99 protein-coding genes, 2 rRNA genes and 1 pseudogene (1 of these 102 running past the window's edge) are annotated in these 114,513 nt (G+C 64.3%); 56 read left to right on the top strand and 46 right to left on the bottom strand.

The annotated features are described in order from the left end of the window. The 4 genes from C1932_RS02255 to C1932_RS02240 all read right to left on the bottom strand — a co-directional run. Positions 1-1,756, bottom strand: the 5' portion of a protein-coding gene (locus C1932_RS02255; protein ID WP_159094487.1) for an XVIPCD domain-containing protein. The gene continues 1,424 nt to the left of window position 1, outside the view; 1,756 of the gene's 3,180 nt are visible here — the first part of the coding sequence; it begins with the start codon at positions 1,754-1,756; the stop codon falls past the left edge of the window. A gap of 244 nt (positions 1,757-2,000) precedes the next feature. Continuing rightward, positions 2,001-2,642, bottom strand: a complete 642-nt coding sequence (locus C1932_RS02250) for a DUF1629 domain-containing protein (protein WP_108761079.1) — start codon at positions 2,640-2,642, stop codon at positions 2,001-2,003. 325 nt (positions 2,643-2,967) lie between these two features. Then, positions 2,968-3,600, bottom strand: a complete 633-nt coding sequence (locus C1932_RS02245; protein ID WP_234412275.1) for a DUF1629 domain-containing protein — start codon at positions 3,598-3,600, stop codon at positions 2,968-2,970. A 408-nt stretch (positions 3,601-4,008) separates the two neighbouring features. Beyond that, positions 4,009-4,653, bottom strand: a complete 645-nt coding sequence (locus C1932_RS02240) for a DUF1629 domain-containing protein (RefSeq protein ID WP_108763324.1) — start codon at positions 4,651-4,653, stop codon at positions 4,009-4,011. Between the two features lie 206 nt (positions 4,654-4,859). Between C1932_RS02240 and C1932_RS02235 the strand changes: the two genes are divergently transcribed. The 4 genes from C1932_RS02235 to C1932_RS02220 all read left to right on the top strand — a co-directional run bounded on the left by C1932_RS02235 (position 4,860) and on the right by C1932_RS02220 (position 8,900). Then, a complete protein-coding gene (locus C1932_RS02235) occupies positions 4,860-5,483 on the top strand; it encodes a hypothetical protein (RefSeq protein ID WP_108761077.1) in 624 nt (207 codons plus the stop codon). Between the two features lie 211 nt (positions 5,484-5,694). Next, positions 5,695-6,456: a hypothetical protein gene (locus C1932_RS02230; protein WP_108761076.1), complete on the top strand. Its 762-nt coding sequence runs from the start codon at positions 5,695-5,697 to the stop codon at positions 6,454-6,456. 51 nt (positions 6,457-6,507) lie between these two features. Beyond that, on the top strand, positions 6,508-7,893 hold the full coding sequence (locus C1932_RS02225; protein ID WP_108763323.1) for an NAD-dependent succinate-semialdehyde dehydrogenase: 1,386 nt from the start codon (positions 6,508-6,510) through the stop codon (positions 7,891-7,893). Further along, positions 7,890-8,900, top strand: a complete 1,011-nt coding sequence (locus tag C1932_RS02220; RefSeq protein WP_108761075.1) for an FAD-dependent oxidoreductase — start codon at positions 7,890-7,892, stop codon at positions 8,898-8,900. Before C1932_RS02225 ends, C1932_RS02220 begins: the two co-directional genes overlap by 4 nt. A gap of 859 nt (positions 8,901-9,759) precedes the next feature. Here C1932_RS02220 and C1932_RS02210 read toward each other — a convergent pair. Continuing rightward, entirely contained in the window at positions 9,760-10,392 is a 633-nt protein-coding gene (locus tag C1932_RS02210; RefSeq protein WP_108761074.1) for a DUF1629 domain-containing protein, read from the bottom strand. Between the two features lie 557 nt (positions 10,393-10,949). Between C1932_RS02210 and C1932_RS02205 the strand changes: the two genes are divergently transcribed. The 26 genes and pseudogenes from C1932_RS02205 to dcm all read left to right on the top strand — a co-directional run bounded on the left by C1932_RS02205 (position 10,950) and on the right by dcm (position 41,252). Continuing rightward, a complete protein-coding gene (locus tag C1932_RS02205; protein WP_234412273.1) occupies positions 10,950-11,933 on the top strand; it encodes a hypothetical protein in 984 nt (327 codons plus the stop codon). Then, positions 11,833-12,471, top strand: a complete 639-nt coding sequence (locus tag C1932_RS02200; RefSeq protein ID WP_234412271.1) for an aldehyde dehydrogenase family protein — start codon at positions 11,833-11,835, stop codon at positions 12,469-12,471. The genes C1932_RS02205 and C1932_RS02200 overlap by 101 nt, the downstream gene beginning before the upstream one ends. Positions 12,472-13,049: 578 nt before the next feature. Next, complete coding sequence (locus C1932_RS02195) at positions 13,050-13,550, top strand: hypothetical protein (protein ID WP_108761073.1); 501 nt, start codon at positions 13,050-13,052, stop codon at positions 13,548-13,550. Between the two features lie 150 nt (positions 13,551-13,700). Continuing rightward, positions 13,701-14,201: a hypothetical protein gene (locus C1932_RS19780; RefSeq protein ID WP_159094486.1), complete on the top strand. Its 501-nt coding sequence runs from the start codon at positions 13,701-13,703 to the stop codon at positions 14,199-14,201. Between the two features lie 200 nt (positions 14,202-14,401). Beyond that, positions 14,402-14,908 carry a hypothetical protein gene (locus C1932_RS02185; protein WP_108761071.1) on the top strand — a complete coding sequence of 169 codons (507 nt, stop codon included), beginning with the start codon at positions 14,402-14,404 and terminating at the stop codon, positions 14,906-14,908. Between the two features lie 247 nt (positions 14,909-15,155). Next, positions 15,156-15,653: a hypothetical protein gene (locus C1932_RS02180; protein ID WP_159094485.1), complete on the top strand. Its 498-nt coding sequence runs from the start codon at positions 15,156-15,158 to the stop codon at positions 15,651-15,653. A gap of 70 nt (positions 15,654-15,723) precedes the next feature. Further along, the gene (locus C1932_RS02175; protein ID WP_108761069.1) at positions 15,724-16,233 is read left to right on the top strand and encodes a hypothetical protein; all 510 of its coding nucleotides are present in this window, start codon (positions 15,724-15,726) and stop codon (positions 16,231-16,233) included. 346 nt (positions 16,234-16,579) lie between these two features. After that, positions 16,580-17,080 carry a hypothetical protein gene (locus C1932_RS02170; RefSeq protein WP_159094484.1) on the top strand — a complete coding sequence of 167 codons (501 nt, stop codon included), beginning with the start codon at positions 16,580-16,582 and terminating at the stop codon, positions 17,078-17,080. A 587-nt stretch (positions 17,081-17,667) separates the two neighbouring features. Next, positions 17,668-18,168, top strand: a complete 501-nt coding sequence (locus tag C1932_RS02165) for a hypothetical protein (protein ID WP_108761067.1) — start codon at positions 17,668-17,670, stop codon at positions 18,166-18,168. Positions 18,169-18,179: 11 nt separating this feature from the next. Continuing rightward, positions 18,180-21,164 carry an XVIPCD domain-containing protein gene (locus C1932_RS02160; RefSeq protein ID WP_159094483.1) on the top strand — a complete coding sequence of 995 codons (2,985 nt, stop codon included), beginning with the start codon at positions 18,180-18,182 and terminating at the stop codon, positions 21,162-21,164. Positions 21,165-21,205: 41 nt separating this feature from the next. After that, positions 21,206-21,424 carry a hypothetical protein gene (locus C1932_RS02155; RefSeq protein ID WP_234412269.1) on the top strand — a complete coding sequence of 73 codons (219 nt, stop codon included), beginning with the start codon at positions 21,206-21,208 and terminating at the stop codon, positions 21,422-21,424. Positions 21,425-21,570: 146 nt separating this feature from the next. Beyond that, on the top strand, positions 21,571-22,437 hold the full coding sequence (locus C1932_RS02150; RefSeq protein WP_234412267.1) for a hypothetical protein: 867 nt from the start codon (positions 21,571-21,573) through the stop codon (positions 22,435-22,437). Positions 22,438-22,439: 2 nt separating this feature from the next. After that, positions 22,440-22,619: pseudogene (locus C1932_RS19990) on the top strand (hypothetical protein); the annotation flags it as partial. A 25-nt stretch (positions 22,620-22,644) separates the two neighbouring features. After that, positions 22,645-23,352 (top strand): XVIPCD domain-containing protein, encoded by a 708-nt coding sequence (locus C1932_RS02145; RefSeq protein WP_234412265.1) that lies wholly within the window; start codon positions 22,645-22,647, stop codon positions 23,350-23,352. A gap of 197 nt (positions 23,353-23,549) precedes the next feature. Then, positions 23,550-25,229: a hypothetical protein gene (locus C1932_RS02140; protein ID WP_108761064.1), complete on the top strand. Its 1,680-nt coding sequence runs from the start codon at positions 23,550-23,552 to the stop codon at positions 25,227-25,229. Further along, positions 25,226-26,743: a hypothetical protein gene (locus C1932_RS02135; protein ID WP_108761063.1), complete on the top strand. Its 1,518-nt coding sequence runs from the start codon at positions 25,226-25,228 to the stop codon at positions 26,741-26,743. The genes C1932_RS02140 and C1932_RS02135 overlap by 4 nt, the downstream gene beginning before the upstream one ends. Before the next feature lie 54 nt (positions 26,744-26,797). Next, positions 26,798-29,071, top strand: a complete 2,274-nt coding sequence (locus C1932_RS02130; RefSeq protein WP_199911998.1) for a hypothetical protein — start codon at positions 26,798-26,800, stop codon at positions 29,069-29,071. Positions 29,072-29,075: 4 nt separating this feature from the next. After that, a complete protein-coding gene (locus tag C1932_RS02125; RefSeq protein ID WP_108761062.1) occupies positions 29,076-30,623 on the top strand; it encodes a nuclease domain-containing protein in 1,548 nt (515 codons plus the stop codon). 630 nt (positions 30,624-31,253) lie between these two features. Then, a complete protein-coding gene (locus tag C1932_RS02120) occupies positions 31,254-31,622 on the top strand; it encodes a hypothetical protein (protein WP_108761061.1) in 369 nt (122 codons plus the stop codon). A 52-nt stretch (positions 31,623-31,674) separates the two neighbouring features. Beyond that, a complete protein-coding gene (locus C1932_RS02115) occupies positions 31,675-32,055 on the top strand; it encodes a hypothetical protein (protein WP_159094482.1) in 381 nt (126 codons plus the stop codon). A gap of 495 nt (positions 32,056-32,550) precedes the next feature. After that, a complete protein-coding gene (locus C1932_RS02110) occupies positions 32,551-35,142 on the top strand; it encodes a Z1 domain-containing protein (RefSeq protein WP_199911997.1) in 2,592 nt (863 codons plus the stop codon). Then, positions 35,135-36,139 carry a PD-(D/E)XK motif protein gene (locus C1932_RS02105; protein WP_108761058.1) on the top strand — a complete coding sequence of 335 codons (1,005 nt, stop codon included), beginning with the start codon at positions 35,135-35,137 and terminating at the stop codon, positions 36,137-36,139. The genes C1932_RS02110 and C1932_RS02105 overlap by 8 nt, the downstream gene beginning before the upstream one ends. Continuing rightward, positions 36,136-37,980 carry a hypothetical protein gene (locus C1932_RS02100; RefSeq protein ID WP_159094481.1) on the top strand — a complete coding sequence of 615 codons (1,845 nt, stop codon included), beginning with the start codon at positions 36,136-36,138 and terminating at the stop codon, positions 37,978-37,980. Before C1932_RS02105 ends, C1932_RS02100 begins: the two co-directional genes overlap by 4 nt. Further along, positions 37,977-38,891 carry a hypothetical protein gene (locus tag C1932_RS19775; protein ID WP_159094480.1) on the top strand — a complete coding sequence of 305 codons (915 nt, stop codon included), beginning with the start codon at positions 37,977-37,979 and terminating at the stop codon, positions 38,889-38,891. Before C1932_RS02100 ends, C1932_RS19775 begins: the two co-directional genes overlap by 4 nt. Then, on the top strand, positions 38,888-39,652 hold the full coding sequence (locus C1932_RS02090; protein ID WP_108761055.1) for a hypothetical protein: 765 nt from the start codon (positions 38,888-38,890) through the stop codon (positions 39,650-39,652). The genes C1932_RS19775 and C1932_RS02090 overlap by 4 nt, the downstream gene beginning before the upstream one ends. An 88-nt stretch (positions 39,653-39,740) precedes the next feature. Next, positions 39,741-41,252, top strand: coding sequence for a DNA (cytosine-5-)-methyltransferase (gene dcm / locus C1932_RS02085; protein ID WP_108761054.1), 1,512 nt, complete (start codon positions 39,741-39,743; stop codon positions 41,250-41,252). On the opposite strand, the gene C1932_RS02080 is transcribed toward dcm, so the two are convergent. The 4 genes from C1932_RS02080 to aceE all read right to left on the bottom strand — a co-directional run bounded on the left by C1932_RS02080 (position 41,231) and on the right by aceE (position 46,791). Next, a complete protein-coding gene (locus tag C1932_RS02080) occupies positions 41,231-41,692 on the bottom strand; it encodes a very short patch repair endonuclease (RefSeq protein ID WP_108761053.1) in 462 nt (153 codons plus the stop codon). The two genes, dcm and C1932_RS02080, sit on opposite strands and share 22 nt — an antisense overlap. A 43-nt stretch (positions 41,693-41,735) precedes the next feature. Then, positions 41,736-42,653 carry an HNH endonuclease gene (locus tag C1932_RS19770; RefSeq protein WP_159094479.1) on the bottom strand — a complete coding sequence of 306 codons (918 nt, stop codon included), beginning with the start codon at positions 42,651-42,653 and terminating at the stop codon, positions 41,736-41,738. Beyond that, complete coding sequence (locus C1932_RS19765) at positions 42,637-44,031, bottom strand: hypothetical protein (RefSeq protein WP_159094478.1); 1,395 nt, start codon at positions 44,029-44,031, stop codon at positions 42,637-42,639. The genes C1932_RS19770 and C1932_RS19765 overlap by 17 nt, the downstream gene beginning before the upstream one ends. 72 nt (positions 44,032-44,103) lie before the next feature. Beyond that, entirely contained in the window at positions 44,104-46,791 is a 2,688-nt protein-coding gene (aceE, locus tag C1932_RS02070; protein WP_108761051.1) for a pyruvate dehydrogenase (acetyl-transferring), homodimeric type, read from the bottom strand. Positions 46,792-47,367: 576 nt separating this feature from the next. Here aceE and C1932_RS02065 point away from each other — a divergent pair. The 3 genes from C1932_RS02065 to C1932_RS02055 all read left to right on the top strand — a co-directional run bounded on the left by C1932_RS02065 (position 47,368) and on the right by C1932_RS02055 (position 49,327). Next, the gene (locus C1932_RS02065; protein ID WP_108755227.1) at positions 47,368-47,931 is read left to right on the top strand and encodes a PadR family transcriptional regulator; all 564 of its coding nucleotides are present in this window, start codon (positions 47,368-47,370) and stop codon (positions 47,929-47,931) included. A gap of 63 nt (positions 47,932-47,994) precedes the next feature. Then, positions 47,995-48,792 carry a siderophore-interacting protein gene (locus C1932_RS02060; protein WP_108755226.1) on the top strand — a complete coding sequence of 266 codons (798 nt, stop codon included), beginning with the start codon at positions 47,995-47,997 and terminating at the stop codon, positions 48,790-48,792. Positions 48,793-48,925: 133 nt separating this feature from the next. After that, positions 48,926-49,327, top strand: a complete 402-nt coding sequence (locus C1932_RS02055) for a hypothetical protein (protein WP_108751973.1) — start codon at positions 48,926-48,928, stop codon at positions 49,325-49,327. A 204-nt stretch (positions 49,328-49,531) separates the two neighbouring features. Here the strand turns inward: C1932_RS02055 and C1932_RS02050 are convergent, their stop codons facing one another. Next, positions 49,532-50,239: a YceI family protein gene (locus C1932_RS02050; RefSeq protein ID WP_108751972.1), complete on the bottom strand. Its 708-nt coding sequence runs from the start codon at positions 50,237-50,239 to the stop codon at positions 49,532-49,534. A gap of 83 nt (positions 50,240-50,322) precedes the next feature. Continuing rightward, positions 50,323-50,913: a malonic semialdehyde reductase gene (locus tag C1932_RS02045; RefSeq protein ID WP_108761050.1), complete on the bottom strand. Its 591-nt coding sequence runs from the start codon at positions 50,911-50,913 to the stop codon at positions 50,323-50,325. Positions 50,914-51,043: 130 nt separating this feature from the next. Here C1932_RS02045 and C1932_RS02040 point away from each other — a divergent pair, with 130 nt between their 5' ends. The 3 genes from C1932_RS02040 (at position 51,044) to C1932_RS02030 (ending at position 53,273) form a co-directional block, all read left to right on the top strand. Beyond that, complete coding sequence (locus C1932_RS02040) at positions 51,044-52,003, top strand: mitochondrial fission ELM1 family protein (RefSeq protein WP_108761049.1); 960 nt, start codon at positions 51,044-51,046, stop codon at positions 52,001-52,003. Positions 52,004-52,108: 105 nt separating this feature from the next. Further along, on the top strand, positions 52,109-52,609 hold the full coding sequence (locus C1932_RS02035) for a hypothetical protein (RefSeq protein WP_108761048.1): 501 nt from the start codon (positions 52,109-52,111) through the stop codon (positions 52,607-52,609). Positions 52,610-52,709: 100 nt separating this feature from the next. Further along, positions 52,710-53,273 carry a queuosine precursor transporter gene (locus C1932_RS02030; protein ID WP_108761047.1) on the top strand — a complete coding sequence of 188 codons (564 nt, stop codon included), beginning with the start codon at positions 52,710-52,712 and terminating at the stop codon, positions 53,271-53,273. A gap of 697 nt (positions 53,274-53,970) precedes the next feature. Here the strand turns inward: C1932_RS02030 and glnE are convergent. Further along, positions 53,971-56,766, bottom strand: coding sequence for a bifunctional [glutamate--ammonia ligase]-adenylyl-L-tyrosine phosphorylase/[glutamate--ammonia-ligase] adenylyltransferase (gene glnE / locus C1932_RS02025; protein ID WP_108761046.1), 2,796 nt, complete (start codon positions 56,764-56,766; stop codon positions 53,971-53,973). A gap of 413 nt (positions 56,767-57,179) precedes the next feature. Between glnE and C1932_RS02020 the strand changes: the two genes are divergently transcribed. After that, positions 57,180-58,694 (top strand): acetyl-CoA hydrolase/transferase family protein, encoded by a 1,515-nt coding sequence (locus C1932_RS02020; protein WP_108755220.1) that lies wholly within the window; start codon positions 57,180-57,182, stop codon positions 58,692-58,694. Positions 58,695-58,806: 112 nt separating this feature from the next. Here the strand turns inward: C1932_RS02020 and C1932_RS02015 are convergent, their stop codons facing one another. The 9 genes from C1932_RS02015 to C1932_RS01975 all read right to left on the bottom strand — a co-directional run bounded on the left by C1932_RS02015 (position 58,807) and on the right by C1932_RS01975 (position 70,080). Further along, positions 58,807-60,168 (bottom strand): VOC family protein, encoded by a 1,362-nt coding sequence (locus C1932_RS02015; protein ID WP_108761045.1) that lies wholly within the window; start codon positions 60,166-60,168, stop codon positions 58,807-58,809. 567 nt (positions 60,169-60,735) lie between these two features. After that, entirely contained in the window at positions 60,736-61,224 is a 489-nt protein-coding gene (locus tag C1932_RS02010) for a hypothetical protein (protein ID WP_108751965.1), read from the bottom strand. 31 nt (positions 61,225-61,255) lie between these two features. Further along, positions 61,256-62,005, bottom strand: coding sequence for an HAD family hydrolase (locus tag C1932_RS02005; protein WP_108761044.1), 750 nt, complete (start codon positions 62,003-62,005; stop codon positions 61,256-61,258). Positions 62,006-62,098: 93 nt separating this feature from the next. Continuing rightward, on the bottom strand, positions 62,099-62,521 hold the full coding sequence (locus C1932_RS02000) for an EF-hand domain-containing protein (protein WP_108748269.1): 423 nt from the start codon (positions 62,519-62,521) through the stop codon (positions 62,099-62,101). Between the two features lie 227 nt (positions 62,522-62,748). Further along, positions 62,749-63,120, bottom strand: a complete 372-nt coding sequence (locus tag C1932_RS01995; RefSeq protein WP_108761043.1) for a hypothetical protein — start codon at positions 63,118-63,120, stop codon at positions 62,749-62,751. A gap of 99 nt (positions 63,121-63,219) precedes the next feature. Further along, the gene (locus C1932_RS01990) at positions 63,220-63,939 is read right to left on the bottom strand and encodes a M15 family metallopeptidase (protein WP_108761042.1); all 720 of its coding nucleotides are present in this window, start codon (positions 63,937-63,939) and stop codon (positions 63,220-63,222) included. After that, positions 63,866-65,413: a serine hydrolase domain-containing protein gene (locus tag C1932_RS01985; RefSeq protein ID WP_108761041.1), complete on the bottom strand. Its 1,548-nt coding sequence runs from the start codon at positions 65,411-65,413 to the stop codon at positions 63,866-63,868. Before C1932_RS01985 ends, C1932_RS01990 begins: the two co-directional genes overlap by 74 nt. 125 nt (positions 65,414-65,538) lie before the next feature. Further along, complete coding sequence (locus C1932_RS01980) at positions 65,539-68,562, bottom strand: TonB-dependent receptor (protein ID WP_108761040.1); 3,024 nt, start codon at positions 68,560-68,562, stop codon at positions 65,539-65,541. A 42-nt stretch (positions 68,563-68,604) separates the two neighbouring features. Beyond that, positions 68,605-70,080 carry a transglutaminase-like domain-containing protein gene (locus C1932_RS01975; protein WP_108761039.1) on the bottom strand — a complete coding sequence of 492 codons (1,476 nt, stop codon included), beginning with the start codon at positions 70,078-70,080 and terminating at the stop codon, positions 68,605-68,607. A gap of 132 nt (positions 70,081-70,212) precedes the next feature. On the opposite strand from C1932_RS01975, the gene C1932_RS01970 reads away from it, so the two are divergent. The 6 genes from C1932_RS01970 to C1932_RS01945 all read left to right on the top strand — a co-directional run bounded on the left by C1932_RS01970 (position 70,213) and on the right by C1932_RS01945 (position 76,658). Continuing rightward, positions 70,213-71,646, top strand: a complete 1,434-nt coding sequence (locus C1932_RS01970; protein WP_108763320.1) for an SH3 domain-containing protein — start codon at positions 70,213-70,215, stop codon at positions 71,644-71,646. Then, positions 71,643-72,737 (top strand): dipeptide epimerase, encoded by a 1,095-nt coding sequence (locus C1932_RS01965; RefSeq protein ID WP_108761038.1) that lies wholly within the window; start codon positions 71,643-71,645, stop codon positions 72,735-72,737. The genes C1932_RS01970 and C1932_RS01965 overlap by 4 nt, the downstream gene beginning before the upstream one ends. Positions 72,738-73,257: 520 nt before the next feature. Further along, on the top strand, positions 73,258-74,106 hold the full coding sequence (locus C1932_RS01960; protein ID WP_108761037.1) for a MurR/RpiR family transcriptional regulator: 849 nt from the start codon (positions 73,258-73,260) through the stop codon (positions 74,104-74,106). Between the two features lie 13 nt (positions 74,107-74,119). Beyond that, entirely contained in the window at positions 74,120-74,899 is a 780-nt protein-coding gene (locus C1932_RS01955) for a hypothetical protein (protein WP_234412263.1), read from the top strand. Then, on the top strand, positions 74,896-76,191 hold the full coding sequence (locus C1932_RS01950; RefSeq protein ID WP_108761036.1) for an amino acid permease: 1,296 nt from the start codon (positions 74,896-74,898) through the stop codon (positions 76,189-76,191). The genes C1932_RS01955 and C1932_RS01950 overlap by 4 nt, the downstream gene beginning before the upstream one ends. Positions 76,192-76,337: 146 nt before the next feature. Beyond that, positions 76,338-76,658, top strand: coding sequence for a hypothetical protein (locus C1932_RS01945; protein WP_108751954.1), 321 nt, complete (start codon positions 76,338-76,340; stop codon positions 76,656-76,658). A 52-nt stretch (positions 76,659-76,710) separates the two neighbouring features. Here the strand turns inward: C1932_RS01945 and yiaA are convergent, their stop codons facing one another. Further along, positions 76,711-77,163 carry an inner membrane protein YiaA gene (yiaA, locus tag C1932_RS01940; protein ID WP_108761035.1) on the bottom strand — a complete coding sequence of 151 codons (453 nt, stop codon included), beginning with the start codon at positions 77,161-77,163 and terminating at the stop codon, positions 76,711-76,713. A 166-nt stretch (positions 77,164-77,329) separates the two neighbouring features. Between yiaA and C1932_RS01935 the strand changes: the two genes are divergently transcribed. Next, positions 77,330-78,496 (top strand): PQQ-dependent sugar dehydrogenase, encoded by a 1,167-nt coding sequence (locus C1932_RS01935; protein WP_108761034.1) that lies wholly within the window; start codon positions 77,330-77,332, stop codon positions 78,494-78,496. A 57-nt stretch (positions 78,497-78,553) separates the two neighbouring features. Here C1932_RS01935 and C1932_RS01930 read toward each other — a convergent pair whose 3' ends face one another. The 4 genes from C1932_RS01930 to folB form a co-directional block, all read right to left on the bottom strand. Further along, complete coding sequence (locus tag C1932_RS01930; protein WP_108761033.1) at positions 78,554-79,102, bottom strand: hypothetical protein; 549 nt, start codon at positions 79,100-79,102, stop codon at positions 78,554-78,556. 143 nt (positions 79,103-79,245) lie between these two features. After that, entirely contained in the window at positions 79,246-81,420 is a 2,175-nt protein-coding gene (locus C1932_RS01925) for a glycoside hydrolase family 3 N-terminal domain-containing protein (RefSeq protein WP_108761032.1), read from the bottom strand. A gap of 138 nt (positions 81,421-81,558) precedes the next feature. After that, a complete protein-coding gene (locus tag C1932_RS01920) occupies positions 81,559-82,830 on the bottom strand; it encodes a mechanosensitive ion channel domain-containing protein (protein ID WP_108761031.1) in 1,272 nt (423 codons plus the stop codon). Positions 82,831-82,895: 65 nt separating this feature from the next. After that, positions 82,896-83,249: a dihydroneopterin aldolase gene (folB, locus tag C1932_RS01915; protein ID WP_108751949.1), complete on the bottom strand. Its 354-nt coding sequence runs from the start codon at positions 83,247-83,249 to the stop codon at positions 82,896-82,898. Between the two features lie 353 nt (positions 83,250-83,602). On the opposite strand from folB, the gene C1932_RS01910 reads away from it, so the two are divergent. Next, positions 83,603-84,256 (top strand): hypothetical protein, encoded by a 654-nt coding sequence (locus C1932_RS01910; protein ID WP_108755204.1) that lies wholly within the window; start codon positions 83,603-83,605, stop codon positions 84,254-84,256. Positions 84,257-84,321: 65 nt separating this feature from the next. On the opposite strand, the gene tsaD is transcribed toward C1932_RS01910, so the two are convergent. Further along, the gene (gene tsaD, locus C1932_RS01905) at positions 84,322-85,347 is read right to left on the bottom strand and encodes a tRNA (adenosine(37)-N6)-threonylcarbamoyltransferase complex transferase subunit TsaD (RefSeq protein WP_108761030.1); all 1,026 of its coding nucleotides are present in this window, start codon (positions 85,345-85,347) and stop codon (positions 84,322-84,324) included. A 166-nt stretch (positions 85,348-85,513) separates the two neighbouring features. Between tsaD and rpsU the strand changes: the two genes are divergently transcribed. The 6 genes from rpsU to C1932_RS01875 all read left to right on the top strand — a co-directional run bounded on the left by rpsU (position 85,514) and on the right by C1932_RS01875 (position 90,721). After that, complete coding sequence (gene rpsU, locus C1932_RS01900) at positions 85,514-85,729, top strand: 30S ribosomal protein S21 (protein WP_002808376.1); 216 nt, start codon at positions 85,514-85,516, stop codon at positions 85,727-85,729. A 136-nt stretch (positions 85,730-85,865) separates the two neighbouring features. Further along, complete coding sequence (locus C1932_RS01895) at positions 85,866-86,309, top strand: GatB/YqeY domain-containing protein (protein WP_108751946.1); 444 nt, start codon at positions 85,866-85,868, stop codon at positions 86,307-86,309. Between the two features lie 161 nt (positions 86,310-86,470). Continuing rightward, positions 86,471-87,397 (top strand): YihY/virulence factor BrkB family protein, encoded by a 927-nt coding sequence (locus tag C1932_RS01890; protein WP_108748250.1) that lies wholly within the window; start codon positions 86,471-86,473, stop codon positions 87,395-87,397. A 58-nt stretch (positions 87,398-87,455) separates the two neighbouring features. Next, positions 87,456-89,198, top strand: coding sequence for a DNA primase (dnaG, locus tag C1932_RS01885; RefSeq protein ID WP_108761029.1), 1,743 nt, complete (start codon positions 87,456-87,458; stop codon positions 89,196-89,198). 22 nt (positions 89,199-89,220) lie between these two features. Then, complete coding sequence (locus tag C1932_RS01880; RefSeq protein WP_108761028.1) at positions 89,221-89,721, top strand: sulfur transferase domain-containing protein; 501 nt, start codon at positions 89,221-89,223, stop codon at positions 89,719-89,721. A gap of 28 nt (positions 89,722-89,749) precedes the next feature. After that, complete coding sequence (locus C1932_RS01875) at positions 89,750-90,721, top strand: bile acid:sodium symporter family protein (protein WP_108761027.1); 972 nt, start codon at positions 89,750-89,752, stop codon at positions 90,719-90,721. 84 nt (positions 90,722-90,805) lie between these two features. On the opposite strand, the gene C1932_RS01870 is transcribed toward C1932_RS01875, so the two are convergent. From C1932_RS01870 to C1932_RS01850, 5 genes are all read right to left on the bottom strand, one after another. After that, positions 90,806-91,615, bottom strand: coding sequence for a calcium-binding protein (locus C1932_RS01870; protein ID WP_108761026.1), 810 nt, complete (start codon positions 91,613-91,615; stop codon positions 90,806-90,808). 146 nt (positions 91,616-91,761) lie between these two features. Next, positions 91,762-92,655, bottom strand: coding sequence for a heme o synthase (gene cyoE, locus C1932_RS01865; protein ID WP_108751942.1), 894 nt, complete (start codon positions 92,653-92,655; stop codon positions 91,762-91,764). A 4-nt stretch (positions 92,656-92,659) separates the two neighbouring features. Next, positions 92,660-93,823: a COX15/CtaA family protein gene (locus C1932_RS01860; RefSeq protein WP_108751941.1), complete on the bottom strand. Its 1,164-nt coding sequence runs from the start codon at positions 93,821-93,823 to the stop codon at positions 92,660-92,662. Positions 93,824-93,833: 10 nt separating this feature from the next. Then, the gene (locus C1932_RS01855) at positions 93,834-94,403 is read right to left on the bottom strand and encodes a hypothetical protein (protein WP_108751940.1); all 570 of its coding nucleotides are present in this window, start codon (positions 94,401-94,403) and stop codon (positions 93,834-93,836) included. 56 nt (positions 94,404-94,459) lie between these two features. Next, on the bottom strand, positions 94,460-95,167 hold the full coding sequence (locus C1932_RS01850) for an SURF1 family protein (protein ID WP_108761025.1): 708 nt from the start codon (positions 95,165-95,167) through the stop codon (positions 94,460-94,462). A 57-nt stretch (positions 95,168-95,224) separates the two neighbouring features. Between C1932_RS01850 and C1932_RS01845 the strand changes: the two genes are divergently transcribed. Next, on the top strand, positions 95,225-95,443 hold the full coding sequence (locus tag C1932_RS01845) for a twin transmembrane helix small protein (RefSeq protein ID WP_108748240.1): 219 nt from the start codon (positions 95,225-95,227) through the stop codon (positions 95,441-95,443). Positions 95,444-95,463: 20 nt separating this feature from the next. Here C1932_RS01845 and C1932_RS01840 read toward each other — a convergent pair whose 3' ends face one another. The 6 genes from C1932_RS01840 to C1932_RS01815 are packed head-to-tail and all read right to left on the bottom strand — an operon-like array spanning position 95,464 to position 100,251. Then, positions 95,464-96,339: a cytochrome c oxidase subunit 3 gene (locus C1932_RS01840; protein ID WP_108748239.1), complete on the bottom strand. Its 876-nt coding sequence runs from the start codon at positions 96,337-96,339 to the stop codon at positions 95,464-95,466. 13 nt (positions 96,340-96,352) lie between these two features. Further along, complete coding sequence (locus C1932_RS01835; RefSeq protein ID WP_108761024.1) at positions 96,353-96,943, bottom strand: cytochrome c oxidase assembly protein; 591 nt, start codon at positions 96,941-96,943, stop codon at positions 96,353-96,355. Further along, positions 96,940-97,164, bottom strand: coding sequence for a hypothetical protein (locus C1932_RS01830; RefSeq protein ID WP_108761023.1), 225 nt, complete (start codon positions 97,162-97,164; stop codon positions 96,940-96,942). The genes C1932_RS01835 and C1932_RS01830 overlap by 4 nt, the downstream gene beginning before the upstream one ends. Before the next feature lie 8 nt (positions 97,165-97,172). After that, positions 97,173-98,780 (bottom strand): cytochrome c oxidase subunit I, encoded by a 1,608-nt coding sequence (ctaD, locus tag C1932_RS01825; RefSeq protein ID WP_108751936.1) that lies wholly within the window; start codon positions 98,778-98,780, stop codon positions 97,173-97,175. A 59-nt stretch (positions 98,781-98,839) separates the two neighbouring features. Beyond that, complete coding sequence (coxB, locus tag C1932_RS01820) at positions 98,840-99,763, bottom strand: cytochrome c oxidase subunit II (protein ID WP_108761022.1); 924 nt, start codon at positions 99,761-99,763, stop codon at positions 98,840-98,842. Positions 99,764-99,774: 11 nt separating this feature from the next. Next, positions 99,775-100,251 (bottom strand): DUF2244 domain-containing protein, encoded by a 477-nt coding sequence (locus tag C1932_RS01815; RefSeq protein ID WP_108748234.1) that lies wholly within the window; start codon positions 100,249-100,251, stop codon positions 99,775-99,777. A gap of 273 nt (positions 100,252-100,524) precedes the next feature. On the opposite strand from C1932_RS01815, the gene putA reads away from it, so the two are divergent. Beyond that, on the top strand, positions 100,525-103,743 hold the full coding sequence (putA, locus tag C1932_RS01810) for a bifunctional proline dehydrogenase/L-glutamate gamma-semialdehyde dehydrogenase PutA (protein ID WP_108751934.1): 3,219 nt from the start codon (positions 100,525-100,527) through the stop codon (positions 103,741-103,743). Positions 103,744-103,844: 101 nt separating this feature from the next. Here the strand turns inward: putA and C1932_RS01805 are convergent, their stop codons facing one another. The 3 genes from C1932_RS01805 to C1932_RS01795 form a co-directional block, all read right to left on the bottom strand. Next, on the bottom strand, positions 103,845-104,915 hold the full coding sequence (locus tag C1932_RS01805) for an AAA family ATPase (RefSeq protein ID WP_108761021.1): 1,071 nt from the start codon (positions 104,913-104,915) through the stop codon (positions 103,845-103,847). Beyond that, positions 104,902-105,510: a nicotinamide riboside transporter PnuC gene (gene pnuC / locus C1932_RS01800; RefSeq protein WP_108751932.1), complete on the bottom strand. Its 609-nt coding sequence runs from the start codon at positions 105,508-105,510 to the stop codon at positions 104,902-104,904. Before pnuC ends, C1932_RS01805 begins: the two co-directional genes overlap by 14 nt. A gap of 135 nt (positions 105,511-105,645) precedes the next feature. Next, positions 105,646-107,073 carry an outer membrane protein transport protein gene (locus C1932_RS01795; protein WP_108761020.1) on the bottom strand — a complete coding sequence of 476 codons (1,428 nt, stop codon included), beginning with the start codon at positions 107,071-107,073 and terminating at the stop codon, positions 105,646-105,648. Between the two features lie 225 nt (positions 107,074-107,298). Between C1932_RS01795 and C1932_RS01790 the strand changes: the two genes are divergently transcribed. Continuing rightward, positions 107,299-107,991 carry a rhomboid family intramembrane serine protease gene (locus C1932_RS01790; RefSeq protein ID WP_108748229.1) on the top strand — a complete coding sequence of 231 codons (693 nt, stop codon included), beginning with the start codon at positions 107,299-107,301 and terminating at the stop codon, positions 107,989-107,991. A gap of 138 nt (positions 107,992-108,129) precedes the next feature. On the opposite strand, the gene C1932_RS01785 is transcribed toward C1932_RS01790, so the two are convergent. The 3 genes from C1932_RS01785 to C1932_RS01775 all read right to left on the bottom strand — a co-directional run bounded on the left by C1932_RS01785 (position 108,130) and on the right by C1932_RS01775 (position 111,417). Next, positions 108,130-108,543, bottom strand: coding sequence for a hypothetical protein (locus C1932_RS01785; RefSeq protein ID WP_108761019.1), 414 nt, complete (start codon positions 108,541-108,543; stop codon positions 108,130-108,132). A 40-nt stretch (positions 108,544-108,583) separates the two neighbouring features. After that, entirely contained in the window at positions 108,584-110,008 is a 1,425-nt protein-coding gene (locus C1932_RS01780) for a S41 family peptidase (RefSeq protein ID WP_108761018.1), read from the bottom strand. A gap of 107 nt (positions 110,009-110,115) precedes the next feature. After that, on the bottom strand, positions 110,116-111,417 hold the full coding sequence (locus tag C1932_RS01775; protein ID WP_108761017.1) for a peptidoglycan DD-metalloendopeptidase family protein: 1,302 nt from the start codon (positions 111,415-111,417) through the stop codon (positions 110,116-110,118). A 94-nt stretch (positions 111,418-111,511) separates the two neighbouring features. On the opposite strand from C1932_RS01775, the gene C1932_RS01770 reads away from it, so the two are divergent. Continuing rightward, positions 111,512-112,174: a hypothetical protein gene (locus C1932_RS01770; RefSeq protein WP_108757616.1), complete on the top strand. Its 663-nt coding sequence runs from the start codon at positions 111,512-111,514 to the stop codon at positions 112,172-112,174. A gap of 79 nt (positions 112,175-112,253) precedes the next feature. After that, positions 112,254-113,966: a M28 family metallopeptidase gene (locus C1932_RS01765; RefSeq protein WP_108761016.1), complete on the top strand. Its 1,713-nt coding sequence runs from the start codon at positions 112,254-112,256 to the stop codon at positions 113,964-113,966. Between the two features lie 197 nt (positions 113,967-114,163). Here the strand turns inward: C1932_RS01765 and rrf (C1932_RS01760) are convergent. Next, positions 114,164-114,278 (bottom strand): 5S ribosomal RNA (gene rrf, locus C1932_RS01760). 145 nt (positions 114,279-114,423) lie between these two features. Next, positions 114,424-114,513, bottom strand: a 5S ribosomal RNA gene (gene rrf / locus C1932_RS01755).

Below are 114,513 nucleotides of genomic sequence, written 5' to 3'. Positions count from 1 at the left end.
CGCGCGATTCACCCGCAACGCCGTCCACCGGGGGCGCCAATTGCTGCAGTGTGGGCCCATTGATGCCGTGCTGGCTGCGTGTACGCTCCATTGCCAGCTCGATGGCGTCCATCCACTGCGGTGAAGGCGTGATGCCGGCCGAGGCGTATCTATGCCGGACCTCGTTGCGGTTCATCTCCGCATTCGTGGGTGCCGGCCTGGCCTCCAGTTCGGCAAGGTTGCGCTCGAGCGCATCCAGCGATGGCTGCTGGATGGTTCGGGTCAGCTCCAGCTCCAACGCCATGTTGCCCTGGGCCACTACGCCCTGGTGCGACCATTGCCCAGCCGCATCGCGGTGATACAGCGTGTTGTCCGACCCAAGAATGGCATCGGGCCTGGCGCGCGCCGCGTCCACGGCGTCCGGCACCAAGGGCACGAAATCACTGGCGCGGCTTGCCGCGCGCGCTTCCAGGTAGCTGGCTGCGATTGCCGCCTTGCCATGCGCGATGTTGTCTTCGATGCGCTGCACGGCCTGCTGGTTCAACTCGGCCGCGCGTTCTGGGGTGGCTATCTGGGTTTCGTACACGCCGCGATCGTTGGCCCCCACCACGTCTGTCTTGACCTGTCGGATCCATTGCTCGGTCTGCGGATCGCGCTGCCAGTTCTGGTTGTCCAGACCGTTCACATCCTGCGGGCCAGCGGGAAGGTTGAACGGGTTCTGCGGCTCGGGCGCCTTGCCCAGTGCCAACTCGACAGCGCTCGCGCTGGCCTTGGCCCCCAGCTCACGCGCCTTTTCATAGCTGGCACCCACGCTGAACTCGACAGCGTTGGGCGAACGTTCGGCGGCATCCTCCAGCTTCGCCTGGCGCTGCCAGTTCAGCCTGTCGAACTTCCAAAGCACACCCGCCGCGTCTTCCTGCTGATACACCGCACGGTTGTCGAGCAGATCGGCACCCTTGTCGAAGGCCTTGCTCATGAACAGCGCGTCGGCCGCCACCACCGCCGCCGGCACGAAGCCGGATGTGCCGATGAGCGATGCCGTGGCCATGCCGCCCAACCAGCCCCCGCCACTGCGTGCGAGTGTGTGGTTGAACTCGGACTGGGCGGCGGTGCCATTGCCCTGCTGCAGGTGCTCGGAGATGCGTTGGGTGGTCAGGATGGCGTCCACGCCGGAGGCGAGGAGACCGCCGGAGCGGACGAGCTGACTGGCGGAGGCTTCGCCTATGAGGACGTCGAGGGTTACGAAGCCGCGTTGCTGCCTGACCGGCACACGTATGCGCGACGCGGTCTCTTCGCCGAGAGCCGACTCAACTAGCAGAACGCCACCCGGAGACATCTGCAGTCGTCCAGCGCGGTGTGCTTCAGTGATAGCTTCCGATAGGCCACTTCGCTGGAGTTCAATGTTCCCACCACGAATTAACGGCTGTCCCGATGCTTGGAAATGCTGAAGCGTCGTGACAACTCGCTGCTCGCTCGAAGTAACAGCACTCCACTGTCTGGACATGATGGGTGCTTGTTCGTGTACCGCAAGCTGTCCAGCGTACCGAGCCGCATATTCATCTGGCTTTCGATAGAACTGCTGGATCTGTGCTCGCGCTTGGTCCGTGGTCTGCCCTAAGGCCGTGTTCGTACGTAGATCACCATTGACTAGGCCAATCTGTGAAACATCGCTCAGCCGGTGCACCTTCGCCGCAATGCGATCCAGTGCGTCGGAGTCACCGGAAATAGCAGCCCGACCATCCTTGGTTTGCTCTAGCCGCGCCAGATAGTCATCCAACCCCACTCGATAGTCTCTTATCGGACCACCGCTATGAGGAGAGACTCCCAACGCATGGGCAAGGGCTTTGTCGGATGGCATATTGATCAGATTCAGATCCGCGTCTATGTCGAAGCGGCCGGAATTCGTCAACGCCCTTAGCAATCGACTGTTACCCAGAGTTTGGTGCTCAATGGCGTGGTGCTGCTGAAAGCTAGGTACTGTCCGAGGCATTTGAAGGCTCCTTCCTTGCAGCCCGACACAATCAAATATCTGCAGCGTCTATGAATGACATTCCGCTTTCAAACGAATTCCCGGGGACACCCGCAGAACGCACCGCGTCAACGAACGTTCGGTCAGCAATAACAAATGTACTGAAAGGCGTCAGAAAGACATGCGCATCAGCCACAGCTTCCGGCCGAAATGTCAGCTTCGCACCTCCAGCAATGGAATAGAACTTCCCGTTCACGAAATCTTCGTCAACCTCGATATCAAGCTTTGAAGCAGACTCGTCCAGCGCATCCAGTTCGCGAACCACATCACAAAGATAGTAGCGAGGACCAATCGCGCCATCAGGCAGACGAACTTCGCACTCAGCGAACTCAAACGCCCCTGGGTCCACCTTATTCATTACACGGTGCAAGCGTTCCGACACGAGCCAGTAGCCACTGAACCCTCCCTCAAGATCACGGGGCGCGGGACCTTTGGATGCATCAAAGATGATTCTTGGCTTCTCGCGAAGAGCAGGAAATCCGCCTTTCTCGGGGCGAACAATGAGTCGAGGGGGCGTGAGCAACTCCTGCTCATTGTCAAACTCAGCACCTCGAAAGGCACGACGGCTCTCCAGATCAGGTGCAAACAGGTAGTACAGTCCGAGTTCGGGACCATTGAGGCTCATCTGTTCCATTCTCTTGTCCTAGAATTCAATGCGCTGCCGGAAGGGTGGAGTAGCTTACCTCCTCATAGTACTGTCACTATGGGGCGCTCGGTCTCGCACAAGCAAGCGCCCAGGGGCCAGGAATCCAACAGCGCAACGACTACATTTCAGGTGGCTGGCTTTCGTCCTGCTACCCTCCTAATAGTCATCGCTGACAATGATCTTCGACTGCGATGACTCTTCATCCAACGCGTCCAACGTTTTTGCGACGATGGCTCTGCAGGATCACTCCATTGGACTACATTCTCGCGATCTCCTTCGCAATGACTCTCTTGCGGAATTGCTCGCTGGGCGATCAAAGGCTGGCGGCATCAATGAGCCACACTCCACGCGTGAGGGGAGTGTTTCCAAATCCAGACTCAATCATCGCGTCACGCATGACGCGATCGCAGTACACGTCTGCAGTGAACGGAGTCCTGAACACATGGGATCCAGCTACGACGTCCTTGCGAAAGGCGAGATTGGCGCCACCGGCTATGTCATAGAACTTGCCATTTGGATATCCATCCACGAGCACTTCCACGTTGGACGCTGCCTGATCAATTACATCCAAGGTGCGAACGACTTCACACAGAAAGTATGAATTGTCCGCAGAGAAATCCGCAGATACAAACGCGCACTTCTTGAACTCGAACCCCTCCGGATCAACTCTTTCAAGTACATTCTTGAAAGCCTCGGAGACTAGCCAATAGCCTTTGAATCCTCCCTCAAGATCACGGGGCATTTCCCCAATCGAACTGTCATAGCGAAGGCACGGGACATCCCTCAGGCCCGAGAGCCCCCCGCTTCCGGGCGGCAGACTGAGGTGGCGTGCCAGCGGGATGTCCTGTTTGTTCTCCAACACTAATCCTCGTCCGCGGCCACCACCCCTGGTATCCGGCGTTACGAGGTAGAACTCGCCACTCCTCGACGCGTTGACTTCTTTCACTCTGATATCCCGATTCGAAGCATTCTCTGCCGTACACACGCCTTGGTGCCCGGGCCTCATCCGCCGCCGATTTCTCCGCCTTCTCGCATACAATTCCGTGCCAAGGCAAATCGCGTGCACCGGCAACCAACGGCAGCTATGTTTGGACGGCTTCATCCACGATGGCCGGCAACGGCCCCTTTTTACTCGGGGCTGGGCCTTCGGGCAATCGGAATGCAATGAAATCCCATATGGAACGGACCTGCGTCACACCCCGCGCCCGCCACGGCGGGGAACCCATCACCGGGCCAGGTCTCCAAGGTACCGGCCTAAGAAATCGAACACAGCCGTGCCCAGCACAGGGAGGTACTCGGGCCTTGCGGCTGGGGGCCATCGCCCCCGGCGGAGGCCAGAGTTCTTCTTGCAGCTTCAGATATCTGTTGCGTCCGTAAACCACAGCCCTCGGGATATTTCCCCGCCACCGATTCCAGCGGCCAGAACCGCAATCCGCAGTGCGCTGTCGCAGAACACCAGATTTCCTGAGTAAGGCGTCCGGAAAATATGCGAGGCTCCAATCACATCCTTGCGGAACGCCAAAGAGCTTCCTCCTCGAAGGTCGTAGAACTTGCCTCCTGGATAGCCTTGGTCTCGAACAACACGAAACGTTGAAGCGTCTTCGTCGACCGCGTCCAGGACGCGAGTAACATCACATAGGAAGTAGCTTGGCCCCTTGGAGCCATCAGCAAGCCTGTAGTCGCACGCCAAAAATTCAAATGCGTCCGGGTCGAATGAGACGAACACGTCACGCAGGCGGGCCGAGACCAGCCAGTAGCCACTCATTCCCCCCTCAAGGTCCTCCGGAGGTTCACCCTTCTTGGGCGAGTAGACGAGTAGCGGTTTTTCGATCAGCGGAGGAAATCCCCCTCCCTCAGGACGGAGAACAAGCCGTGGAGGAACCCTAAGGTTTTTTACATTCTCGAACACCACGCCGTGCCCCCTCCCGCCACGAGTTGTGTCAGGCATCAGCAGGAAAAACTCCCCACGCTTTGGCAGGTTTGACTTCGACGGCTCCATACTTCTCATCTTCCCCCTGAATACCGGCTTCCAGCCTAATTGCAGGTGGAAGTTGCTGGAAGAGGTATTCATATCGAACAGCTCCCCCTGTTCAAGTAACCGGCCTGAGAACTCGAACACAACCCTGTCCAGCTCCGGAAGGTACTCTGGCCTTGCGGATGGGGGCATAGCCCCCAGCAAAGGCCAGGAATCTCAAGGAGTTCAACATGCAAGGAAGACAACTGATATGGGCCGCTACCCTCGCGCTGTTCTGCGGAACAACCCATGCCCAGACCTCCGCCGCCGCTGCCGCTGCAGATTTGGACGCGGAAATGGAAATCGTTACCCGCAACTACATCACTGAGAACCCCAGCGTTTCGATCGATGACGCCATCACACGGCTCACCATCCAGGGCGAACTCAATCCCACGTTCGAAGCGCTCAGAAGCGAGTTCGCGGACCGCCTGTCCTCCCTTTCGTTGCGGCATGCACCCGATCAGCACATCTTCGTGGAACTGACCGGAACCGAGCCGGTGCCCAACCGGGTAGTGAAGACCGAAAGCGGAAGCACGCGCGTGGTGTTCGAGACCGGGAACGTGCACACGGAAGCGGAGTTCGATCGGATACTGGAACGTAACAACCCGCTGATCTTCAGCTCGATTCCAGGGTTGACAGGCATCTCGGGCTTTCCCGGCGAAAACCGCGTGCTGATCATGATCGAGGGCGATGCGGAGATGGCCAGAAGCCTGGACCCACAGGTGAGGCAGCTGGCGCGCACCATGGGGCTCAAGGTCGACATTGAGCCCAACCAGCGCAGGTCACGCAATCTCCACTCTGGACCTGAAAGATGAGCGCCAAACCGACCGGCTACTCCGGTAACCGTTACCTGTCGTTCGCCCTGTAAACGCACTGCTGACGGGGCGGCGCCCGCCGAACTCCCCGCCGCCCCTGACATCCCCATCACCCGCTTTCACACCGCTGGAATCGCGGCCTGCGCACGATCAGCCACACCCCCAAGCAGACCCCAGCGATGGCCCCCCAAAGCCTCGCTACCTGATCCTGATGCAGCAACTCGCCCCCGATTTCTGGAACCTGCGCGGCACCTTCAAGGTCGCCGGGCTGCTCGACGTAGGTACGCAGCTTTCTGTACTCCGCCGCAGCAATGGCCGCTTCGTGGTGCTGGACAGCTACACCCCCAGCGACGCCCAGCGCCAGGCCCTGCTCGGCCTTACCGCCGGCGGCACATTGGTGGACGCGATCATCAACGTGCATCCGTTCCATACCCTGCACTGCGAGCCGTTGCACCGGCTGCTGCCCGCTGCCCGCCTGATCGGCACCCGCCGTCATCTGCAGCGGGCGCCGCACCTGCCGTGGCATCCGCACGTGATCGAAGACGTGGCCACCCAGGCCGACTTTGCCGACGACCTGGATTTCTCTATTCCTGCGGGTCTGGATCTGGTGCCGACCAATGACAGCGTGCACGCCGGTTCGGTGCTGGTCCGCCATCGCCACAGCGGCATTGTCCACGTGGATGACACGCTGAACGTGCTGGCAGCGCCCGGCGTACTGGGCACGTGGCTGCCGCAGTCGCGCCTGAAGTTCCACCCCACGCTGTCGCGTGCGCTGCAGGCCCGCGCCGGTGCCGCTGATGCGTTTGATCGCTGGGCCCGCGCATTGGCCGAGCGCTGGGCCGGCACCCCGTTTGTCTGTGCCGCCCATTCGGCGGTGCGCGAGCTGCCCGCCCATGGCTGGCGCGACGAAATGCTGAAGGCCCTGCACAACCTGCAGGGAGCGCTGCACCGCCATCGCCGTCGCTACGGCTGACGCCGCCCTTACCCACGCCCTCCCTTCCCCAAGACCAAGGTGGACCTGACCATGACCAAGCAACAGCTCACGACCATCAATCCGCTTACCGAACAGGTGCTGGATACCTACGCCTACATGTCCGACGCCCAAGCAGCGGACACGGTGAAGGCCTGCCACGAGGCTTTCCTGCAGTGGCGCCTGCGCAGTCTGCAAGAGCGCGCCGCGGTGGTGGCCGCCATTGCCCGCAAGCTGGAAGAGAAGAAGGAAGCCTTCGCCCAGCTGATGACCAACGAAGTGGGCAAGCTGATCGGCGACAGCCGCAGCGAGGTGGATCTGTGCGTGGCCATCTGCAAGTACACCGCCGAGCAGGGCCCGACGGTGCTGGCCGATGAAGAGCGCCCCTCGGCCAATGGCGTAGGCATCGTGACCCACTCGCCCATCGGCGTGGTGTACGGCATCCAGCCGTGGAATTTCCCGGCCTACCAGGCGGTGCGTTACTCCATCGCCAGCCTGATGGCCGGCAACGGCGTGCTGCTGAAGCATGCCGAAAGCTGCACCGGCAGCGGCCTGTTCCTGCGCGACCTGTACGAGGAAGCCGGCCTGCCCAAGGGGCTGTTCGGCGTACTGCTGATCAGCCATGACCAGTCCGATGCCATCATCGACCATGACCTGGTGCGCGCGGTAACGCTCACCGGCAGTGAAAAGGCCGGGCGCACGGTGGCCGAAAAGGCCGGCAAGGCACTGAAGAAGACCATGCTCGAACTCGGTTCCAACGATGCCTATCTGGTGCTGGACGATGCCGACCTGGAACTGGCGGTGAAGACCTGCGTGAAGGGGCGCCTGTTCAACAACGGCCAGACCTGCGTCAATGCGAAGCGCTTCATCGTGACCGAGAAGAACTACGACGCATTTGTTGAGGCGTACGCAACGCAGTTCGAGCAGATCCGCATGGGCGACCCGAATGACGGCAAGACCCAGCTCGGCCCGATGGTGTCCAAGGCCCAGCGTGACACCCTGCACGAGCAGGTCAGCAAGAGTGTTGCCCAGGGCGCGCGGCTGGTGGTGGGTGGCGAAGTGCCGGCCAGGACCGGCTGGTTCTATCCGGCCACGGTGCTGGCCGATGTGACGCCAGGCCAGGTGGCGTACGAGGACGAACTGTTTGGCCCCGCTGCGGCCATCATCAAGGCCAAGGACGATGATGACGCCATGCGCATTGCCAACGACAGCCGCTACGGGCTGGGCGGCGGCATCTTCAGCCGTGATGTGAAGCGCGCGCGCGAGCTGGCCACCACGTACTTCGATACCGGCATGGTCTGCATCAATGGCTTCAACGTGGCCGGCCCCACCCTGCCCTTCGGCGGGGTGAAGGCATCGGGCTACGGGCGTGAGCATGGGCCGGAGGGGCTGAAGGAGTTCGTCAACATCAAGTCGATTACGCTGCCGGCGGCCCCATGAGCACGCCCCTGCACTGTGATGTGGCGGTGATCGGCGCCGGCACGGCCGGCTTGGCAGCAGAGCGGGCCGCACGCCGTAATGGAGCTTCCACGTTGCTGATCGATCCGCACTTCAGCGGCACCACCTGCGCCAACGTCGGTTGCATGCCTTCCAAGCTGTTGCTGGCGGCTGCCAGGCAGGCCGAGCGCGTGCGCCGTTCAGACCTGTTCGGCATCCGCGTGGAGGGCATGACGATTGATGACGTGGCAGTGATGCGGCGCGTGCGTGAGGAGCGTGATCGCTTTGCAGCACTCACCCGCAAGCAGATCGAAAAACTGGACCCTGCTACGCGGTTGACCGGTCGTGCGCGGTTTGCCGCGCCGACCACGCTGGAACTGGACGACGGCCGACGCATTGAGGCACGCGCCATCGTCATCGCTACCGGCTCCGCGCCTGCCTTGCCGCCGCCCTTTGAAGCACTGGGCGACCGCGTGCTGACCAACGAGAGCCTGTTCGAACTGAAGCAGCTCCCCAAGCGCGTAGCGGTGGTGGGTGCCGGCTCGCTGGGCCTGGAATTCGCCCAGGCTCTGGCCCGGCTGGGCGTGCAGGTCACGCTGCTGAGCAAGGAGACAACGCTGGCCAAGGTACGCTGCCCGCGTGTGCACGATGCACTACTGGCGGTGCTGAAGCGCGATATGGAGGTTCACCTCGGTGTGGACGTGGCCCCCCAGCGATGCGATGAAGGCGTACGCGTACGCTGGAGCGGCAAGGACGCAGCAGATGGCAGCGTGCAGGTGGACTACGTTGTGGCTGCACTGGGCCGCCCGCCCAACCTGGACGACGTGGCGCTGGACAAGGCACAACTGGCGCTCGACAAGCACGGCGTGCCCTGCCACGACCGCGAGACGATGCGCTGCGGTGACAGCGCGGTGTTCCTCGCCGGCGACGCCGCCGCCGACCTGCCTCTGCTGCATGAGGCCTCGAGCGATGGCGCCATTGCTGGGCGCTGGCGGAGGCTTCGCCGATGAGGAGGTCCATGGTTACGAAGCCGCGCTGCGAGACGGGCTTGTACTGCGCTGGAGATGGTGCAGTCAGATCATAGATTCCTCCCCGCGCGGGCCCGATGGATGGCAGATCATCCACTAAGGCGTGCCGGACGCGCGCGTGGGTCACATCCGACAATGTTAGGCGCCCCGCCTGTTCCGCCTGCGATATCGCCAGACGCATCTCCATTCTGCCTGCCACTTCGCGTGCAAACGCGTCCCGCTCACCCGGGCCGGCAACCAGGTTCTTGGGGCTACTGTGGATCTCATCAATGATCCGCCCGATCCTGGCGTCTGAGTGAGTGACTGCTGCCCACTCTGACTCCACTGGCCCCATTGATCGCAGCATCCTGAGCTGGACTGCATGTTCCGCACGGTACGTTTGCGGGTCGGAGAAAAACCTTAGGTTTCGAGCGTTGGCTTGATCCTTTGTCAACGCATCTGGCGTGGTGGCAAGAGCATCTCCATTGATTAGACCAAGCTTCAATGTCTCTTGGAACTCAGTCACCCGTGCCGCAATGCGAGCCGCAGCAGCAGGCTCTTTTCTCATTGCGGCCATACCATCGTCAGTCCTGCGCAGGTCATCGAGAAAGCTGGTAACACCGTCCGTGTACGAACTTCTTGTGCGACCACGGTGGGGTGACGATTCAATATCCTCGGCAAGATCCCCCTCTACAGGCAAGTAGATGCGATTCGCCGAGGAATCTTTCTCAATGAGCTTGAGCTCATCCAGCCGTTTAAGCAGCGGATGATCTCTGAAGAGGTTCTGCTCCAGAACATGGTGACTTTGCAGTATTACTTGACCAGCAGCCATAAGATTCCCTTCCGGCACATGCAGGCACTATCAGATATCCGCAGCGTCGATCAGCCGCACGCCGCGCGTCACGGGCTCCATTCCAAAGCCGCCCTCCAGAAGCGCATCACGCAGAGTCCTGTCGCAAAAGACATCAGCGGTATAGGGCGTTACGAACACGTGTGCCGCGCCTACTACTTTCGCGTCAAACGCCAATCGCGCGCCTCCCGCGAGGCTGTAGTACTTGCCATTCCTATAGCCCTCGGTCAGTACCTTTACCTTGGACGACGCCAGATCAACTGCATCAAGCACCCTCGTCACTTCGCAGAAGTAGTGCGGCGCAGCTGTGGCACCACTCTCCAGGACAAACTCGCATTCGACGAATGCAAAACCCTCAGGATCCACTGACGCAAGCAGTTGCTTCAGCGGCTCTGACACAAGCCAGTAGTCGGTGATGCCGCTCTGCAAATCCTTTGGCATGTCCCCCAGCCGGGGTTCATGCCGAAGGCGTGGCTTCACTTTCAAGTTCGCAAGCCCTCCAGCCTCAGGAGGGATGCTCAGGCTGGCGGGAAAAGGAATTTCATCTTCATTCTCGACCTCAACGCCGTGCCCCCGCCCACCACCGCGCATGTCAGCGCGAAGGATGTAGAACTGCCCCGATTTTGGTCCGCTTTCATTCGTCATACTCGAGCCCTATTCGAGAACATGTTTCACGATCTTGCTGGCAACAAGTAATCGCCAGTTAGCAGTCGCTTCCAATATGTACTTCTCGGCGACATGATTTTGCACCGCGGCAGCACCAGCGGGAACGGTCTGACCAGCGGCGTCTGGTCCACCCGGACCGACGCTGAATGTGAGTCCGCCTGAACTCCGGACTCGGCCTGGCAACCGCCGACGAATGCCATGCACACGGTCATGGCCAAGCAGAGCAGTGTTCTTCCTTGTGGAAGCATTGCGGTCCCTCGTTGCTGCATCAAATGGCTACCAGAGCTATGCCTGACGATCTCTTATACACCTCGGTGAAGAATGCTTCCGCGAACAGGTTCACTCCGTCCCAGCCCTTTCCATTGGAGATCGATTCTCCCTTCAGAAATCCTACGCTCCGGGGCAGTTGCCTATGCGTCATTTACGACAGCGCATTCCCGCCTACCCCGGAATCCAGACGCCCGTCACAGCGGCTTGGTCGCAGTGTAGCCAAGCACTCTCCATAATGGTCACGATCCAGCGCAAGGAACTCGCCCATGAGCAACGCACCGGTTCGCCGGCTTGCCTGCGCCGCGCTGGTGGCCGCCCTCAGCGCCACCGCCTGTGCCAAGGCTCCATCCACGGAAAAGGATTCCAACGGCACCATGTCTGAAGACACTTCGAGCTCCCGCACCGTCGGCGGCCACACCTACACGACGCAGCCGGTAGAGGCCAGGCTGGGACCCCATCGTTTCATGTTCCCGGCCAACCTGTATTACGACCAATCCGGCCCGCTTCCCGATGGCGGGGTGATGCTGACCGTGTTCTGGCCTGACTTCGATGCCGCGCCCCCGGGCAACCGCCCGGTACGGTCGGTGGAGGACAGCCAGCGGCAGGTGCTGATCGAGTTGAACTATCTGGATCGCGTGCCGATTGCTGACTACCTTGGCCGACGCTCCAGCAACGATGCCACGGCCGAAGCGGGTTCACTGCGGAGCCGCAACCCGGCCCAACGTCTGGAATTGCGGGACGCCCAAGCCGAGCGTTGGGGCCTGACGCCCTATGCGATCAATCCCGTACTGATGGATGCCTACGTGAAGGATTCAGAGGCTGAACTGGGCGTGCCCTATCGGCGTAACCCGGCGCTGGAGCCCGTTTGGTATGTAGCGCGCTCGACCGATGGAAGGCCGACCACCTTCATCAGTTGTGACCCAGGCGATCGGGTGCCCGACGGGTTGTCGGTGCAAGGCAGCGCACTGGCATCTACAGGTGCAGAGCGGATCGCAATGTGCCGCCACTCCATGGTGGACGTGGACAACAACATCACCATTGAGATGGGCTATGCACGCGTGATGCTGCATGACTGGCAGCGTCTTGAGTCAGCGGTTCGCGCGTTGCTGCGCCTATCTGGTGCTGGACGATGCCGACCTGGAACTGGCGGTGAAGACCTGCGTGAAGGGGCGCCTGTTCAACAACGGCCAGACCTGCGTCAATGCGAAGCGCTTCATCGTGACCGAGAAGAACTACGACGCATTTGTTGAGGCGTACGCAAAGCAGTTCGAGCAGATCCGCATGGGCGACCCGAACGACGGCAAGACCCAGCTGGGCCCGATGGTGTCCAAGGCCCAGCGTGACACCCTGCACGAACAGGTGAGCAAGAGCGTTGCCCAGGGCGCGCGGCTGGTGGTGGGTGGCGAAGTGCCGGCCAAGACGGGCTGGTTCTACCCGGCCACGGTGCTGGCCGATGTGGCGCCAGGCCAAGTGGCGTATGAGGACGAGCTGTTTGGCCCCGCTGCGGCCATCATCAAGGCCAAGGACGATGATGACGCCATGCGCATTGCCAACGACAGCCGCTACGGGCTGGGCGGCGGTATCTTCAGCCGCGATGTGACGCGCGCTCGTGAGCTGGCCACCACGTACTTCGATACCGGCATGGTCTGCATCAACGGCTTCAACGTGGCCGGCCCCACGCTGCACTTCGGCGGGGTAAAGGCATCGGGCTACGGGCGTGAGCATGGGCCGGAGGGGCTGAAGGAGTTCGTCAACATCAAGTCGATTACGCTGCCGGCGGGGGCGTGATGATCCGCTGCCGGGCGAGCCAGCGCTGACCTTTGGTAGTCATTGCGTTCTGGGGCGCCACGGTGCGCTTTGCACGGCGGGTCGCGTTGTCTACTGCACTCGTGCTGTGCCCTGTCCGCAACCGCGGTCCTAGCCGGGTGATCGAATCACGAGGTCCGCGGGCAGGTGCCGTTGGCGCGGGTGACGCTATTGGCTTGCCAACGGCGGGTGCCAGGAAGTATCAACGTGCCTTCAGGACGCATTCTTCTGGAGCGGCGAGAGCGGTGAACGTGCAGTCGGGGCCGACTGGCCAATGGAATTGTCGATGACTGGTGAGCAGGATTGGTGCCTCAGCGTACTCGCGCGCCGTTTCCCACTTCATCCCTTGCATGCGGCGGGGGCGAACTACATCATCTTCACAGCGCCAAGCAATGACGGGTGGTGGAACCGAGCCAGACCTTCCTCGGCGATATCGGCCCGCTACGCGGCAGTGAACCAACGGAAGCCTGACCACGCGCTGGGCGAGGATCGCCCCGTACCCCGCCATGCCCGGCCCTCAAACTTCGCCAGTTGCTCTATCGAACATCCAGGGATCAATCATGCCTCTCCGCTTCGCAGCGCGATCCGGTTCCTCCTACGATTCGATCAGCGGAATCACCATTCCCGCACCACGAATTCTGCCAGGAGAACTGGCGGATGGGACGGCCGCAACGGAGTACCAGTACTCGTTCTATCTTGATGGAAAGCGGATTGGCGGCCTTGGTTTCCATGGAACGGACGAGCTCATAGAGAACAACGGTCATCCAACGCGAGCCACTACTTTTGACCTTGGCCACAATTGGTTGATCACGTCACTTCTCGAGCTCAAGAAGATGATAGGAAACGTCGACAGCGACTTCTCGTTCCTGCGAGACCTTGCTCAGGGGCTTGCAATGGCGTGTTCCGACCGACCCAACAGCGTAGAGCACCTCCAATATGTCGCGATCACCACCGCAAGTGCGCTGGCAACTGCAGGCGTGCTGATCCCGGATCAGAATCTGGTCGACTCCCACAGCCATGTCGTTCTTGCCGAGGCGTATGTACCAGCCAGTTCGCCCTGAGGGATGACTCCATGAGAGATGGCGGTTTGGCCAACTGCCACCAGACTAAACGAATGGCAGGCAGCACAAGGCCGGCTCCCTTACGCACGAGACATTACGTCATCATCAACGTGCCCCAACAAACTCATCATCGGAAGGCAGGAAAAGATCGTGCCCGTTGAGTTCAACCCCCAAGCAAGAACTGCTTTCGACCGGTTCAACGGCATAACCATATCGCTCCCAAGAATCGTCGCCTCAGACCTCCCAGACGGGAGCGAGGCCACGGAATATCAGTACACCTTCCGACAAGGAGAGCGGATCCTTGCAGCCATGTCTGTACTTGGAACAGAGGAACGAACTGGAGAGAGTGATTGTTGGGGCTGGAAGCGCACTCTGGACCTGAGCTCCACCCACACCATGGAGCTCATTGCCAGGCTCAAGGCAGAACTTGGAAGTAGCTATGAGCCCGTGAATCTTCTGTGGGCTGTTGCGAAGGGTCTGCTGTCTGTTTTCGCCAATCAGACTGACAACGTACGCGAAGTCCGCTACGTGGCCGTCACGCGAGCAGGAGCCCTGAGACACATCGGCATCGACGTCTCTGAAGGTGTCGCGTTGGAAGCCGATGACCCAATCATCCTGGCCGAGCTCTCCATCCCAGCTCACGTGTTCTGACGTCAGACAACATGGATCAGTTCGCATTCAAGGAAGCTGTACTTGCCAAATTGCAACCAGCAGCTTGCGTGGCGGATGGTGGAGGACCTTAGGCTCTGGCCCATAGAGCAGCCAGAATGAGGGGCGTATAGTCCGCAACAGGACGCGATGGAATCCTTGAATCCCATCACCTGCAACCCGACTCCATTGAAGGATCAATCATGCCGCTGGAATTTCAGCGTCAGCCAGGCACCGCAGTCGATCGCCACACCGGCGTCATCATCACCGCACCGCGCATCCTGCCGGCGAGTCCCCCCGAAGATGCGAGCCACACCGAGTATCAGTATCTCTTCCATCGCAATGGCCAGCGAGTTGGCGGACTGGGGCTGTTTGGAAGCGACGAGATGGTTGAGACAGAGAGCGGTTGCGAACGCGTGTTTTCTCTGGATCTGGGTCGCGACTGGGTTCTAAGGTCCATCCTCGGCTTCAAGCAGACGTTGAACGATCAGGACAGCAACTTCGTCTTCCTGTGCTCAGTTGCGCAGGGGCTGGTGCTGGCGAACATGGACCACAGCAGTGCAAGGTATGGCGTGCGATACGTTGCGACCACCACGGCCGAAGCACTTGCTCGCAACGATATTTCCACAGTTGGCTTGGCTCCCCCTCACCATGGAAGCGTCATCATCCTGGCTGAAGCAGTCAATCCCGTCCGTGCGGATTGGCGCTGACGATCATGTGCGACTTCATATCCGGCGGCCCCGCTTTCGCAACGTCTTGCGGGGCGATGAACACTCGAATGCATGCTCGAGACTTCAGATCGATGGCTTCAGGCCCTGTCGGTAACCATGTTCACGTCGATTCGCGCGGCAGTGAGCCTACAGATATGGTGACTTTGCAGACAGGCGGCGATCAAGCGCTGCACTGATGAAACCGCACAACTCAAGTTCGGCCCCGAAGGTCTCTCAGGAAAGCACCATGCCAATCCGATTCATTCCAGTCGAGAACACCGCGTTTGACCCAGAAAGCGGCGTAACCATTTCCTTCCCAAGAATGCTGCCCGCGATCAGGCGGGATGGGAGCGACGAAATAGAGTATCAGTACATGTTTTGGCGTAAAGATGAGAGGGTTGGCGGGACAGGATTCTTTGGCACCAGCCAGGTCATCGAACAGCATGGAGATCGCGAAGTTCGCTATACGCTGGAATTGAGTCCGCATCAGGCTCTAGAGTCTATCCTTAGACTGCAGAAGCGGTTGGGGAACACCGATGAAAAGTACTCCTTCATCTGCAGCGTTGCCGAGGGCCTTGTGACTGTGTTTTCCGGCCGAGTCAACAACACGGAGCGTCGTCGCTATGTGGCGTTGGCGAAGGTTGATGATCTGGTCCGGCTGGGAGCGTCGCCACCAAACGTCGCTCAGAGCGACGACGGCTCCATAGTTCTGGCGAGCATCTGCGTTCCTGAACTCTGCGACTGATGTCAACTGCCTGCGGGTGGATGTCCGCACAGTGAAGGCTAGGCACATCGATCCCCTCCAGAGGAATGCAATGCCCATTGAGTTCAAGCCAGACTCCAACTCCGCATTCGACGCATCGAGTGCGGTAAGAATTTCTTTCCCACGGATTCTGCCGGCAAAGCTGCCCGACGGAAGCGAAGCCATTGAGTACCAATACACTTTCCGCCGTGACGGAGCGCGGATTGCGTCGATCGGAATCCTTGGCACCGAAATTCTTTCGGTTCGGGGTGGCGCACAGGAGCGTCTTTGCACGCTGGACCTTAGCACCTGTGAAGTGTTCGAATCGATCATCGACCTGAAAAGAGATATCGATAACTCCGACGATACCGCATCATTCATCCACGCTGTCGCGCAGGGACTGCTGAACGTCTTCTCCACTCAGCCCAGCATTTTCGAGAGCATTCGGTACGTCGCCGTTTGTCGGGTTGATTCGTTGAGCCAACTCGGTGTGGCGATAGCCGAAGACGGCATGGAGCTATGCGATGGAGTGGCCCTCCTGGCCAGTCTTTCTGTTGCGCAGCAGCGAAATGAGGCTGGGTAAGGAAGACTATGCCAATGCATTTCAGGCCACTCGGGAGCTCTGCTGTTGACGAGAGCAGCAACGTATCCATCCCGCAGCCTCGTATGCTACCCGCAAGCCTGCCGCAAGGCGGAACAGGCATCGAGTTCCAGTATGCGTTCCGATTGGATGACGTTGTGCGCACGACCTTGCGTGGGCTAGCCAACAGAGCGAAGGGAAGTCCGCTATCGCCTCATCAGGTGGAGTGAATTACCGGCTTCATCGATGCGGTCGAGCGTCATGTGTATCCTTTCAGTCGCTCTCCCCTTTGACCCAACCCCTCCCAAGGGCGGATCCCGAGAGCGCAGCAGGAATGGCAAACACTGTCATGCCCTTCGATTTCGAACCTACAGAGAAGTCTGCCGTAGATGAGCAGAGCGGAATCTCTATCCTGCGACCCAGGGTGCTCCCAGATGCTCAGCTGGATGGCAGCGTAGGCATTGAATACCAGTACACGTTTAACCGCGACAGCAAGACTGTGTGGGCCATTGGCTTCTTTGGCAAGCAGGCACTCATTAGCACGAACGGCGGTCGCGAACGCCGTTACACACTGGACCTTGGCCCTGATTGGGTACTCAATGACATGCTCAAGTTCAAGGGCTCGCTCGGCAATTCAGATGAGCCATTTGCGTTCATTCAGAGCCTTGCACAGGGTCTTGTGAATTCGTTCGCTGTACAGGTCGGCAACCCGCAGGACCTGCGCTTTGTAGCTTTCACCCGCGCCGACGCACTGACACGAGTTGGGGTACAGGTCCCGGAGGGAACTCCAATCTGCGATGACGGCTCCATCATCCTCGCCAACGTCTTCATCTGCGCTCACCAAGTCTGAGGAGGACCTTCATGGCGAGCTTCACCTTCGATGACTATGCCAGGACGACGTTCTCTACAGCGACAAATGTAGCCGACGACACCATTATCAGTCCGCAACAGAGGGACGAGGTGATCGACTATCTGAAGTGACCTGGCTCTGGCCCCAATGGCGCGGCGAGTGTTTCGGAGTAGGTGAAAGGGAGGCTGCACGGCTTCCTCGACTCATGAAGCATTACACCGCGTGGGGTATGGGACCCAGGAGCACTCCAGGACACCATCTGGAATCCAGTTGGCTTGCGGGCAACTGGAGGCGGGGCGGGTGACGCAATTGGCTTGCCGAATGTGTGACGCAGGCAGCAATCCCGTGCGTCCGCGAGCCAGGGTGTGGAGTACAGCAGGAACGCCTCATATAGTTGGCGCATGTGAAGCAAGGGACTTGCTTATGGACTTCATCATGAGACCGCCGACGCTGCTACCGTTGACTGAACGTTCGCGTGGGCGACCGGTGTGTTACCGCTGGTGAAGCCCTCCTTGTTCTTGTGAACTCCGATTGGCCAATTTGACTGGTCATCACCAGTAGTCTCACCACGAACTGCAGGAATTGAGATGCCCTTCCACTTCCAAGCCAAGCCCTACTCTTCGCTCGATCCGATCAGCGAAACAGAGATCCCTCTTCCAAGAATTGGACCGACTGTCCTCGCGGACGGCCGGCAAGGGACTGAGTATCACTTCGCCATCTATAGAGGAGAGTCACGGGTAGGCGGATTAGGGTTCGATGGGTGGGATGAATTGACCCAAGATGTGGGTTACCCCGTTCACGCCTTCGTCTTTGACCTTAGGCGCCCTCAGGTCATCCAAGACATGCTGTCATACAAGCAGACGTTGGGTAGTGCGGATGACGACTTCACCTATCTCCAAGGCCTCGCACAAGGCTTCGTACTGTCATTTGCCGGTCGGACTGACAACGATGAGGCCCTACGGTATCTGGCGGTTACCAGCCGACAGGCACTACTGGAATCGCAAGTCCCGGTGCCTGCAAACGTCGCTCAAAGAGAGGACGGTTCCATTGTGCTTTCCAGCATCGACGTCCCTGTGCTCGGCGACTGAGGTCACACGCCATGAGCAAGTTCATCTTCGATGATTTTGTGAAGACCACACTTGGCGGTGCAACTCAGATTGGGAGCGGAGACCCTCTGACAGCGCAGCAGGTGTCTGATGTCATCACGTATCTCAAGTCGCCCGGATCTGGCCCTTCCGCCAACGTCAGCTTCGAACAGTATGTGACCGCCGGCATGCAGGCTCACCCTCCCCGACTTCCAGACGGGGTCGATTACCTTGCGTTCTCCGGTCAGGACAATGCAGGCAACTACAATTCCAGAAACGCTGAGGTGTACTCGAAGGACATCAATGGCAAGTCGGGGATAATAGGCGACACGCCGTGGGGAAAGTTCATTGATGGGCTAACCAAAGACCCCGCGCATATTCCCGATCTTCAGGTGATGGTAGCTGGCCTCAAGAACGAGATGGTTTCGAAAGGAATTGTCCCCTTCGACAAGAACCATGCGGGTGCACTCAAGGACGTGATGTGGAACGCCGGTAGCCCGACATTCTTCGAGAACGCCATCGCGACGCGCAAACCGCTGGTCGCCTTTGTGGACGGCGCACCTTCCAACCGTGGTTTCGCCAGGTTCGAACTACCCACCGCCCTCGAACACCCCCAACTCCGCATCAACGGCTACCCCATAAGCGCCTTCGGTCCGGACCCGCTCACCTTCGCCAGCCAGTCAGCCGCCGAGTACCAGACCCTTGAGCGCACCCTGGCCCAGCACGCCACCACCAACACTGGCCAAGCGGTCGACGTGGCCCAGGTGCGCCTGCACCTGAAGCCCATCGATGGCTATGACGCCATGGGCAAGACCCTCTTCGAAAAGCCCCTGCACGACTACAGCGCCCTAAGCCTGCACGAGATGTCCACCACCCGCGCGGAATGGGTCGCTGCTCGCTCGGCGCTGTCCACAGGCCCGCGCCTGTTCGCCGATCTTCCCGAGCCTCTGCCCCATTCGCCGCTGCGGCCGGGCGCACCGCGCGGGCCTCCGGGCGTGGCAGTAGCCGAGGCAGTACCTCACGGGGTGAACCCCGGCATGAAGGCGCTGGGCGTGGCCGGCGTCGCCCTTATGGCGCACGACTTCGCCACCTCCGGCCACAAGTGGGTTGAACTGAACTCGCAAGGCAACACCGCAGGGGCCGATTCCACTTCGGCGCATTTCGTCGGCCGCAACCTGGGCGGTGCGCTGGGCGGTTTCGCCGCAGGTGCGGGCATTGGGGTCGTATCCGGTTCGTGGTCGGGCCCGGGCGCTGTCGTTGCGGGCATCGCTGGCGGGGCGCTTGGCGCCCATCTAGGTGAACAGTGGGCCGCACAGAAGGACATCGAGCGGGTCTATATCCAGCAGGACCCGTTGCATCGCACCTGGACGCGTAGCCCGGCAGACCCGGAGGGCCGCTGGCTGCGCGGCGCCGAGCAACAGCAGGTGCAGAGCGCCGATCTGGGGACTGGCGTGGAAGTGCGGCCCGTACAGACGGCACAGGGTGCCGATGTCACCTTCAAAGCCGACTATGTGGCCACTGGCACGCTGGAGCGCCAGTTGAACTGGCAGGCCGCCCGCGCCTCTTACGAGCTGGGCTTGGCCAACCTGCCACCGCCGCAGAATCCCTATCGACTGAATGCCAGTGGCTTGAAAGAGCCTCCACCCAGCGCCTTCGAAACCGGAAGGGAGTTCGTACGCGATACCGTCTCGCGGCAATGGGAGCTGGAGATACGTGAAGTCGTTGATGGGCGCACGCCCATCACCCGGCGCGAGCCCGTTCCGCCGGAACGCGAACCGGCCCTGGATGAGCAATCGCGCACCGTCATCGCGCAGAACGCAGCCAATACTCCCGCGTCGGTGGCATCGCGTTACATGGTGGCCCACGAGCAGGGCCGCTGGAGTGATTTCGGCGACGCGCAGAACCCGTCCGTTCCGCAGGCAATCCGCAAGGCGCAGGACGGCGCCGATACCCTGCGTGCAAGCGACGGCCGCAGCTACAGCCGTGATGCGGATGGCCAGTGGGTCCACGAGGGCGTGGGCTTCAACAGCCAGGCCAATCGCAATATCGGCGATGAGCTGGAGATCACCTGGCAGAGCCAGAATGCCGGCATTGCAGACATGGGCAGGATGGCCGAGCAGATCAAGGCCACGGTACACATCGCACCTGAGGGCGTGCGCGGCCAAGTGGAGACGCTGTACGCAAAGCACGGCATTCCCCGCACTGAGGAGCAGCTTGCCGCCACTACCGCTGCAGTTGAACAGAAGCTTGCCGCCGTTGGGAAGCAGACCGACATCACGCTGGAACTGATGCCGGACCCGCGCACGCACGCGCCCAGCGCAGACAGCGCCATCGCCTCCTTCGGCACCGCCCCGGGCAACCGCATGGAGCTGACTTCCACCACCACCGTGGAGGACATGGCGCGCATGCAATCGGCCCATGGGTCCCCGACCCCTGCCCTGCCGCAGATGGATGGGCAGCAACGCGAACGCCCATTCGTTCCCGCCGTGGGACAGGAACTGGAACGCCCCACCCATGCAGTGCAAAGCCACGCCGGCAAGGCAGCGGAGGAAGCCCAAAATGCAGGCAGCCCGCTGTTGCCGGGCCACCCCGACTACCCCCTCTACGAACAGATTCGCGATGGAGTAGCTGCCCTGGATGCCAAGCATGGGCGCAGCTTCGATGCGATCAGCGAACGAATGAGCGCGAGCCTGCTGGTGCTGGCCAAAGACAGCGACCTGTCACGCGTGGACCACGTGGTGCTGAACAACGCGACCGCGCAGACCCCTGCGGGACAGACGGTGTTTCTGGTGCAGGGGGAGCTGAACGATCCCTCGCATCTGCGCTCCTCAATGCCCACAGCGCAAGCCGTGCAGACGCCGGTTGAGCAATCGCTGCAGCGGTATGAAAGCGTGAGCCAGGAAGCGCAGCAGCGTGCAATGAGCCGTGAGCTTGAGCAGCAGTCGCAGGAGGAGCGGATGCAGCAGGAAGTGAGGGGGCGTGCGGCGAGCATTGGGTGATCGCCCCCCGGTACCCACGAATTCCCTCTTGGACCATGACCATGGCACCGATCGATCCCACCTGGCTGGCCGCCTTCGATGCCGAACTTCTCTACCTGTTCGCCATCGACCACCAGGATGCTGGCATGGATGCCTCCCTGCTGGGCTGCTACGCCGATCTGCCGCCGCGCGAGGCGGCGCTGGCGTTTGGCAGTGACTACGACCTGGAGCGCGACGATGCGCTCTGGCCGCGCCCTGGGTTGGGCGTGAGGGTTAAGTAAGTGACGCAATCGGCTTGCTGAATGGATAACTGAATTCCTTCGACCTCAACTGGAGCCCATTGAAAGATCAATCCTGTCGATAGTGGTCGACGCGCCAACCGCACGGCACGTATATTTCTCAGCTAGATGAGCAATGGATTGACTCCATGAAGATTGCTGCTTTCAGCTTTCGCTGTGCTGTCACGGCAGTGCTGGCACTGGGCGCCGGCGGATGTATGAATTCCTCATCCATGGAAACGCAAAGCAAGGAGGCTGAAATGAGTGAAGATCCCGGCGTGCGCCGCACGATCAAAGGGCACACCTACACCACTGAACCTGTGGAGGCCAGGATCGGCCCGCACCGATTCATGTTCCCCGCCAATTACTACGACAACCAGATCGGCCCGTACTTCGATGGCAGCGTTGGGCTGACCGTTCTGTGGCCCGACCTGGGCCCCGCCCCACCGGGCACCCGCCCGGATCGTTCGATGGAAGACTTCCAGCGCTCTGTGGTCATTGGCCTGCAGCATATTGATCGCACCCCTATCAGAGGCTTGTTGGAGCGCTATGCCAGCACGGAGCAGACCTCGACGCCGACATCGGTACTGCGCAACGACCCAACCGAACGGCTTGACCTGCGGATACCTCAGCCAGAGCGCTTCGGCCTGGTGCCCTACGCAATCAACGAAGCATTGATGCCTGCGTTCCAGAAGGCACTGGAGCAGGAAACGAAGATGCCCCAGCCCCGCAATCTGCGCATGGAGAAGGATTGGTACGTCGCTCGAAATGGCGATGGCGAACTTACCACCTTCATCAAGTGCGAGAGCGAAACTCACTTCCCCGACGGCCTCACCATCTCCGGTGATCGACTGGCCGACACGGAAGACAGCCGGGTAGCCGGCTGCATCCACTACTTCGTGGATGTTGAGGACAGCATCTCGATCACTGCAACCTATCCCCGGGTCATCCTGAAAGACTGGAAGCGCATCGAGTCTGCTGTGCGCACCGCCCTTGCCAAGTACAAGAGGTCCTGACAATGACCGCTCAAGGAAGAACTGACGCCCCCGGCCTGAGCCAACGCGATATTGATGTTCTTACCGCCTACGCGAAGTCTGGAAATCGCGAGCTCTACTGGAACTACCTGGCACAGCATGAAGGGGCAGATGGCTACGGAAAGCTGGCCTTGGGCGTGGTGCGCAACGACAACATGCCCGGCGCCACACATCGGCAACAAGATCCGGATGCATGAATACTCGCCGGAACAGGCCCAATGGCGGGTGGGCGCGGGTGAAGCCGTAAAGGCAGGCAGCCCCGTCGCCCGTGCACTGGGGCAGATCACGATTGAGGAAACCGATCGACAGACCATTGATCGGCTCAATGAAACACGGGAACTCCGCCTCGAGCGTCAGCAGAAGTCGCACGCGTTCCATCCCGACGATCCGCACCGGACGATCATGAAGAGCCCGGTGACCTTGGCATCCGAACAGGTCCCCCTGCGCGAGGACTCCTTGGCAAGCGCCCAAGGCCTGCCGACGAGGCACGAGAACGCCGCACTGCATCAGCAGATTAAGCAGCATGTCGCCGAAATCGACGCCGGGCTGGGCCGCCCCTTCGATGAAACCAGCGAAAGGCTGGCCGCAAGCCTGACTGTGAAGGCCGTAGAGGCGGGCATGCACCGGGTGGACCACGTCGCCCTCAGCAATGCCACTCACCAGGCCCCCGCTGGCCACACGGTCTTCATCGTCCAGGGCGACCCGGCTGACCCGGCCCATCTTCGCGCGGCCATGCCCACAGCGCTGGCGGTAGAGACGCCGGTCCAGCAGTCGATGCAGCAGCTTGAGGGGCTTCGTGTTGACGGCCAGGAACGTGCGCTGGCGATGCAGAATGAGCAGCAGAGCCAAGATGCACGCGCCCAGGATACCCCATCGCATTCCATGCGGATGGGCTGATCGCCCCCTGTTCAGCACGCCCCCGGCCACAGCCTGATGGATGGATGTCAGGCTAATCCCGACACCACATCAGACAAATCTGATGTTCTAAAGATGAGTAACGCGTCACACTCTTGACGGGGCCAGGCCGGGTCCTGCTCTCCCTGCTCGGATGAGCGCCCCTGCCAGGTAGATCATCTGTCGCAACAGGGGCTGATATGGGCAACATCAACGTATTCCTTCGGGAACGCCTTGTGGAGATCTCCGCGAAGCGGATTTACATCGCACCGAACATCGAAGAGAAGAAGCTCAACAACGCCATCGGCGCCTTTGACTACGCAGGAAAGCCGGGAAATGTGGTCGCGGTCTACGACGACACCCTGCTCGGCAGCGCAAAGGAAGGCCTCTTGTTCACTGGCGAACAAGTCATCTACCGCCCCCTGTTGGGCAAGCCCCAGCGGTTCCCCTACTCCGACCTGCTGAGCGCGCAGTATCTCGAGGTCCCCATTGAAGGCAAGGCCGGGAAGGTGGATAAGCTGGTCCGCCTCTCGCAGGTCAATGGCGCCAGTATCGATATCCGCGGCGCCTACCTGAATCTGCCGCCGCTTGCCGATATTCTCCAGCAAGCCATCAGCAACTTCGAAAACCACCAGGAAGAGGCCCAGTCCATTCCTATCGAGGACATGGCAGAGTCGCTGAAGGTGGCGTATGTCAAGATTGCAGTGAACGCGGCCTACGAGAACCGGCAGGAGCTCGGCCACAAGGTGTTCGCCGAGCTCATGCTGCTGATGACGCGCCTGAATCTCAACGAAGAATCGCGCATGGCTGTACGCGTGTACATCGCTGCAAGCGACCAGCGCGAGCTCGTCGAAAAGCTGGTTGCAGATCTCGACCAGGCCTGCCCTGATGGCCAGATTCACCTCGTCCACGTTTCATTGGTGAAGGAGCTCATCAACCTTCATCACTGCATGACCGGGCGCTATCGAGATCAGTTCGCCTTCCTCGACCTACACCAGCAGCTGTTCAGCGTGACCGAGGCAGACGCTGAACTGGTTGTACTCGCGATCAAAAGCGAGCACGACATGCTGAAGGAAGATGTCACCGACGATCAGCTGACAGAAACCATGAAGCTTCTGTCAGCCAAGGCCGCCGCGGTCGGCACGCCCTTGGCTGCTGTGTATCTGTCCGGGTCGGTCATTGGCATGTCTGCGGCAGGCATGACATCCGGGCTGGCCACGCTGGGCTTGGGCGGCATCCTTGGCCTTTCCAGCATGGCCACCGGCATTGGCGTGGCTGTACTCATTGGCGTCGGGACGTACGCAGGTATTCGCAAGCTGACCGGGGCCAATGAACTGACCCGATTCAAGCGAAGGGGCCTGATGCTTGCGGAAGTCATCAAGCAGACCCAGCTGACCCTTTCGCTGCTCGTATCGGACATCAACAGCGTCACGCTACGGCTGAATGACCAGATCAAAATGCACGGCGCGCAAAGCGACAAGATCGAAAAGCTGATGCGGTTGATGACCCAGCTTACAGGCGCCGGCAAAGTGCTTAACGAGCGCTCTGAAGCCGCACAGAGCAGCGCAACAAAGCTCAGTTGCGCCCGCTACCTTGATGAGGAACGTGTTCGTAGTCTCACACGCGACCCCACCCGACGGGAGCTGGGGGAATGGATCATCAGCCACTATGAGCCCCACATGGTGCAGGAGACCAAGGACGAGACCACCGTCGAGGTGGAACGACTTGTACTGAAGGCAGATTACGGCGTTCGGGAGCTGGAGGATCTCGCCCAGTCGTTCCAGGCGATTGGTTACTTCAGTGTGTCCGATGTGGTTGCCGGCAAGGTGACAGATCTTGCTAGCAAGGCCACCCGGGGCATTTCCAACCTGTGGTCATGACTCCGGACGAAGAGCTGGATGCGCACGGCAATCGCGTGCGTGTCCAGCAGCACCAGGTCGCCGCAATCGAAGCACAGCTCGGCAACATCTCGTCTGTGCTGGATACCATGGCGTTGGCCCAGGTCGAGCAGGACGTTCTACTGGACGACGCCATTGCGCTGGCAGAAGCAATGCTCGCCAGTGCCGATGCCTCTGTACTTTTCCCCGGGCAAGATACAGAGCTCTTACTCAACATTCATGCCGAGTTGCATTGCGAACCCGATGCCCAGCCCGGAGCAATAGCGCCGCTCTCGCTGATCGATGGCATTTTGATCTCTGCCGATACTTCGGACGAGGAGTACGAGGCGCAGTTGATTGCCTATGCGGCACGGAACAGGATCGACCTAAAGGAAGATCCGTTCGCAAACCTGATGACACCCAGTCAACGCGTGGCATTCGAGAAGATGGTGCTCGAGGACTTCTCGTTGAAAGCCGCAGACTGTGACAAGTACGACTACATGCTGGCAGGTGCTTGCGGCGTAATCGGCGGCCTTGTCGATGTGCTTTTTGTGGGCGCGGCAAGCGCGACAGGAGGCGAGGATGCCAGCCCACTGGGCAAGGCAGCTGACTCCTTTGTTGACGGAGCGGTACGGCAGTTTGCCCGCCTGATGGGCTGGAAGGGCCCCGCCGAAGGCAGCGATCCTACAAGAAGCGCGATAGGCTGGCTTGAGCGGACCTTTGGTATCAACTATGACCACCGCCATGGTGGCGATGTTGGCGGTCTGTTCAAGATGAGCACCCGAAACCACCACATCAAGAGCCTTGGTCATTCCCCTGACCTGGTCGGCCTGTTCTTCTCCATCCTTGATCAGTTCTGCAGCACCGCGCACTTCGTTGCCGATGGGAAGTTGGTCTCGGTGGATACGGAGACCTTCGAGCTGACAGGCCGAACCCTTTCGGCAAAGATCTTTGCCGGGTTCGTCAATTGGATCGGCCACTTGTTCTCTGATGTCGCCGGATCTTCTGGCGCGCAGGGGCGCGGTTCTGGCATTCCGATGCCGTTCTATTCTCTGCTTCAGTTTGTGAATGTAGGAAGCTTCGGCAAGGACCGGCAGACCTTCGCCACCATTGCGGTCCGGGTTTTCGAGCAAGGCTATGATTTCCGCCATGGCCTGGCGATGGCAATACCGGTGATGCTGACCGAAGTTCTAACCCGCATTACCTGGGTGGTTAAGCAGTGGGCGGTGCATAGCCGCCCGCTGTCGCAGTGCATGCCATTTGGCAGCATTCCCGAGCTTCGGAGAATGCTGCTCGTCAGCCATGGCAGCCTCTGCCTGGTGGATGTCGGCGACGCAGCACTACGCTCTGGCGGCGACATCATTGGCTTCCTGCTTAGAGGAAACATGGTGGCATGGGTGCGCTTCGGGTGCGTGTCGTTGACTGAAACGAAAGCACTCATCGCCGCCGGCAGTCTTGATCACGACGCCGTTGATGAGTACCTCGATGCCGAGTACGCACGCCTGCTGCGGGCATGAGCGCGCACGGGCCTTTTTGTGAATTTTGTTCGACCTGCCAAGGGGATGGCTGCAATGGCCTTTGATCTGATTAATGACGCCGGACTGAGGGAAGCGAGCGCCAGAGCGCTGGAGCTACACCGGAATGGGCACAGCCTGGATAGCTGGATCTCGCGCGTAGCCGAATGGCTTGTTCATGTGGAAGGCGCTGACCACGACACGTTCGTCGGGCGCGACTTCCAACACCAACTCTGGGAAGTCCAGACTATCGCGGCTACCGGGCAGGGTCACATTGATGTGTCTGCCGTCATTGCCAACAAGGAAATCGCCGAGAAGCTCTGGTCACTCAAGCAAGCCAAGTTGCCCGACTCCTTCAGCGAGCGTGTTGCTTGGCTGGGCGCGGCGTGGGAAGAAGTTAGCGCGATGGTCGTAGCGCTTACTGACCGCAAGCCCAGACTGAAGCAGTACCGTGTTTTCGCCTCGCTGTGGCCGCAGGACTTCACCACCGTTGCGCACTATCAGAAGCTGAAAAGCCTGGCCAGAGCGCTGGGGCTGAGCATTGGCTCCGACCACCGCACGGAGCTGCACCAACGCATCCTGCAGCGGCTGGATAGCGCTGGCATAGTCTTCCGCAGCCGCGAGGAACGCATGACCCTTCCATGGGTCCTGTACGTGCACTACGTTCAGGAGAATGGAAGCGAGGCGACCGAGCTTCCCAGCGAGTCTGCCGGAGACCTTCGGCTCAACCCGCTACCCGCCGGCCGCCGCCGGCGCGGCATGCTGGCCATCAACGGATCGGTTGCCAGCGTGCTGGCGATGCTGCAGTTTGCCAAGGGAGGGCGCAAGCGTGCGGACTTCCTTGAACATATCCGCTCGGTGAATCCAAAGCTGGCGACCAACTCGCTGGGTACCAATTTGAACGCGTTGATCGCTGAATGGGGCGCGTTGCGCTCGTCTGGCGACGATCTGTTCCTGACACCGCGAGGCGAGGCCTTCCTGGAATCGGGCGAAACAGAGGAGGTCTCCGACTGGCTGCTCACCCAGATCCTGGGCTTCGACAATCTCCTTTACATGCTCAACCAGGCCCCCCTTCCGCAGAAGCAGGCGATCAGCCGTCTACAGAAGGTCAATCCTGGCTGGACCAGCAACTTCGCCCCGACCGTGCTCATCAACTGGATCAAGGGGATGGAACTGGCCGAGCTGGATGCCGGGAAGGTCCTGCACCTGACCCAGCGGGGGCGTGCGTGGGCGTCCCGTATCCATTGGATACCGGGCGAGCTGTCTCCCGTAGTGAAGGATGCCGACGAGGTACGGACGGATTCGCCCGTCGATGAAGTTGAGGACCTCTGGTCGAACCTGCCGTCGCTTAGCGAGATCACGGCATCGTTTCCCGCCGATCTGGCTTTCGACCCCAGTCTGATTGCGCAGTTGCACGCCGGGCTGTGGAACCGCAGACACCCGCGCCGCCACTTCGCCGTACTGACCGGGTTGAGCGGCGCCGGCAAGACTCAACTTGCGCTGGGCTATGCCAAGGCACTGTGGGCTGGCGTGGCTGAAGCCGATCCGGGGCAGCGCGGGTACCATATTGTTGCCGTACAACCCGGGTGGCATGACCCGAGCAGCCTGCTTGGCTATGTCAATCCGATCGACACCGATGTGTACATGCGTACCGGCTTCCTGGAGTTCCTGCTGCGTGCGATTGCAGATCCTGACCGCCCCTACGTTGTGCTGCTGGATGAGATGAATCTTTCCCATCCCGAGCAGTACCTGGCGCCCCTGCTGTCGGCCATGGAGAGCGGCGATGCGGTTGAGCTGCATGCCCTTGGGGACGAGGTTGGCGATGTGCCCGGACACATCGACTATCCGTCCAACCTGGTCATCATCGGCACGGTGAACATGGACGAGACCACCCATGGGCTGAGTGACAAGGTGCTGGACCGCAGTGCCGTGATCGAGTTCTGGGACATACCGGTGAACGACTACCCCGGCTGGACATCTTCGACGCTGGGCGCAGAAGCACTGGCACAGGTAAAGGCTGTGCTGAACGCACTGATGACGCCGCTGCGTGCCGTTCGACTGCACTTCGGCTGGCGCACGATTGCCGATGTGCTGGGCTACGTGGAAGCGGGCGTGGAAGGGGGCGCTCTCACTGCGGCCCAAGCCTTGGATCACTCTGTGTATGCCAAGATCCTGCCCAAGCTGCGTGGTGAAGACACCAAGCGGCTACGGGATGCCTTTGATGCGGTCGCAGGCGTGCTGGAAAGCCATGGGTTGAGCAAGTCTGCCGGCAAGGCGCGCGAACTCTGTGCGGATCTGCGCGAGCAGGGAAGCGCGCGGTTCTGGCGCTAATGCGATGACAGCACTGATCTGCCTTGACCAGTCGGGCGTCGAATTCCACCTGGTACCTGGCGCCGTCTGCGGCGGCTTTCGTGAGCGGGGGGTCTACCACTTCCCGGCAGTTCCGGCAAACGCCTTGCTCTATATTGACGAGGCGTTGCTGGATACGGTGAGTACCAGCAGCGGACCGATGCTGCAGTGGTGCCCCGGCTTCTATGCGGGCCAGGTGTCTGTCGAGCTTGTGGATAGGGCCGGCCACCGGCTGGCCACGTACCACCTGGATGTGGCACCTGACGAAGGAAAGCTGGGGTCCGACGTGTTTCAAGGCATGTTGGACGACCTTTACGCGTTCGATCCTGCACTGGTTCTTGGCACCGAGGCCGCCCAGTCTGGAATCGGCGTGACCGGCGATCTGACAACGGTGTTGCTGCAGTACGCGCGATTGAGGCGCCATGCTGATGCCGCACTTGCCGCCTTCACAGCAGTAGCCGAGCGCCCTCTTACCCGGCTACGGCACGAGCGCCGGCGTATCCCTTTTCACCAGGTGAAGCGCATCGATGCCACATCGGCGCGAAGGATGATGCGTCATCCAGATGCTGGCGCCGTTCTCCGCCGGCAGCCGGGGTTGGATACGTGCGCGCCGCCGATGGAGGTGATGCACTCCTACGAGAACCTGGACAATCCCGCGAACCGTGCACTGGCGCGCTCGTTGGCCGCGTTGCGTCTGCGCTGCAGCAACGTGGAAGAGGCCCTTCGGCGGATAGCACAGCACGAGGACGCCGAAGGCGCTCGCACGCCGCTGGCCCGTCGTATCGGTAGAAAGTTGATGTTTCTGAATGCCCTCTCTGCACGACTGCGCAGCCTGGCAACGCGCGACCCGTATGCTGCTGTCGCGCGCGCAGAGATCGACGCATCGGGACTGACTGCAATCTCCGCCAACCCCACCTATGCCAGAGCGTACCGCCTGGGATGGGCAGCGCTTCGCCCGGGCGTGGATGGACCGGATCGAGACGAATCGCTATGGCTGAGTCCTACCTGGGAGATCTATGAGCGATGGTGCTTCGTGCAGGTCGTTCAGGCAGTTCGCGCCCTCTTCCCCGGGCTGACATGGGCATGCAAGCGCAGCGCGACGGTAGATATCGTCCGGCACGTGGGCACATGCGAGGGGACTCGGGTAGAAGTCTTGTTGCAGCGGACCTTCTCCACTGCGGAGCAGGGCACGCCGGGCATGAGCAGCGTTTCGCTGCAGTTGAAGCCTGACATTGTGGTGACCACCGAGACTGGTGCAGACAAGAGGATGCTGGTGCTGGATGCCAAGTACCGCACCTCGCGGAAGAACGTACTGCACGCCATGCGTTCTGCGCACGTCTACCAAGATGCGCTGCGTTGGAATGGGCAGCGCCCCGACTGCTCACTACTGCTGGTGCCACGTGCCGGTGGAGCCCCGTGGTTGGAGGATGTGGCATTCCACGCCAGCCATCGAACTGGCGTGCATGTACTGTCGCCTGACCAGGGGCCAGATGAACTGCTGGAGATGCTGCGAAGGTGGGTGGGGCCAGCTTAGGTTGTCTGGCGCGCCCCCCTCACGCCAGCCCGTACCGACCGGCCGCGCCTGGGTTTCCTGCTGCTATGCCGATCTAACGCCGTGCGGGGCGGCGTTGGATTTGCGCTCTGGCCACGCCCTGGGTTGGGAGTCAGTGTTAAGCAGGTGACGCAATCGGCCCATTTTGATCGCGGGCGCTGGATTAGGGTGTGTCGCAATTGAGCAACTCGCCTGGCGAGAAGTGCGCTGCACGTTCGACCTGGCGGTGGCAGCTTAACTTTCGCCGCGAGCGCTGTGCTGCAAGGGGATTGGCGGCTTTCCTTCCGTGCCACAATGCTGCAAGCGTCAACACTTGCAGCCCTGCAGGGCCACAGTTTCTTGGCTTCTCGCAGCCGTGCGAGTACACCTTGGCATCGCCACCTGACACGAGGTGGCGCGGGCGTCGAAAACCCGTTTAACAACCATGTGTTTGCGCTTGCCAGCCGGCGTCACCTTTCCGTGGCGTCGGCTGGCAATCCGTTCGCGTTCAATGGCGGGCGGTGCGTGGGGGTCTTCGGACCCGCCGGCTTGGTTGTTAACCGGTTTTCGAGCCACGCACCGTCCGCCGCCCTACGGGGTGGCGCTGCCGTCTGTCCTGTACGGAGCACTGCCATGAACCCATCGGAATTCCGCCCACTGCACGCTGCCACCGCCCCGGCCAATGCCGAGCCCGAACTGGACAGCGGTGCAGACCCTACTGCCTTCCTCGCCACGCTGCGGCGCATCCAGAGCGGCGCCGCTGCCGATGGGCAGCCCTGGCCGGAGCGCTCGGCCGCGCCAGGCCGGCGCATGGCGCTGGCCGATGCAGACTGCGCCCTGGCAGGCCTGCGCGTGGTGCAGGAGATGCTGTTGGCCGGAGAGCGCGCGCGACAGAACGGAGAACCCGCGCAGCACCTGGGCGACCGCACGATGGAAGGGCTGATGCTGGCCTGCGTGGCGCTGACGGCACAGGCCAGCGCCTGCCTGCAGGTGCGTGGGTAGTGCCTGCGCTGTGGGTCTGCTGCGCTGCGGCCGGGTTGCCGCAGCGCGACCTATGAGGGTGCCGCCCGTTGTTGTAACCAGCACGCTCATGGTGATGGGTTTGGTGATCTCAGACTACTTCCTTCCCCAGGCGACGCTGGAGGTGAAGGCCTACCGCAGGTTGTCGGACTATTCCTTCGGAGTCATGCGGCAAGAGGCTGAGGCGTTTGCACAGGCGCGGGGTGGAGTCCGGTTGGAGGTGAGCTCGGGGGATGGGAGTGAGCGGTACTTCGTACTGCACGCCAACGGCCAGCCCGTGATGCTGGTGGATAACTCTTCGATGCAACTGATGGTGATGATTGTTGGGGATGCGGGGGAGCGGGCTCCGGATTTGCGGGATTTGCGGCAGCAGTGGCGGGTACGGACGCGGCCGGATTGGGAGCGGATTCGTTAGCTCGGCGCGCTCCCGGCACCGTACCGGGGGCGCCCTTGCTACGCTCCAAGCTTCCCAGCAGCAATTCCTAGCGGCTCCCTGACTGGCCAGAATGGCCGCACGCCCGTAGCCACTGCCCGCACGCTCAGGGGGCACCAATATACGCTCCCTTCGAGGCGCCTCCGGCACACCTCATTGCCCGGCATCGCTTGGCGCTGATCAATCTTTACGCAGCCGCGCCGATGACGGCTCTTGGTGGCCGCCAGTTCATCGCTCCTGGTCGCGCCACGGCAACCCTGTCCCCTGTATCTTGATCGGTAGCGAGGCACCCGGGGATCGGCAGCGATCTGAGCGGAGTGCGACCAAATGGTGGTTGCATGGACAGATTTTGTCGTAAACAATCAGCGACATGGGTCACAGTCTCACGACCCTCCCAGAGGGCATGGATGTCGCAGGGGGCGCATTCGGCTCGATGCCTGTCGTCGCCCCCGGTTTACGAACGCGCAGGATGCCGACTTGAACACACAAGTAGAAGCCCTCTCCACGATCATCCGTGAGAAGCTCCCAAGTTATGACACTTTGGACGCAGCCGCGGCGGCGGCGCGGCAGGCCCTCGAAACTGTAATGGGCTCGTTCCCAGAACAGATGGATGCCAACTTCCAAGCTGCTATCGAGTTGGTCCGATCGTCGTTCCAGAATGTTGAAATTCTGCGCAAGAATTCACTCATCAAGCCACGGCCGACTTGGTATAACGGTCCGACGGAACACGATAGGCACTGGCCTGCGCTTCTAAACTATCTTCGCGAAGTCAAGAAATGGAAGGACGCGTCCGAATCGCTGGATGAATCATCCTCCGAGATCGTCTCCCTGCTCGCGAATCCAGCTGAGGATGAGTTCAGATGTCGAGGACTGGTCGTCGGGTATGTCCAGTCCGGCAAGACTGCAAACATGACTGCTGTCATCGCCAAGGCCGTGGATGCTGGCTACAACCTGATCATTCTTCTTGGCGGTGTAACCAACAAGCTTCGGGCGCAGACTCAGCGCCGTATCGAAGCGGACGTCGTGAATAGGCACGGCACTCTGTGGCAGAAGTACACCACCGCGGAAGACAACGGCGACTTTGTCAGGCCACCAAACGGTCAGTTTGTGATGCCGCACAAGGGCGGCGCTCAGCTGGCCGTGATTAAAAAGGAATCTACGCGCCTCGAGAAATTGCTCGAGACTGTGACTAATACGGCTCGGCCAATCAAGCGAAAGCTCAAGGCACTGATCATCGATGACGAATGCGACCAGGCATCCGTGAATTCCGGCGCCGATGATGAAGAGATGACTCGGATCAACGAGGCGATCCGCAGGCTGATTGCAGCGCTGCCTTGCGTCTCGTACGTCGGATACACCGCGACGCCGTTTGCAAATGTATTTATCAATCCGTTCCCAGTTCGCGCAGATAAACTGGACGATCTTTATCCAGAGGATTTCATTACCGCGCTGCCTCGTCCCAAGGGCTACTTCGGTACACTTGAGGTCTTTGGTGAGGCCGACGCGTCTGCCGACGACGATGCGGTCGACTTCGGACGGGACATGTTCCGATCCATTCCGGCGGAAGAGGTCGATCAGCTTGTTCCCAAGGGAAAGAACGGCCATAAGACGTTCACGCCCGCTGTGACGCCTGAGCTGCAGAGGGCGATTGTCTGGTTCCTGATCACCTGCGCCATTCGCCGCGCGCGAGGGCAGCAGAGCGAGCACATGACGATGCTCGTGCACACCTCCGCATACATTGCACAGCACGACAGCATGGCTGATGCCATTAGCGCTTGGCTCGCAGCTAATCGGCCCTGTATTGAATCGCTCTCGGGGAGCGCCGGACTCTTGGTGCGACAAGTTTTCTCAGAGGAGATTGTGAGAAGCCCTCTGAGTGAGCAGAGCGACTCAACTCTCTTGGACAGTACGCTCAAACCCCTCCTCGCCGAGGTTCTAGAAGCCTTGGAACTCGTTGTTGAGAACGGTGAGAGCCTCGAACGTCTGGACTTCACTGGCGAAGCCAAGACCTACATTGTCGTGGGCGGATCGGTCCTGGCGCGTGGACTTACCCTTGAGGGACTCTCGGTTTCCTTCTTCCTGCGTACCTCTCGCCAGTACGACACGTTGCTACAAATGGGGCGCTGGTTTGGGTTCAGAAAGGGATACGAGGATCTCCCCCGGCTCTGGACGACCCAAGACCTGATATCAAACTTCCGAGCTCTGGCACAGGTAGAGGAGGAAATCCGGAAGGAGATTTCCACCTATCGTTCGGCGGAGGTTTCTCCCTTGGACTTCGCAGTAAGGGTTCGGTCAATTCCGGGACTTGCGATCACATCAGCGGCGAAGATGCGGCATGCAATCAGGACCAGTATCAGCTTCGACGGAAAGCACGAGCAAACCACTCGCTTTGACCACACTGACGCAGATGTAGTTTCCAAGAACTGGAACGCCGCGGCGACACTTGTTGATCAGCTCATTGCCGGGAAGTACTCGCGGATAAAGGAGAACGTCTTCATGGATGTTCCCGGCACCGTAGTACGAAAGTTCCTCGCCAACTACAGCATGTGCGACAAACAGCTGAATCTCACCAAGGAGATGTTGCTGACCTACATTGATGGATCTGCCAGCCGCATGCCGTTCTGGAATGTCGCGATTGTGAGCTCGAGTAGGGCTGAACGTCGAGTGCATCTGGGTGGTCTGAGTGACATCGGACCGGTCATTCGTTCTAGATTGCCCGAGTCATCCGACTATGCCGACATCAAGGCTCTTATGTCGAAGCAAGATGTGCTCGCTGACGTTGAGGATTCTGAGGCTCAATCAACCGATGGGTGGGAGAAGCTAAAGAGCTATCGCTCCGATACCCCTCTTCTCTTGGTGTACCCGATAGACAGTGTCTCTGAACCGAGCAGGGCCGGCGATCATCGCGTAGCACTGAACGCCAAGGGCGACCTCATCGGCCTCGGGTTCGTGTTCCCTGGGCGCATTGACCGAACCGGTCGTTACTTCAGCGTGGAACTGAACGTCCCTACGCCGGACCAGCTGGAGGATCGAGAAGCAGGCAACACAGAGCAGGCGCAGGATGCGTGATACTGCCCACGAGCACTGGCTGTCACTTCGCAGCAGCACGCAGCGGAGAGACGGGGTAGACGTCGCAACGGTGGCCACAGGGGTTGACTCCGGGTTTGGCGCAGTTCGCTATGCACTCACACCTGACGCAGCCCCGAGACTGCTGATTCCAGTGTCAGCTGGAGGCTCGGCCTCTGATGTACGAAAGCTTGGTGGACCTAGCGTTGATGTATCTATCACGCGGCTGTCGCTGAGTGACAGTTGGTCGCTCTACATCGACATTGGTCTCCGCGAGCGGCGACTGGAGAGTCTTTTCGGCGATCTCTGCACTCAAATCGTTTCACGAATCGCTGAAGGCCTACCTCCGCTAGCCGCCGTCGCGTCTTGCATCAGAGATTTTCGAATTCTATTCGCAGAGGAGTCTCAAGCTCCGGTTGACGTGAGTACGGTGCTCGGCTTGCTCGGCGAGCTTGTGGTTCTTCGAGAGGGTGTAAGGCGAAGCGCGCTGGCAGTTGACTACTGGACCGGACCCTTGGGTCAACGACACGACTTTCGAGGTCCAAGGGGCGCATTGGAGGTCAAGTCCACCGCCTTTCTGCAGAGCTCAACTGTGCACATCCATGGGCTCGAACAGCTCTCTCCGCCCACTGACACCCCGCTTTGGCTGGCTCACGTGGTGCTGGAAAGGTCTGCAGCCGGCAATGTTTATGTAGAAGAGCTTTGCAAAGAGTTGATCGAATCGGGAGTTCAGGAAGATGCCATTGTCAGTCGTTTGGCATCGATGGGCTGCCAGGACTACAAGGCTCCGGGGTGGAACGCTCTGCGCACCACCTTGGAGGCCATCAGGCTTTACTCAGTCTCTGACAACTTCCCAAGACTCACCACGAGCCTGCTGCCAAGTGGCCAAGTGCCGGCCGGCGTTGGCGATGTGCAATACACGATTGACTTGGGAACAGCCACGGACCAGTTGGTACCGAGCACTCAGCATGAACACGTCTACGAGGCAGTCTTCTCATGAAACTTGAGCTGTACAGCGAACCCTTCTCAAAGAATGGGAACCTTGCGGGAGAAGGATTCAAGCGGCTGTTGGGCAGACCCAACCTCAATCTCCTTCAGACATTGGTGCGCGAGAGCCTCCAGAATGTGATTGACGCAACTCTGCCGGGACGATCTCCTGAGGCACGTGTTCGCCTGCGAAAGTTGAGGGACACTGAGCGGAACGCCCTGTCGAACTCAGTATTGGCTCAAATGCCCGCCGGCGGTCCATCCAAGCACATTCTCAGCGACTCTTTGCAGAAGCCCGAACTTTGGGTTTTGGAGATTGCCGACTTTGGTACGGTGGGCCTTTCTGGCCCTGTGGAGGCCGATGTCGCGCCGTCAGGAGAGGAGCGGGCTAACTTCGTCAATTTCCTCAAGAACGTTGGGGCAGCACGAGACAGCCATCAAGGTGGCGGCACCTACGGTTATGGAAAGAGCTCGCTCTATGCAATGAGTTCGTGCTCACTTGTCCTGGTTGATAGCCAAACTTTCAGTGAGGGAGAGCCGGTTCGCCGTGTTATGGCCTGCCACTTGGGAGAGGCTTTCGACGCAAGCGTCGGAACTGGCATTCGGCGTTTCACGGGGCGCCACTGGTGGGGCATACCCGCAGGGAGCGACAGCGTGGCTCCCGCGACCGGAGAAGACGCGCTCGCCTTGAGTGGCGAGCTGGGGATGTTCTCTCGATCCGAGGCTGATAGCGGGACCTCGATCGTTATCGTCGATCCCGAGCTTGAAGTCTCTTCCACCCAGGAGCTGGGCCGTGAGCTGATTACGTGCGTGCTCCTGAACTTCTGGCCAAGAATGTCGGAGACGACCCCTGCTGACCGCCGCCTGACGGTCAGCATCGAGATTGACGGCCAGCCGTTGGATGTTCCAGCGCCTGAGGCTTTCCCGCCACTGGACCTCTTCTGCCGCGCACTCGCTGATGTTCGTTCCAATGCTGGTTCCTTGAAGGAGATTCGATCTCAGCGCCCTGCAAAGGCATTGGGCAAGCTCGCATTTGCCCCGGGGGTCGCGGCGCAGAGGCATCCACTGTCTTCTTTCAATGGTGAAGACATCCTGGCAGGTGCATCACACATTGCTTTGATGCGCCCTGTCGAATTGGTAGTGAAGTACTTGCGCGGCGCTGCCTATCCGGACTCCTTGCATGAATGGGCAGGAGTTTTTGTGTGTTCGGCCGATTCGGAGGTCGAGGAAGCCTTCGCTCAGGCGGAACCGCCAACCCACGATGACTGGGCACCGGACAATCTACCGAAGGGAAAGCAGCAGACGATGGTTCGAGTGGGCATGCGGCAGCTTAAGAACCATGCCGATACATTTGTGCCTACCAAGTCGCTCAGCCGGTCAGCGGACCCTGCGTCCCCCAGCCTCGCGGCAACTGCCGGGCAGATGGGGCGCTTTCTCTCGCCTACAAGCGCCCGTGGCGCTGGCAAACCTGAAGTATCCAGGCGCGGTGGTCCATCACCCAAGAAGGGCGTCCGGCTATCGTCCCCCGAGATGATTGGACTCTCTCTTGCTCAGGACGGCGCGGCTCTTGCGACGTTCAGGGTTGATCTAACCAATGACGGCAGCCAAGGACCGCTCACACTCATCGTCGAGCCGAAGCTGGTCGCTGATGGCAATGGAGTCAGTGCAGAGGACGTACCCTCGAATCTGCTTCCAAGACTACACAGCGTTTCACTGGAGGCCCATGACCTGATCAGCAAGGATCAGATCCTCGACGTCGGGCTATTGAGCGGGGAGGTTACCGCGGTTGTTCGAATGGTGAAGGGCGCTGCTGTGACTGTCGCAGTCCGAGTACTTAGTGAGGAGGCGGCATGAGCAGAATTGCGTATCCGTACCTAAGAATTCCCGATGAAGCGGTCCAGTTCAGTGGCTGGTTTGTGGGAGACCCCAACGCTCCACTTCTTCCTGCACCTGAAGTCCTGGCCGACTGGGACTACGCTCGCGACTTGGTCGTACGGGGGAGTGTTCAGATCGATTGGGACTTCGCGTCGAATTCGCTTCAGTTTGGAGAGGGAGATTGGCTGGCATCCGCGCAGCTTCTGATTGGAACAGGACAAGGGCAGTTGCCCAGGCAAGTTCAGTATGCACAGGCACTTCCACTCTCCAAGCAAAACCCATCAGCCGTTCTAGAGGTATCTGTTCCAGGCAGCACGCTGTCCTCTCAGCTGGTCATGCGTTTGACGATTGCGTTGACCGCGCCGTCCGCTGAAGCAACGCCACTTTCACCGGCGCTGAAAGGGTCGCGCTTGTGGGAGAACAGTCGCGATGTACTGATCGAAGACGGAGGGTCTTCCCGATTCCCGGTCTCCGCCATCGGCTTTGGAGCTGCCTTCGCCGGCAAGCCGCATGAGCATGCACCTTGGTATGTTGAATGGCGGCCAGAGGATCTTTCCGGCGACTTTTCCTCGAAGGTCGTTCTCTACGTCAACTCTGACGAGGAGAAGTTCCTTGAGAAGTTCCTGTTGGGTGATCGCGCAACTATCCAGGCGGTGCTTGGCGGCGTCGCCTCACACATGTGCTCGACCATTCTCCTGCGCCACGGCAAGGACTTGGATCTCGAAGCGTTCGAGGAAGGTTCCGTTGGCGCGGTGGCGAATCACTGGCTCAGTCAGGCGTTCCCCAATGAAGGCGGGCTGGCAGGTATCGTCCGATTGCTCGAGAGTGACCCTGGCGCATTTAACGCTGCACTGATTGCATCCGCGGACGTCGGAGAGCAGACCGCATGACCACCATTCTTCTCCCCAGATTGTCCCGCCTGGGCGTCAGTCGCCTGATGGGGGAGCTCGGCACCGATTACTCGTCCGACGATGCCGTAGCCTTTTTGAACGACCACGCCTCCCTATCGAGCTTTGCAGCAAGTGGGGGAGTCAGAGAGCAGCGTGTTGCTGAAGAGATCGCCGCGACTATTCGCAAGGCTGCGGAAGGGTGCGGGTTCCCTACCTTGGCGGGGCAGACCGGGCGCGCCAAGTTCGATCGTGACGCGGCCATTGCCCTTGCGTCGTTTAGCTCACTGGCAAGTGGCGAAGGGTTGCGGGATGACGTTTGGGCCTATCTGACAACTGTATTGCTGCCCGACGTTGTGCGCTGGCGATTCGAGAGCAAGTCTCAAGAGCGATTCAGTGGCGGGGTACGTAACGCTCTGCAGCGGCTCTACATGCGAGCGTCTGCACTCGATCTGGGGCCCGAGGCCGGCGTTGATCGCTGGTGCTTGCTGAGAGCTCTGACAGAAGACGCCCATGTAGCTATCTTTGAGCGTCCACTGATTGGCGGAAATCCGGTACTTGCCAAGGCTATCGCTCACGGTTGGGCCCAAGCGGCAGCAAGTGAGGCCAAGGGTGACATGGAAGACATCATGCGCTGCGCCATCAAGCTCCTACGCCTCAGGTACCAGATCGTTGATCTTGGCGTACTGGAAGATCATGAGCTCGCTGACACCGTTGCGAGCGTGTTCAAGGACGCAGCGGCCCAAGTGACCGAAGTGGTCTGATTCTTATTGAAAAGTGCCCCAGGGCATGACATCCTGGCGGCATTAGAGGGGCGCATCTGCGCCCCTATTTATAATTGTGAAGCAAGGCATGCACATCCCAGTCGTCGACATCTTCGCAGGCCCCGGTGGGCTGGGCGAAGGGTTCTCCGCTTACACCCCTTCCCGCTCTTCGAAGTCACGCCCGTTCAAGATCGCCATTTCGGCCGAAATGGAGGTCAATGCAGCCAAGACGCTTCGACTTCGCGCGTTCTATCGTCAATTCGCGCCCCACAAGGTGCCGGATAGCTATTACGACTATGTGGCAGGACGGGTAGACCAACCTTGGACGGACGCGACCAGGACTGAGTGGGAGAATGCCTGCCATGAGGCGAGGCAGTTGAAGCTCGGTGATCCCGAAGACGACAAGGTGCTTCATGCTCGCATTCGCGAAGTTGCGTCGCAGGAAGACCCGTGGGTTCTGATTGGTGGACCGCCCTGCCAGGCGTACTCCTTGGTCGGACGCGCCAGAAACCGTGGCGTAGTGGGCTACAGGGCCGAGGAAGATCCGCGCCACTTCCTGTACCAGCACTACTTGAAGATCATCAAGAAGTACTCACCCGCTGCATTTGTAATGGAGAACGTCAAAGGCATTCTCTCCTCGAAGGTGGGCGGTGAGCTGATGTTCCCGCGCATTCTCGGGGACCTTCGAGCTCCTGGTGGTCGGAACGGCCCGCGCTACCGAATTATCCCTCTGGTAGAGGATCAGAGTGGTCTGTTCGATGACGACGATGGACGCAGGTACATTCTGAGGGCCGAGGAGCTTGGTGTTCCTCAGGCACGGCATCGAGTGGTTCTTTTCGGTGTCCGGGAGGACGTTGACGTTTCCTCGCTACGCCAGATTAATCGCGCGCCGGCCAAATACAGTGTGGGCGAAGTCATTGGCGGGATGCCTCCTCTCAGAAGCGGCATCACCAATATCGATTTCGATAGCTGGCCCAATGCAGCCAAGGAGATTTTGCTGCGTGCGGCAGAATTGTCTGACGATGCAAAGGTTTCAGCTGAACTGCGCACCCAAGCGAAAATTGTGCCTGCTTCGGATGCTGGTGCGGGCGGCAGAGCTAGGCCGTGGACGGCATCGGTTAACAATGTGCCCGCGCATCTAAAGCCCTGGCTGCTTGACGAGCGACTTGGCCATATCTTGAATCATGAGGTACGCCCACACATGTGGATGGATCTCGTTCGCTACGGCTATGCCTCGGCTTTCACGAAAGTTCATGGGCGGTCGCCACGAGGTGCTGGCGAGTTCCCGGAACGCATGCATCCAGATCATGAGAACTGGACAAGCGGGAAGTTCGTTGACCGTTTTAAGGTCCAGCGCAGGGATGAGGCAAGTTCAACGGTAACGAGCCACCTTCAGAAAGATGGCCATTATTTCATTCATCCAGACCCGTCACAGTTGAGAAGCCTGTCTGTGCGAGAGGCGGCCAGACTCCAGACTTTCCCTGACAACTACTTCTTTGAGGGATCGCGCGGAGCTCAGTTCAGGCAAGTTGGGAACGCAGTCCCGCCTTGGATGGCAACGCAGATTGCGGATGTGGTCTATTCTGTACTTGGCGACTGATTCGAAGAGAATTCCTGAGTAACCCGTTCGCTCTGTATAAATTCCACCAACGCCGACAAGGCAGAGTTTGGCCCCTTTCTCAGGCTGCATTCCCAAACAACGGCCACTCGCCACCCAGCACGAATTAGCTCTATTTTCGCGCGTTGATCACGCGCCCTATTCTTTTCAAGTTTCTCCAACCAAAACTCCGGCCTAGTCGCCGGAGTTGTTGCGTATCTGCATCCGATGTGGCGATGCCAGAAGCACCCGTGGACGAAGATCGCCACTTTGTAACGCGCCAACACGATGTCAGGAGAACCTACAAGCTGATTGCTATGAAGTCGATAGCGGAAGCCCCTGGCATGCAGAAATTTTCTTACGGCAAGCTCTGGTCGAGTATTCTTACCCCGAATTCCCGCCATCATCATCGTTCGCTTCGACTTTGATACAACATCAACCATTGAAGTCTCCAGAAGGCGCGAAAAGCAGCCTGCGCGACGTAGACTACGGACGATATCCTTTAATCAATTCGTAGAGATCAAGCTTCATCTTTCCCATGAACTCATCTCTATAACGACCTGGACTGAAGCCCATAAATTCATCAAGATGGTCTTGTATATGCTCCTCCGAAAATAACTCCCTGTACTTTTCTTTATTCACACTAAACCTGATATAAGAGCTAGCAGCAAATCGATCAACGAAGGATCGGACCATCTCGTAGCGCTCTCTTACGGCAAAGGTATTGACTGAATTGCCAGCTGGACCATCTGCATCACACACCACTCTAAGCTCCCACTTCTTCTCGCCTTCAGCCCGACTGCGCACGTATTGTCCAACATCAATTTCGAAAGAGATCGACTCTTCGCTTTCGTATGGATGCAGGTGCTCATTTTCGGAGAAGTCTTGCGCGGCTTTTAACGAGCTATTACATGACTGACATGATGGAATCAGATTGTAAAGCGAGAGCGCCAAGAATGGGAACTTATGCTTTGGATAGAAGTGATCCAAGGTTGGACGGTACGCTCCAGATTTACCCCTGAATACAGTTATGGCCAGCGATTGCTGACAATATGGGCACATGACGTACTTGAAGTCTTTACACAGCAGGTATGCATTCCAACCCAACCTGCCCTTATCGCAGAAGGAAGAGTAACTCATAATTCGAGATATTGTTTTATTAATGTTATCAATTACCTTTTCTGACCTGCCTTCGACGACATTCTGAAAATCATCAATAGCATTCTTTATATCCGGCACACCTCCAACCGACATTGCAACTTCGTTCCTTGCGACGAACTCTGCAACATACTTCGCCCCCCAAGAACCATCAACTTTTGAGGCTTTATTAATTATCCCAAGAACATAATCCCGATGATACTCAACCACCTTGTCGGACCAAGCATCCTTAATCGATATTATCACTACTTCGCCTCATCAAGAATGATCGGACAATCGGATCATCAATCTGACCAATCAAGTATTTATCCTTATCTGAGAAACCATTCCGTTCAATCAGCTGCTTCATTTTTTTTGCAGCGAACGCACCAACGGTCCCCGCGCCGGCAGTGCTCTCTATAATCATTTCCAGAGGGGCACCGAAACATCTCTGGCAACCATCATTATCTTCACCCCCCAGGCTTATTACAAAATCCTTAGGAAAATCCGACATCAGAACTGGCGAGTGAGACGCAACAATAACCTGAAGTGAATCGAACTTCTTCCCTTCCCGAGAGATGAACTTATTCAGGAATTCAATGTACTTTTGCTGCCAGGCTATGTGGAGGAACGCGTCACCTTCGTCAATCATCACCAGCAACGCCCTGACGCCATTCGCGTGAAGCTCGTCAATCGCGCAACGTAGTTCGAAGAACTGCCATACGAGCGCCTCTGCGCCAGAACTTAGGCCGGCGATCTCAAATGTGATGATATCCCCGAACTCTGCAGCGAGGCGATCTTGCAACGGACTACTGACTGGGACCCCTGCGCGCGCAATCTTGGCTCCGAGACTTTCGAAAAGATGCAAAAAATCTCTCAAACGATCGCCCATCCAATCGAACTTAAAACTGCCTCTTTCGATTTCTCTCAAGAATTTCCTTGCCATAGCCGGACGCCCGCGCCTATTCACAGCGTCGAAAGCTAGAACGGCCAGTAACGCGTTCGAGCCGTTCGCACCAAAGTTCCTGCGAAGAAACCTTCGAATCGACACGCGAAAGGCCCCCTGAGCGCTCAACATATCTTGCTGACGCTGTTTCACCCCCGCCCTCTCAGCACTTCCTTCACTACGCCATTTCTGAGAAGCAATCCAATAATTTTTAAAATCCAAACCAAGATTATCGAAGAGCTCCGCGCTAACCTCCTTTGGTGACTCCATAACCGCCGCAACCAGCGCATCGAGACCTCGATCCAACGGCACGGTCAATTTTGCCACCATTGAACTTGAGAACCGAAACTCGCGGGATAGCTCTCTTACCACGTCATGACTGAGGACCGATCGCTTTCGTCCTGCGTCGATCACTTTAATTCGTTTCCCATTCCTAGGGAATCTAGATCTGGCCAGCGGGGCTGGCGTGAAGTATATAACTCCATGCGCGTCCAGCTCTCCGTTGGCATCAACTACGGAGTGGTCCCCATCTTGGACGGCAGCACATAGCCTGGAAAGGAAATCAGTTTTTCCAGAGCCGTTCGCTCCGATAAGAAGTGACATGGAGCTCGCGGCAAAAACGTTCCATCCTTTACCCTCTTGGACGGATAGCGGAAGAAGATTGATGAATCGCTTGTCATACTGAAATGAATAGATCATATGCAGCTTTTTCAATTTTCTAGACAAAAAGAAGGGCGACCCATAGGCCGCCCTGCTTGATAACTCTTTCGATCAAACCCCAACAGGGTTAGCCTTCTCCGGATCAATCTTGTACTGCTTGATCGCCCGCGCCACATCCTTAGCCGTCATCTTCCCATCCTTGGCCAGCGCCGCAATCGCCGCATGCGCGATGTAGTACCGGTCAACCTCGAAGAAGCGACGCAGGTTCGCACGGGTATCCGAACGGCCAAAACCATCCGTACCCAGCACCGTGTAGCTCATCGGCACGAACGCACGAATCTGGTCCGCATACGCACGCACGTAATCGGTGGCGGCAATCGCCGGGCCCTGGCGGCCGTCCAGCAGCTCGGTCACGTAGGCCTTGCGCTGCTCACCTTCGGGGTGCAGGCGGTTGGCACGTTCCACGTCGAAACCATCGCGACGCAGTTCGTTGAAGCTCGGGCAGCTCCAGATATCGGCGGTCACGCCGAAGTCCTTGTCCAGCAGCTCGGCGGCGGCAATCACTTCACGCAGGATCGTGCCCGAACCCAGCAGCTGCACGCGCAGTTCGCCCTTCTTCGGCTTGCCGGCGTCGGTCAGCAGGTACATGCCCTTCACGATGCCTTCGGCTGCACCTTCCGGCATTTCCGGGTGGGTGTAGTTTTCGTTCATCAGGGTCAGGTAGTAGTACTCGTCTACCTGGTCTTCCATCATGCGCTTGGTGCCGTGCTGCAGGATCACCGTTACTTCGAAGCCGAAGGTCGGGTCGTAGCTGCGCACGTTCGGAATGCCACCGGCCACCAGATGGCTGAAGCCATCTTCGTGCTGCAGGCCTTCACCGTTCAGCGTGGTGCGGCCGGCGGTGCCGCCCAGCAGGAAGCCGCGGGTACGCATGTCGGCGGCCTGCCAGGCAATGTCGCCCACGCGCTGGAAGCCGAACATGCTGTAGTAGATGTAGAACGGCAGCATCGGCACGTTGCTGACCGAGTAGCTGGTACCGGCGGCCATCCACGAGCTGATCGCGCCCGGCTCGCTGATACCCTGCTGCAGCACCTGGCCGCTCTGGTCTTCGCGGTAGAACATCAGCTGGTCGGCGTCGACCGGCTTGTACTTCTGGCCGAACGGCGCGTAGATGCCGATCTGGCGGAACAGGCCTTCCATGCCGAAGGTACGGGCTTCGTCGGCCACGATCGGCACGATGTGCGGGCCCAGTTCCTTGTCACGCAGGGTGATGTTCAGGCTCTGCACGAAGGCCATGGTGGTGGAATAACTGCGCTCGCCGCTGCTCTTCAGCAGGCGCTCGTAGGTTTCCAGCTTCGGTGCGTTGAAGCTCTTTTCGGCCTTGCGGCGGCGCTGCGGCAGGTAACCACCCAGCGCGGCACGGCGTTCCTGCAGGTACTGCACTTCCGGCGAATCCGGGCCCGGGTGGTAGAACGGCACCTGGCCGTCGGCCAGCTGCGCGTCGGTCACCGGAATGTTGAAGCGGTCGCGGAAGTGGCGCACCGCTTCGTCGTCCAGCTTCTTGGTCTGGTGGGTCGGGTTCAGCGCTTCACCGGCGCTGCCCATGCCGTAACCCTTCACGGTCTTGGCCAGGATGACGGTCGGCATGCCCTTGGTGTTCACGGCCTGGTGGTAGGCGGCGTACACCTTGTGCGGGTCGTGGCCACCACGGTTCAGGCGCCAGATGTCGTCGTCGGAAAGACCGGCCACCATGGCGGCGGTTTCCGGGTACTTGCCGAAGAAGTGTTCGCGGGTATACGCGCCACCGAAGGCCTTGCAGTTCTGGTATTCGCCGTCGACGGTTTCCATCATCAGCTTCTTCAGAACACCGTCGGTGTCCTTGGCCAGCAGGGCATCCCAGTAACCGCCCCACAGCAGCTTGATCACGTTCCAGCCGCCGCCACGGAACACGCCTTCCAGTTCCTGGATGATCTTGCCGTTGCCGCGCACCGGGCCGTCCAGGCGCTGCAGGTTGCAGTTCACCACGAAGATCAGGTTGTCCAGGCCTTCACGGCCGGCCAACGCAATGGCGCCCAGGGTTTCCGGCTCGTCGCTCTCGCCGTCGCCGATGAAGCACCACACCTTGCGGTCGCTCTTTTCGATCAGGCCACGGTTTTCCAGGTAGCGCATGAACTGCGCCTGGTAGATGGCGGCCAGCGGGCCCAGGCCCATCGACACGGTGGGGGTCTGCCAGTAATCGGGCATCAGCCACGGGTGCGGGTACGACGACAGACCGCCGCCGTCCACTTCCATGCGGAACTTGTCCAGCTGCTCTTCGCTGATGCGGCCTTCCAGGAAGGAACGCGCGTAGATGCCCGGGGCGCTGTGGCCCTGGATGAACAGCAGGTCGCCCGGGTGGCTGTCGCTGGGGGCGCGCCAGAAGTGGTTGAAGCCCACGTCGTACAGGGTGGCACCGGACGCGAACGAGGCGATGTGGCCGCCCAGGTCACCCGGCTTGCGGTTGGCGCGCACCACGGTGGCCATCGCATTCCAGCGGATGATGGAACGGATGCGCCATTCCAGCTCGGCATTGCCGGGGCTCTTGGCCTCCAGCTGCGGCTCGATGGTGTTCACGTATTCGGTAGTGGGAGAGAACGGCAGGTACGCACCCGAACGACGGGTCAGTTCCACCATGCCTTCCAGCAGCTGATGCGCGCGCTCGGGGCCCTCGACATCAATGACGGCCTTCAACGACTCGATCCACTCCTGGGTTTCAACAGGATTGGTGTCGTTGTTCAGCACTTCGTTCAACCAGTTCATTAGCGCTCCCATTACCGCACGCACGCGCGCGACTGTTGTATAGATTTCTAGACCGCAAAGTGTAGCGCACCAAGGGCTTTCGTCACTTCGCTACGCTGCCGTATGGAGGCGTTTGGCCTGTGTCCGCAAGGCCTGTCCCGGGCTGTCCCGGCGCCGGACAGTCTGGTTTTTCAGGCACCTGCGGGCGGCAGGCCCCTGCCCCGGTGTCGCTTCTGCACCGCTGGGTGCATCGGCAGGACGCAGTGTTACCGCTGGCGATGACCGTTGTAGGGCAAGGCCTGCGCCGTTGTAGGGGGGTTCTGGCGGCTGGCGATGAACCAGCGCCAACATGTCGCAACTGCCTCTGGATTGCCCGTAGGCGGGGCGGGAAGCTGCACGGCGCAGGCAGCCCCTTCCCCTGCGGCGCCCGCCACCTGGCGCCGCAGCTGCTTCGCCCAGAACCCACCGCAGCTTTGCGGTGGGTTCTCTCGTTGGGGCCGCCGTGGCCTGAATGCAGCATGGGTTTGGCCCGAATCTGGACTTGTCCGGTCCGGCTTATCGATATATCGTTTGCGCACTCGTTACCGATATATCGAAATGAGCCGATCCGCTACCCTGCGGGCCCGCCCGGCCCCATCCCCCGAAGTGCCACGCCGCAATGGCCAGCCGCGCGTTCTGAGCCGCGGCGACCTGCGCCTGCTGGTACTGGCCCTGATTGGCGAACAGCCGCGCCACGGCTACGAGCTGATCCAGCACATCAGCGGCTTGTTCATGCAGGCCTACACGCCCAGCGCCGGCACCATGTACCCGCTGCTGGCCAGCTTCGAGCAGGCCGGCTGGGTGGAATCGCACGAAGAAGACGGCCGCCGCGTGTTCCGCATCACCGCCGCTGGCGAATTCGAACTGAAGGTGCAGCGGCCGCAGGTGCGGTTGGCCCAGCGCCGCGCGTTCGACCGTGCCCGCGAGATCACCAAGGCCTCGCTGCCGGCACCGCTGGCTTCGGCCCTGCGCGAGTTCAAGCAGGCGCTGGTGCGCCACCACGGCCGCTGGAGCGAGGGCGAGGCCGAACAGGTGGCCGCCCACCTGCAGCACGCCGCCGCGTTGTTGAACGGATCGCTGGGCGATGGACCGCTACCGATCACCCCGACCGAGCCAGACTGACGCCCGCCAGGTCTTCCCCCTTTGCCGCGCGCCCCGCGCGACCTTACCGCTACAGGTACTGACATGACCGACCATGAAAACAAGCGACTGCGCCTGGATGTGCGCTTCCGCCAGCTGACCGTGCTGCGCACCGAAACCGTAACCCCGCACATGCGTCGCGTGGTGCTGGGCGGTGCCGACCTGGCTGGCTTCGATTCGCCCGGCGCCGACGACCACATCAAGCTGTTCTTCCCCAACAGCAGTGGCGAGATGGTGCTGCCCACCATGACCGCCGAGGGCCCGCGCTACCCCGAGGGCAAGGAACATTCGCCGGCGCGCGATTACACCCCGCGCTGGTGGGACCACGAAACTGGCGAGCTGGCCATCGACTTCGTGCTGCACGACCAGGGCATTGCCGGGCCGTGGGCACAGCGCGCGCAGCCGGGCGACACCCTGGCCATCGGCGGCCCGCGCGGCTCGTTCGTGGTGGCCGACACCTACGATGCCTACGTGCTGATTGGCGATGAAACCGCGCTGCCGGCCATCGCCCGCTGGCTGGACGTGCTGCCCGAACATGCCGAAGTGCAGGCGTGGATTGAAGTGAGCGACGAAGACGAGCGCCAGGACCTGCCGCAGTACGAGAACGTGCGCATCCACTGGCTGGAGCGCAACGGCTTCCCGGCCGCCACCAGCACCCTGCTGGAAGACCAGTTCACCGATTTCGAAGCCCCCGACGGTGACACCTTCTACTGGATCGCCACCGAATCGCGCCGCGCGCGCATGATGCGCAAGTTCCTGGAAGGCCACCTGGGCGTACCGCGCGACTGGATTCGTTCCACCGGCTACTGGAAGGCCCACCCGGACGAAACCGACGGCGATTGACCCCGCCGTTCTGTAGAGTCGAGCCATGCTCGACTGCTGTTCGACGGAGTCGAGCACGGCTCGACTCTACAGAAACGCATCGCCACGATCTCTGCCACAATCGCGCTCCTTTCCCGCACCTGTGAGGCCCACCATGGGCAAACTGACCCTGGCCGGCATCGACAAGCTGCGTACCCGTTTCGCTGATGACACCGCCTGCGATACCGCCCTGGCCGCCTTCGCCGACGCCGCCGCCCTGCGCGCGCCGCTGCGCGAACTGCTGGATGCCGAGCACCGCTACCTGCAGGCCGAATTCGAAGTGGCCCAGGTGGCCGATGTACTGCGCCGCGACCAGAAGTACGCACCGGTGGGCCGCCCGTCGGTGCATATCGTGCAGCTGCGCAAGCAGCAGGCCGCCACCAAGCAGGCCGCACTGATCGCCCGCCAGGTGGTGGCGCAGGCCGCGCAGACCTTCGTGCGGGTAAGCGGAATGGCCGTGAAGGCCAAGCAGAGCCCCAGCGACGCATGCGCCGCATGGTTGATCGCGCAGCGGTGATTGCAGGGGTACGGTGGCCATGACATGGCGCGCGTGCCAAAGCAAATTCCGGCGGCCATGACCCGGTAGTGGCCAACCTTGGTTGGCCTGCGGGATTACCGGCGTGCCAACCAAGGTTGGCACCTACCAAAGCGGTTCCCCCAAAAAAGAAGGCCCGCTTTTCAGCGGGCCTTCTGCCTTCTCACGACGAGTGAGCGGGTTACATCAAGCCGCCGGCTTTTCGCCGGTGGCTTCGGTGGTGATGCGGATCTTCACTTCATCGCTCACGTTCGGGGCGTACGCGCCCACGCCGAAGTCGCTGCGCTTCAGGGTGGTGGTGGCGTCGAAGCCCGCCGCCGGCACCTTGGCCATCGGGTGCTCGCCACCGCCGTTGATGGTCACGTCCAGGGTGACCGGCTTGGTGATGCCCTTGATGGTCAGGTCGCCGGTAACGGTCAGCTTGTTGGTGCCGGCCGCTTCAACCTTGGTGCTCTTGAAGGTGGCATCGGCGAACTTGGCGGCGTCGAAGAAATCGGCGCTCTTCAGGTGTTCGTCGAACTTGGCGGTGAAGCTGTTCAGGCCGCTCAGCGGCAGCTTCACTTCCACGGTGCTCTTGGTCACGTCGGCGGCGTCGTACACCAGGGTGCCTTCCACGTTGCCGAAGTGGGCGCTGGGGTTGGAGAAGCCGAAGTGGCTCCACTGGGCCAGCACGTCGGTGTGGCTCGGGTCCAGCTTGTAGGTGCCCGAGGCGATCTGGATCGCTTCGGCAGCCGGGGCAGCAGCAGCAGCGTCGGCGGCCGGGGTGGCAGCCTGTTCGGTGGTGGCCGGGGCGGCGGCATCGGCGGCCGGGGCAGCGGTGTCGGCCGGCTTCGAGCAGGCGGCAATGGCCAGGGTCAGGGCCAGCGGCAGCAGCAGTTTACGGGTGGCGCTCATCAGGAAACTCTCCGGATCGTAGGGTGGGTACACGGTGCAGCTGGGGCCCGCCAAGGTGGCTGGGCCGAAACCGAGACAGCGACTTACGCGATGCGCGCCGCTTCGTCGAACGACAGACGCGGCAGACGGGGGAACAGGCCCGAGGGGTCACCGTAACCCAGGTTGACCAGGAAATTCGACTTGATGCTGGTGCCGGCGAAGAACGCTTCGTCCACCTTGGCATTGTCGAAGCCGGACATCGGGCCGGCATCCAGGCCCAGCGCGCGTGCGGCCAGGATCAGGTACGCACCCTGCAGGCTGCCGTTGCGGAACGCGCCTTCGTGGCGGCCTTCACGCGGGCCGTCGAACCAGGCCTTGGCATCGGTGTGCGGGAACAGGTAGGGCAGCTTTTCGTGGAAATCTTCGTCGAAGGCCACGATGACGGTGACCGGCGCGGCCAGGGTCTTGTCATGGTTGCCTTCGGACAGCGCCGGGGCCAGTTTGGCCTTGGCTTCGGCCGACTTCACGAAGACGAAACGCGCCGGGCTGCCGTTGGCGGCGGTGGGGCCCCACTTCAGCAGTTCGTACAGCGCGTGCAGCTGGCTGTCGTCCACCGGCGTGTCGGTGAATGCGTTCTGGGTGCGGGCGGTGCGGAACAGCTGGTCCAGTGCAGCAGCGTCAAGCGCGTGGGACATCGTGGATCTCCAGGGCAGCAACAGGGAAAGGGGCGAAGCAGCGCAGGGGCTGCGGCGCGAAACAATGAGCCGCAGTGTAGAGTGTCGCGACTGTTGCAACACCCAGCAGGGCTGAAACGAATTAATGCCAATGGTGAAACGATCGAGCGCGCCGTGGACGATCACGGACGGCCGTGCAGGCAATGTGCGCCAAGCCGTGGCGCTGGCCTCGGCGCTGCGCCTGGGCACCCACCGCCCGATGGTAGTGCAGCCGCGCGCACCGTGGCGCTGGCTGTCGCCGCGCCGCCTGCCCGGGGATGTACGCGGTTACGGTGAGGCATTGGCGACACTGGCCGCTGAGCCGCCGCCCCTGGCGATCGGCTGTGGCCGCCAGGCCGCCGGCGCGCTGCGTGTGCTGCGTGCACGGGGCAGCAAGGTGGTGCAGATCCTGGACCCGCGCATTGCCGCCCGCCATTGGGACCTGCTGGTGGTGCCCGAACACGATGCCCTGCGCGGCAGCAATGTGCTGACCCTGCTGGGTAGCCTGAACCCGGTGGACGATGACTGGCTGAGCCTGGGCCGCGCCGCCTTCGCCGATTTCCATGCCCTGCCCGGCCCGCGCACCGCGCTGCTGGTGGGCGGGCCGACGCCGCTGGCGCCGTGGGACGAAGCCGGCATGGTGCGCGTGTTCCAGGCCCTGGCCGAACAGCTGCGCAGCGAAGGCGGCAGCCTGCTGGCCACCACCTCGCGGCGCACACCGCCGGCGCTGGCCGAGACCCTGCGCGCGATCTTCGCCGACCTGCCGCATGTGATCTGGGGCGACGGCGGCGATGGCGTGAACCCCTATGCCGGCCTGCTGGGCTGGGCACAACGGGTGGTGGTGTCGCCCGATTCGGTGAACCTGCTCTCTGAGGCCTGCGCCACGCGGCTGCCGGTGGCGGTGGCGCTGGCCGATACCACGCAGGGCCGGTTGGCGCGCTTCCAGCAGCAACTGCGCGAACGCGGGCGGCTGCAACCGCGCTGGCTGGACTGGCAGTGCGCGGCCATCGAGCCGCTGCGCGAAACCACGCGGGTGGCGGCCGAAGTGAAGGCCCGGCTGGGGCTGGGCTGACCCCCGGGCGTGCCCGTGCCGGCCGCACAACGCCGCCACAGGCATTGGGTATGATCGGCCACGCGGGGCCACCCCGCGCCCGCTCGCTCCATGGAGGAACAGACGATGCGTACCCTGCCCTGCACTGCCGCCGCCCTGGCACTGGCCATGGGCCTGTTGGCCACCGCCCCTGCCGATGCGCGGCGCGTTTACCGCATCGTGGAAAACACGCCGGAGCCGGTACGCCTGGATGTTTCGCCCGGCTTGGTGGCCAGCATGGCCGCCGCCGACGAAGCCGCACGCAACCCGCCGCCGGGCCAGGCGCCCACGGCACCGTCCAATGGCGCGCCGCCGCCGATGCAGGTGGTGTCCATCGGCACCAACGTGGATGGCGAACGCGAGGTGCTGCTGCAGCAGCCGGGGCAGCCGGGCAACACCGCCGCGGTGCGCTGGCCGAACCAGGCAGGTGACCCGTCGGTGCTGTTCCATGTGGGGCAACAGGTGCAGTTCGACCACACCCCGTCCGAAGGCCGCAAGGGGCTGATGGCGCGTGATGCGCAGGGCCGGCCGCTGACCCATATTCCCGAACCGGCGCCGGCATCGCAGGGCTGGAACACGCAGTATTGAGCCCGCAGTACCGAGGCTGCCGCGCCGCCTGAACGGCGGTTTTTGGCGTTGCGTGGGTACGGGGGGATAATGGCCGATTCCTTTTTCCTTCCCGCCCGCCATGTCCGTGCGTCCTGCCCCCGTGTTTGCTCCCCTGACCCCGCGCGCCCTGGTGCTGGCCGTGCTGGCCATGGGCGCGGTGGTGCTGCTGTCCAACGTACTGGTGCAGTACCCCATCAATGACTGGCTGACCTGGGGTGCCTTCAGCTACCCGGTGGCGTTCCTGGTCAGCAACCTGATCAACCGCCGCTTCGGCCCCGGCCCGGCGCGCCGCGTGGCGTGGATCGGTTTCCTGGTGGCGGTGGTGCTGTCGGTGTGGGTGGCCACCCCGCGCATTGCCATTGCCTCGTGCTCGGCGTTCATCGTGGCGCAGCTGCTGGACATCACCGTGTTCGACCGCCTGCGCCGTGGCAGCTGGTGGCGCGCCCCGATGGTGGCCACCACCTGCAGCGCCACCGTGGACACCACCATTTTCTGGTCGATCGCCTTCGCCGGTTCCGCCCTGCCGTGGGTGAGCTGGGCCGCCGGCGACCTGGCCGTGAAGCTGGCCATCGGCGTGTGCCTGCTGGCCCCGTTCCGCGCGTTGCTGTGGAAGATGGCGCCGCTGCGCAGCGAGCTGCGCTGAGCGCGGGTTCCCGGCCGGCCACATGACCCGGTAGTGGCCAACCTTGGTTGGCCTGCGGGATCCGTGCGTGCCAACCAAGGCTGGCACCTACCAAGAGCGCATTCCTGGCCTGCCACATGACCCGGTAGTGGCCAACCTTGATTGGCCTGCGCGGTCTCTGCGTGCCAACCAAGGTTGGCACCTACCAAAAGCGCATTCCTGGCCGGCCACATGACCCGGTAGTGGCCAACCTTGGTTGGCCTGCGGGGTCTCCGTGTGCCAACCAAGGTTGGCACCTACCAAGAGCGCATTCCCGGCCGGTCGCATGACCCGGTAGTGGCCAACCTTGGTTGGCCTGCGGGATCCGTGCGTGCCAACCAAGGTTGGCACCTACCAAGAGCGCATTCCCGGCCGGTCGCATGACCTGGTAGTGGCCAACCTTGGCTGGCCTGCGGGGTCTCTGCGTGCCAACCAAGGTTGGCACCTACCAAAAGCGCATTCCCGGCCGGCCACATGACCCGGTAGTGGCCAACCTTGGTTGGCCTGCGGGATCCGTGCGTGCCAACCAAGGTTGGCACCTACCAAAAGCGCATTCCCGGCCGGCCACATGACCCGGTAGTGGCCAACCTTGGTTGGCCTGCGGGTTGCGTGCGTGCCAACCAAGGTTGGCACCTACCAAGCGCGGGTTCCCAAGAGCGGGCTCCCGGCCGGCCGCGCATCACGCGAACGGCAACCCAGCGGCCACGCACGCGGCGGTAATCACGCTGCAGGCGTCTTCTATCGCGGGGGTGGGCGGGGCCAGACGCGGGCGGCGATCCAGCGTGCAGGCCAGGCCGACATCCAGCAGCGCGGCATGCGCGCCCTGCAGTTGCTGCGCGGTAACGGCAGGCAGGAATTCCGCCGCGGCCAGTGCATCAATCAGCGAGGGCGTGTCGCGCGGCTGCAGCAGCGCGGGCTGCTGTGCGCTGCGCGCCAGTACCCCGGTCTGCAGCAGGAATTCCAGATCCACCACGCCACCGCGCCCCTGCTTCAGGTCGAAGCGGCCGGCATCGCTGCGGTCCAGTTCACTGCGCATGCGTCCACGCATTTTCAGCACGTCGGCATACAGGGTGTCCGGGTCGCGCGCGCGGCCCAGCGTCTGTGTGCGCACCTGTTCGAAATCGGCCAGCAGGCTGGCATCGCCGGCCACGCCGCGCGCACGCACCAGGGCTTGGTGTTCCCAGGTCCACGCGCGTTCGCGCTGGTATTCGGTGTAGCTGGCCAGCGAGGACACCAGTGAGCCTTTGCCGCCATCGGGGCGCAGGCGCACGTCGATGTCGTACAGGCGGCCGGCGGCGGTGACCGCCCCCAGCAGCGCCATCACCTTCTGCGCCAGGCGCGCATACCAGCGCCCCGGTTCCAGCGGGCGCGGGCCATCGCTGGCTTCCACGCCGGCCGGGTGGTCGTGCAGGAACACCAGGTCCAGATCGGAACCGAAGCCCAGTTCCAGCCCACCCAGACTGCCGTAGCCGATGATGGCAAAGCGCCCACCGGGCACCTGTCCGTGCGCGGCGTGCATGTCCGCCTCGGCCAGGGCCAGCACGGTCATCACTACTGCCTGCGCCAGTTCGGCCAGTTGCCGGGTGCTGTCCACCGCGCCCTGGCGGCCATCCAGCGTGGCCATGGCCATGCGGAAGCTGAGCGCCAGGCGCGTTTCGTTCAACCAGCGCAGCTGCGATTCGGGGTCTTCCACCGGCAGCACCTGCCAGCATTCGGCCAGCATGCCGGTGAAGGCCGGCATCGGCCCGGACACGCGCACATCCAGCAGTTCGTCCAGCAGCAGCGGATAGGCGGCCAGGCGTTCGGCCAGCAGCGCGCTGCGTGCCAGCACGTCTACCAGGCGTGCCAGCGCGCTGGGTTGTTCGTCCAGCAGCGCCAGGTAGCTGGTGCGGCGCAGGACCGCCTGCAGCAGGCCAAGCACGCGCTTCAGCGCGGCATCGGGCTGCGGCGAACGGGTGGCGGCATGCAGCAGCGCCGGCAGCACGCGATCCAGGCGCGCACGGGCGTTGTCAGAGAGCGCCTTCACTCCGGTGCTCTGGGCGAAATCGCGCAGCGACTGGTCGGCGCCGTTGGCGTCGAAGAAGCCGGCCTCGGCCAGCAGTTCCGCATTGCTGCCCTCGGGCAGGCTGCGCCAGTAGCTGGCCAGTGCATCGGGCGCGGCCTGGCCCTGGCGCGGCGCCAGCAACGCAGCGAATTCGGTACTGACCCGCTGCTGCTGTTCGGCCAGCGCAGCGCGCAGTGCGTCCCAGTGCGGGTAGCCCAGGCCCGTGGCGATGCGCTGGCGATCCAGCGGGTCGCTGGGCAGCACGTGGGTCTGGGCATCGCGCAGCATCTGCAGGCGGTTTTCCAGCCGGCGCAGGAACAGGTAGGCCTCGCGCAGCGCCGCGCCATCGTCCGGGGCAATCTGCCCGGCGTTCACCAGCGCCTGCAGCGCCACCAGCAGGCGACGCTCGCGCAGCACCGGTTCGCGGCCACCGCGGATCAACTGCAGTGCCTGGCACAGGAATTCGATTTCGCGGATGCCACCGGCGCCGCGCTTGATGTCTTCGTGCAGCTCGCGCCGGGCGACTTCGGCGGTGATCGCCGCCTTCATCTCGCGCAGGCCGTCCAGCGCGGTGAAATCCAGGTAACGCCGGTACACGAACGGGCGCAGGCTCTGCAGCCAGGCTTCGCCGGCGGCGATATCGCCGGCCACGGTGCGCGCCTTCAGCCAGGCGTAGCGTTCCCAGTCGCGGCCTTCGCGCTGGAAATACTGGTCCATGGCAGCGAATGACAGCGCGACCCGGCCTGCACTGCCGAACGGGCGCAGGCGCAGGTCCACGCGGTGGCTGAAGCCATCGACGGTGGTGTCGTCCAGCAGCTTGGCCAGGCGCTGGCCGAGGCGGGCGAAGTATTCCTCGGCGGCCAGCGGCCGCGGGCCGTCCGATTCGCCGCCGTGCGGGTAGGCGTAGACCAGGTCGATATCGGAACTGAAGTTGAGTTCGCCACCACCCAGCTTGCCCAGGCCGAACACCACCAACTGCAGCGGCTGCCCATCGCCACCGCGCACCACGCCGTGGCGCTGGGCGAATTCCTGCTGCAGCGCCTGCAGGGCCAGCCGCAGGCAGTCTTCGGCCAGCACGGTGGCGCCGGCCAGGGTCTGCGGCACGTCGTCCAGGCCGGCCAGGTCGCGCCAGATCAGCCGGGTGGACATGGCGGTGCGCCAACGGCGCAGCTGCGCTGGCCAGTCGCTGGGCTGCAGCGGGTCGAGCACCGGCGCCGGCACCGGCGGGCAACCCGGCGCGGCCAGCTGGGCCAGCAGGCTGGGTTGGCGCACCAGGGTATCCAGGGCGAAATCGCTGGCCACGGCCAGCTGCGCCAGGAACGGCAGCCGTTCAGCGGCGATGGGCTCGGGCACGGCCTGGGCCAGGCGCGCCAGGGCGCGGTCTACCAGGGGCTGCAGGGAAGCGGGCACTTCGGCGGGGGCAACGGTCATGGCCCGATTCTCGCGGGGTCGGATGTCTTTGCCAACGGCTGGCATGGCGGCGGGGTCGGATCCCTTTGCCAGCGGCAAAGGGCTCTGACCCCAAGGGGCCGAGGGTTGCGGTGGGGTCGGAGCCGTTTGCCGTTGGCAAAAGGATCCGACCCCTGCTCCTGCGTATTCAGCTTGGGCGCGAGGCAATAAAAAAGCCCGCTTGCAGCGAACTGCCAGCGGGCTCTGCTCCCTCCCCCACGTCGGGATGCAGGGCCATCGTGCGGGCTGCGGGCGGACAATGCACGCTGCACTGCAAAACAAAACTGCTGGGTATGGTAGCCACGGCCCCGGAAAAGCCATTCCACGAAGGTAGAACGCCCCGTACCGGGGGGGATGGCCGATAATCGAGCTTTCCCCCCAGAAACACTGTCGTCATGTCTGTTGATCGCATCGCCAACGCGCGTCTTCGTGACCGCGTGGTCTCTGCCGAGGCCGCAGCCGCGCTGATCCAGCCCGGTGAAACCGTGGCCATGAGCGGCTTCACCGGCTCCGGTTACCCCAAGGCCGTTCCCGTGGAACTGGCCCGCCGCATCGAAGCGGTGCACGCCCAGGGCAATCCCTTCCAGATCAAGCTGATGACCGGCGCCTCCACCGCACCGGAACTGGATGGCGCGCTGGCCAAGGCCGATGGCATCGCCATGCGCATGCCCTTCCAGAGCGACCCGGATGCGCGCAACCGCATCAACGAGGGCAAGCTGGATTACATCGACATCCACCTGAGCCACGTGGCCCAGCACGTGTGGTTCGGTTTCTACGGCGAGATCGATACCGCGGTGATCGAAGTGTCGGCCATCCGCGAAGACGGTTCGCTGGTGCCGTCCACTTCGGTGGGCAACAACAAGACCTGGCTGGACCTGGCGAAGAAGGTGATCGTCGAGGTGAACGAGTGGCAGCCGGCCGGCGTGGATGGCATGCATGACATCTACTACGGCACCGCCCTGCCGCCGCACCGCAAGCCGATTCCGCTGGTGAACGCCAACGACCGCATTGGCGATACCGCGCTGCGCTGCGACCCGGACAAAATCGTGGCCGTGGTGCGCACCAACGGCCCGGACCGCAACAGCCCGTTCAGCCCGATCGATGCCACCAGCGAACAGATCGCCTCGCACCTGATCGAATTCCTGAAGCACGAAGTGAAGAAGGGCCGGCTGCCGCCGAACCTGCTGCCGCTGCAGTCGGGCGTGGGCAATATTCCCAACGCCGTGCTGGCCGGCCTGGCCAAGAGCGGTTTCCGCGATCTGGCCGCGTTCACCGAAGTGATCCAGGACGGCATGCTGGACCTGCTGCGCGACGGCGTGCTGAGCTATGCCTCGTGCACCGGCTTCGCACTCAGCCCGCAGGCCAACGAAACGTTCAAGGAACACATCGATTTCTACCGCGAGCGCATCATCATGCGCACGCAGGAAATCTCCAACCACCCCGAACTGGTGCGCCGCCTGGGCTGCATCGGCATGAACGGCATGATCGAGGTGGATATCTACGGCAACGTCAATTCCACCCACGTGATGGGCACGCGCATCATGAACGGTATTGGCGGTTCGGGTGATTTCGCCCGCAATGGCTTCCTGTCGGCGTTCCTGAGCCCGTCCACGGCGAAGAACGGCAGCATTTCGGCGATCGTGCCGATGGCCAGCCACGTGGACCACACCGAACACGACGTGTCGGTGATCGTGACCGAACAGGGCCTGGCCGACCTGCGTGGGCTGACCCCGCGCAAGCGCGCGCAGGTGCTGATCGACAACTGCGCGCACCCGGATTTCCGCCCGCAGCTGCAGGATTACTTCGACCGCGCCAGCCGCGAAAGCTACGGCAAGCACACCCCGCACCTGCTGCCCGAGGCGCTGTCGTGGCACCAGCGCTGGCTGGATACCGGCACGATGAAGGGCTGATTGCTGTCGGGGTCAGAGCCCTTTTCTGCCGAAAAGGGATCTGACGCCGGTCATGGCGCGCGTCGGGGTCGGATCCCTTTCCGACGGAAAGGGCTCTGACCCCACCTCTGCATCAACCGCGCAGCGCCGCCAGTGATTCGGCCTGCAGCCGCTCGTAGATCTCGAACTCGTCATTCACCGCCACGCCCAGCGCCTGCTCGAAGGCCTCGCGGTTGGCGTGCGCGGCATAGGCGCGCTGTTCTTCGCCGCCCAGGTTCGACTGGAAGATGCCTGCGGCACTGACCGGCAGGAAATCTTCGTAGACGATCGGGTCGGCGGTGGCCAGGCCCGCCGCCACCAGCACTTCGGCCGGTAGATCGGCCACCCGTTCCGGCGCGGCACGCCCGGCCTCGGTCAGCTGGTAACGGTAGTAGCCCAGGCCTTCCTGGCGCAGCGTGTCATGGTCATCGGGGAAGCTGGCGAACACCGCCTGCAGGCGCTGGCCGTAGTCGCCGCCGGTGCTGCCGGCACCGCCGGCGTCGCGCGCCTGCGCCAGCAGCTGGTCGTACAGCGCGCGGCCCTTCGGGGTCAGCGCCAGGCCGCGCTGTTCGATCTCGCCGAAGCGCGCGGTATGGGTGCCGGCATCGCCGCCTTCCGCATCCGGGAAATGCACGGCCTCTTCCAGTGCCTTGAAGCTGGTCTGCCGCAGCAGAATCGGGCAGGCGCGGCGCGGCGGGCCCTCGATCACCGCCTTGGCGGCCATGCCTTGTTCGATCATCGCGCCCTGTGCTGCATCGATATCCAGCGTGCGCGGGGTCAGGTGGTTGATGTGCGGGCCACGGAAGCTGACCACGTCGGCCACCAGCCGGTGCGCGTTGTGCAGGGCGTGGTAGGTGGGCAGATCCACGGTGGCATCGCCGTGCCAGCGGAAGGTTTCCAGCGCTTCGGCCACAAAGCGTTCGGCATCGGCCTGCGACAGGCCACCGTCACGCTCGGCCTGGTCGATCAGCGCCAGCGCGCCGTCGGTGAAGATGCGGCGGCGTTCGAGGATGCGCGCGGATTCGGCGCGCAGGGTTGCGTCCTCGATCAGTTCCAGCCGCAGCAGCGAGGTGAACACGCGGAACGGGTTCTGCGCCAGCGCGGCAGCGGTCAGCGGGCGGAAGGCGGTGGAATGCACCGGCACGCCGGCCACCGACAGGTCGTAGTAGCCCACCGGGTACATGCCCATGACCGCGAACAGGCGGCGCAGGGTGGCCAGTTCGTGCACGGTGCCGACGCGGATGGCGCCATGGCGCTCTTCGTCCAGGCGCGCACGTTCATCGTTGCGCTGCAGCTGCGCGGCCAGGGCCGGGTCTTCTTCCAGAACCTGCGTGTTGATGCGCTCTACCAGGTCCACCAGTGCGCCATACAGCGGCACTTCGGTGCGGTACATGCGGGACATGGCCTGGGCGAACAGGCGGCGGATCAGATCAGGCGAAACGAAAGAGGCGCTCATCGGTTACTCGATCACGGGAACGGGGAACAACGCGAATGCCTATTGTCGCCGCAGCGCGCGGCCGCGGCGAGACGCACAGCAGCATGACGGATATCGGTAGCGCCTGGGACTGCTTTGGTGGGTGCGAACCTTGGTTCGCACTGATCTGGCAGCAGCCGGGGCAAAGACGTGCGAACCAAGGTTCGCACCTACCAGACCCCCGCCGGGCACGGCAGCAGCCGTGGACTGCTTTGGTAGGTGCGAACCTTGGTTCGCACCGATCTGGCAGGGGCCGGGGCAAAGACGTGCGAACCAAGGTTCGCACCTACCAGATCCCCGCCGGGCATGGCAGTAGGCGTGGATTGCTTTGGTGGGTGCGAACCTTGGTTCGCACCGATCTGGCAGGGGCCGGGGCAAAGACGTGCGAACCAAGGTTCGCACCTACCAGATCCCCGCCGGGCATGGCAGTAGGCGTGGATTGCTTTGGTGGGTGCGAACCTTGGTTCGCACCGATCTGGCAGGGGCCGGCGCAAAGACGTGCGAACCAAGGTTCGCACCTACCGGGCCCCCGCCGGGCATGGCCCGGCGCTACCGGCCCAGCTGGCGCTTCAGGGTGGCATCGAGGGTGATCGGCCGGTCCCAGTGCTCGAAGCTGGCCACCACGGCGTGGCGCACGGCGCGCACGTGCAGGTTGGTGGGCTTCACCGGCATGCGCTCGACCACCGCTTCCCAACCGCCTTCCGGGTTCTGGCTGAAGGCGCGCACGCTGTCGCGGCAGGTCTGGCCGCTGGCCTTGGCCCAGAAGCAGGCGAAATAGATGTCGCCGGCCTGCCAGCCGTGGGCGGTGAACAGCGCGCTGACATACGCGCGCGGCACGTCGGCATAGCGCGAGACTTCGTCCAGGAAGGCGTCGGGGTAGCGCTCGGCGTAGTGGTTGATGTCCTGCAACTGGGCATCCAGCCAGCTGTCGCCGCTGTTCACTTCATAGGCCGCCGAACGTTCGGCGGTCTGCTGGGCCAGCACGGTGGCCGGCACCAGCAGCAGGATCGACAGCAGCGCGCGCAGGATCAGGTTCATGCCCCGATTCTGCCGCAGCCGCTGCGCCCTGTCAGGCCGCGGTGGCCTTGGCCTCGATGGCGGCCAGCGCGGCCGGCCAGTCCCAGGCCGTATCGGCAGTGACCATGCGCGGCTCGTCCTCGGCCACGCCGTGCTCGGTTTCGTGGGCCCAGGTGACTGCGTACGGGGTATGGATGCCCCAGCCACCCAGGGTGACCACCGGCTCGATATCCGAACGCAACGAGTTGCCAACCATCACGAACTGCGAGATCGGCAGTTCGAATTCGGCCAGCACGCGCGCGTAAGTCTGCGGGTCCTTCTCGGACACGATCTCGATGCGCGGGAACAGGTCGTGCAGGCGCGCAACATCGATCTTCGCTTCCTGGTGGAACAGATCGCCCTTGGTGATCAGCACCACCGGGTAGTGCTCGGCGATGGCCGCCACCGATTCGCGTACGCCGTCGATCAGTTCGACCGGGTGGCGCAGGGTGTCATGGCCGATGTCCAGGATGCGCTGGATATCCTTGGCTTCGATGCGCTGGCCGGTGATGTCGATGGCCGCTTCGATCATCGACAGCGCCATGCCCTTCACCCCGTAACCGAACACGCCCAGGTTGCGCTGCTGTACTTCCAGCAGGTGGCGCGCGGTGCGGGTGTCGTGCACGTCGATGTAGCGCGACAGCAGATCCAGATAATCCTGCTCGGCCTTGCGGTAGTAGTCCTCGCTCTTCCACAGCGTATCGTCACCGTCAAAACCGACCAGGCCGATGGCGCGCGACGGCGCGGGCATGGAGGAGTTCATCACACAAGGATACAGGCCCCCGGCACGCAGAAAAAACCCAGGCGGCCGAAGCCGCCCGGGTCCCCATGCACCGGTTGTCCCGACGGTGTTGGATCAGCGGCCCGGCGCGGCGTTGCCGCCGGCTGCGGCACCCTGCTGGGCCGCCACGTAGGCCTTGTACTCATCGGGGCTCAGTTCCCCGTCCTTGTTGGCATCGGCCTGGTCGAACACCTGGGCCAGGCCCGCGTTCACCTGTGCCTCGGCCTTGCTGATGGTGCCGTTGCCATCGGTATCGATGCTGGCCCAGGTCTGGCCGCCGCCACCGCCACCGCTGGCCTGCGCCGACGCTGCGGCCGCCGCGTTGCTGGCCTGGTCAGCCGCCTGGCCGGCCTGTGCCGCCGACTGCTGGGCCTGCGCGGCCTGGTTCTGTGCCTGCGCGGCCTGCTGCTGGGCGGACTGCGCCATGGCCGGAAGGGTGAGCAGGCTGCCAGCAGCAACGACCAGGGCGATCAGGGGCTTACGGTTGCGAATCGTCATAGGGAATGTCTCCTTTGGGTGGTGTTGCGCGGCCTGTTGTTTCCGCACGGCACCTACCCTGCCACCCCGTTTGTGAATCGATTTTGCGCCGCGACCGGCGCCACCACGCGGCATTAACCACTCGGCCACGCGCATGCTTTAGCACGGTGGTTAGCGCCAAGTGAGCGGCTCATAAGGCACGCATTCAGCGCGCGCGGATTTAACCTGCAGGCAACGAAAAACCTGCGTCAGTCGACGTTCTGCACGGATGACCGCGAACTGAACACAATCCATCCCAGCGCCACACCGGCGAGCGCGCCGGCGATTTCCAGCACCACCCGGCTGCCCAGTTCGTTGGGATCGTGGATGGTTGACAGGAAGATGCGCGCATACAGCGGCGACTCCAGCCGCACGATGCCCATGTAGAACAGCTTCCAGATGTCGATGCCGGCGCCGATGATCACCGCCAGCACGCACGAAGCACCGATGGCCTGGTTCACCGAACCGCCCAGCCCGCGCACCACGCGCAGCATCAGCAGGTACATCAGCAGGCCGACCAGCAGGGCGATGCCGCCGGCTTCCAGGGTGCCAAGCAAGCCGAAGTGCAGCGGAAGGTTCATGCGGGCGCGCGTGCGGGGAGAGGCGGCCAGTGTAGATCCACGCCATGCGTGGATGAAATCCTGGGCGGCCATCGAACACCATCCACGCGTGGCGTGGATCTACTGCACGGGGACGTCGTAGGCGGTGCTGGGGTCCGGTTCGGGCTGCAGGGTGTAATGCCACCATTCCTGCGGGTAGTTGGCGAACCCGCGCCGGGCCATGGCCTGCAGCAGCTGCTGGCGGTTGCCGCGCTGCACCGACGTCAGCCCGGGCGTCTCGGTATGGGCGCGCACGCCGAAGAAATCGAAATCGGTGCCCATGTCCATCACCACGCACGCGCCCGTGCGGCAATCCAGCAGGCCCAGGTCGACGGTGGCGCCACGGCTGTGGCCCGAACGCTCGGCGATGTAGCCGTCGGCCAGCAGCTGCGGCTTGTCCAGGTCTGGATACTGCAGGACCTTGCGCGATTGCTCACGCGGATCGTGTACCCAGGCCATGAACGCCTGTACCGCGCGCACGGGCCGGTAGCAGTCGTACACGCGCAGGCCATAACCGGCCCCGCGCAGGTCGGCTTCCACCTTCGCCAGCGCCTGCGCCACCGGTGCCAGCAGATAGCAGGCCGGCGCCTGATAGCCCGGCACGGGGGCGCCGGTGAAGTTGTTGGCTCCGGCGTAACGGATGTCGAGCTGGATCTGCGGCGACAGGGTGCGGATGTCCACCAACCCGGCCGCCGTGGCATCGGTGGCCGTGGAAACACGCGGCGGCTCAGCCGCGCGGGACGTCGCCGCCGCTGTCAGTGCAATCGCCAGTGCGAGTGAAATGCAGATCCTGGAAGTCATAGCTGAAGTCGATCTCGGGGTCGATGGCACGCAGGTCCAGCGTTGGCGGCGCGCCGTCGCCCGGCTGCAGCCATGCCTGTGCCTGCTCGCCCAGCGTATCCCAGTGCAGCAGCCAGCGCCCCTGCACCTGCTGCACGCTGGCCTGCAGCTTCGGTGATTTTTCCACGGCAAAACGCAGCCCCTTCGGCCCGGAGCAGAGCGACGCATTGCCCAGCCAGGGATCACGATAGCGGCCCTGCCAGCGCGCCAGGTCGTCAGAAGTGGCCGCGCGCGCCCCGGCGGTGGAAGGGCGCCCGCCAGCGCTGGCCGCACGCACTGCGCGATCGGCGGCCAGTTCGGCCAGGTAGCTCATGGCAGAGGCGGCCTGCTCTGGCGCGGTGTAGCCCTTCAACATCGACTGCATCAGCGCGGTGCGTGCATCCTCGCCTTCACCATTGATCAGCATCACCACGCCCACCTTGCGGTCGGGCAGCAGCGCCAGCGAAGAATACATGCCCGACAGCGTGCCGGTGTGCGCCACCTTCCACTGCCCGTCCATGTCTGACACCCGCCAGCCATAGCCATAACCGTAGAAGTGCGCGTTGTCCCAACGGCGCTGGCGTTCGCCCAGCGGCATGGGCATGTGCAGGGTCCACAATGTGCGCCGCTGCTCGCTGCCCAGCCAATCGGGCACCAGCGCCGGGTCCAGCAGCACCTGCATCCAGCGGGTCATGTCAGCCAGCGAACAGCGGATGCCACCGGCGGCCATCGAGGTCAGGTCAGGGCTGCGCGCGCCATCGGCGTTGACCACCACCGGTTGCCCATCGCGAACGGTATGCGGCTGCGCCACGTTGCCCACGCGCTTCACCGACCACGCGCCCACTTGGCAGCGCCGCATGCCCAGCGGCTGGAACACCTGTTCGCGCAGCAGCTGGTCATAGGGCTTGCCGCCGGCGGCGGCGGCCACTTCGCCAGCCACCACATACATCAGGTTGTCGTAGGCATAGCCACTGCGGAAGCTGCTGACCGGCTTCAGGTGGGCCAGCCCGGCGATGATGTCGGCGCGGGTGTAGGCATTGGGCTCAGGCCACAGCATCAGGTCGCCCGCGCCCAAACCAAGGCCGCTGTTGTGGATCAGCAGGTCGCGCACCTGCATGTGCTCGCCTACCCAAGGGTCATGCATGCGGAAAGCAGGCAGGTAGTTGCGCACCGGGTCATCCCAGCGCAGTTTTTCCTGCTCCACCAAGCGGGCCAGCAGGGCGGCGGTCATGGCTTTGCTGTTGGACGCGATCTTGAACAGCGTGTCTTCGTCGATGCGTCCACCATCGCCGCGTGCGCCCTGGACGTAGCGGTAGGCCACGCGGCCGTCTTCCACCACGGCCAGGGCGATGCCCGGCAGGTGCTCGTGCTGGACCACGGCGGCTACATCGGCATCGATGGATGCGGTGCTGGTGGCCTGTGCGTGGACCGCCGGCGCCAGCGCCAACAGGGCCATGCCGGCGTAACACCGGTAACGGCCACGCACGCGGCGGTAAAGTCGAGCTTGCTCGACTGAACCGCGCGAAGAGCAGTCGAGCGAGCTCGACGCTACGGGGCTCTTCGCGGCGCCGGCGGGGCGGCTCAGAAGTTCCACGTCACCACCAGCTGGGTGTAGCGCGGGGCCTGCCAGCGCGTGCCCGTGCCGAAGGTGGCTTCGCGGTACACGCCCGGCTGCGCTTCGTAGCGCTGGTGCACGTTGATGATTTCCTGATTGTTGAACAGGTTGTACACCGACAACCGCGCGCTCAGGTCGATGCCCTCCACCGGCAAACGCCAGGTCACGTTGGCACCCAGCGTCCAGGTCCACGGCAGGCGGCCGAACGCACCGCGCGGGCTGTACTCGAACTGGCGCTGGTCATACGGCCCGGAACAGTTGGCCACGCACAGCCAGCCGGTGCCGCCGCCGCTGCCCTCGCTGGAGGTACTGCCGCCGGCGATGCTGTCGTTGGGCCACATCACGCCATAGGCGGTGATCGGGCCACCAGACTGCACCTGCAACGTGGTGCCGAACGACCACTGCTTGTTCAGCGCATATGCCGCGCGCAGCTTGAACTGGTGGCGGAAATCGTTGAACAGCACGCCATAGCGTTCGTTGGTGGCCGGGTGGTCCCAGAACTGCACCATGCCGGTGTCGCCGTAGTTGGTGTCCGAGTTCACGGGGCCTTCGAAGTTGCCTTCGCTCTTGGACCACAGGTAGGAGGCGTTGAACAACCACTTCTCATCCCAGGCGCGGTCGATCTGGAATTCCAGCCCCTTGTAGGTGCGCTTGGGCTTGGAATAGCCGATCACTTCGCCGCTGCCGCCCTTGCGGTAGCCGCTGTTGGCGGTATCGATGGTGATCCAGCCTTCCTGCGCGCAGCCAATGCTGGAATCGCCCCAGATCGTCAGCGATTCGCCGGGGTTGGCGATCGGCCACAGGGTGCTGGGGGTCGGCCCGCACGGGGTGTAGTTGATGCGGATGTCATCCAGTGCGCGGGTCATGCGCCGGTAGGTGGCATTCACGCCCCACGACCAGGCCTGGTTGATCATGCTCTGGAAGCCCAGGATGTACTCGTCCTGGTAGACCGCCTTCAGGTCCTTGTCCACGCTCTGCCGCAGGTCGGCGCCGCCGGTGTTCATGCGCGTATCGGTCGGGCCGATCTGTTGGCCGATGATCGGCGCCATGTACGCCGAGCCGGTGGGCGAAGTCTGCTGCTGCCAGCCTTCCAGCACGTAGTAGCTGTATTCGTCGGTCAGGCCGCCGGCGAAGTTGACGTTGATGTTGTTGGTGACCGGCAGGTAGTAGCGGCCGGCGTTGCCGAACAGCTTGGTGCTGCCATCACCGCGCATGTCCCACGAGAAGCCCACGCGCGGCGCCACCAGGTCGTCCATCTTGATGAAGGCGTTGCCCTGCGCGGTGCGGTTCTCGAAGCGGTCCCAGCGCACGCCCAGGTTCAGCATCAGGTTCGGGGTGACGTTCCAGATGTCTTCCAGGTAGAAGGCATTCGCTTCGGTTTCGAACGTGCCACCGGACTGGCGGTTGCGTGCACGCAGCATTTCGGTCACGCCGGCCGGTACGTAGGCATTGGCGCCGTCCCACACTTCATCGCCGGGGCGCGCCACGTAGGCGGTATAGCTCAGCGCGGTGGGGCCGGGGTAGCGGGTGGACTGGTCGGTGGTCATCAATTCGCGGTCCACGCCGAAGCGCAACAGGTGGTCGCCCAGTTGCCATTCGAAATCCAGGCGCGCCACGTCGCGGGTGTCATCACGCTCGGCCACCGCGGTACCGGTGGGATGGCAACCGGCGCGCAGGCCCTGCAGCTTGTACAGGCGGGTGCCGTAGGTGCTGTCGGTGAACACCGGGCTGCAGGCCTGGTCCAGCGACGAATTGGTGAACGCACGCTGGTTGTTCTGCCCCACCATGGCGCGGGCGGTGAAGTTCTGGCCGAAGTGGCCGGTATAGGTGGCCGACCAGTTCTTGCCACCGGTTTCGGTTACCGAATCGCCGCCCCAGGCGCCGATCTCGTCCTCGTCCCAGTCATAGCCATAGGACGCGTTGGTCACATCGCCTTCGTCGGAAAACGCCAGCAGGGCCAGGCTGTGGTTGTCGTTGATGTTCCAGTCCAGCTTGGCGCCCCAGAAGCCGTTGCCGGAGTCATTCTTGAACCACGTACTGCCATCGGACGAGGTGTTGTGGCCCTTGTCGCTGCGGTCTTCGTACATGGCGAACAGGAACAGCTTGTCCTTGATGATCGGGCCCGAGCCCCAGACGTTGGTCTTCAGGAACGAGTTGTTGTCACGGCTGCCATAGGAATGCGCACTGCCATCGCGGTGGAAGTGGTCGCCTGCGCTGGAGCGCCAGGCGCTGGGTTCGGCGGTCACTTCCACGCCGCCCTTGAATTCGTTGCTGCCCGAGCGGGTGACGGCGTTGATGACACCGCCGGTGGAACGGCCGAACTCCACCGAATAGCCGCCGGTCTTGACCTGGAATTCGTTGAAGAACGCGAACGGCGCGGTGCTGAAGCCGCGCCGGGTGTACATGTCGGTCACGTTCAGGCCGTTGATGAACACCGCGTTTTCGGCCACCGACGAACCGGCGAAGGACAGGCCACCGAACGAGGAATTGCCGCCCACCACGCCCGGCGCCATCAGCGCCACCGCCGACAGGTCCTGCGCCACCGGCAGCCGCGAGATCTCCTGGCGGTTGATGTTGAACGAGGTTTCGGTGGAATAGACATCCACGCGATTGATCACGCGCGTGCCGCGCACCTGCAGTGCATCCAGGTTGGTCACGCCGCCACCGCTGGCCAGGTTCACCGTGGTGGTGCCGCCCACCGCCACGCTCACCGCCACCTGCTCGCCCAGGGTCTGCCCATCGCGGCTCAACTGCAGCTGGTAGTCGCCCACCGGCAGTTGGCCCAGGCGGTAGCTGCCATCGGCGCCCACGGTCACCGTGCGGGTCAGGCCGGTGCTGCTGCTGACCACGGTGACCTGGTCACCGGCGGTGGCCCGGCCGGCCACCGCGCCGGTCACGTTCTGTGCGAATGCAATGCCCGGCGCGATCACGCCCAGACACGCGCCCAGGGCGACGCTCAACGCCGCCCGCTTGATGCTGTAAGCCTTCATCCCCTGCTCTCTCCTGCAAGAATTGAATGGTGTGGAATGGATCTAGCGGATGTCGCGCTGGGGTTGCCTGGCGGGCAGTACCTGCCACTGGAGGTCATAGCTCCACTGGTCGAAGTACAGGTTGCCGCCTGCCCACTCGGCCTCGCCGCGCTGCGAGTCGACCGTTTCCGAGCGGTAATGCTGTTTGGCCGGCACCAGGGGCTGGCCGAAATCATCGTTGAAGGCGATGCGGTAGCCGTCCAGGCCCCCCAGGTAGAAGTCGCGCAGCGCAGGCACATCGCTGGCCAGCGCGCCGGTGGTCACGTCCATGGGCAGCCAGCCATACGGCGCCAGGTACACCTGCCCCCAATCGTGCAGGTTGTTGTAGCCGCTGCCATCGTCTGAAAACACCATGCCCGACTGCCAGCGCGCGGGAATGCCGTTCATGCGCAGCAGGGCGATCAGCAGCAGCGTCTGCTGGCCGCAGTCGGCATGGCCCGCGCGCAGCGCGTAGTCGCTGATGTTGCTGAGCGTGGAATACTCGCGCGCACCGGCCCAGGGAATGCGATCGACCGCGGCGAACAGCCTGCGCACCATGTGATACGGCCGCGATTCGCCCTGCAGCACCTGGTCGGAGAACAGCTTCAGCGCCGGGGTGAACTGCACATGCGGCACCTGCTCGGCCAGGTACGGCTGCAACGCGGGGTCGGCAGGCGTGGCCTGCACGCGCGCCGGATCGATGGCCGTATGCCGCGCGAAGATCGTCAGCGCGTAGCGGATTTCGAAGCGGGTCGGCTGCCCGGCCACCGCCGTGGCTTCCATATATGCCGTGCGCTGCAGGGTGGCGGCTGGCGCTACCTGCGCGTTGCCCGGGGTGCTGCCCAGCCACTGCAGCTGTTCCTGCTGGCCGGCAATCTCGCGCGGGTACGGAATCCACGCGCGCACGGTTTCCCCGGCCGGCACTGCATCGGCCTTCACCGTCAGCGACTGGGTGAATGCAATGCGCTGCGGCAGCACCGAGGCATTGCCGGTGCGTGCGGCCGCAGCCAGCACCTGCTGGTGATGCGCGTTCAGCACTTCGTTGGGGCCGGGCGCTGGCCGCGGTGCATCGGCACGGCGGCGCGCACGCGCCTCGTCACTGAGCAGGAACAGGTTCGACGGCGCGCGCTTGAAGTACCAGCGGGTGCCGTCGATATCCATGTGTTCCATCAGGCCGCGCTGGTCCCAGCGCGCGAATTCTTCGTCGGTCAGGTCGGGAATCCAACGGCGCACGGCCGCCTGTGCGGCCGCGCGGTCCAGGCTGAAATCCAGACGGATGCGGCGCATGCGTTCGCTCTGGAACTGCAGTTCGGCGGTGCCGGGCGCTTGTGCGATCAACGCCTGCGCCTGCGCGAAGTGGCCGGCGTCGACGGCATCGATCACCTGCAACAGGCGGGCGCCAGACGACGGTGCCGCCGCCGCCGCGCACGCCCACAGCAGCAGCGCGGCACCCAGGCCGGCGGCAACAGGCAGACGCGGTTTGCGAACGACGGATTCCACAGCGACACTTCCCCAGCGCGGGTGGTAACGGCTGTGTAACACGGGCGGCAGGGGTGGTCAATAATTTATTCTTGCTTTCGCCGTCGAAAGGAATAAATATTCCTACAGGCATTCGAGGAGGGTGTGCAGCGCATGATCCTGGCTTCCCGCAAACCGCGCCGTGGCACCTGGCGCCGCTGGTCCCTGGCCCTGTGCCTGCTGGCCACCCCGGTCTTCGCACAGGCCGCACCCGAGCCCGGCGCAGCGCTGCCGTATGTGATCGGGCTGCACGAGGCCTACCTGACCCCGGACTACTGGGCCGCGCGGCTGGACAACGCCGATACGCCGATCCTGGACCGCGCGCAGATCCAGGCGCAGAACGCGCGCATGCGCGCGCAGGATGCCCACATCCAGGATATCGCCGCGCTGCCCGCACAGCTTTCGGCGCAGCAGGTGCGCGCCAGCATCACCGCGCTGTCGCAGTGGCCGACGCGTGCGCTGTACAACGACGCCGGCCAGGACATCGCCCCGGCCCAGCGCAGCGCGATCGAAGCCAACCTGGGCCTGCAGGGCGTGCCGGCGCAGGTCAGCCCGGCCTATGGCCTGGTGGTGAAGCGCGCCGCGCTGCGCACCTTCCCCACCCGCCAGCGCGTTTTCAGCAGCCGCGGCGATACCGATATCGATCGCTTCCAGGAATCGGCGCTGTTCCCCGGTGACAAGGTGGCCGTCGTGCACCGCAGTGCCGATGGCCGCTGGTTGTTCGTGCACAGCGAACGCTACAGCGCCTGGATCGAAGCCGAAGCCGTGGCCACCGGCGAGAAAGCCAGCGTGCTCGGCTACGCCACGCAGGGCCCCTACCGCATCGTGACCGGTGCGGTCGCCCACACCGCCTACACCCCGGAAGAACCGCGCCTATCGCGCCTGCAGCTGGACATGGGCGTGCGCCTGCCGGTGCTGGCCGACTGGCCAGCCGCCACCGCGGTGAACGGCCAGCAGGCGCATGCCGCGTGGGTGGTGCAGCTGCCGGTGCGCGAAGCCGACGGTAGCCTGAAGCTGGTGCCTGCCCTGCTGCCGCGCTCGCAGGACACCGCCGCCGACTACCTGCCGCTGACCCCGCGCCTGCTGCTGCAGCAGGCCTTCAAATTCCTGGGCGAACGCTACGGCTGGGGCCACGACTACGACACCCGCGACTGCAGCGGCTTCGTTTCGGAAATCTACCGCAGCTTCGGCGTGCTGCTGCCGCGCAATACCAGCGCGCAGGCGGTCAGCCCGGCGCTGGACCGCCTGCCGTTCACCGACAAGGACAGCAAGGCGGTGCGCGACCGCGCGGTGGCCAACCTGCAGGTGGGCGACCTGGTCTACATTCCCGGCCACGTGATGATGGCCATCGGCCACGTCGACAGCCGCACCTGGGTCATCCACGATACCGCCGGCGGCAGCTGGTTCGGCGCCGACGGCAAGCGCGTGCAGGCCCATCTGAATGGTGTTTCGGTCACCCCGCTGGAGCCGATGATGGCCAGCGACACCGTCCGCTACATCGACCGCATCACCAACATCCAACGCCTGCGCACCAAGACCCCTGAATGAAGATCACCGCCATCGAACTGGGCATGCTGCGCGTGCCGCTGAAAACGCCGTTCAAGACCGCCCTGCGCACGGTGGAAACCGTGGAGGACGTGGTGGTGCTGGTGCGCACCGATACCGGCCACACCGGCTACGGTGAAGCACCGGCCACCGCGGTGATCACCGGCGATACCCACGGCTCGATCATCGAAGCGATCCGCCACTTCATCGCCCCGCGCCTGATCGGCCAGGAAGTGGTCAACCTCAACCGCCTGTGCGGCCTGGTGCAGACCGCCATGGAGCGCAACACCAGCGCCAAGGCGGCCGTGGAGATCGCCCTGTACGACCTGTGGGCGCAGCTGCACGGCGCACCGCTGTACCAGATGCTGGGCGGCGGCGACCCGGTCATCACCACCGATATCACCATCAGCGTGGACTACATCGACAAGATGGTGGCCGATTCGCTGTCAGCCATCGATCGCGGTTTCGAATCGCTGAAGATCAAGGTGGGCAAGGACATCGGCCTGGACATCGAGCGGGTAAAGGCGATCCATACCGCCGTGCAGGGCCGCGCCCTGCTGCGCCTGGATGCCAACCAGGGCTGGACCGCCAAGCAGGCCGTGCACGCCATGCGCACGTTGGAAGAGGCCGGCGTGGTGCTGGAACTGCTGGAACAGCCCGTGAAGGCCGCCGACATCGACGGCCTGAAGTACGTGACCGACCGGGTGAACACCCCGGTGATGGCCGACGAAAGCGTGTTCAGCCCAAGCCAGGTGATGGACCTGATCCAGCAGCGCGCGGCGGACATCATCAACATCAAGCTGATGAAGACCGGCGGCCTGTCCAACGCGATCCGCATTGCCGACATTGCCGGCATCTACGGCGTGCCGTGCATGATCGGCTGCATGATCGAATCGAGCATCAGCGTGGCCGCCGCCGTGCACCTGGCCGTGGCCAAGAGCGATGTGATCACCAAGGTCGACCTGGACGGCCCCTCGCTGGGCCAGTTCGACCCGGTCAGCGGCGGGGTGCATTTCAACGAATCGGAGATCAGCATTGCCGATGTCCCCGGGCTGGGCATCACCGAAGTGCGTGGGCTGGAGATGCTGGGTTGATTCATGCCTTGCGGCTGGATTGGCGTACAACTGACGCTGGGTCGGGCGTTACTTTTCTTTGCGCGCAAAGAAAAGTAACCAAAAGAAACGCTCCGCCGTCCGCGAGCCGACGTGCTGCGCACGCCGGTGCCCTGCGCTCCTCGGTCCGCCGAGGGACGGCGCGGAACTCGCTGCGCTCAGACACCCGCGCCTCTTCGCCCTCGCCGGACCTGCGGTGCTCGGCTCGCTACAAGGCGGATTCAAAATCCAAGGCAACAGCCGCCAGTAGATCCACGCCATGCGTGGATGCTCTTACCTTTGCCTTTGCCCTACCCCATATCCCCTTCGCGGCTGGCACGCGCGCGATCTGTCCGGGGTCAGGCGGGTGGGGCTTGCAGGGGTGTCCGCGCCATGGATGGCGCGGCCAAGCCTCCATGGACGGATTCACGGCGTCCCCCGCAAACCCCAACCGCCCGCCCCACCCCATGACCCGCTCTACGCGACCCACCGCAACGCCTTTGATAACCCCCGGACGCCCCCCATGCCGCCCCTGCTGAAAATCCGCGCCGAGCGTGGGCAGATGTCGGCCATCGAACGCCGCATCGCCGATTTCATCCTGGACAACGCCCACCTGCTGCGCGATTACTCCTCGCAGCAGCTGGCCAGCGCGCTGGGCATCAGCCAGTCCAGCGTGGTGAAGTTCAGCCAGAAGCTGGGCTTCAAGGGCTACCCGGACCTGAAGTACTCCATCGGCCAGGACGTGGCCCGCGCCGGCAGCGCTGCGCCGCAGGCCCCGCATGAGCCCGAAGGCGGCGACGACTACCAGCGGCTGGACGATGCCCTGCAGCGCAGCAAGGCGCAGGCCGAGGAAGAAACCCGCGCGGCCAACCCACGCGAGGAAATCGAACGCATCGTGCAGATGCTCGATGGCGCGCCCAAGCTGTTCGTGTACGGCCTGGGCGACGACGGCCTGTACGCACGCGAGTTCGCCATGCGCCTTTCGCTGCTGGGCCTGCTGGTGGTACCCCACACCGACCCGGTGCTGCTGCTGGCCAACCTGTCCGCCGCGCGGCCCGGCGATGTGCTGCTGGTGTTTTCCGAATTCGGCCACCTGCCGCAGCTTTCGCACCTGTCGCGGCAGTTCCAGGACATGGGCGGCAAGGTCGTATCGATCACCCGCCACACCGCCAACCCGCTGCGCGCGCACGCCGCCGCGTCGCTGGTGGTGTGCGCGCACGACCGCGCGCCGCAGGTGGCGCAGCTGCTGTACCGTAGTGCCATGCACGCGCTGCTGGATTTCCTGTTCGTGCTGCTGTGCCATGCCAATCCGGATCGCAAGCGCCAGCTGGCGGTGAACCTGGAGCGGATCGACCACCTGTTGGATTCCTGACCGGAGTGCCTGCATGAACCGCTTGTTCCGTCGTGCTGTCAGCGTGGGTCTGTTGATCCTGCTGCCGCAGTTGCCCGCCGCCGCCCTCAGCCCGCTGCCGCCGCCCCTGGCGCACAGCAACCAGCTGGTGGTGGTGGTGACTGACGACTGGGATGCCACGCAGGGCAAGCTGCAGGCCTACACCCGCGGCGCCAAGGGCTGGCAGCCGCAGGGCCCGGCATTCGACGTGGCGATCGGGCGCAAGGGCAGCGCCTGGGGCCTGGGCCTGGCCGGCGCACCGATGGACGGCCCGCAGAAGCAGGAAGGCGATGGCCGCAGCCCGGCCGGTGTCTTCGCCATCGGCAGTGCCTTCGGCTACGCGGCCAAGGCCAGCACCGGGCTGACCTATCTGCCGATGCAGCAAAGCAGTTACTGCATGGATGTACCGGCATCGCCGTACTACAACCAGGTGGTGGATGCGCGCGAAGTGGGTGCCGAGGCGGTGAAGGATTCCACCGAGCCGATGCGGCTGGACCTGCACAACAAGGGCGACGTGCGCTATCAACAGGGCTTCATCATTGCTCACAACGCCGGCAATGAACCCGGCCGCGGCAGTTGCATCTTCGCCCATCTGTGGCGCCAGCCCGCCGAAGCCACCGCCGGCTGCACCGCCATGACCGCCGCCCACATGGGCACCCTGCTGGCCTGGCTGAAAGATGACGCGCAACCACGCTTCGTGCTGCTGCCGCGCGCGCAGTACCTGCATTACCAGGACCGCTGGCAACTGCCCGTACTGACGGGGGCACTGCGTTGAGCGCACAGGACGAACCGCAGCTGCAGCGCGCGGTCAGCCGCTGGCAGATCGTCGGGCTGTCGATCAACGATGTGATCGGCAGCGGCATCTACCTACTGCCGGCGGCCACGGTCGCCCTGCTCGGCCCCTTCAGCCTGTGGGGCGTGGTCGCCGCCGGCATCGTGGTGGCCCTGCTGGTGCTGTGCTATGCGCAGGCCGCCAGCTACTTCGATGAACCCGGTGGCAGTTACCTGTACGCGCGCGAAGCCTTCGGCCGTTTCGCCGGCTTCGAGATCGGCTGGATGATCTGGCTGACCCGCATCAGTTCCGCCGCCGCACTCAGCAATGCGCTGGCCGATGCCGTGGCGCGCTTCTGGCCGTGGGCCGGTGCCGGCGTCGGCCGGCTTGCGGTCATCGTGCTGTCGCTGGGCTTCCTGACGGGGGTAAACATCATCGGCGTGCGCTCGGCCGCGCGCACCGGCATCGTGCTGGTGATCGGCAAGATGCTGCCGCTGCTGCTGTTCGTGGCCATCGGCGCCTTCTACATCGATCCGCAGTTGGCCTTCTCCGGCCAGCGCCCCGACCCGCACGACCTGCAACGCATGGGCGAAGCAGCCCTGCTGCTGCTGTACGCCTATGCCGGGTTCGAGAACATTCCGGCCGCCGCCGGTGAGTACCGCAACCCGCGCCGCGATATTCCCTTCGCGCTGATCACCATGATCGTCACCGTCACCGTGATCTACGGTGCGGTGCAGCTGGTCGCGCAGGGCACCCTGGCCGGCCTGGCCAGTTCGGCCACGCCGCTGGCCGATGCCGCCGCCGGCTTCGGTGGCGAGGCGCTGGCCCTGATCCTGACCGTGGGCGCCACGATCTCCATTCTGGGCACCAACAGCAACACCATGATGATGGGCCCGCGCTTCCTGTTCGCCCTGGCCCGCGATGGCTACGGGCCGAAGGTGCTGGCGCAGGTGCATCCGCGCTTCCGCACGCCGGCCGCCGCCATTCTGTGCCAGGGCGTGATCGCACTGGGCCTGGCGCTGTCCGGTTCGTTCGTGCAGTTGGCCCTGCTGTCGATGACCACGCGCCTGTTCGCCTACATCGGCACGGCGGCGGCGGTGCTGGTGCTGGCCAAGCGTTTCGCCGACCGGCCCGGTGCGTTGAAGCTGCCTGGCGGCCCGCTGATTCCGGTGCTTGCGCTGCTGCTGTGCCTGGCCTTGTTCATCAGCGCCAGCTGGCAGAACATCGCCGCCGCGCTGATCGCCTTTGCCATCGGCGCGGTGATCTACAAGCTGCCGCGCAAACCCGACATGTAGAGTCGAGCCATGCTCGACTGGATTTAACGGCCGTCGAGCATGGCTCGACGCTACAGAACAGGGATACCTGCCCTTCACGCAACCGGCCCGGGCTGTTAACCGCCGCCCGGGCACGATCAGGCTTCGTCCACCACGGAGCCCGAGCGATGAGCCCCGACTATCAGATTCCCGGCCGCGTGCCGGAAGACAGCACCCCGCGCCAGGCCGTTTCCGACTACTGGCGCGACCGTTACACGGCCGAGCCGTACTACGACGAAAGCCTGTACTTCGACGACTATGAACCGGCCTATCAGTTGGGCCATTCCGCGCGTGCGCAGGACATCATCCGCGCCTACGAGGAGGTCGAGCGCGAGCTGGAAGGCCGCTGGGCGCAGGAGCGCGGCAAGAGCCGGCTGGAATGGGCGCAGGCGCGCAACGCGGTGCGCCGTGGCTGGGAAGAATCCGAGCGCGTGCCACGCAATCGCTGAACACGGCTGCGCATCGGTGGCGCCGGATAGGCTCGGCGCCACCGCTCACCCGTCATTCCTGTTCCGGCAGCGGCGGAATGGCCGTCCCACGCGGCGCTTCACCCGCACCTGCCGCGATCAGGTCGCGGGTGTTCTTCTGCACCGCCACCGCACCAAACAGCGACAGCGCGAAGGCCATGCCGTAGAAGCCCTTCTCGCTCAGCGCCAGGGTGGCGTTCCACAAGCCCACCAGCAACAACAGCAGCGCCGACAGCAGCGCAAACCAGCACAGCGCGTAGTACAGCCCGCTCACCGGGATGCCTTCCACCCGGTCGCGCACGCTTTTCTGCAGGGAAACGGCGGCAAACAGGCCGAACAGCAGCAGGGTCAGGTAGTAGCCTTTCTCGTTCAGCGCCATCTGCGCGTTGAACAGGCCGATCAGGTAGGCCACCGCCCCCAGCAGCAGGGCCACCCACGAGGCGGCGATGAAAGCGGGGGACGGTCGTGCGGTAACGGGGGTGTGCATTGCAGATCCTTGCAGACTGGCGGGCATGCATTGCCCGGGCACGGCCACCCTAGACCATTGGCGAAGCGCCGCACAGGGGGCAGCAGGACCTTCGGGCCACGACCGTCACCCCCACGGTGGTATACAACACAGAGCCTGGCCATCCGCATCCCCGTTGGAGATACCCATGACCCGCACGCCCCTGCTGCTCGCCCTCGGCCTGTTGCCGATCCTTGCCACCACCGCCTGCAGCGCCGCCGGCCCGGACACGGCAGCCACCTCCGCAGCCGCCGCAGCGCCGGCCAGCACTGGCGAGCGCCCGTTCACCGCCACCGAAGTCAGCCGCTTCGACCAGCCCTGGGCGATGACCTTCCTGCCCGACGGCAGCCTGCTGGTGACCGAAAAGCGCGGCAAGCTGCAGCACTTCGATATCGCCAGCGGCGCCAAGCATGAGATCCGCGGCGTGCCGAAGGTGGCCTATGGCGGCCAGGGTGGCTTCGGCGATGTAATCCTGCATCCGGACTTCGCCCGCAACAATGTCGTTTACGTCAGTTATGCCGAAGAAGGCACGCTGGACACGCGCGGCGCGGCCGTGGCCCGTGCCACCCTGGCCTTGGACGCGCAGGGCGGCGGCGAGCTGAAGGACCTGCAGGTGATCTGGCGGCAGACGCCGAAGGTCAGCGGCCAGGGCCACTACGGCCACCGCCTGGTGTTCGGCCCCGATGGCAAGCTGTGGATCGGTTCCAGCGAGCGGCAGAAGTTCGATCCGGCGCAGGACATGGGCAGCAACCTGGGCAAGATCGTGCGCCTGAACGACGACGGCACGCTGCCGGCCGACAATCCGTTCGCATCGCAGGGCGGCGTGGCGGCGCAGGTCTGGTCGCTGGGCCACCGCAACATCCTGGGCATCGCCTTCGACGGCAACGGCAAGCTGTGGGCGCAGGAAATGGGCCCGGCCGGCGGTGACGAGCTGAACCTGATCCAGCGCGGCTCCAACTACGGCTATCCCATCGTGTCCAACGGCGACCACTACGATGGCCGCCCGATTCCCGACCACGACACGCGCCCGGAATTTGCCGCGCCGAAGGTCACCTGGAACCCGGTGATTTCCCCGGCCGGGTTGATCTTCTACAACGGCGCGCTGTTCCCGCAGTGGAAGGGCAGCGCCTTCATCGGCGGCCTGTCGTCCACCTCGCTGGTGCGCGTGGCCTTCGACGGCGACAGCGCCCGCGAGGCCGAGCGCTTCAACATGGGTGAGCGCATCCGCGAAGTGGAACAGGGCCCGGACGGTGCGCTGTGGCTGCTGGAAGATGGCAGCAAGGCACGCCTGCTGAAGCTCACGCCGAAGGCCTGATCACCCGGCAATGCGCAGCTGGAACGGCCCCGCATGCGGGGCCGTTTCGTTTTCCACTTACTGGATGGTGATGACCTTCACTTCGCTGCGCGTGCATGCCGCATCCAGGCACGTGCCGTTCAACCAGACCTGGCCATCGCCGATCATCACGCCCTGCTGGTTCACGAAGACCTTGCCGAAATCCTGTTCGGACACGGCCTTGACCACCGCCGGGGTGATGATGGTTTCGTAGTTGCGCTGGAATTCACCCGGGCCGGTGATCTTCTTGCCGCCGGCGATATTCAGCGGGAAGCGCACTTCCTCCACCACTGCCGCACGGTCGCCACCGACCACGGCGGTCTTGAACGCGTTGAACACCTTTTCGTACTGCGCCGCGTCGCCCAGCACGCTGTCGATGCGGGCACGCGCGTCATCGGCTTCGGGCCCTGCCTGCTCGGCAGCCGCCTGCGGCGCGGCGGCCGCATCGGGCGTGGTGCTCGCCGCCGCTTCGGCAGGCGTGGCGCCGGTCATCGGCGGCGGTGCGTCGGCCGCAGGTTCGGACGGCGCGGGCGGCTGCGAACAGGCCGCCAGCAGCAGGGCCGGTATCAGGAAAGCGATCTTGCGCATGCGCGGACTCCATCGGATCGAAAGCCCGATGGTAGCGCCGGGCCACGCCCGGCGTGTTCGCGCATCGTGAGCAAGGCAACGCCGGGTGTTGCCCGGCGCTACCGCTTGCCGTAGATCCACGCCATGCGTGGATCAGGGCGCAATCAGCCCTTCAACAACTCGAACTGCACCGCTTCACCGGCCGCCGACGAGGCACACACCCACACGTCGAACTGGCCCGGCTCGGCACGCAGCACGCCGTCGCGGCCGGTGAACGCCAGCTGCTCGCGGGTCAGGGTGAACACCACCTCGGTCGATTCACCCGGTTGCAGTGCCACCTTGCGGAAGTCCTTCAGTTCACGCACCGGGCGCACGCGGCTGGCCACGCGGTCGTGGATGTACAGCTGCACCACTTCTTCGCCGGCCACGCGGCCGGTGTTGGTCAGGGTGGTGGTCACGGTGAGGGTGTCATCCCAGCCCAGCTGCGCGGCGCTGAGCTGCGGCACGCCGTAGGCGAAGGTGGCGTAGCCGATGCCGTGGCCGAACGGGTACAGCGGCTCGTTCGGAATCTCGCGCCAGCGCGCCTTGAATTCCGACATGGTCGGCAGTTCCGGGCGGCCGGTGCGCGGGTGGTTGTAGAAGTACGGCTGCTGGCCGGACACCTGCGGGAAGCTGACCGGCAGGCGGCCGGACGGGCTGTAATCGCCGAACAGCACATCGGCCACGGCATGGCCGGTCTGCGTGCCCAGGTACCAGGTAACCGCCACGGCGTGCGCATTGCGCACCGCGCCCTGCAGGGCCAGCGCGCGACCATTGCGCAGCAGCACCACCAGCGGCTTGCCGGTCATCGCCACGGCCTCGGCCAGCGCCTGCTGTGCCGGCGGCAGGGTGATTTCCACGCGCGACTGCGCTTCACCGCTGTAGCGCTGCGGTTCGCCCAGTGCCAGCACCACCACATCGGCGCGCAGCGCAGCGGCCACGGCCGCTTCGGTGCCGCCCGGGATGGCCGCTTCCAGCTCGCAGCCCGGCACGATTTCCAGCAGCGCTGCATCGCCGATGGCCGCGCGCACGCCGGTTTCCAGATCCACGTAGCGCTGCTTGTCGCCGAACAGGGTCCAGCAGCCTTCGATGTTCTCGCGGTCCTGCACGAACGGGCCGATCAGCGCGATCTTCTGCCCGGTCTTCTGCAGCGGCAGCACGTTGTCGCGGTTGTTCAGCAGCACGATGGAACGGCGCGCGGCGTCGCGCGACAGCTCGTCGTGGGCGGCGATGTGCGCGGTGTCTGCTTCGCGCGCCGGGTCCAGCGACCGGTACGGGTCGTCGAACAGGCCGATGGTTTCCTTCAGCCACAGGATGCGGCGCACGCCTTCGTCCAGCACGGCCATCGGCACTTCGCCGCTTTCCACCAGGCCCGGCAGGTGTTCGGCGTAGAAGCCGCTCTGCATGCTCAGGTCCAGGCCGGCGGTGAACGCCTTGGCGGTGGCATCGCGGTCGTCGGCGGCATAGCCGTGGGCGACCAGTTCCATGTCGGCGGTGTAATCGGAAATGACCACGCCCGGGAACTTCCACTCACCGCGCAGGATGTCGGTCAGCAGTTCGGCGTTGGCACTGGCCGGCACGCCGTTGATGTCGTTGAACGAGGACATCACGGTGATCGCGCCGGCATCGAAGGCGGCCTTGAAGGGCGGCAGGTGCACGTCGCGCAGGGTCTGCGGCGAGATGTCCACCATGTTGTATTCCATGCCAGCCATCACCGCACCGTAGGCGGCGAAATGCTTGGGCGTGGCCAGCAGCGAATCGGCGGCGCGCAGGTCGCTGCCCTGGAAGCCACGCACGCGGGCGGCGGCGAACGCACAGCCCAGCACCACGTCCTCACCGGCGCCTTCGGCACCGCGGCCCCAGCGCTGGTCGCGGGCGATATCCACCGCCGGCGCGTAGGTCCAGTGCAGGCCGGCTGCGGTGGCCTCGATGGCGGTGGCACGGGCGGTGCGCTCGGCCAGGTCCGGCTCGAAGCTGGCTGCTTCGCCCAGCGGGATCGGGAACACGGTGCGCATGCCGTGGATCACGTCGGCAGCCAGGATCACCGGAATGCCCAGGCGGCTTTCCTCGGTGGCCACCTGCTGGATGCGGCGGCCCAGTTCGGCGCCCACGCCATTGAACAGCGAGCCGACCTTGCCCTCGCGCACCTGCTGCAGCACCTGGTCGGCGTTGCGCACGTTCGCTTCCGGGTTCACGTCCGGCGCGAACGGACGCACCATGTCGGCGAAGACACCCAGCTGGCCGACCTTTTCCTCGACGGTCATCTGGGCAATGAGGGATTCGATGCGATCGGAGGCCACCAGCTGTCCTTATGAAAACGTTTACAAGCCCGGCATTCTAGCGTTCCCGGGCGGTTTGGCGAGAGGTTTCTACGTTCAGTTTCGTGCGCCCGCCCACAGTCTGGGCGTTCCATACGGGTGCGGACGCGAGGGTGCAGCTTACTCCGAGCCGGCCTGCTGGCGCTGCCCGGCCATCAACATGGCATCGCTGGAGGCCTGGAACACCCGCAGCCCGAAGGCCGGCAGGATGGCCAGCAGGTGGTCGAAGATGTCCGACTGCACCGCTTCGTATTCGGCCCAGGCAGTGCTGCGGGTGAAGCAGTACAGCTCCAGCGGCAGGCCTTCGGTGGTCGGCTGCAGCTGGCGCACCAGCAGGGTCATGTCCTGGTGGATGCCGGGGTGGTTGCGCAGGTAGCGCTCCACGTACACCCGGAAGGTGCCCAGGTTGGTCACCCGGCGGCTGTTCACATCGGCCACGCCCTGCTCGCGCAGGCGCCCGTTCCACTGCCCCAGCTCCTGTTCCTTCTGCTGCAGGTAGTCGCCCAGCAGGGCGAACTGGCCCAGGAACTGCAGGTCGCCGTCATCCAGGAAGCCGACGCTGTGCTGGTCCAGGTACAGCGCGCGCTTGATCCGGCGGCCGCCGGCTTCCTGCATGCCACGCCAGTTCTTGAACGATTCGGTCACCAGCTTCTTGGTCGGAATGGTGGTGATGGTCTTGTCGAAGTTCTGCACGGTGATGGTGTGCAGGGCGATGTCGATCACGTCGCCATCGGCATTCTGGCTGGGCATTTCGATCCAGTCGCCAATGCGCACGCGGCCGTCGCCACTGATCTGCACGCTGGCCACCAGCGACAGGATGGTGTCCTGGAAGATCAGCATCAGCACCGCAGTGGCCGCGCCCAGGCCAGTTACCAGCGGCCCCAGCTTCACCCCCAGCAGGGTGGCCAGGATCGACAGGCCGGCGGCCACGAACACCACGATCTTGACCACCTGCAGGTAGCCCTTGATCGGCTTGTTGCGGGCATCGGGCTTGCGCTCGTACAGGTCGTTGGCCGCGTCCAGCGCGTGCGACACCGCCAGCGCCAGGGTCAGCACCGCCCAGGCGGTACACAGCGCCACTACGCCGCTGACCAGGCGCGGCGGCAGATCGGGAATCAGCGCCACGCCCGAGGCGATCACCTGGCTGGGCACCACGTTGGACAGGCGCGCGATGACCCGCATCAGGTGGCTGCCACGGCCGGTATCGGCGCCGGGCAGGCGGCTGATCAGGCGCCGCAGGCCGCGCAGCAGGATGCGCTTGGTCACCCAGTTGGCCAGGCCGGCGGCGATCAGCAGCGCCGAAATCATCAACGCCAGGTAGGCGCCGGGATAGGGTTTCAGTGTGTTCTGCAGCTGGTCCAGCCACTGTACCGCCACCACCGCGTCCACCATCCGTTGTCTCCTTGTTGTTGTGTCATGCAGGCCGGCCCGCGGCCGGCAGAAAAAACCCGTTTCCGTCAGTCGCGCGAACGCTCGATGATCACACCCACCGCGCGCGCGCCGCGCACCGCACCGGGCTTGCTCAGCTTCAGCCGCAGCCATTTCACCTCGAATTCGTCCAGCACGATCTGCGCGCAGCGCTCGGCCAGCGTTTCCACCAGACCGAACTCCGATTCGCGCACGAACTGTTCCAGGCGTTTGCTGACCGCCTTGTAGTTCAGGGTATGGGCGATGTCATCGCTGGCGGCCGGGCGACGGTTGTCAAAGCCCATTTCCAGATCGAACACCAGGTCCTGGCGGATGCGCCGTTCCCAGTCGTAGATACCGATCAGGGCGTCGATGGTCAGCCCTTCGATGAAAACCTTGTCCATTGCGGTTACCAGCCGAATACAGACGGCCATGGTACCGGCACGGCGGTGAGCCTGCCCGGAACGGGGGGTGGCGGTGGATGCGGCGGAAAAAACAAAGGGCCCTGCTAGCGGGGCCCTTTGGTACCTCTCAACGTCCCCAGGGGAAGCTGGAATCCAGCCGCGAGTCCCGGAGCACACGCCGCAAGGTTAGGAGTGCCACCCAGCCCAGTCAATTGGCAAATGCGACACGGCAGACGACAGGGTGAATGACCGAGCCGATCCACAAAAAACACTGACGATCCTGATGCCGTTTTCTGATGTTCCTGCCTCGTTCCCAAGGTCAATGTGAAGCCACGTTCCCTGGGAGTGAGTTGATGAAGGAAAGCAGGATCCTGCAGGCAGCACTATCCCGGCAGAGATGGTCGACCTACGAACGCATCGCTTCGCGTTGCGTAGCCGAACCCGCCACGCTCTATGCCTGGAACATGCAGATGTGTGCTGCTCTCCTGCCACCGCTGCACATCTGCGAGGTCGTGATCCGCAATGCAGCCGCTACGGCGCTGGCGCATCGCTATGGTCGATGCTGGCCTTGGCATCCAGCGCTGCTGCGCAGTCTTCCTGCCGAAGGCGCGCTTGCATCGCTACGCGATGCCTGCGGCAGCGCCGGAGCTCCCAGGGATGTACCCGAGGTCATCGCCAAGCTGCGATTCGGCTTCTGGCAGCAATTGTTCGCTCGACGGTTCGAGCATTCGATCTGGGCCGGGACCATGAGTCTGGTGCTGCCACACGCACCCTCGGCGCCGCTGTCCGTCCTGCGTCGGTCCATCCATGCCGACCTCGACCGCATCCGCCACCTGCGCAACCGCATCGCCCACCACGAACCCATCCTGGAGCGCGACATCGGTGCCGACCTGGCCGCGATCGGGCGGCTGATCCATGCGCGCTGCCCACATACCCTTGGCTGGCTGCAGCGGCATGAGCGGGCGACGACGGTGCTGGCCGCATCGCCGTTGGGTGCCCGTCCGTAATGCGTCCGCCGGGCATGGCCCGGCGCTACCGGCGCGCGTGGTTTACGCCGCCGGGAAATCGTCGTTCACACCGCCGGCAGGGTCGCCATGTCCCAGCGCGGGGTCACCTCGACCTTCGGCGGGTTGTGCTGCCCGGCCTGCAGCCGCAGCGCGCCGGCGAAGGCGATCATCGCGCCGTTGTCGGTGCACAGCGCCGGGCGCGGGAAGCAGGCACGGCCGCCCAGGCGTTCGGCCATCTGCTGCAGGCGCGCGCGCAGGCGCTTGTTGGCGCCCACGCCGCCGGCCACCACGATCACGTTGGTGCCGGCCGCTTCCAGCGCGCGCTCGCACTTGATGCTCAGCGTTTCCACCACCGCATCTTCGAAGCCACGGGCAATGTCGGCGCGGGTCTGCTCGCTCTGGTCGCTGTCGCGCCAGGCCATCAGGACCTGGGTCTTCAAGCCGGAGAAGCTGAAATCCAGCCCCGGCCGGTCGGTCATCGGCCGCGCGAAGCGGTACACGCCGGGCGTGCCCTGCTCGGCCAGCCTGGCCAGCTGCGGGCCGCCGGGATACGGCAGCCCCATCATCTTGGCGGTCTTGTCGAAGGCCTCGCCGGCCGCGTCGTCCAGGGTTTCGCCCAGCAGGCGGTACTGGCCGATGGCATCCACCGCCACCAGCTGGGTATGGCCGCCGGACACCAGCAGGGCCACGAACGGGGCCTGCGGCGGGTCGTCTTCCATCAACGGCGCCAGCAGGTGGCCTTCCATATGGTGTACGCCCACCGCCGGCACCTCCAGCGCCCAGGCCAGCGAACGGGCCACGCCCGCCCCCACCAGCAGGGCGCCGACCAGGCCGGGGCCGGCCGTGTAGGCCACCCCGTCAATGTCGTCCACGCCCAGCCCGGCCTCGCCCAGGGTCTGGCGGATCAACGGCAGCAGCTTGCGCACGTGGTCACGGCTGGCCAGCTCGGGCACCACACCACCGTATTTGGCGTGCAGGGCGATCTGGCTGTAGACCGCATGGGCGCGCAGGGCCGCGCTGCCGGCCAGGTCGGTGTCATACACCGCCACGCCGGTCTCATCACAGGAAGATTCGATGCCAAGGACTCGCATGCCTGCTATTATGACGCCCCTGCCGGTCCCTCGGGGACTGTGCAGAACCCTCTGCAATCGAACCACCGGCCCGTATTCAGGGTTGGCCGCTTGCAGTTTGTCTTTTCGCCGCTATAATGTGCGGCTCGCCGGGCGTGACCCGGTTCTACTGTGTCCCGGAGATTCCATGCCCAGCGTCAAAGTCCGCGAGAACGAGCCCTTCGAGTTTGCTCTTCGCCGCTTCAAGCGCACTTGCGAAAAGGCCGGTGTGCTGGCCGAAACCCGCAAGCGCGAGTTCTACGAAAAGCCGACCCAGGAGCGCAAGCGCAAGGCCGCCGCTGCTGTGAAGCGTCAGCTGCGCCGCTCGTCGCGCGACGTCACCAAGCGTCAGCGCCTGTACTGATCGGACGCATCTTCATTGCGGCGGGCTCGTCCTTCCGCAGTGGAGTCGAAGCCGGCACGCGCGAGCGTTGCCGGCTTTTTGCGTTTCCGGGCCCGGGCATCCGCCCTGCCCCACCACCATCACCTCGAGGTTCCTCATGAGCATGAAGCAGCAGCTCACCGAAGACATGAAGGCCGCCATGAAGGGCGGCGAGAAGCACAAGCTGGGCGTGATCCGCCTGATCAACGCCGCCATCAAGCAGAAGGAAGTGGACGAGCGCATCGAGCTGGATGACACCGCCGTGATCGCCGTGCTGGACAAGATGGTCAAGCAGCGCAAGGACTCGGTCAGCCAGTACGAAGCGGCCAACCGTGAAGACCTGGCCGAGATCGAGCGCGCCGAGATCGTGGTGATCGAAGCCTACCTGCCGGCCAAGATGGGCGAAGCCGAGATCGTGGCCGCCATCCAGGCCGCCATGGCCGAAACCGGCGCCAGCACCCCGGCCGACATCGGCAAGCTGATGGGCGCGCTGAAGCCGAAGCTGGCTGGCCAGGCCGACATGGGCCTGGTGTCCAAGCTGGTCAAGCAGCAGCTGTCGTAAGCCAGCCCTTGGGGTCAGAGCCCTTTCGCTCGCGAAAGGGATCTGACCCCATCGCAGCATTCCCGGGGTCGGATCCCTTTCGCCACGCGAAAGGGCTCTGACCCCATCGCGGTCCCCGGCGCTTCACCACGCCTTCGACCTCCGGCTGCTACAACAGCCGCATGGTCGAACCGGCACCCCGCGTCCCCGTGAATCTGCAAAAGTACGTCCAGCGCCTGCAGGACAGTTTCCCGATGGCGGTAGGCAAGCGCTTCGTCGACATCGACGTGCTCACCCAGGCCGCCTCGGTCTCCTTCTACGCCCTGCTGTCGATGGCACCGCTGCTGGTGCTGCTGCTGTGGCTGACCGCCTCGCTGTACCCGCCCGCGCAGCAGGCCCTGGTCGAACAGATCAGCTCGGTGGCCGGCAGCAGTGCCGCCACGGTGGCCGAAACCGTGCTGAAGAACGCCGACAACCAGCCCGACGTGGGCTCGCTGGCCGGGCTGTGGAGCACCCTGCTGCTGTTCATCGGCGCGACGGCGGTGTTCGCCCAGCTGCAGAACGCACTGAACCTGATCTTCCGCACCAGCGGCGAACGCCTGGACGGCATCAAGGCCTGGCTGCGCAAGCGCGTGTTCTCCTTCGGCGTGGTGCTGGCGCTGGGCTTCCTGCTGATCCTGTCGATGACCGCCACCACCATGCTGCAGGTCGCATTCGCGCAGCTGCCGTCGGTGCTGCCGGCCATCGGCTACCTGACCAGCCTGCTGCTGTACGCGGCCGGCTTCGCCTTCATGTACCACTACCTGCCGGACCGCCGCGTGGCCTGGCGCCAGGCCTTCATCGGCGGCGTCATCACCTCGGCGCTGTTCGCGCTGGGGCGCTATGGCATCGGCGTGTACATCGCCACCGTCGCACCGGGCAGCGCCTACGGGTCGATGGGCGCGCTGGTCATTTCGCTGGTCTGGATCTACTACGCCACCGTGGTGTTCTTCGTCGGCGCCTTGATGACCGCGGTGATCGACGAACGCCTGCGCGCGCGCAACCATCTGGCGCTGGCCGGCATCGATCCGGCCACGGCGCAGGCAGATGCCCAGCAAGGGGTAAACTAGGGGCACTGACTGTTCCCCTCTGCGTGGCCCTGCCGGCCGCGCCCCTGCCCTGTTGCCCATGGCCCGTATCCCCGACGCATTCATCGACGACCTGCTGGCCCGCTCCGACATCGTCGAGGTGGTCGGCAGCCGCGTGCCGCTGAAGCGCCAGGGCAAGGAATACGCCGCCCGCTGCCCGTTCCACGATGAACGCTCGGCCTCGTTCACCGTCTCGCCCACCAAGCAGTTCTACCACTGCTTCGGCTGCGGCGCGCACGGCACCGCCATCAGCTTCCTGATGAACTACGACCGCCTCGAGTTCCTCGACGCGGTGGACGAACTGGCCAAGCGCGCCGGCATGGAAGTGCCGCGCAGCGAGAACCCGCGCAGCGCGCAGCAGCAGGACGAAGGCCGCGAGTTGTATGCCGCGCTGGATGCGGCCATGAAGTTCTTCCAGAAGAACCTGGAAGGCAGCGACAAGGCGCGTACCTATCTGGACGGCCGTGGCGTGGACGAAGAGAACCGCGCCCGCTTCCAGATCGGCTACGCGCCGGACGGCTACAGCGGGCTGCGCGATGCGCTGGGCAAGGACGAGCGCAAGATGAAGCTGCTCGATCGCGCCGGCCTGTTTTCCAAGAACGACCGCGGCCACGTCTACGACAAGTTCCGCGACCGGGTGATGTTTCCGATCTTCGACCGCCGTGGCCGGGTGATCGCCTTCGGCGGCCGCGTGTTCGAGAAGGACGACGGCCCCAAGTACCTCAACTCGCCGGAAACTGCGCTGTTCCACAAGGGCCGCGAACTGTACGGCCTGTGGCAGGTGCGCCAGGCCAACCAGAAGATCGAGCGGCTGATCGTGGTCGAGGGCTACATGGACGTGGTCTCGCTGTTCCAGTTCGGGGTCACCCAGGCGGTGGCCACGCTGGGCACGGCCACCACGCCCGACCATGCCGAGCTGCTGTTCCGCAACGCGCCGGACGTGTTCTTCTGCTTCGACGGTGACGCCGCCGGCCGCCGTGCCGGCTGGAAGGCGCTGGAATCGGTGCTGCCGCGCATGAAGGATGGCCGCCAGGCCTTCTTCCTGTTCCTGCCCGACGGCGAGGACCCGGACACCATCGTGCGCAAGGAAGGCGCCGAGGTCTTCAACGAACGCCTGAAGCAGGCCACGCCGCTGTCGCAGTTCTTCTTCGATGAACTGACCCGCGAGATCAACCTGGGCACGCTGGACGGCAAGGCCCGCCTGGCCGAACGCGCAAAGCCGATGCTGGCGCAGATTCCCGACGGCGCCTTCGGCGACCTGATGAAGCAGCAGCTGGCGCAGCTGACCGGCCTGGGCGGCGGCAACGCGGCGGCCGCGCGCGCGCCGATGCCGCAGCGCGCGCCGGCCCGGCAGATCCAGCCCATCGCCAAGCGCAGCCTGGTGCGCGGCGCCATTGCCGTACTGCTGCAGCAGCCATCGCTGGCGCTCACGCTGGGCGGCAAGCACCACTTCCAGGGCCTGCGCCTGCCCGGCGTGGAGCTGCTGCTGGAACTGCTGGGGCTGGTCGAACAGCGCCCGGACATCAGCACCGGCGCCCTGCTGCAGCATTTCGACGGCCGCGAAGAGCAGGCCTCGCTGCACACGCTGGCCGCGCAGACCCTGCCCGGCGATGAGGCGGTGTGGACCCAGGAACTGCACGACGCCGTCGCCCAGCTGGAGAAACAACTGCTGGTGCAACGTCTGGACGAGCTGTTGGCAAAGCAGCGCCAACAGGGCCTGGACGATACTGACAAGTACGAACTGCGCGAGCTGCTGAAGGCGCGCGCCACCCTGCGCCTGTAGGGCGGCCACCCACGGAGAGACCATGCTGCTGCGCCTGACCTGCCTGCTGTTGTTGTCGCTCTGCACGCCCCTGGCCGCGCTGGCCGGGGAAAACCCGATCAACGAAGTGCGCCCGGGCCTGCATGCCGGCGGCCAACCCAGTGCCGCGCAGCTGCAGGCGCTGGCCGCGCAGGGCGTGCGCACCGTCATCGACCTGCGCCAGCCCGAAGAAGACCGCGGCTACGACGAAACGGCCCAGGCCGAAGCATTGGGCCTGCGCTACGTGCGCATTCCGGTGGCCGGCGCCGAGGGCCTGGATGCAGCCAACGTGCGCGCCGTGCACCAGGCGCTGCAGCAGAGCCAGGGCCCCGTGCTGCTGCACTGCGCCTCGGGCAACCGCGCCGGCGCCGTGCTCGCCCTGGTCAATGCGCGCTACGAACATGCCAGCCCGGAGCAGGCCCTGCCATTGGGCCAACGAGCCGGCCTGAAATCCCTGGAAGCCGCCACCCGCCAGCGTCTGGCGGAACCGGTCACCTCACCCTGACCCCCACGTACCAAGGAGCCTGTCCACCATGACCCGCTGGTGGTCGCGCCTGCGACCGGACAACTTCACCCTCGCCCTGCTGTGCACCGTGGCCCTGGCCTCGCTGCTGCCGATGAAGGGCGCCGCTGCCATGGTGCTGGACGATGTCACCACCGTGGCCATCGCCGCCCTGTTCTTCCTGCACGGCGCGCGCCTGCCACGCGAATCGATCATCGGCGGCATGCTGCACTGGCGGCTGCACCTGACCATCCTGGCCTGCACCTTCATCCTGTTCCCGCTGCTGGGGCTGATGTTCAAGCCGCTGTCAGGCTGGCTGCTGACCCCCGAGCTGTATCTGGGCGTGCTGTTCCTGTGCACGCTGCCGTCCACCGTGCAGTCGTCCATCGCGTTCACCTCGATGGCGCGCGGCAACGTGCCGGCGGCGGTCTGCAGTGCGTCGCTGTCCAGCATCCTGGGCGTATTCCTCACCCCGCTGCTGCTGACCGCGTTGGCCGGCACCTCCGGCGGCGTGCACGACCCGCTGCATGCGATCGGCGGCATCATGCTGCAGCTGCTGGTGCCGTTCGTGGCCGGCCACCTGCTGCGGCCGTGGATTGCCGGCTGGGTGGAAAAGCAGCGCGCGCTGCTGCGCTACACCGACCAGGCCACCATCCTGCTGGTGGTGTATTCGGCGTTCGGCGAAGCGGTGACCGAAGGGCTTTGGAGCAAGACACCGCTGCTGTCCCTGTTTGCCGTCGCCGTGGTGGCCGCCGTGCTGCTGGGCATCGCCATGCCGCTCATCACCTTCTTGGCGCGCCGCCTGCACTTCAACCGCGAAGACGAGATCGCCATCGTGTTCTGCGGTTCGAAGAAGAGCCTGGCCACCGGCGTACCGATCGCCAAGGTGTTGTTCGCCGGCGGCAGCCTGGGCGCCATCGTGCTGCCGGTGATGATCTACCACCAGATCCAGCTGATCGTCTGCGGCGTGATCGCGCAGCGGTATGCGCGGCGCGCGCCCTGAGTGACGGGAAAACCATCCACGTCATACGTGGATGGATGCGTCATTAACGGGGTCAGATCCCCGAAAGGGCTCTGACCCCGGGGTTCACGGATCAACCAGGGTGCCGACACTCAACTCCGGCATCCACACCCACAGGTCGTACTGCCGGCCGGCTTCGGTATCGACCTGCGGCGCACGTGCAACCTGATCGCGCAGCGGCAGCGCCTTGCAGCGGTCCAGGCAGGCCCAGAACTGCCCGCGCAGCGCCTCCAGGCGCACGCTGTACAGATCCAGATCCCGCAGCAGCGAGGCCATCGGCTGCATCTGCATTTCCGGCGGCGCACCTTCAGGCCGCTGCAGCATCGCGTGGACGTTGCCACTGAGCACCACCAAGCGCGCCGTGTCCGGCAACCCCTGGTAGAGCCGTCGCACTTCAACCGCCATGCCCTCATCGCGCGCCTGGTTGCCGTCGTCACTGCGGTCCAGGTCGTAGCCGACGATCCCGATATCACGCCCCTGTGCCTTCAACGCGCGCAGGCTCTCGATCATCGCCAACATGTCGCGGCTGCGTCGGCCATCATGCTGGTCATCGCGCACAGTCCAGAACGCGCGCTCCTGCAGGCGCTGGCGTGCGGCCGGGCTGCCATCGGAATCCAGGTAATCGCGCAGCGACGGGTTCTCGCCACGTGGCAGTTCCAACGCCAGCAGCACCGGCCTGCCATCGCGGCTGTAGTCATCCATCAGCTGGCGCACCAGCAGCGGCGTCTGCCGGGTGCCGTGGTATTCGCCCAGCACCAGCATGCGATGGTCAGCGGCGTGCTGGCGGATCTGCGCGGCGGTGTCGTCGGCCTGTGCACTGAAGGCCATACCCAGCACCAGCATCAATGCCGCGGTCCAGCGGAAGATCGAATGCATCCCTGCTCCTGCCTTTCCTTGGGGTCAGGAACAGCTATGGCGACGCCACGACCGCGGTTCAAGGTGTGATCCACGCCATGCGTGGATGGATGCACCACGGTGAGGACGGGGTCAGAGCCCCTTCGGGGATCCGACCCCGGGAAGGGTCACATCCAGGGCAGGATCCAGTGGTCCACCAGCAGGAAGGCGAACAGCGCCATCAGGTACACGATGGAGTACTGGAACATCTTCATCGAGAAGAATTCATCCGGCGGGCTCTGCATGCGCCAGGCGTACCAGAGGAACACGGCGTTGAGCACGATCGCCCCGCCCAGGTAGAACGGCCCGCTCATGCCCACCAGGTACGGCACCACGCACACCAGCGCCAGCACCACCGAGTAGGCCAGGATCTGCTTGCGCGTGTGCACCACGCCGTGGGTGACCGGCAGCATCGGGATCTTCGCCTTGGCGTAGTCCTCGCGGCGGAAGATCGCCAGCGCCCAGAAGTGCGGCGGGGTCCAGATGAAGATGATCAGCACCAGCAGCGACGAATACGCCCAGTCCGACGAACCCTGCATGCCGGTAATCGCCGCCCAGCCCAGCATCGGCGGCATCGCGCCGGCCAGGCCGCCAATGACGATGTTCTGCGAGGTCGCACGCTTCAGGTACACGGTGTAGATCACCGCATAGCCGATCAGCGAGGCGAAGGTCAGCACGGCGGTGATCCAGTTCACCCACAGCAGCAGGATCGCCATCGACAGCACGATCAGCACGCCGGCAAACACCAGCACCTGCCACGGCTTGACCTTGCCCACCACCAGCGGGCGCCATGAGGTGCGCGCCATCTGCGCGTCGATATGCGCATCCAGCAGCTGGTTGATGGCAGCGGCCGCCGAAGCGGCCAGCCAGATGCCGAGGAAGCCCAGCGCGCCGGCGCGCACCTGTTCCCAGCTGGGTACGCCCGGAATGGCCAGGACCATGCCGACCAGGGCGGTGAACACGATCAGGGCCACGACCTTGGGCTTGGTCAGGTCCCAGTACTGGCGATAGTTGGAAAACATGCGATCAGTCCGGCGCGCGCAGGCGGGCCAGCAGGCTCACCAGCACGAACAACAGGGCAACGGCCACGCCGTTGTGGGCCACGGCCACCGCCAGCGGCAGGGCCAGCTTCACGTTCAGGATGCCCAGGGTGACCTGCAGCACCAGCAGGGCCACCAGCGCACTGGCCCAGCCGCGCATGCTGGGCAGGCGGAACAGGCGCAGGCCCAGCCACAGCAGGTAGGCCGCCACCACGATGGCGAACAGGCGGTGCGCCATCTGGATGGCGATGCGCGAAGCGCCATCCAGCACGCCCCCTTCGTAATCCACGCCGATGCCGCGCCACAGGGTGAAGCCTTCCACGAAGTTGTGCTGCGGCCACCACTGGTTGGCACAGCGCGGGAAGTTGTCCAGCGAGGCGCTGCCACCACCGCAGGCCAGCGCGGCGTAGTTGGCGCTGACCCAGCCGCCCAGGGCGATCTGGGTGACCAGCACGGCCACACCGATGCGCAGCAGCCACTTCAGTTTCGGCGCTTCGGCCAGGGTGATCGGCAGGTGCGTTGCCCGCCACGCCATCCACACCAGCAGGCCGAACATCAGCATGCCGCCCAGCAGGTGGCCCATCACTACGATGGGTTTCAGCAGCAGGGTGACCGTCCACATACCCAGCAGGGCCTGGAAGATCACCACCGCCAGGGTCAGCAGGGCCGCCCGCGCCAGGTCGATGTTGCCCCAGCGCAGCGCGGCGATCAGCAGGATCGCCTCACCCACCAGGGCCAGGCCGCTGGCCGTGCCATGCCAGCCCATCATGTACAGCGGTATGCCGGCGGCCACCAGCACGCAGGCGGTCACCACCGCCGTGCTGCCGAAGCGGCGCTTGCGGGTGGCCAGCAGGGCCAGGGTCAGGATCTCGATGCCCAGCGCACCGGCCAGGAAGCGGTGCACCTGCTCGCGCCAGGCCTTGTGGGTTTCCAGCGGGCGGATCTCGGTGGCCGGGTGGCCGATGGTTTCTTCCACGTGCTGCGGCCAGGTGGCCTGCCCATAGCAGGTCGGCCAGTCCGGGCAGCTCAGGCCAGCATCGGACAGGCGCACGAAGGCGCCGAACATGATCGTGCTGGCGGTCATGATCATGGCGAACCACGCCAGGCGGTGGAAATTACGGTGCAGCGCCGGACGCGCGGAAAGGCTCATCAAACGGGACTCACTTCAGTTTCAGCAACGTGGCCATGTCCTTGCGCAGGCCCCCCAGGTCACTGCCGGGGGCATGGCGCATGATCACGAAGCCGTTCGGATCGATCACATAGACCGGCAATCCGGCCGGATCGTCGGCACCGGGCAACGCCGCGCGCAGGGCGGGCGACGGCGCCAGTGGCCGCAGCGCGGGCAGTGCGGCGATCGGCGCCGGTGGCGTGCCCAGCCACAGAATCTCCACATTATCGGCGTTATGGCCGAACAGCTGCCACACCTTGCCCAGTCCCTGCGACAAAGTGACGCACTGCGCGTCGCAGGCTCCGGCCGGCGCCACCAGCAGCCGCCAGGTGCGCGCTTCGGGGTTCCATGGGTAGGGCTGGCCGTTGGCCAGGGTCGGCGGCTGCTGGCGCAGGTCCACCGGTGGCTGCAGCAACTGCCCGGCATTGCGGTGCCCGGTGGGCTGCCAGCCGGTGAAGCGCAGCACGGCGGCCAGCGCCATCGCCCCGAAGAACACGGCGAACAGCAGCAGCAGGGTGCGGCGGCCGGAACCGCGTGCCTGCGGGGTGGTGGCGGTGTTCATGCGGGCATTTTCTCATGGTTGGGTGGAAGGAAGCGGTCGGCAGCCACCGGACCGGATCAACGCCGCCGCCGGCGCCATTCCAGCACCAGCGCCACCACCAGCACGGTCAGCGCCAGGCCGAACCACTGCACGGCGTAGCCCAGGTGGCGCTGCGGCGGCAGGGTGTTGGGCAGCAGGTCCAGATCGCGCTCGTCGCCGACTGGCAGCGCCGGGTCCAGCCGCAGCACCCGGTCGGGCAGCGCGGCCAGGCCCAGCGCGCGGGCCAGGCCGTCGGCGGGCAGGCGGCTGGCCAGCCAGCGCCCGGGCTGGCCGGTTTCACTGAACGCCGGGCCCAGCGCCAGGCCGGCAGAGGGCGGCGGCGCCAGCAACCCGCGCACCGCCAGCGACGCCGGCAGCGCGTCCAGCACCGGCAAGGTGCGGTCCGGCGGCAGCGCGCGCCAGCCCAGGTCCACCAGCAGCACGCTGCCACTGTCACTGCGGAACGGCCGGTACACCTTCACCCCGGCGCGGCCGTGGCGCATCTGGTTGTCCAGCAGCACCACGCCGGGCAGGAAGCGGCCATGGTCGGCCACCCCATGCAGTGCGCCGGGCGCCGCCAGTGCCTGCGCCAGCGGCAACGCCTGCGCCACCGCCGGCCCCTGCGCATCCAGCAGCGCCTGCTTGGCGTGCATGCGCTGCAACTGCCACAGGCCCAATGCGGTGAAGCCGGCCATCGCCAGCAGCGCCAACAGCCAGCCGATCCAGCGTGTGTGCTGGCGCATCATGACAAGTCCATGCAAACGCGGTCAGATAGGCGCATCCACCCTGCCCCCGAGCCGCGCATGAGTGATTCGCTGAAGACCCTGCTGGTGATCGCGTTCCTGATCGTCATCGTCTGGAATCTGGGCGCCGGCCTGTACTACCTGCTGGTCGACCGCGGCCAGACCAAGCGCACGGTCAATGCGCTCACCCGCCGCATCGCGGTGTCGGTGGCGCTGATCGCGCTGGTGATCGTCAGCATCTACATGGGCTGGATCAAGCCGCACGGCGTCGGCGGCTGAGGGTACCTGCCGCTGCGCACTCAAAGGACGTAGACGAACAGGAACAGCATCAGCCACACCACGTCCACGAAGTGCCAGTACCACGCGGCGGCTTCGAAGCCGAAGTGGTTGTCGCGGGTGAAGTGGCCCTTGGCCGAGCGCAGCCACATCACGATCAGCATGATCGTGCCCAGCAGCACGTGCGCGCCGTGGAAGCCGGTCAGCATGAAGAACGTGGACCCGTAGATGCCCGAACCCAGGGTCAGGTTCAGTTCCTTGTAGGCGTGGATGTATTCCTCGGCCTGCAGGGTCAGGAAGAACGCGCCCAGCAGCACGGTCAGGCCCAGCCACACCAGCAGCTGGCGGCGGTGGCCGCCCTTCAGCGCGTGGTGGGCGATGGTCAGGGTCACGCCCGAGGTGAGCAGGATCAGCGTATTGATCAGCGGCAGGCCCCAGGCGGGAATGGTCTGGAACGCACCGCCGATCGCCGCCGGCCCATTGGTCGGCCAGCCGGCCGAATAGCCCTGCCACAGCAGCTCGTTGGTCATCACCCCATCGCCTTCGCCGCTCAGCCACGGCAGGCCCAGGTTGCGGGTGTAGAACAGCGCGCCGAAGAAGGCACCGAAGAACATCACTTCGGAAAAGATGAACCAGACCATGCCCATGCGGAACGAGCCATCGACCTGGCGGTTGTAGTGCCCGGCCTGCGATTCGCGCACCACATCGCTGAACCACCAGAACAGGGTCAGCACCAGCATCGCCAGGCCGGCATAGAAGGTCCAGCGGCCCCAGCTGGCGTCGTTCAACCAGCTGGCCACGCCCACCATGGTCACCATCATCGCGATGGAGCCCACGAACGGCCAGCGGCTCTGGGCCGGGACGAAGTACACATTGGCGTCGTGCGGGGTCTGGGCCATGTCGGTTTCCGGGTCAGGGAGCGGCGTGCGCGCCGTTCGAGGTAGCGGCTGCAGCCAGCCGCTCGGACAGCGCATCGTTGCGGTAGAAGGTGTAGGACAGGGTGATCGTCTTGATCTCCGGCGGCAGGTCGGGATCGACGATGAAGCGCACCGGCATGTCGCGCTTTTCACCGGCCTGCAGGGTCTGGGCAGTGAAGCAGAAGCATTCGGTCTTGCTGAAGAACCCCGACGCACGTGCCGGCGCCACCGAGGGCACGGCGCTGCCCACCACCGCGCCTGCACTGTCGTTGCGGGCGAAGTACAGGGCTTCGTTGAGTTCGCCCGGCACCACGTCCATGGTCAGCTGCTCGGGGTGGAACGACCACGGCAGGCGCGAATTCACCCCGCCGTCGAATTCCACGCGCACGGTGCGCTTGCCGGTGGCGGCGCCGGTGCTGGCTTCACTGCCGGGGCCGCGTTCCAGGCGCACGCCGAACACTTTTTCGCAGGCGATGCGGTACAGCGGCACCAGCGAGAACGTAAGCAGGAACACCGCCACCGCCACGCCGATCAGGCGCGGCAGGCCGGCGCTGCGTGAGGTCGCGGTGGCCGGTGCATCGCTCATCGGCCGATCACCCCGCTGAGGATGAAGCCCACGTAGACCAGCACGGCGATGGCGCCCACCCACAGCGCGGTGCGGCGGGCGCGCTGGCGCTGCAGATCGATGTTGTGGCTGTGGCTGTGGTTTTGGTTCTGGCTTTGGTAGAGCCGACCGTTGGTCGGCTGCTCTTCGCGCGTCGACTGACAGTCGACTCTACCCATCGGAAACGGGTTCTCGTTATGCATGGCCCACCTCAATGCGTGATGTCATCGTGGGCCAGGTCGCCCGGGCGCAGGGTCGGCGGCGTGGTGAAGGTGTGCGCCGGTGCCGGCGAGGGCAGCGTCCACTCCAGCCCGCGGGCGCCCTCCCAGGAACGGTCGGCAGCCTTTTCGCCATTGCGCAGCGACGACAGCAGGATCGCCGCCATCATGAACGGCGTGGCGAACATGCCGAACGCACCGATCGAGCTGATCAGGTTCCAGTCGGCGAATGCCACGCTGTAATCGGGAATGCGCCGCGGCATGCCCGCCAGGCCGAGGAAGTGCTGCGGGAAGAACAGCAGGTTCACGAACACGATCGACCACCAGAAGTGCACCTTGGCCCACTTCTCGCTGTACATGCGCCCGGTCCACTTCGGCCACCAGTAGTACACCGCTGCGATCAGCGCGAACACCGCACCGGTCACCAGCACGTAGTGGAAGTGGGCCACCACGAAGTAGGTATCGTGGTACTGGAAGTCGGCGGCCACGATGGCCAGCATCAGGCCGGAGAACCCGCCGATGGTGAACAGGATGACGAAGGCCACCGACCACAGCATCGGCGCTTCGAAGGTAAGCGAGCCGCGCCACATGGTGCTGACCCAGTTGAACACCTTCACCCCGGTGGGGATCGAGATCAGCATGGTGGCGAACATGAAGTAGATCTCGCCGCCCAGCGGCATGCCCACGGTGAACATGTGGTGGGCCCAGACGATGAACGACAGGAAGGCGATCGCCGCCGTGGCATAGACCATCGCCTGGTAGCCGAACAGCGGCTTGCGGCTGAAGGTCGGGATGATCTCGCTGACCACGCCGAAGGCGGGCAGGATCATGATGTAGACCTCGGGGTGCCCGAAGAACCAGAAGATGTGCTGGTACATCACCGGGTCACCGCCACCGGCGGCATTGAAGAAGCTGGTGCCGAAGAACTTGTCGGTCAGCAGCATGGTCACCGCACCGGCCAGCACCGGCATCACCGCAATCAGCAGGAACGCGGTGATCAGCCAGGCCCAGCAGAAGATCGGCATCTTCAGCAGGTCAATGCCCGGCGCGCGCATGTTCAGCACCGTGGCGATGATGTTGATCGCGCCCATGATCGAGCTGATGCCGGCCACGTGGATGGCGAACACGCTGAAGGCCACGTTGTAGCCACCCTGCAGCGACAGCGGCGGGTACAGCGTCCAGCCACCGGCCGGTGCACCGCCGGGCAGGAACAGGGTCAGCAGCAGCAGGCTGAAGGCCACCGGCAGCAGCCAGAACGACCAGTTGTTCATGCGTGGCAGGGCCATGTCCGGCGCGCCGATCTGCAGCGGAATCATCCAGTTGGCCAGGCCCACGAAGGCCGGCATCACGCCACCGAAGATCATCACCAGTGCATGCACGGTGGTCATCTGGTTGAAGAATTCAGGCTTGACGAACTGCAGGCCCGGCTGCGCCAGTTCGGCGCGGATCACCACGCTCATCGCCGCACCGATGATGAACATGATGAAGCTGAAACCCAGGTACAGCGTGCCGATGTCCTTGTGGTTGGTCGAGAAGAACCAACGCTCGAAGAAGCTCTGGTGGTGATGGTGATCGTCGTGCCCAACTGCCGAGTGCGCCATTGCAAAACACCTCTCAGAATCGGTTGTCACCGCGGCCGCAGGCGGCCACGGGTGATGGATCAGGCCCCGTCGGCCGGCGCTGCCGGCGCCGCAGTGGGCGCGGCAGCATCAGGTGCGGCATCGGCTGCTGCCGGTGCAGCAGGCTCGGCAGGCGGCGCCGGCTTGCGCTGCGCCAGCCACTGCCTGAAGTCTTCCTTGGATACCGCCTCGACCACGATCGGCATGAAGCCGTGGTCCTTGCCGCACAGTTCGGCGCACTGGCCGCGGTACACGCCGGGCTGCTCAATGCTGGTCCACGCTTCATTGATGAAGCCGGGAATGGCGTCCTGTTTCCAGCCCAGCGCCGGCACCCACCAGGCATGGATCACATCGTCGGAGGTGATGACGAAGCGCACCTTGGTATCGACCGGCAGTACCAGGCGGTTGTCCACGTCCAGCAGGTAATGCGGGTGGCTTTCGCGGTCGGGCACGATGCCACTCTGCCGCACCCGGTCCGATTCGCGGTCCAGGCGGCTGGTGAAGGTCACGTTCTCGCCCAGGTATTCGTACTTCCACATCCACTGGTAGCCGGTGATCTTCACCGTCATCTCGGCATCGCGGGTGTCGTACATCTTGATCAGGTTGGCCGTGGCCGGCCAGGCCATCACCACCAGGATGATCACCGGAATGACGGTCCAGATGATCTCGGCCTTGGTGTTGTGGCTGAAGGTAGCCGCCACCGCGCCCTTGGACTTGCGGAACTTGAACATCGCATAGCCCATCGCGCCGAACACGATGACCCCGATCACCGTGCAGATGATCAGCGACAGATTGTTCGACTCCCAGGCCAGGCGCGAGGTCTGGGTGACCCCCTTGCCCATGTTCAGCTGCCACGGCTTGGGATCGGCCGCCTGTGCCCAGGCCAGTGCCGGTACCAGTCCCCCGGCCATCACTGCGGCGGCCGCTGCAACGCACTTCGTGCCCCACCTGCTGCTTTGCTTCATTGCCTAGACCCTTAGCGTCGTCGGTTGCCGCCATCGCTGGCGGCGAGCAAGCCTTCAAGCATTTCAGCAAGCGTCTGGCGTTCGGCCGGCGCGAGGAAACTCCCCACCTCCACCTGCCGTCCGCTGGATGCCAGCCGGACCCTCTCATCACCGGTGACCAGGCGTACCCAATGCGGGTGCGCGCGGAACACCGGCGAACCACCGGGCGTGGGGATGACCTCCACACACGCCGGCACTACCCGGATCTCCTCCTGCCGTTCGCCGCTGCGCCACAGGGCGCGCAGGGCGGCTGCCAGCAACAGGCTGTACAGCAGCGCGAACAGGGGGGCGAATACATTGCCAGCCAGCCAACCGACGGCCGAAACCAGCCACATCGCCCCGCCCAACACGGTGAACAACAGGATGAACTGCCGGGCATCGAGCGCCCGTGGGGGACGCAGCCGCAGCTGCGTACCTGACCCATCCGGAGCTGGAAGCACCTCGATCATGTCGCAACCGCGTTCCTGCCGCGGGAAACGTCTCGATGGTAGCCCTGCCCTCTCGCCGGTAGCAAGGGTGCATTCACACTTTTTCCGATGTTGCAATACAGCATGAGCCCGGCGGCGCGAATGACGAATTCGGCACAAATAATCCCGGCTTGGCTGAACAGGCTGAATCCACCGCCATCAGGGGCTATCGCCGTTCATCAGGGGCGCTGGCAGGCCCTTCCCGGCGGCCAAAAAATGATTAAAATCGCCAAGTTTTCCACTGGCCGGACCGGCATGAACGCACCCTCTTCCTCCCCCACCGCCAACGACGCACCGCGTCCGGGCGCGCTGCTGTCGCCGGAACTGCCGGCGCCCCCCAACCCGTTCCGCCAGGCCATCACCGACGCCTGGTTGAAGGACGAGGCCAGCCACGTGCGTGACCTGCTGGCGCAGGCGCGCCTGCCGGCCGAGGAGCAGGCCAGGGTGCAGGCGCTGGCCGCCGACCTGGTCGGCCGGGTGCGCGTGCGCGCCAAGGACCAGGGCGCGATCGAAGCCTTCATGCGCCAGTACGACCTGGGCAGCGAAGAAGGCGTGCTGCTGATGTGCGTGGCCGAGGCGCTGCTGCGCATTCCCGACCAGGACACCGCCGACAAGCTGATCCGCGACAAGCTGGCCGATGCCGACTGGGAAAAGCACCTGGGCGGCAGCGATTCGGTGCTGGTCAACGCCTCCACCTGGGGTCTGATGCTGACCGGCAAGCTGGTGCAGATGAACGACGCCACCCGCGCCGATGCGCCCAGCGCGTTCAAGCGCCTGGTCGGCCGCGTGGGTGAACCGGTGGTGCGCCTGGCCGTGCGCCAGGCGATGAAGATCATGGGCCACCAGTTCGTGATGGGCCGCACCATCAGCGAAGCACTGGCGCGCTCGCACAAGGGCGACAACGCCAGCTACCGCTATTCCTTCGACATGCTGGGCGAAGGCGCGCTGACCATGAAGGACGCGCTGCGCTACCTGGAAGACTACCGTCGAGCGATCCACGCCATTGGCGGTGATCACAAGGCACGCGGCGGCCGCCCCGACGGCGACGTCAACAACGCACCGGGCATCTCGATCAAGCTGTCGGCGCTGTACCCGCGCTACGAACATGCCAAGCGCGCACGCGTGCTGAAGGACCTGGTGCCGGGCGTGCTGGAACTGGCGCAGCTGGCCAAGAGCTACGGCATCGGCTGCACGGTCGACGCCGAAGAATCGGACCGCCTGGAACTGTCGCTGGACATCATCGAACAGGTGTTCTCCGATGCCTCGCTGGCCGGCTGGGATGGCTTCGGCGTGGTCGTGCAGGCGTACCAGAAGCGTACCCCGTACACCATCGACCACCTGGCCGACATGGCGCGCCGCGCCGGTCGCCGCCTGCAGGTGCGCCTGGTGAAGGGCGCCTACTGGGATGCCGAGATCAAGCGCGCACAGATCGAAGGCTATCCGGGCTACCCGGTGTTCACCCGCAAGCAGAACACCGACGTGTCCTACCTGGCCTGCGCCAAGCGTCTGTTCACCCATGCCGACGCGATCTACCCGATGTTCGCCACGCACAACGCGCACACCATCGCCGCGGTGCGCAGCATCGCCAACGGCGGCGTGTACGAGCACCAGAAGCTGCACGGCATGGGCGATGACCTGTACGCCGAAGTGGTGCCGGCCGATCGCCTGGGCCTGCCCTGCCGCGTGTACGCACCGGTAGGTTCGCACGAAGACCTGCTGCCGTACCTGGTGCGCCGCCTGCTGGAAAACGGCGCCAACTCCAGCTTCGTCAACCGCATCACCGACGAGCGCGTGCCGATCGCCGACCTGGTCCGCGACCCGGTCGAGATGGTCGCTTCGTTCGAATCGATTCCGCACCCCAAGATCCCGCTGCCGGTTGACCTGCTGCGCAGCCAGAACCACGACAGGAAGAACTCCATGGGCGCCAACCTCGCCAACGACAACGAACTGCGCGCCCTGGCCGAGCAGATCAACGCTGCAGTAAAGCCGTGGCAGGCCGCGCCGCTGGTGCCGGGTGCGGTCACCACCGGTGCTTCGCTGCCGGTCACCAACCCGGCCGACAGCCGCGACGTGGTGGGCCAGTGGCAGGCCGCCGATGCCGCCACCGTGCAGAAGGCGCTGGCCAATGCCGTGGCCGCGCAGCCGGCCTGGAACCGCACCCCGGCCGCCAGCCGCGCCGCCATCCTGGAACATGCCGCCGACCAGCTGGAAGCGCGCATGCCCGAATTCATGGCGCTGTGCGTGAAGGAAGCCGGCAAGAGCCTGCCCGACGGCATTGCCGAAGTGCGCGAAGCGGTGGATTTCCTGCGCTACTACGCCAAGCAGGCGCGCGAGCAGTTCAGCCACGCCGAGAAGCTGCCCAGCCCGACCGGTGAATCCAACGAGCTGCAGCTGCACGGCCGCGGCGTGTTCGTCTGCATCAGCCCGTGGAACTTCCCGCTGGCGATCTTCCTGGGCCAGGTGGCCGCCGCCCTGGCCGCTGGCAACAGCGTGATCGCCAAGCCGGCCGAGCAGACCAACCTGATCGGCTACTACGCGGTGAAGCTGCTGCACGACGCCGGCGTGCCGGCCGAGGTGGTGCAGTTCCTGCCGGGCGACGGTGCCACCGTCGGCGCCGCCCTGACCGCCGATCCGCGCGTGGCCGGCGTGGCCTTCACCGGCTCCACCGAAACCGCCCGCGCAATCAACCGCGCCATGGCCGCGCGCGATGCCGCCATCGGCGTGCTGATTGCAGAAACCGGCGGCCAGAACGCCTTCATCGCCGACTCTTCGGCGCTACCGGAGCAGCTGGTCAAGGACGCTATCGGTTCGGCCTTCACCTCCGCCGGCCAGCGCTGCTCGGCCGCGCGCGTGCTGTTCGTGCAGGACGACATCGCCGACAAGGTGATGACCATGCTGGCCGGTGCGATGAAGGAACTGAAGGTCGGCAACCCCGGCCTGCTGTCCACCGACGTCGGCCCGGTGATCGACGCCGACGCGCTGAAGATCCTGCAGGACCACGCCGAGCGCATGGACCGCGAAGCGCGCCTGATCGCCGCTGCCGAACTGTCCGCCGAAGCCGCCCATGGCACCTTCTTCGCACCGCGTGCGTACGAACTGAAGGACCTGGGCCAGCTGCAGAAGGAAGTCTTCGGCCCAGTGCTGCACGTGATCCGCTGGAAGGGTGAGCAGCTGGATGCGGTGATCGATCAGATCAACGCCACCGGCTACGGCCTGACCCTGGGCGTGCATTCGCGCATTGACGAAACCGTGGACCGCATCAGCAACGGCGTCCACGTCGGCAACGTCTACGTCAACCGCAACCAGATCGGTGCAGTGGTGGGCGTGCAGCCGTTCGGTGGCCAGGGCCTGTCCGGCACCGGCCCCAAGGCGGGCGGCCCGCACTACCTGCTGCGCTTCGCCACTGAAAAGACGGTGACGGTGAACACCACCGCTGCCGGTGGCAATGCCTCGCTGCTGACCCTGGGCGACTAAGACACCCCTCCCTTCCACGGGTGTGATGGATGCACGGAAAACCCCGCGAAAGCGGGGTTTTTTGTGCCCTTCCGGTTGCGCCAGGCGATACCCTGCGGCGCTTACCCGGCCACCACGCTGAAGCGGTTGTCCGCGCGCGTCGCCAGCGCGGCCTGCACCCGCGCAACCCGCGCGTCCAGATCACCTTCCAGCAGCACATACGGCACCCCGCGCGCCTGCAGCTGCTGCAGGTACCACGCATGCTGCCGAGCGCGGAACTCCACGCCCACGCGCGTGCCATCCTGCACGAAGGGAATGTCCGGCGCGCACAGGAACAGCAGGTCGTAGGGCCGCGATGCGGCGCGCTGCAGTTCCGCTGGCGCGGTCTGGAACATCCAGTCGCTGTAGCCCAGGGTGACCAGCGGCGTGGTATCGCAGAACAGCCAACGGTGCGCGTGCTGCGCCGCCTGCTCTTCATGCTGCGCCTGGGTCGCGGCGATGCGCAGCAGATCCTGCGCGTGCAGCTCGCCGCCCTGCTGTTCCCACAATGTACGGCCGAACTCGGGCACCCAGGCCGTGCCCAGGCGTTCGCCCAGCACCCGCGCCAAGGTGCTCTTGCCGGTGGATTCGCCGCCGATGAAGGCGACGCGCTGCACGTGGTCGGCGTACACCGCCGGCGACAGGCTGCTGCGGTGCGCGTGCGGGTCGGCACGCAGTTGCGTACCACTGGCCTGGCCGATGTCGGTCGCACGCTCCAGCCGATGATGCTGCACCGGTGCAGCGAACTGCTGGGCCAAGGCAGCGGCAAAGCCATCGCCATAGTCTTCGCCGGTGAACACCGCCTGCACCGGGCCACCGAACAGCGCCAGGCACAGCCACGCGGTGAAGGCGCGCTGCACCTGCTCGCTGTCGCTGTCCTGCGGCAGCGCGCGCAGCGGCACGCCATGCGCTCGGCACAGGGCGGCCAGGCGGTCGTCATCCAGCACCGCGACGGTCGCCTGCGGAAAGCGCGCACGCAGCCAGCGCTCGCGCCGCCCGGCGCTGTAACCGGCGAACCCCGGCTGCGACCAGCCGATCACCAGCAGCTGTTGGCAGCGCGCGGCGGCGAATTCGATCAGCCGTTCATGGCCGCGGTGCAGCGGGCAGAACTTGCCCACCACCAACCCACGCGGCACCGTGTCAGGCAGTGGCATCGGCTGCGCCCGCCGCCGCACGGTCGGCGCGCATCAGCGTGCGCCAATGGCGCAGCGCCACCAGCGCATTGATCCAGAAACCGATGTACAGGATCGAGGTCAGGTGCAGGCCGCGGCTGTAGTACAGCGGCACCGCAATGGTGTTCACCAGCAGCCACACCCACCACGATTCCAGCTTGCGCTGCATCATCAGGATCTGCGCGATCACGCTCAGCACCAGCACGGCCGAATCGATGTACGGCGCATAGGCCTGGGTCAGGCGGGTCAGCATCCAGCCATAGCCCAGCGTGCCCACCACCGCCAGCGGCAGCAGCCACGCCCAGGCGCGCGGGCGCAGCGAGGTGATCGGCAACGGCGCGCCGTGGTCGCCCCGCAGCCACTGCCACCAGCCCAGCACGCTGATGACGATGAAGAAGCCCTGCAGCACCATGTCGGCGTACAGGTGCGAACGCTCGAACACCGCAGCGAACAGCGCGCAGCCGACGATGCCCAGCCACCAGGTGTGCACGTTGTTGCGGCCGGCCAGCAGGATCGAGCCGGCCACGGCGATGTTGGCAGCCAGCTCCAGCTGGAAATTGGGATCGGACAGGTTCATGCCGCTATTGTCGTCGATCCACGCACCGCGCGTGGGCGGCGCACCAGTAGATCCACGCCATGCGTGGATGGCCCACAAAAAGAAAGCCCCGCTTGCGCGGGGCTCTCCCTGTACTGCGTCAGGCCGTGGCCTTTATCAGAACTTGTACTGCATCGAAGCGGCCAGCACGTCGCCGGTCACCTTGTACTTGCCGGTCACGGTGTTACCGGTGGCCGAGGTCGAGGTGATGTTCGGATCCTTGGTAAACAGGTGGGTGTAGCCCACGCTGTATTCCATCTTCTCCGACGGGGCCCAGGTCAGACCCAGCGACAGCCACTTGCGGGTGGTGTCCGGCACGCGCACGTCGCGGTGGGCATCGGTGGTCGGGGTCTGGTCGTACGCCAGGCCGCCGCGCAGGGTCAGCTGCTCGTTCAGACGGTACTCGGTACCGATCGAAGCGAAGGTGGTGTCGCGGTAGTGGAACGGCAGCACGCTGTCGGGCTGGTTGGAATCGTAGTCAACCGTGACCTGGTCGAACTTGCTCCACGCGGTGCGCGAAACGTCGGCCATGATCTTCCACTGGTCGTTCACGCGGTGGCTGACGCTGACCGTGGCGCTGGCCGGCAGGGTGATGGTGGCGCGGCCGTTGCTGTCAACGAAGGTGCCCGGGGCAGCGCTGGCCAGGAACGCGGCCGCAGCCGGGGTCATGGTGAAGTCGGCCTTGCCGTCGGTGATCTTGTGTTCCACTTCCGAGCGGTAGCTGAAGGCGATGTTGGTGCCTTCCACCGGGCTGACGGTCATGCCCAGGGTGTAACCCACGGACATTTCGTCGCCCTTGATGCGCAGGTAGCCATCGGCGGTACCCGGGGCGAAGCCCAGCTGGGCAGCCTGGGCAGCGGCCTGACGGGCGGCCGCAGCGGCCTGGGCGGCAGTGCCACCGGCAGCCAGCACGGCGGCCGAAGCACGCTGCTGGGCGCTGGCGTTGATGGCGGTGCCGGCATCGACGGCGCTGGTCAGGTCAACGTCCAGGCGCTCGACGAACACCGACGCACCGAAGGACAGGTACGGGTTCACGTCGTAGGAGAACGCGGCGCCCAGGTCGACGGCCTGCAGTTCGGTCTTCACGCCGTTGTAGCGGCCGACCCAGTCACGGTCGTATTCGGTCTTGAAGCCGAACGGCACCGACAGCGACACACCGAAGTGCATGTTGTCCTTTTCGCCGAACGGCACGTGGAAGTACGCGGCCGGAACCGGGGCGATCATGCCGGCGTCGCCGCCGTTGCCGCCGGAAATCGGGGCGCCGTTGCCGTACTGGCCTTCGCCGCGGAACTTGGCGCCGAAGCTGATGGCGCTCACGTCACCCTGGAACTGGGTGCCGTCGAGCAGGCGCATCGAGGCCGGGTTGGTGGCGACCACCGAGGCATCGCCTTCGGCAGAGGTCGAGCCGGCGAACGCGCGGCCGAGGCCCTTGGCGCTGTTTTCCTTCAGCTGGAAGGCAGCGGCGTTGGCATCGGCGGCGGCCAGCGCACCGGCAACGCCGACGGCCAGCAGGGTCAGTCGGGCAATGGTGGAAGCAGTTTGCATCGTGTTCTCTCTCCGGTAAGCGGTGATGGTGCTCTGAGTGCGCCTGCGCCTACCGGACCCGAGGGCCCGCCAGAACGCGCCGGATTCCCCTCCCGACATACGACGCCGTATGCGAGTATCACTCAGAGACGTTAATGAAACAATAACAGCAGCGGGGCTTTTCCCTTCGCAAAACATGAACAGGCGCCTCCCCGCACAATGCCCGCGCACGCTAGGCTAGCGCCCATGTTCGTCTCGCTCCCCTCACGCAAGAAGGCGGCCCTGCGCTGGGCCACGCCCGTGCTGTTTGCGTCAGTGTGGCTGGCGTTCCTGTGGTCGATCTCGCGCCCGGACGACGCCCGTCGCAGCCTGTGGCTGGACTGGGGCGCCCTGTCCACCGGCCTGACCCACCCGCTGGACTACTGGGCCACCCTGCAGGACGGCAGCGTGCTGCGCCTGTTCACCGCCCTGTTCCTGCACGCGGACTGGTCGCACCTGCTGGGCAACCTGGTGTTCCTGCTGATCTTCGGCCTGCCCGCCGAGCGCGTGCTGGGCCCGTGGCGGTTGCTGCTGCTGTTCCTGCTGGGCGGGGCGGTATCGAACCTGGTGGCGATCTACACCATGGGCAGCCCGGACCAGATCATCATCGGCGCCAGCGGTGCGGTGTCGGCGCTGATCGGCGCCTATCTGGCCCTGTTCCCCGGCGCACGGCTGGGGGTGGTCATTCCGCTGGGCCTGTTCCTAGAATTCGTGCGCGCCCCGGCCTACCTGCTGATCGGCGTATGGGCGGCGCTGCAGGTGGTGTTCGCCTACATCGGCCCGACCTTCGGTATGGTGGCCTGGTGGGCGCACATCGGCGGCTTCCTGTTCGGCCTGCTCTACGGCGTCTACGTACGCGCCGCGATCGCCCGCAAGCTGCGCAAGCGCCACGGCTTCTAGCCATCTGCTTCGTAAGGTCGGGTTGCTCGACTGCTCTGGCCTCTCCGTAGAGTCGAGCTTGCTCGACTGCTCTTGCTCGGTAGAGTCGAGCTTGCTCGACTGCTTCAGGCAACGACAGTCGAGCAAGCTCGACTCTACCTACGGCGCACGGCTGACCAGCAAGGTGTTGTGGTGCGTGTCGAACACCAGCGTCGCGTCCTCATCCAGCACCACGGCGTATTCGAAGAAGGGCAGCTCGCCCAGCAGGGGCACCAGCTCGCTCGCCGGCAATGACCACACCGGCCACGGTCCGGCGCGTTCGTCAGAAACGATCAGCTGGATCTCACTCTGCGCAGGCCCCAGCAGTTCCGCCAGGCGGGCAAGCCCCTGCATGCCATCGTCGTAGCATGCATGCGCCCGTACAGCAGGGACACCGTCCCACCAGAGAATCCGTCCCGGGTCGATGCCATGCCGATGGGCGAGGGCGTGCAGCCAGGCGCCGGCGACGCCGGGCGCCCAAGGCTCGCGCGCCAGCAGTTCGCCGATGCGGGAAGCGAGCGTGGAATCGTCCATGGGCGAGCATCGCATCGCCGGGCATGGCCCGGCGCTACCGTCAGGGCTTGGTCGGGGCCGGGGCGGGCTTTGCTTCCGGCTTTGCTTCCGGCTTCGCTTCAGCCTTCGCCGGCGGCTTGGCTGCGGCAGCCTTGGCGAACTCGGCCTTCAGCCGCGCGGCCACCGAACCGGGGCTCTTCAGTTCGGCCAGGGCATCGTCAATCGGGCCATCGCCCGGCAGCACGGCGCCGGCGCTGTAACCCTCGGTGCCTTCGTCGTCACCGCGCAGGTGGCCCGGCAGGGTCGCCTCGCTGTAGTCGCTCAGGCTGGCCGGCAGCGCGTCTTCTTCCGGCGTGGGCGCCGGCTTCAGTTCCACGTCCGGCACGATGCCGGTGGCCTGGATCGATTTGCCGCTGGGCGTGTAGTAGCGCGCGGTGGTCAGCTTCACCGAATCACCATTGTCCAGCGGCAGCACAGTCTGCACCGAGCCCTTGCCGAAGGTGCGGCTGCCGACCACGCGTGCACGCTGGTTGTCGCGCAGCGCACCGGCCAGCACTTCCGACGCACTGGCCGAACCGGCATCGACCAGCACCACCACCGGCGCGCCCTTCAGCAGGTCGCCCGGGGTGGCGTCGAAGCGTGCGTCGCTGATGCGGATGCGGCCGCGCGTGCTGACGATGTTGCCCTTTTCCAGCAGATCGTCGGCCACCTGCACGGCGGCCGTCAGCAGGCCACCGGGGTTGCTGCGCAGATCCAGCACCAGGCCCTTCAGGCTGCCGCCGGACTGCTTCTGCAGCTGCTGCACGTGCTTCTGGAAATCGGCGCCGGTATCGGCCTGGAACGTGGCCAGGCGGATGTAGCCGTAACCCGGTTCCAGCAGGCGGCTGCGCACGCTGGTCACGCGGATGGTCTGCCGGGTGAGCGGCACATCGAACGGCTTGGGCTTGCCGTCGCGCACGATGGTCAGCACCACCTTGCTGCCGGCCGGGCCGCGCAGCGGTTCGCTGGCATCGATGGCACTGATCGGCTTGCCGTCGATGGCGATGATCAGATCGCCCGCCAGGATGCCGGCCTTGGCCGCAGGCGTATCGTCAATCGGCGAAATCACCTTCATCGAAGCGTTGTCGGGCTGCTGCTGCAGCTCCACGCCAATGCCTTCATAGGCGCCGTTGGCCTGTTCGTCGAAGGCCTCGGCGTCTTCCTTGTTGAAGTAGGTGCTGTGCGGATCCAGGTCCAGCAGCAGGCCACGCACCGCCGACTGCATCAGCTTGTTGTCGTCCACCGGGTCCACGTAGGCCGCACGCACGGCGTTGTAGACCGCCACGAAGCGCCGGATATCTTCCAGCGGTACCTTCGATGTCACCGCCTCTTCGTTGCTGGCGGCCTGCGCCGGGGTTTCGGCAGCGGCCGCAGGCGCGGTCTGCTGCGCCCAGGACAACGCTGGCAACAAGGCCAGCAAGAGGGTGGCGGTACGGGCTGCGCGCATGGATCACTCCTGTCGACGGTGGCATCGTGCCCAAGGCACATGCACCGATTATGCGCGAAGCGTGGGTAAATTCCCGTTGAATCCCGCGGCCATGCGGCCGCCAGGATTCAGCGGCGCTGCAGCCAGCTGTCCGGATTGACCGGTTGGCCACCGCGGCGCAGTTCGAAGTACAGCGCGGTGACGCCCTGGCCGCCGGAGTTGCCAACCTTGGCCACCGCATCGCCGCGGCTGACGCGCGCGCCGGCATCCTTCAGCAGGGTGTCGTTGTGCGCGTACAGGCTCATGTAGCCATTGCCATGGTCGACGATCAGGATCATGCCGTAGCCGGTCATCCAGTCGGAGAACACCACGGTGCCATCGGCCACCGCCGTGACCGTGCTGCCGGCCGGCGCACCGATCAGCACGCCGCTGCTGGTACGGCCATCGGGCAGCTTGCCGCCGTAGCGGGCCAGCAGATTGCCCGACAGCGGCCAGCCCAGGCCGCCGACCTTCGGCGCGGGCGCCGAGGCCACTGCCGGCGGTACCTTGGTGGGCGGCGCCGGGCGGCCTTCGGCCTTGGCTTGGCGGGCGGCCTTTTCGGCGGCGGCCTTTTCCGCCGCCGCCTTGCGTGCAGCGGCGCGGCGCTCGGCTTCGGCGCGGGCGGCAGCCGCGCGCAGGTTGGCCAGCAGGGTTTCCAGCGCCTTGGCATCCTGGCCCAGCGCCTGTTCCTTCTCGCGCCGGTCCTTGAAGCGTTCTTCCAGCGATGCCACCGTCTGCGCCCGTTCGCGGCGGTCGGCGGCCAGGGTTGCGGCCTGCTGCTTCTGGTCGCGCTGGGCGCCCTGAAGATGCTGCTGGCGCTCGGCGATCTGGGCCTGCAGCGTCTCCAGTTCCTGCAGATCCGCGGTGAGGTTGGCGATGCGCTCGGCGCGCTCGCGCTGCAGGTAGCGGTGGTAGGCCAGGGCGCGGTTGGCATCGGCCACCGTGTCCTGCGACAGCAGCAGCTTCAGCGGCGCGTGATTGCCCAGCTGGTAGGCCGCGCGCAGCAGGCCGGCCAGTTCGCGGTGCTGCTTGGCCAGGGTGGCCTGCAGTTCGTTGCGGCGCTGCTCGGCCTGGGCCAGGGCCTGGGCCTGTTCGCGCAGCGCGCTTTCAGTCTGGGCCAGGCTGCGGCCACTGCGGGCTACTTTTTCGTCGGCCTCGCGCAGCTGCCGCGATGCCTGGCCACGCTGGCCCTCGATCTGCCGGCGCTCCTGCGCCACGTCCTTCAGCTCGCTGCGCAGCTTCTGCAGCTTGCGCTCAGCTTCGCGGGTGGACGCAGTCTGCGCCCCGCCCGGCACCGGCAGTGCCAGCGCCAAGGCCAGCCCCAGCAACAGGCAACGCGCGCCGCGGGCGGCGATGTGATGCTGGCGTGAGGGGAAGACGTTGTGGCGCAAGGGCTTTCCAGTGACTTCAGGCAGTTGCAGGGGGTGCCGGGGAATGGTGACATCTCCGCACGCGGCCTGCCAGCCGCACAACAACGAGGTCCCCATGAAAACCCATTCCATTCCGCTGCTGTTGGGCCTGCTGCTGGCCGCCGCGCCGCTGGCGGCGCAGGAAAACATCAGCAAGGTCAACGGCAGCATCGGCGCCGATCCGGGCCAGCGCTACGGCAAGCTGGACACCGTCAATGGCAGCATCCGCGTGGGCGAAGGCGTGGAAACCGGCAGCATCGACACCGTCAACGGCGGGGTGACCGTGGCCGACCGCGCACGCACCGGCAGCATCGAGACGGTGAACGGTGGCGTTCGCCTGGGCCGCGAAGTGATCGCCCACGGCGATGTCAGCACGGTCAACGGCAGCATCTTCAGCGATGCCGGCAGCCAGATCGAAGGCGGCGTGGAAACGGTCAACGGTGGCATCGGCCTGGTCAACAGCCGGGTGCGCAAGGACGTGGAAACGGTGAACGGTGACATTACCGTCGGCATCGGTTCGCAGGTGTCCGGTGGCGTACACGTGCGCAAGCCGAACTTCAGCGTCTCGCTCACCACCAGCCGCAAGCCGCGCATCATCATCGGCCCCAATGCCGTGGTCAGTGGCCCGCTGGAATTCGAGCGCGAGGTGGTGCTGTACGTGCACCGCAGCGCCCGCATCGGTCCGGTCACCGGCGCCGACGCCATCCCGTTCGACACCGATACCGCCCCGGCGGATTGACGTCGTGCTGCACCGGGGACTGATCCCCGTTCCCTGGCCGTGCCTGGCGCGGCCCCCATCTGTATCCAGGATACCGACGATGCCCCGTAAACTCCTTCTGTGCCTGGCCGCTGCGGCCGCGCTCAGCGCCTGCAAGGGCGAAGACACGCCCGCCGCCGCGCCGGCCACCGACACCGCTGCGGCGGCCAAGCCGGCCAGCCACGCGTTCTCGCCGGACATCAACGCCGCCGACTTCAGCGAGATGGTGAAGACCCTGGCCTCGGATGAGTTCGAAGGCCGCGCCCCCGGCAGCAAGGGCGAAGAGCTGACGGTCAACTACATCCGCGACCAGATGCAGCGCATCGGCCTGCAGCCGGGCAACGGTGACAGCTGGTTCCAGGACGTGCCGATGACCGAGACCACGGCCGACGAGTCGACCGTGCTGAAGATCGAGCAGGGCGGCAAGACCACCGAACTGAAGTTCGGCACCGACATGGTGGTCGGCACCCGTACCGGCCAAACCGAAGTGAAGCTGGATGCCAGCAACCTGGTGTTCGTCGGCTACGGCGTGGACGCGCCGGAGCAGAAGTGGAACGACTACCAGGGCCAGGACTGGAAGGGCAAGACGGTAGTCATGTTCGTCAATGACCCGGGCTTCCACGTCGACGACCAGACCCTGTTCGACGGCAAGCGCATGACCTATTACGGCCGCTGGACGTACAAGTTCGAAGAGGCCGCGCGCAAGGGCGCCGCCGGCGCACTGATCGTGCATGACACCGCCGGTGCCTCCTATGGCTGGGATGTGGTGAAGAACTCCTGGGCCGGCCCGCAGTACGACCTGCCGGCCAAGGATGATCCGGAGCGCCGCCTGCCGGTGCAGGGCTGGCTGAGTGCCGAGGCTGCCAAGGCGCTGTTCGCCGGTGCCGGCCTGGACCTGGCCCAGGCCTACAAGGACGCCAGCAAGCGCGGCTTCAAGCCGGTACCGCTGCAGGCCACCGCCTCGGTCGACCTGAAGAGCCAGGTCGCGCAGAAGCAGTCGCGCAACGTGGTGGGCGTGCTGCCGGGCAGCAAGCGTGCCGACGAAGCGGTGCTGTACATGGCCCACTGGGACCATCTGGGCAAGCATGAGGGCGAGGAAGGCGACAACATCTACAACGGTGCTGTGGACAACGCCACCGGCGTAGCGGGCATCCTGGAAGTGGCCGAAGCCATGGCCCACCAGGACCCGAAGCCGGAGCGCTCGGTGGTGTTCCTGGCGGTCACCCTGGAAGAGTCGGGCCTGCTGGGTTCGAAGTACTACGTGGCCCACCCGACCTTCCCGCTGGACAAGATTGCCGGGGTGATCAACATCGACGCGATGTCGGTGGCCGGCCGTGCCAAGGACGTGACCGTGACCGGCTTCGGCAGTTCCGAGCTTGAAGACATCCTGAAGCCGCTGGCGGCCGCACAGGACCGTACCCTGCACGGTGAAACCTCGGTGCAGAGCGGCTTCTACTTCCGTTCCGACCACTTCAACTTCGCCAAGGCCGGTGTGCCGGCCCTGTATGCCGATGGCGGTGAGGACCTGCGCGACGGCGGCGTTGACGCCGGCCGCAAGGCGGCGACCGACTACGGCAACAACCGCTACCACGGCCCGAAGGATGAATTCGACGCGGCCACCTGGAAGCTGGATGGCACCGTGGAAGACCTGCAGCTGATGTACGGCGTGGGCAAGGAACTGGCGGGCGGCGATCGCTGGCCGAACTGGTACGACGGCAATCCCTTCAAGGCCGCCCGCGACACCATGATGAAGAACAAGGCCTCGGCCCCGTAGAGTCGAGCTTGCTCGACTGATCTACCTGGACCAGAAAGTGGCGCCCCACGGGGCGCCGCTTTTTTTGTGCCGCCGCCAGGGGGGGGCCAACCTTGGTTGGCACTGCTTTCCATCCACGCGTGGCGTGGATCTACCGGGCGCTTGGTTTCGCGCAAAGAAAAACCCCGCTGCGTGAGCAGCGGGGTTTTGGGTGTAAACCCTGGCGATGACCTACTCTCGCATGGCTTGAGCCACACTACCATCGGCGCAGCTGCGTTTCACTTCCGAGTTCGGGATGGGATCGGGTGGTTCCACAGCGCTAATTTCACCAGGGAGACGGTTGCAGCAGCGCTTGCAGCGCCAGCTCGCGATCTTGCCCTTGGGCCGGAAGGTACCCGGAAAAAGCAGTGCCTTCACTTAATAAGAAAAAACCCCGCTGCATGAGCAGCGGGGTTTTCGGGTGTAAACCCTGGCGATGACCTACTCTCGCATGGCTTGAGCCACACTACCATCGGCGCAGCTGCGTTTCACTTCCGAGTTCGGGATGGGATCGGGTGGTTCCACAGCG

The organism is Stenotrophomonas sp. YAU14D1_LEIMI4_1 (genome assembly GCF_003086815.1).
GTDB lineage: Bacteria > Pseudomonadota > Gammaproteobacteria > Xanthomonadales > Xanthomonadaceae > Stenotrophomonas.
This window is presented reverse-complemented; position numbering and strand designations above follow the sequence as displayed.

Excerpts from the sequence above, each read along its gene's own strand:
- C1932_RS02250 (WP_108761079.1), bottom strand. The coding sequence starts at position 2,642 with ATGGAACAGATGAGCCTCAATGGTCCCGAACTCGGACTGTACTACCTG.
- C1932_RS02240 (WP_108763324.1), bottom strand. The coding sequence starts at position 4,653 with ATGGAGCCGTCGAAGTCAAACCTGCCAAAGCGTGGGGAGTTTTTCCTG.
- C1932_RS02235 (WP_108761077.1), top strand. The coding sequence starts at position 4,860 with ATGCAAGGAAGACAACTGATATGGGCCGCTACCCTCGCGCTGTTCTGC.
- C1932_RS02230 (WP_108761076.1), top strand. The coding sequence starts at position 5,695 with ATGCAGCAACTCGCCCCCGATTTCTGGAACCTGCGCGGCACCTTCAAG.
- C1932_RS02225 (WP_108763323.1), top strand. The coding sequence starts at position 6,508 with ATGACCAAGCAACAGCTCACGACCATCAATCCGCTTACCGAACAGGTG.
- C1932_RS02220 (WP_108761075.1), top strand. The coding sequence starts at position 7,890 with ATGAGCACGCCCCTGCACTGTGATGTGGCGGTGATCGGCGCCGGCACG.
- C1932_RS02210 (WP_108761074.1), bottom strand. The coding sequence starts at position 10,392 with ATGACGAATGAAAGCGGACCAAAATCGGGGCAGTTCTACATCCTTCGC.
- C1932_RS02205 (WP_234412273.1), top strand. The coding sequence starts at position 10,950 with ATGAGCAACGCACCGGTTCGCCGGCTTGCCTGCGCCGCGCTGGTGGCC.
- C1932_RS02195 (WP_108761073.1), top strand. The coding sequence starts at position 13,050 with ATGCCTCTCCGCTTCGCAGCGCGATCCGGTTCCTCCTACGATTCGATC.
- C1932_RS02185 (WP_108761071.1), top strand. The coding sequence starts at position 14,402 with ATGCCGCTGGAATTTCAGCGTCAGCCAGGCACCGCAGTCGATCGCCAC.
- C1932_RS02180 (WP_159094485.1), top strand. The coding sequence starts at position 15,156 with ATGCCAATCCGATTCATTCCAGTCGAGAACACCGCGTTTGACCCAGAA.
- C1932_RS02175 (WP_108761069.1), top strand. The coding sequence starts at position 15,724 with ATGCCCATTGAGTTCAAGCCAGACTCCAACTCCGCATTCGACGCATCG.
- C1932_RS02170 (WP_159094484.1), top strand. The coding sequence starts at position 16,580 with ATGCCCTTCGATTTCGAACCTACAGAGAAGTCTGCCGTAGATGAGCAG.
- C1932_RS02165 (WP_108761067.1), top strand. The coding sequence starts at position 17,668 with ATGCCCTTCCACTTCCAAGCCAAGCCCTACTCTTCGCTCGATCCGATC.
- C1932_RS02160 (WP_159094483.1), top strand. The coding sequence starts at position 18,180 with ATGAGCAAGTTCATCTTCGATGATTTTGTGAAGACCACACTTGGCGGT.
- C1932_RS02155 (WP_234412269.1), top strand. The coding sequence starts at position 21,206 with ATGGCACCGATCGATCCCACCTGGCTGGCCGCCTTCGATGCCGAACTT.
- C1932_RS02150 (WP_234412267.1), top strand. The coding sequence starts at position 21,571 with ATGAAGATTGCTGCTTTCAGCTTTCGCTGTGCTGTCACGGCAGTGCTG.
- C1932_RS02145 (WP_234412265.1), top strand. The coding sequence starts at position 22,645 with ATGCATGAATACTCGCCGGAACAGGCCCAATGGCGGGTGGGCGCGGGT.
- C1932_RS02140 (WP_108761064.1), top strand. The coding sequence starts at position 23,550 with ATGGGCAACATCAACGTATTCCTTCGGGAACGCCTTGTGGAGATCTCC.
- C1932_RS02135 (WP_108761063.1), top strand. The coding sequence starts at position 25,226 with ATGACTCCGGACGAAGAGCTGGATGCGCACGGCAATCGCGTGCGTGTC.
- C1932_RS02130 (WP_199911998.1), top strand. The coding sequence starts at position 26,798 with ATGGCCTTTGATCTGATTAATGACGCCGGACTGAGGGAAGCGAGCGCC.
- C1932_RS02125 (WP_108761062.1), top strand. The coding sequence starts at position 29,076 with ATGACAGCACTGATCTGCCTTGACCAGTCGGGCGTCGAATTCCACCTG.
- C1932_RS02120 (WP_108761061.1), top strand. The coding sequence starts at position 31,254 with ATGAACCCATCGGAATTCCGCCCACTGCACGCTGCCACCGCCCCGGCC.
- C1932_RS02115 (WP_159094482.1), top strand. The coding sequence starts at position 31,675 with ATGAGGGTGCCGCCCGTTGTTGTAACCAGCACGCTCATGGTGATGGGT.
- C1932_RS02105 (WP_108761058.1), top strand. The coding sequence starts at position 35,135 with ATGCGTGATACTGCCCACGAGCACTGGCTGTCACTTCGCAGCAGCACG.
- C1932_RS02100 (WP_159094481.1), top strand. The coding sequence starts at position 36,136 with ATGAAACTTGAGCTGTACAGCGAACCCTTCTCAAAGAATGGGAACCTT.
- C1932_RS19775 (WP_159094480.1), top strand. The coding sequence starts at position 37,977 with ATGAGCAGAATTGCGTATCCGTACCTAAGAATTCCCGATGAAGCGGTC.
- C1932_RS02090 (WP_108761055.1), top strand. The coding sequence starts at position 38,888 with ATGACCACCATTCTTCTCCCCAGATTGTCCCGCCTGGGCGTCAGTCGC.
- dcm (WP_108761054.1), top strand. The coding sequence starts at position 39,741 with ATGCACATCCCAGTCGTCGACATCTTCGCAGGCCCCGGTGGGCTGGGC.
- C1932_RS02080 (WP_108761053.1), bottom strand. The coding sequence starts at position 41,692 with ATGGTTGATGTTGTATCAAAGTCGAAGCGAACGATGATGATGGCGGGA.
- C1932_RS19765 (WP_159094478.1), bottom strand. The coding sequence starts at position 44,031 with ATGATCTATTCATTTCAGTATGACAAGCGATTCATCAATCTTCTTCCG.
- aceE (WP_108761051.1), bottom strand. The coding sequence starts at position 46,791 with ATGAACTGGTTGAACGAAGTGCTGAACAACGACACCAATCCTGTTGAA.
- C1932_RS02065 (WP_108755227.1), top strand. The coding sequence starts at position 47,368 with ATGAGCCGATCCGCTACCCTGCGGGCCCGCCCGGCCCCATCCCCCGAA.
- C1932_RS02060 (WP_108755226.1), top strand. The coding sequence starts at position 47,995 with ATGACCGACCATGAAAACAAGCGACTGCGCCTGGATGTGCGCTTCCGC.
- C1932_RS02055 (WP_108751973.1), top strand. The coding sequence starts at position 48,926 with ATGGGCAAACTGACCCTGGCCGGCATCGACAAGCTGCGTACCCGTTTC.
- C1932_RS02050 (WP_108751972.1), bottom strand. The coding sequence starts at position 50,239 with ATGAGCGCCACCCGTAAACTGCTGCTGCCGCTGGCCCTGACCCTGGCC.
- C1932_RS02045 (WP_108761050.1), bottom strand. The coding sequence starts at position 50,913 with ATGTCCCACGCGCTTGACGCTGCTGCACTGGACCAGCTGTTCCGCACC.
- C1932_RS02040 (WP_108761049.1), top strand. The coding sequence starts at position 51,044 with ATGGTGAAACGATCGAGCGCGCCGTGGACGATCACGGACGGCCGTGCA.
- C1932_RS02035 (WP_108761048.1), top strand. The coding sequence starts at position 52,109 with ATGCGTACCCTGCCCTGCACTGCCGCCGCCCTGGCACTGGCCATGGGC.
- C1932_RS02030 (WP_108761047.1), top strand. The coding sequence starts at position 52,710 with ATGTCCGTGCGTCCTGCCCCCGTGTTTGCTCCCCTGACCCCGCGCGCC.
- glnE (WP_108761046.1), bottom strand. The coding sequence starts at position 56,766 with ATGACCGTTGCCCCCGCCGAAGTGCCCGCTTCCCTGCAGCCCCTGGTA.
- C1932_RS02020 (WP_108755220.1), top strand. The coding sequence starts at position 57,180 with ATGTCTGTTGATCGCATCGCCAACGCGCGTCTTCGTGACCGCGTGGTC.
- C1932_RS02015 (WP_108761045.1), bottom strand. The coding sequence starts at position 60,168 with ATGAGCGCCTCTTTCGTTTCGCCTGATCTGATCCGCCGCCTGTTCGCC.
- C1932_RS02010 (WP_108751965.1), bottom strand. The coding sequence starts at position 61,224 with ATGAACCTGATCCTGCGCGCGCTGCTGTCGATCCTGCTGCTGGTGCCG.
- C1932_RS02005 (WP_108761044.1), bottom strand. The coding sequence starts at position 62,005 with ATGAACTCCTCCATGCCCGCGCCGTCGCGCGCCATCGGCCTGGTCGGT.
- C1932_RS02000 (WP_108748269.1), bottom strand. The coding sequence starts at position 62,521 with ATGACGATTCGCAACCGTAAGCCCCTGATCGCCCTGGTCGTTGCTGCT.
- C1932_RS01995 (WP_108761043.1), bottom strand. The coding sequence starts at position 63,120 with ATGAACCTTCCGCTGCACTTCGGCTTGCTTGGCACCCTGGAAGCCGGC.
- C1932_RS01990 (WP_108761042.1), bottom strand. The coding sequence starts at position 63,939 with ATGACTTCCAGGATCTGCATTTCACTCGCACTGGCGATTGCACTGACA.
- C1932_RS01985 (WP_108761041.1), bottom strand. The coding sequence starts at position 65,413 with ATGGCCCTGTTGGCGCTGGCGCCGGCGGTCCACGCACAGGCCACCAGC.
- C1932_RS01980 (WP_108761040.1), bottom strand. The coding sequence starts at position 68,562 with ATGAAGGCTTACAGCATCAAGCGGGCGGCGTTGAGCGTCGCCCTGGGC.
- C1932_RS01970 (WP_108763320.1), top strand. The coding sequence starts at position 70,213 with ATGATCCTGGCTTCCCGCAAACCGCGCCGTGGCACCTGGCGCCGCTGG.
- C1932_RS01965 (WP_108761038.1), top strand. The coding sequence starts at position 71,643 with ATGAAGATCACCGCCATCGAACTGGGCATGCTGCGCGTGCCGCTGAAA.
- C1932_RS01960 (WP_108761037.1), top strand. The coding sequence starts at position 73,258 with ATGCCGCCCCTGCTGAAAATCCGCGCCGAGCGTGGGCAGATGTCGGCC.
- C1932_RS01955 (WP_234412263.1), top strand. The coding sequence starts at position 74,120 with ATGAACCGCTTGTTCCGTCGTGCTGTCAGCGTGGGTCTGTTGATCCTG.
- C1932_RS01945 (WP_108751954.1), top strand. The coding sequence starts at position 76,338 with ATGAGCCCCGACTATCAGATTCCCGGCCGCGTGCCGGAAGACAGCACC.
- yiaA (WP_108761035.1), bottom strand. The coding sequence starts at position 77,163 with ATGCACACCCCCGTTACCGCACGACCGTCCCCCGCTTTCATCGCCGCC.
- C1932_RS01935 (WP_108761034.1), top strand. The coding sequence starts at position 77,330 with ATGACCCGCACGCCCCTGCTGCTCGCCCTCGGCCTGTTGCCGATCCTT.
- C1932_RS01930 (WP_108761033.1), bottom strand. The coding sequence starts at position 79,102 with ATGCGCAAGATCGCTTTCCTGATACCGGCCCTGCTGCTGGCGGCCTGT.
- C1932_RS01920 (WP_108761031.1), bottom strand. The coding sequence starts at position 82,830 with ATGGTGGACGCGGTGGTGGCGGTACAGTGGCTGGACCAGCTGCAGAAC.
- folB (WP_108751949.1), bottom strand. The coding sequence starts at position 83,249 with ATGGACAAGGTTTTCATCGAAGGGCTGACCATCGACGCCCTGATCGGT.
- C1932_RS01910 (WP_108755204.1), top strand. The coding sequence starts at position 83,603 with ATGAAGGAAAGCAGGATCCTGCAGGCAGCACTATCCCGGCAGAGATGG.
- tsaD (WP_108761030.1), bottom strand. The coding sequence starts at position 85,347 with ATGCGAGTCCTTGGCATCGAATCTTCCTGTGATGAGACCGGCGTGGCG.
- rpsU (WP_002808376.1), top strand. The coding sequence starts at position 85,514 with ATGCCCAGCGTCAAAGTCCGCGAGAACGAGCCCTTCGAGTTTGCTCTT.
- C1932_RS01895 (WP_108751946.1), top strand. The coding sequence starts at position 85,866 with ATGAGCATGAAGCAGCAGCTCACCGAAGACATGAAGGCCGCCATGAAG.
- C1932_RS01890 (WP_108748250.1), top strand. The coding sequence starts at position 86,471 with ATGGTCGAACCGGCACCCCGCGTCCCCGTGAATCTGCAAAAGTACGTC.
- dnaG (WP_108761029.1), top strand. The coding sequence starts at position 87,456 with ATGGCCCGTATCCCCGACGCATTCATCGACGACCTGCTGGCCCGCTCC.
- C1932_RS01880 (WP_108761028.1), top strand. The coding sequence starts at position 89,221 with ATGCTGCTGCGCCTGACCTGCCTGCTGTTGTTGTCGCTCTGCACGCCC.
- C1932_RS01875 (WP_108761027.1), top strand. The coding sequence starts at position 89,750 with ATGACCCGCTGGTGGTCGCGCCTGCGACCGGACAACTTCACCCTCGCC.
- C1932_RS01870 (WP_108761026.1), bottom strand. The coding sequence starts at position 91,615 with ATGCATTCGATCTTCCGCTGGACCGCGGCATTGATGCTGGTGCTGGGT.
- cyoE (WP_108751942.1), bottom strand. The coding sequence starts at position 92,655 with ATGTTTTCCAACTATCGCCAGTACTGGGACCTGACCAAGCCCAAGGTC.
- C1932_RS01860 (WP_108751941.1), bottom strand. The coding sequence starts at position 93,823 with ATGAGCCTTTCCGCGCGTCCGGCGCTGCACCGTAATTTCCACCGCCTG.
- C1932_RS01855 (WP_108751940.1), bottom strand. The coding sequence starts at position 94,403 with ATGAACACCGCCACCACCCCGCAGGCACGCGGTTCCGGCCGCCGCACC.
- C1932_RS01850 (WP_108761025.1), bottom strand. The coding sequence starts at position 95,167 with ATGATGCGCCAGCACACACGCTGGATCGGCTGGCTGTTGGCGCTGCTG.
- C1932_RS01845 (WP_108748240.1), top strand. The coding sequence starts at position 95,225 with ATGAGTGATTCGCTGAAGACCCTGCTGGTGATCGCGTTCCTGATCGTC.
- C1932_RS01840 (WP_108748239.1), bottom strand. The coding sequence starts at position 96,339 with ATGGCCCAGACCCCGCACGACGCCAATGTGTACTTCGTCCCGGCCCAG.
- C1932_RS01835 (WP_108761024.1), bottom strand. The coding sequence starts at position 96,943 with ATGAGCGATGCACCGGCCACCGCGACCTCACGCAGCGCCGGCCTGCCG.
- C1932_RS01830 (WP_108761023.1), bottom strand. The coding sequence starts at position 97,164 with ATGCATAACGAGAACCCGTTTCCGATGGGTAGAGTCGACTGTCAGTCG.
- ctaD (WP_108751936.1), bottom strand. The coding sequence starts at position 98,780 with ATGGCGCACTCGGCAGTTGGGCACGACGATCACCATCACCACCAGAGC.
- coxB (WP_108761022.1), bottom strand. The coding sequence starts at position 99,763 with ATGAAGCAAAGCAGCAGGTGGGGCACGAAGTGCGTTGCAGCGGCCGCC.
- C1932_RS01815 (WP_108748234.1), bottom strand. The coding sequence starts at position 100,251 with ATGATCGAGGTGCTTCCAGCTCCGGATGGGTCAGGTACGCAGCTGCGG.
- putA (WP_108751934.1), top strand. The coding sequence starts at position 100,525 with ATGAACGCACCCTCTTCCTCCCCCACCGCCAACGACGCACCGCGTCCG.
- C1932_RS01805 (WP_108761021.1), bottom strand. The coding sequence starts at position 104,915 with ATGCCACTGCCTGACACGGTGCCGCGTGGGTTGGTGGTGGGCAAGTTC.
- pnuC (WP_108751932.1), bottom strand. The coding sequence starts at position 105,510 with ATGAACCTGTCCGATCCCAATTTCCAGCTGGAGCTGGCTGCCAACATC.
- C1932_RS01795 (WP_108761020.1), bottom strand. The coding sequence starts at position 107,073 with ATGCAAACTGCTTCCACCATTGCCCGACTGACCCTGCTGGCCGTCGGC.
- C1932_RS01790 (WP_108748229.1), top strand. The coding sequence starts at position 107,299 with ATGTTCGTCTCGCTCCCCTCACGCAAGAAGGCGGCCCTGCGCTGGGCC.
- C1932_RS01785 (WP_108761019.1), bottom strand. The coding sequence starts at position 108,543 with ATGGACGATTCCACGCTCGCTTCCCGCATCGGCGAACTGCTGGCGCGC.
- C1932_RS01780 (WP_108761018.1), bottom strand. The coding sequence starts at position 110,008 with ATGCGCGCAGCCCGTACCGCCACCCTCTTGCTGGCCTTGTTGCCAGCG.
- C1932_RS01770 (WP_108757616.1), top strand. The coding sequence starts at position 111,512 with ATGAAAACCCATTCCATTCCGCTGCTGTTGGGCCTGCTGCTGGCCGCC.
- C1932_RS01765 (WP_108761016.1), top strand. The coding sequence starts at position 112,254 with ATGCCCCGTAAACTCCTTCTGTGCCTGGCCGCTGCGGCCGCGCTCAGC.